At 38.9% G+C, this 115,343-nt stretch carries 109 protein-coding genes and 2 tRNA genes (2 of these 111 running past the window's edge); 47 read left to right on the top strand and 64 right to left on the bottom strand.

The window, feature by feature from the left end; translation table 11 throughout:
* The 8 genes from ACFSKV_RS04925 to ACFSKV_RS04960 form a co-directional block, all read right to left on the bottom strand.
* A protein-coding gene (locus tag ACFSKV_RS04925) for a serine hydrolase domain-containing protein (RefSeq protein WP_380800776.1) crosses the window boundary here: on the bottom strand, window positions 1-189 show its 5' portion. Its footprint begins 876 nt before the window's first position; only the first 189 of its 1,065 coding nucleotides appear in the window; its start codon is at window positions 187-189; its stop codon lies beyond the left edge, outside the window.
* A 2-nt stretch (window positions 190-191) separates the two neighbouring features.
* Complete coding sequence (locus tag ACFSKV_RS04930; protein ID WP_380800777.1) at window positions 192-1,043, bottom strand: hypothetical protein; 852 nt, start codon at window positions 1,041-1,043, stop codon at window positions 192-194.
* The gene (locus ACFSKV_RS04935) at window positions 1,040-2,221 is read right to left on the bottom strand and encodes an outer membrane protein assembly factor BamB family protein (protein WP_380800778.1); all 1,182 of its coding nucleotides are present in this window, start codon (window positions 2,219-2,221) and stop codon (window positions 1,040-1,042) included. Before ACFSKV_RS04935 ends, ACFSKV_RS04930 begins: the two co-directional genes overlap by 4 nt.
* Before the next feature lie 52 nt (window positions 2,222-2,273).
* Window positions 2,274-3,098 carry a CPBP family glutamic-type intramembrane protease gene (locus ACFSKV_RS04940; protein WP_380800779.1) on the bottom strand — a complete coding sequence of 275 codons (825 nt, stop codon included), beginning with the start codon at window positions 3,096-3,098 and terminating at the stop codon, window positions 2,274-2,276.
* 196 nt (window positions 3,099-3,294) lie between these two features.
* On the bottom strand, window positions 3,295-4,182 hold the full coding sequence (locus ACFSKV_RS04945) for a phosphatase PAP2 family protein (RefSeq protein WP_380800780.1): 888 nt from the start codon (window positions 4,180-4,182) through the stop codon (window positions 3,295-3,297).
* A gap of 125 nt (window positions 4,183-4,307) precedes the next feature.
* Window positions 4,308-5,447: a helix-turn-helix domain-containing protein gene (locus tag ACFSKV_RS04950; protein ID WP_380800781.1), complete on the bottom strand. Its 1,140-nt coding sequence runs from the start codon at window positions 5,445-5,447 to the stop codon at window positions 4,308-4,310.
* 138 nt (window positions 5,448-5,585) lie between these two features.
* Window positions 5,586-6,152, bottom strand: a complete 567-nt coding sequence (locus ACFSKV_RS04955; RefSeq protein ID WP_380800782.1) for a GNAT family N-acetyltransferase — start codon at window positions 6,150-6,152, stop codon at window positions 5,586-5,588.
* A gap of 12 nt (window positions 6,153-6,164) precedes the next feature.
* On the bottom strand, window positions 6,165-7,472 hold the full coding sequence (locus ACFSKV_RS04960) for an amidohydrolase family protein (RefSeq protein WP_380800783.1): 1,308 nt from the start codon (window positions 7,470-7,472) through the stop codon (window positions 6,165-6,167).
* A gap of 278 nt (window positions 7,473-7,750) precedes the next feature.
* Here ACFSKV_RS04960 and ACFSKV_RS04965 point away from each other — a divergent pair, with 278 nt between their 5' ends.
* Entirely contained in the window at window positions 7,751-8,923 is a 1,173-nt protein-coding gene (locus ACFSKV_RS04965) for a helix-turn-helix domain-containing protein (RefSeq protein WP_380800785.1), read from the top strand.
* 177 nt (window positions 8,924-9,100) lie between these two features.
* On the opposite strand, the gene ACFSKV_RS04970 is transcribed toward ACFSKV_RS04965, so the two are convergent.
* Window positions 9,101-9,478: a GNAT family N-acetyltransferase gene (locus ACFSKV_RS04970; protein ID WP_380800787.1), complete on the bottom strand. Its 378-nt coding sequence runs from the start codon at window positions 9,476-9,478 to the stop codon at window positions 9,101-9,103.
* Between the two features lies 1 nt (window position 9,479).
* On the bottom strand, window positions 9,480-10,259 hold the full coding sequence (locus ACFSKV_RS04975; RefSeq protein ID WP_380800788.1) for a carbon-nitrogen hydrolase family protein: 780 nt from the start codon (window positions 10,257-10,259) through the stop codon (window positions 9,480-9,482).
* 514 nt (window positions 10,260-10,773) lie between these two features.
* Here ACFSKV_RS04975 and ACFSKV_RS04980 point away from each other — a divergent pair.
* The 5 genes from ACFSKV_RS04980 to ACFSKV_RS05000 all read left to right on the top strand — a co-directional run bounded on the left by ACFSKV_RS04980 (window position 10,774) and on the right by ACFSKV_RS05000 (window position 17,879).
* The gene (locus ACFSKV_RS04980; RefSeq protein ID WP_380800789.1) at window positions 10,774-11,403 is read left to right on the top strand and encodes a response regulator transcription factor; all 630 of its coding nucleotides are present in this window, start codon (window positions 10,774-10,776) and stop codon (window positions 11,401-11,403) included.
* Window positions 11,404-12,104: 701 nt separating this feature from the next.
* Window positions 12,105-15,212, top strand: a complete 3,108-nt coding sequence (locus ACFSKV_RS04985; RefSeq protein WP_380800790.1) for a SusC/RagA family TonB-linked outer membrane protein — start codon at window positions 12,105-12,107, stop codon at window positions 15,210-15,212.
* Window positions 15,212-16,672: a SusD/RagB family nutrient-binding outer membrane lipoprotein gene (locus ACFSKV_RS04990; protein ID WP_380800791.1), complete on the top strand. Its 1,461-nt coding sequence runs from the start codon at window positions 15,212-15,214 to the stop codon at window positions 16,670-16,672. Before ACFSKV_RS04985 ends, ACFSKV_RS04990 begins: the two co-directional genes overlap by 1 nt.
* A gap of 19 nt (window positions 16,673-16,691) precedes the next feature.
* A complete protein-coding gene (locus tag ACFSKV_RS04995; protein WP_380800792.1) occupies window positions 16,692-17,189 on the top strand; it encodes a hypothetical protein in 498 nt (165 codons plus the stop codon).
* A gap of 240 nt (window positions 17,190-17,429) precedes the next feature.
* On the top strand, window positions 17,430-17,879 hold the full coding sequence (locus ACFSKV_RS05000; RefSeq protein WP_380800793.1) for a CHY zinc finger protein: 450 nt from the start codon (window positions 17,430-17,432) through the stop codon (window positions 17,877-17,879).
* Window positions 17,880-17,914: 35 nt separating this feature from the next.
* Here the strand turns inward: ACFSKV_RS05000 and ACFSKV_RS05005 are convergent, their stop codons facing one another.
* The 13 genes from ACFSKV_RS05005 to ACFSKV_RS05065 all read right to left on the bottom strand — a co-directional run bounded on the left by ACFSKV_RS05005 (window position 17,915) and on the right by ACFSKV_RS05065 (window position 28,489).
* Window positions 17,915-18,337: a DUF1801 domain-containing protein gene (locus ACFSKV_RS05005; RefSeq protein WP_380800794.1), complete on the bottom strand. Its 423-nt coding sequence runs from the start codon at window positions 18,335-18,337 to the stop codon at window positions 17,915-17,917.
* 234 nt (window positions 18,338-18,571) lie between these two features.
* Complete coding sequence (locus tag ACFSKV_RS05010; protein WP_380800796.1) at window positions 18,572-19,384, bottom strand: SDR family oxidoreductase; 813 nt, start codon at window positions 19,382-19,384, stop codon at window positions 18,572-18,574.
* Window positions 19,385-19,394: 10 nt separating this feature from the next.
* Window positions 19,395-20,306 carry an SDR family NAD(P)-dependent oxidoreductase gene (locus tag ACFSKV_RS05015; protein WP_380800797.1) on the bottom strand — a complete coding sequence of 304 codons (912 nt, stop codon included), beginning with the start codon at window positions 20,304-20,306 and terminating at the stop codon, window positions 19,395-19,397.
* A 199-nt stretch (window positions 20,307-20,505) separates the two neighbouring features.
* Entirely contained in the window at window positions 20,506-21,414 is a 909-nt protein-coding gene (locus ACFSKV_RS05020) for a helix-turn-helix domain-containing protein (protein WP_380800798.1), read from the bottom strand.
* A 196-nt stretch (window positions 21,415-21,610) separates the two neighbouring features.
* Window positions 21,611-21,871 (bottom strand): two-component regulator propeller domain-containing protein, encoded by a 261-nt coding sequence (locus ACFSKV_RS05025; RefSeq protein ID WP_380800799.1) that lies wholly within the window; start codon window positions 21,869-21,871, stop codon window positions 21,611-21,613.
* A gap of 14 nt (window positions 21,872-21,885) precedes the next feature.
* On the bottom strand, window positions 21,886-22,401 hold the full coding sequence (locus tag ACFSKV_RS05030) for a GNAT family N-acetyltransferase (RefSeq protein WP_380800800.1): 516 nt from the start codon (window positions 22,399-22,401) through the stop codon (window positions 21,886-21,888).
* A gap of 193 nt (window positions 22,402-22,594) precedes the next feature.
* Window positions 22,595-23,677 (bottom strand): serine hydrolase domain-containing protein, encoded by a 1,083-nt coding sequence (locus ACFSKV_RS05035; RefSeq protein WP_380800801.1) that lies wholly within the window; start codon window positions 23,675-23,677, stop codon window positions 22,595-22,597.
* Window positions 23,678-24,108: 431 nt separating this feature from the next.
* Window positions 24,109-24,690: a hypothetical protein gene (locus ACFSKV_RS05040; RefSeq protein ID WP_380800802.1), complete on the bottom strand. Its 582-nt coding sequence runs from the start codon at window positions 24,688-24,690 to the stop codon at window positions 24,109-24,111.
* 24 nt (window positions 24,691-24,714) lie between these two features.
* Entirely contained in the window at window positions 24,715-24,987 is a 273-nt protein-coding gene (locus tag ACFSKV_RS05045; RefSeq protein ID WP_380800803.1) for a hypothetical protein, read from the bottom strand.
* 61 nt (window positions 24,988-25,048) lie between these two features.
* Window positions 25,049-25,495, bottom strand: coding sequence for a YqhA family protein (locus tag ACFSKV_RS05050; protein ID WP_380800804.1), 447 nt, complete (start codon window positions 25,493-25,495; stop codon window positions 25,049-25,051).
* Window positions 25,496-25,526: 31 nt separating this feature from the next.
* Complete coding sequence (locus ACFSKV_RS05055) at window positions 25,527-27,203, bottom strand: arylsulfatase (protein ID WP_380800806.1); 1,677 nt, start codon at window positions 27,201-27,203, stop codon at window positions 25,527-25,529.
* 22 nt (window positions 27,204-27,225) lie between these two features.
* Complete coding sequence (locus tag ACFSKV_RS05060) at window positions 27,226-27,786, bottom strand: DUF4136 domain-containing protein (RefSeq protein ID WP_380800807.1); 561 nt, start codon at window positions 27,784-27,786, stop codon at window positions 27,226-27,228.
* 25 nt (window positions 27,787-27,811) lie between these two features.
* Window positions 27,812-28,489: a hypothetical protein gene (locus ACFSKV_RS05065; RefSeq protein WP_380800808.1), complete on the bottom strand. Its 678-nt coding sequence runs from the start codon at window positions 28,487-28,489 to the stop codon at window positions 27,812-27,814.
* Between the two features lie 332 nt (window positions 28,490-28,821).
* Between ACFSKV_RS05065 and ACFSKV_RS05070 the strand changes: the two genes are divergently transcribed.
* Together ACFSKV_RS05070 and ACFSKV_RS05075 are read left to right on the top strand one after the other, a co-directional pair.
* Entirely contained in the window at window positions 28,822-30,396 is a 1,575-nt protein-coding gene (locus ACFSKV_RS05070; protein WP_380800809.1) for a tetratricopeptide repeat protein, read from the top strand.
* Window positions 30,397-30,563: 167 nt separating this feature from the next.
* Window positions 30,564-31,658 carry an MBL fold metallo-hydrolase gene (locus tag ACFSKV_RS05075; RefSeq protein ID WP_380800810.1) on the top strand — a complete coding sequence of 365 codons (1,095 nt, stop codon included), beginning with the start codon at window positions 30,564-30,566 and terminating at the stop codon, window positions 31,656-31,658.
* Window positions 31,659-31,683: 25 nt separating this feature from the next.
* On the opposite strand, the gene ACFSKV_RS05080 is transcribed toward ACFSKV_RS05075, so the two are convergent.
* Complete coding sequence (locus tag ACFSKV_RS05080) at window positions 31,684-32,046, bottom strand: bleomycin resistance protein (protein WP_380800811.1); 363 nt, start codon at window positions 32,044-32,046, stop codon at window positions 31,684-31,686.
* 135 nt (window positions 32,047-32,181) lie between these two features.
* Between ACFSKV_RS05080 and ACFSKV_RS05085 the strand changes: the two genes are divergently transcribed.
* Entirely contained in the window at window positions 32,182-32,430 is a 249-nt protein-coding gene (locus ACFSKV_RS05085) for a Kazal-type serine protease inhibitor family protein (RefSeq protein WP_380800812.1), read from the top strand.
* Window positions 32,431-32,491: 61 nt separating this feature from the next.
* Here the strand turns inward: ACFSKV_RS05085 and ACFSKV_RS05090 are convergent, their stop codons facing one another.
* Window positions 32,492-32,776, bottom strand: coding sequence for a hypothetical protein (locus ACFSKV_RS05090; RefSeq protein WP_380800813.1), 285 nt, complete (start codon window positions 32,774-32,776; stop codon window positions 32,492-32,494).
* Between the two features lie 309 nt (window positions 32,777-33,085).
* Here ACFSKV_RS05090 and ACFSKV_RS05095 point away from each other — a divergent pair, with 309 nt between their 5' ends.
* From ACFSKV_RS05095 to ACFSKV_RS05105, 3 genes are all read left to right on the top strand, one after another.
* A complete protein-coding gene (locus tag ACFSKV_RS05095; RefSeq protein WP_380800814.1) occupies window positions 33,086-33,643 on the top strand; it encodes a DUF4256 domain-containing protein in 558 nt (185 codons plus the stop codon).
* A gap of 24 nt (window positions 33,644-33,667) precedes the next feature.
* A complete protein-coding gene (locus ACFSKV_RS05100) occupies window positions 33,668-35,038 on the top strand; it encodes a TlpA family protein disulfide reductase (RefSeq protein ID WP_380800815.1) in 1,371 nt (456 codons plus the stop codon).
* 162 nt (window positions 35,039-35,200) lie between these two features.
* Window positions 35,201-37,282: an alpha-amylase family protein gene (locus ACFSKV_RS05105; RefSeq protein WP_380800816.1), complete on the top strand. Its 2,082-nt coding sequence runs from the start codon at window positions 35,201-35,203 to the stop codon at window positions 37,280-37,282.
* A 95-nt stretch (window positions 37,283-37,377) separates the two neighbouring features.
* Here the strand turns inward: ACFSKV_RS05105 and ACFSKV_RS05110 are convergent, their stop codons facing one another.
* Complete coding sequence (locus ACFSKV_RS05110) at window positions 37,378-38,355, bottom strand: GlxA family transcriptional regulator (protein ID WP_380800817.1); 978 nt, start codon at window positions 38,353-38,355, stop codon at window positions 37,378-37,380.
* Window positions 38,356-38,543: 188 nt separating this feature from the next.
* On the opposite strand from ACFSKV_RS05110, the gene ACFSKV_RS05115 reads away from it, so the two are divergent.
* The 6 genes from ACFSKV_RS05115 to ACFSKV_RS05140 all read left to right on the top strand — a co-directional run bounded on the left by ACFSKV_RS05115 (window position 38,544) and on the right by ACFSKV_RS05140 (window position 41,487).
* A complete protein-coding gene (locus tag ACFSKV_RS05115; RefSeq protein ID WP_380800819.1) occupies window positions 38,544-38,993 on the top strand; it encodes an SRPBCC family protein in 450 nt (149 codons plus the stop codon).
* 111 nt (window positions 38,994-39,104) lie between these two features.
* Window positions 39,105-39,824 (top strand): DUF899 domain-containing protein, encoded by a 720-nt coding sequence (locus ACFSKV_RS05120; protein WP_380800820.1) that lies wholly within the window; start codon window positions 39,105-39,107, stop codon window positions 39,822-39,824.
* 23 nt (window positions 39,825-39,847) lie between these two features.
* A complete protein-coding gene (locus ACFSKV_RS05125) occupies window positions 39,848-40,210 on the top strand; it encodes an iron chaperone (protein WP_380800821.1) in 363 nt (120 codons plus the stop codon).
* Window positions 40,207-40,611 carry a VOC family protein gene (locus ACFSKV_RS05130; protein ID WP_380800822.1) on the top strand — a complete coding sequence of 135 codons (405 nt, stop codon included), beginning with the start codon at window positions 40,207-40,209 and terminating at the stop codon, window positions 40,609-40,611. The genes ACFSKV_RS05125 and ACFSKV_RS05130 overlap by 4 nt, the downstream gene beginning before the upstream one ends.
* Before the next feature lies 1 nt (window position 40,612).
* Window positions 40,613-41,029, top strand: coding sequence for an SRPBCC family protein (locus ACFSKV_RS05135; RefSeq protein ID WP_380800823.1), 417 nt, complete (start codon window positions 40,613-40,615; stop codon window positions 41,027-41,029).
* A gap of 44 nt (window positions 41,030-41,073) precedes the next feature.
* On the top strand, window positions 41,074-41,487 hold the full coding sequence (locus tag ACFSKV_RS05140; protein WP_380800824.1) for a VOC family protein: 414 nt from the start codon (window positions 41,074-41,076) through the stop codon (window positions 41,485-41,487).
* Between the two features lie 4 nt (window positions 41,488-41,491).
* Here the strand turns inward: ACFSKV_RS05140 and ACFSKV_RS05145 are convergent, their stop codons facing one another.
* From ACFSKV_RS05145 to ACFSKV_RS05170, 6 genes are all read right to left on the bottom strand, one after another.
* Complete coding sequence (locus ACFSKV_RS05145) at window positions 41,492-43,327, bottom strand: alpha/beta hydrolase-fold protein (protein ID WP_380800826.1); 1,836 nt, start codon at window positions 43,325-43,327, stop codon at window positions 41,492-41,494.
* Window positions 43,328-43,475: 148 nt separating this feature from the next.
* The gene (locus ACFSKV_RS05150) at window positions 43,476-43,661 is read right to left on the bottom strand and encodes a hypothetical protein (RefSeq protein WP_380800827.1); all 186 of its coding nucleotides are present in this window, start codon (window positions 43,659-43,661) and stop codon (window positions 43,476-43,478) included.
* Between the two features lie 210 nt (window positions 43,662-43,871).
* On the bottom strand, window positions 43,872-46,205 hold the full coding sequence (locus tag ACFSKV_RS05155) for a TonB-dependent receptor (protein WP_380800828.1): 2,334 nt from the start codon (window positions 46,203-46,205) through the stop codon (window positions 43,872-43,874).
* A 69-nt stretch (window positions 46,206-46,274) separates the two neighbouring features.
* The gene (locus tag ACFSKV_RS05160) at window positions 46,275-47,528 is read right to left on the bottom strand and encodes a sensor histidine kinase (RefSeq protein ID WP_380800829.1); all 1,254 of its coding nucleotides are present in this window, start codon (window positions 47,526-47,528) and stop codon (window positions 46,275-46,277) included.
* Window positions 47,525-48,208 carry a response regulator transcription factor gene (locus tag ACFSKV_RS05165; RefSeq protein WP_380800830.1) on the bottom strand — a complete coding sequence of 228 codons (684 nt, stop codon included), beginning with the start codon at window positions 48,206-48,208 and terminating at the stop codon, window positions 47,525-47,527. Before ACFSKV_RS05165 ends, ACFSKV_RS05160 begins: the two co-directional genes overlap by 4 nt.
* Window positions 48,209-48,446: 238 nt before the next feature.
* Window positions 48,447-50,300: a ChbG/HpnK family deacetylase gene (locus tag ACFSKV_RS05170; RefSeq protein ID WP_380800832.1), complete on the bottom strand. Its 1,854-nt coding sequence runs from the start codon at window positions 50,298-50,300 to the stop codon at window positions 48,447-48,449.
* A gap of 200 nt (window positions 50,301-50,500) precedes the next feature.
* On the opposite strand from ACFSKV_RS05170, the gene ACFSKV_RS05175 reads away from it, so the two are divergent.
* Window positions 50,501-51,697 carry an esterase gene (locus tag ACFSKV_RS05175; protein WP_380800833.1) on the top strand — a complete coding sequence of 399 codons (1,197 nt, stop codon included), beginning with the start codon at window positions 50,501-50,503 and terminating at the stop codon, window positions 51,695-51,697.
* A 140-nt stretch (window positions 51,698-51,837) separates the two neighbouring features.
* Window positions 51,838-52,995 (top strand): esterase, encoded by a 1,158-nt coding sequence (locus tag ACFSKV_RS05180; RefSeq protein ID WP_380800834.1) that lies wholly within the window; start codon window positions 51,838-51,840, stop codon window positions 52,993-52,995.
* A gap of 101 nt (window positions 52,996-53,096) precedes the next feature.
* Here ACFSKV_RS05180 and ACFSKV_RS05185 read toward each other — a convergent pair whose 3' ends face one another.
* The 6 genes from ACFSKV_RS05185 to ACFSKV_RS05210 form a co-directional block, all read right to left on the bottom strand.
* On the bottom strand, window positions 53,097-53,828 hold the full coding sequence (locus tag ACFSKV_RS05185) for an SDR family oxidoreductase (protein ID WP_380800835.1): 732 nt from the start codon (window positions 53,826-53,828) through the stop codon (window positions 53,097-53,099).
* Complete coding sequence (locus ACFSKV_RS05190) at window positions 53,825-54,442, bottom strand: NADPH-dependent F420 reductase (protein WP_380800836.1); 618 nt, start codon at window positions 54,440-54,442, stop codon at window positions 53,825-53,827. The genes ACFSKV_RS05185 and ACFSKV_RS05190 overlap by 4 nt, the downstream gene beginning before the upstream one ends.
* Before the next feature lie 135 nt (window positions 54,443-54,577).
* The gene (locus ACFSKV_RS05195) at window positions 54,578-55,024 is read right to left on the bottom strand and encodes a potassium channel family protein (RefSeq protein WP_380800837.1); all 447 of its coding nucleotides are present in this window, start codon (window positions 55,022-55,024) and stop codon (window positions 54,578-54,580) included.
* A gap of 206 nt (window positions 55,025-55,230) precedes the next feature.
* Window positions 55,231-56,166: a bestrophin family protein gene (locus ACFSKV_RS05200; protein WP_380800838.1), complete on the bottom strand. Its 936-nt coding sequence runs from the start codon at window positions 56,164-56,166 to the stop codon at window positions 55,231-55,233.
* Between the two features lie 5 nt (window positions 56,167-56,171).
* Complete coding sequence (locus ACFSKV_RS05205; RefSeq protein WP_380800840.1) at window positions 56,172-56,984, bottom strand: DUF481 domain-containing protein; 813 nt, start codon at window positions 56,982-56,984, stop codon at window positions 56,172-56,174.
* A 1-nt stretch (window position 56,985) separates the two neighbouring features.
* Entirely contained in the window at window positions 56,986-57,750 is a 765-nt protein-coding gene (locus tag ACFSKV_RS05210) for a type 1 glutamine amidotransferase domain-containing protein (RefSeq protein WP_380800841.1), read from the bottom strand.
* A gap of 116 nt (window positions 57,751-57,866) precedes the next feature.
* Between ACFSKV_RS05210 and ACFSKV_RS05215 the strand changes: the two genes are divergently transcribed.
* From ACFSKV_RS05215 to ACFSKV_RS05225, 3 genes are all read left to right on the top strand, one after another.
* Window positions 57,867-58,217: a winged helix-turn-helix transcriptional regulator gene (locus tag ACFSKV_RS05215; RefSeq protein ID WP_380800843.1), complete on the top strand. Its 351-nt coding sequence runs from the start codon at window positions 57,867-57,869 to the stop codon at window positions 58,215-58,217.
* 97 nt (window positions 58,218-58,314) lie between these two features.
* Complete coding sequence (locus tag ACFSKV_RS05220) at window positions 58,315-59,067, top strand: TerC family protein (RefSeq protein ID WP_380800844.1); 753 nt, start codon at window positions 58,315-58,317, stop codon at window positions 59,065-59,067.
* Between the two features lie 227 nt (window positions 59,068-59,294).
* A complete protein-coding gene (locus ACFSKV_RS05225; RefSeq protein WP_380800845.1) occupies window positions 59,295-59,756 on the top strand; it encodes a hypothetical protein in 462 nt (153 codons plus the stop codon).
* 66 nt (window positions 59,757-59,822) lie between these two features.
* Here ACFSKV_RS05225 and ACFSKV_RS05230 read toward each other — a convergent pair whose 3' ends face one another.
* From ACFSKV_RS05230 to ACFSKV_RS05245, 4 genes are all read right to left on the bottom strand, one after another.
* Window positions 59,823-60,179, bottom strand: a complete 357-nt coding sequence (locus ACFSKV_RS05230; RefSeq protein ID WP_380800846.1) for a helix-turn-helix domain-containing protein — start codon at window positions 60,177-60,179, stop codon at window positions 59,823-59,825.
* Between the two features lie 192 nt (window positions 60,180-60,371).
* A complete protein-coding gene (locus ACFSKV_RS05235) occupies window positions 60,372-60,674 on the bottom strand; it encodes a GIY-YIG nuclease family protein (protein ID WP_380800847.1) in 303 nt (100 codons plus the stop codon).
* Between the two features lie 169 nt (window positions 60,675-60,843).
* Entirely contained in the window at window positions 60,844-61,143 is a 300-nt protein-coding gene (locus tag ACFSKV_RS05240) for a GIY-YIG nuclease family protein (protein WP_380800849.1), read from the bottom strand.
* Between the two features lie 65 nt (window positions 61,144-61,208).
* Window positions 61,209-61,282, bottom strand: a tRNA-Ile gene (locus ACFSKV_RS05245).
* A 381-nt stretch (window positions 61,283-61,663) separates the two neighbouring features.
* Here ACFSKV_RS05245 and ACFSKV_RS05250 point away from each other — a divergent pair.
* The 5 genes from ACFSKV_RS05250 (at window position 61,664) to ypfJ (ending at window position 70,453) form a co-directional block, all read left to right on the top strand.
* Window positions 61,664-62,293, top strand: a complete 630-nt coding sequence (locus ACFSKV_RS05250) for an HAD family hydrolase (protein WP_380800850.1) — start codon at window positions 61,664-61,666, stop codon at window positions 62,291-62,293.
* Window positions 62,294-62,307: 14 nt separating this feature from the next.
* Window positions 62,308-63,423: a site-2 protease family protein gene (locus ACFSKV_RS05255; RefSeq protein WP_380800851.1), complete on the top strand. Its 1,116-nt coding sequence runs from the start codon at window positions 62,308-62,310 to the stop codon at window positions 63,421-63,423.
* A 600-nt stretch (window positions 63,424-64,023) separates the two neighbouring features.
* Complete coding sequence (locus ACFSKV_RS05260; RefSeq protein ID WP_380800852.1) at window positions 64,024-67,248, top strand: S41 family peptidase; 3,225 nt, start codon at window positions 64,024-64,026, stop codon at window positions 67,246-67,248.
* 373 nt (window positions 67,249-67,621) lie between these two features.
* Window positions 67,622-69,409: a cation:proton antiporter domain-containing protein gene (locus tag ACFSKV_RS05265; protein WP_380800853.1), complete on the top strand. Its 1,788-nt coding sequence runs from the start codon at window positions 67,622-67,624 to the stop codon at window positions 69,407-69,409.
* Between the two features lie 141 nt (window positions 69,410-69,550).
* Complete coding sequence (gene ypfJ / locus ACFSKV_RS05270; RefSeq protein WP_380800854.1) at window positions 69,551-70,453, top strand: KPN_02809 family neutral zinc metallopeptidase; 903 nt, start codon at window positions 69,551-69,553, stop codon at window positions 70,451-70,453.
* A 99-nt stretch (window positions 70,454-70,552) separates the two neighbouring features.
* Here ypfJ and ACFSKV_RS05275 read toward each other — a convergent pair whose 3' ends face one another.
* From ACFSKV_RS05275 to ACFSKV_RS05285, 3 genes are read right to left on the bottom strand one after another with little or no spacing between them, the layout of a single operon-like run.
* Complete coding sequence (locus ACFSKV_RS05275) at window positions 70,553-71,929, bottom strand: efflux transporter outer membrane subunit (RefSeq protein ID WP_380800855.1); 1,377 nt, start codon at window positions 71,927-71,929, stop codon at window positions 70,553-70,555.
* Window position 71,930: 1 nt separating this feature from the next.
* Complete coding sequence (locus tag ACFSKV_RS05280) at window positions 71,931-75,089, bottom strand: efflux RND transporter permease subunit (RefSeq protein ID WP_380800856.1); 3,159 nt, start codon at window positions 75,087-75,089, stop codon at window positions 71,931-71,933.
* A 28-nt stretch (window positions 75,090-75,117) separates the two neighbouring features.
* Window positions 75,118-76,275: an efflux RND transporter periplasmic adaptor subunit gene (locus ACFSKV_RS05285; RefSeq protein ID WP_380800857.1), complete on the bottom strand. Its 1,158-nt coding sequence runs from the start codon at window positions 76,273-76,275 to the stop codon at window positions 75,118-75,120.
* A 285-nt stretch (window positions 76,276-76,560) separates the two neighbouring features.
* Here ACFSKV_RS05285 and ACFSKV_RS05290 point away from each other — a divergent pair, with 285 nt between their 5' ends.
* Window positions 76,561-77,349, top strand: a complete 789-nt coding sequence (locus ACFSKV_RS05290; RefSeq protein ID WP_380800858.1) for a PhzF family phenazine biosynthesis protein — start codon at window positions 76,561-76,563, stop codon at window positions 77,347-77,349.
* On the opposite strand, the gene ACFSKV_RS05295 is transcribed toward ACFSKV_RS05290, so the two are convergent.
* Complete coding sequence (locus tag ACFSKV_RS05295) at window positions 77,346-78,425, bottom strand: 3-oxoacyl-ACP synthase III family protein (RefSeq protein WP_380800859.1); 1,080 nt, start codon at window positions 78,423-78,425, stop codon at window positions 77,346-77,348. The two genes, ACFSKV_RS05290 and ACFSKV_RS05295, sit on opposite strands and share 4 nt — an antisense overlap.
* Window positions 78,426-78,596: 171 nt before the next feature.
* Window positions 78,597-79,232, bottom strand: a complete 636-nt coding sequence (locus ACFSKV_RS05300; RefSeq protein WP_380800860.1) for a peroxiredoxin — start codon at window positions 79,230-79,232, stop codon at window positions 78,597-78,599.
* A gap of 169 nt (window positions 79,233-79,401) precedes the next feature.
* Between ACFSKV_RS05300 and ACFSKV_RS05305 the strand changes: the two genes are divergently transcribed.
* Window positions 79,402-80,001, top strand: a complete 600-nt coding sequence (locus ACFSKV_RS05305) for a DUF6134 family protein (RefSeq protein WP_380800861.1) — start codon at window positions 79,402-79,404, stop codon at window positions 79,999-80,001.
* A 345-nt stretch (window positions 80,002-80,346) separates the two neighbouring features.
* On the opposite strand, the gene ACFSKV_RS05310 is transcribed toward ACFSKV_RS05305, so the two are convergent.
* Window positions 80,347-81,690: an amidohydrolase gene (locus ACFSKV_RS05310; protein ID WP_380800862.1), complete on the bottom strand. Its 1,344-nt coding sequence runs from the start codon at window positions 81,688-81,690 to the stop codon at window positions 80,347-80,349.
* Window positions 81,691-81,782: 92 nt separating this feature from the next.
* Here ACFSKV_RS05310 and ACFSKV_RS05315 point away from each other — a divergent pair, with 92 nt between their 5' ends.
* A complete protein-coding gene (locus ACFSKV_RS05315; protein ID WP_380800863.1) occupies window positions 81,783-82,745 on the top strand; it encodes a YheT family hydrolase in 963 nt (320 codons plus the stop codon).
* Window positions 82,746-83,499: 754 nt separating this feature from the next.
* Here ACFSKV_RS05315 and ACFSKV_RS05320 read toward each other — a convergent pair.
* Window positions 83,500-84,684: an ATP-binding protein gene (locus tag ACFSKV_RS05320; protein WP_380800864.1), complete on the bottom strand. Its 1,185-nt coding sequence runs from the start codon at window positions 84,682-84,684 to the stop codon at window positions 83,500-83,502.
* 300 nt (window positions 84,685-84,984) lie between these two features.
* Between ACFSKV_RS05320 and ACFSKV_RS05325 the strand changes: the two genes are divergently transcribed.
* From ACFSKV_RS05325 to ACFSKV_RS05335, 3 genes are all read left to right on the top strand, one after another.
* Window positions 84,985-85,503, top strand: a complete 519-nt coding sequence (locus ACFSKV_RS05325; RefSeq protein ID WP_380800865.1) for a GNAT family N-acetyltransferase — start codon at window positions 84,985-84,987, stop codon at window positions 85,501-85,503.
* Between the two features lie 82 nt (window positions 85,504-85,585).
* The gene (locus ACFSKV_RS05330) at window positions 85,586-86,458 is read left to right on the top strand and encodes a sugar phosphate isomerase/epimerase family protein (protein WP_380800867.1); all 873 of its coding nucleotides are present in this window, start codon (window positions 85,586-85,588) and stop codon (window positions 86,456-86,458) included.
* Window positions 86,459-86,658: 200 nt separating this feature from the next.
* The gene (locus tag ACFSKV_RS05335; protein ID WP_380800868.1) at window positions 86,659-87,219 is read left to right on the top strand and encodes a transposase; all 561 of its coding nucleotides are present in this window, start codon (window positions 86,659-86,661) and stop codon (window positions 87,217-87,219) included.
* A gap of 171 nt (window positions 87,220-87,390) precedes the next feature.
* Here the strand turns inward: ACFSKV_RS05335 and ACFSKV_RS05340 are convergent, their stop codons facing one another.
* From ACFSKV_RS05340 to ACFSKV_RS05355, 4 genes are all read right to left on the bottom strand, one after another.
* Complete coding sequence (locus ACFSKV_RS05340; RefSeq protein ID WP_380800869.1) at window positions 87,391-89,652, bottom strand: xanthine dehydrogenase family protein molybdopterin-binding subunit; 2,262 nt, start codon at window positions 89,650-89,652, stop codon at window positions 87,391-87,393.
* A gap of 16 nt (window positions 89,653-89,668) precedes the next feature.
* On the bottom strand, window positions 89,669-90,124 hold the full coding sequence (locus ACFSKV_RS05345) for a (2Fe-2S)-binding protein (protein WP_380800870.1): 456 nt from the start codon (window positions 90,122-90,124) through the stop codon (window positions 89,669-89,671).
* Window positions 90,125-90,257: 133 nt separating this feature from the next.
* Window positions 90,258-92,498, bottom strand: coding sequence for a xanthine dehydrogenase family protein molybdopterin-binding subunit (locus ACFSKV_RS05350; RefSeq protein ID WP_380800871.1), 2,241 nt, complete (start codon window positions 92,496-92,498; stop codon window positions 90,258-90,260).
* 118 nt (window positions 92,499-92,616) lie between these two features.
* Window positions 92,617-93,048 (bottom strand): nuclear transport factor 2 family protein, encoded by a 432-nt coding sequence (locus tag ACFSKV_RS05355; RefSeq protein WP_380800872.1) that lies wholly within the window; start codon window positions 93,046-93,048, stop codon window positions 92,617-92,619.
* Between the two features lie 132 nt (window positions 93,049-93,180).
* Between ACFSKV_RS05355 and ACFSKV_RS05360 the strand changes: the two genes are divergently transcribed.
* The gene (locus tag ACFSKV_RS05360; protein ID WP_380800873.1) at window positions 93,181-93,342 is read left to right on the top strand and encodes a hypothetical protein; all 162 of its coding nucleotides are present in this window, start codon (window positions 93,181-93,183) and stop codon (window positions 93,340-93,342) included.
* A 362-nt stretch (window positions 93,343-93,704) separates the two neighbouring features.
* Here ACFSKV_RS05360 and ACFSKV_RS05365 read toward each other — a convergent pair whose 3' ends face one another.
* The 7 genes from ACFSKV_RS05365 to lhgO all read right to left on the bottom strand — a co-directional run bounded on the left by ACFSKV_RS05365 (window position 93,705) and on the right by lhgO (window position 101,734).
* Window positions 93,705-95,159: a PQQ-dependent sugar dehydrogenase gene (locus ACFSKV_RS05365; RefSeq protein WP_380800874.1), complete on the bottom strand. Its 1,455-nt coding sequence runs from the start codon at window positions 95,157-95,159 to the stop codon at window positions 93,705-93,707.
* Between the two features lie 128 nt (window positions 95,160-95,287).
* Window positions 95,288-96,121, bottom strand: coding sequence for an MBL fold metallo-hydrolase (locus ACFSKV_RS05370; protein WP_380800875.1), 834 nt, complete (start codon window positions 96,119-96,121; stop codon window positions 95,288-95,290).
* On the bottom strand, window positions 96,118-96,513 hold the full coding sequence (locus ACFSKV_RS05375) for a PAS domain-containing protein (RefSeq protein ID WP_380800876.1): 396 nt from the start codon (window positions 96,511-96,513) through the stop codon (window positions 96,118-96,120). The genes ACFSKV_RS05370 and ACFSKV_RS05375 overlap by 4 nt, the downstream gene beginning before the upstream one ends.
* A 165-nt stretch (window positions 96,514-96,678) precedes the next feature.
* Window positions 96,679-97,950, bottom strand: coding sequence for a BspA family leucine-rich repeat surface protein (locus ACFSKV_RS05380; RefSeq protein ID WP_380800877.1), 1,272 nt, complete (start codon window positions 97,948-97,950; stop codon window positions 96,679-96,681).
* A gap of 513 nt (window positions 97,951-98,463) precedes the next feature.
* Window positions 98,464-99,360 carry a helix-turn-helix domain-containing protein gene (locus ACFSKV_RS05385; RefSeq protein WP_380800878.1) on the bottom strand — a complete coding sequence of 299 codons (897 nt, stop codon included), beginning with the start codon at window positions 99,358-99,360 and terminating at the stop codon, window positions 98,464-98,466.
* A gap of 2 nt (window positions 99,361-99,362) precedes the next feature.
* Window positions 99,363-100,172: a hypothetical protein gene (locus tag ACFSKV_RS05390; RefSeq protein WP_380800879.1), complete on the bottom strand. Its 810-nt coding sequence runs from the start codon at window positions 100,170-100,172 to the stop codon at window positions 99,363-99,365.
* Between the two features lie 359 nt (window positions 100,173-100,531).
* Window positions 100,532-101,734, bottom strand: a complete 1,203-nt coding sequence (gene lhgO / locus ACFSKV_RS05395) for an L-2-hydroxyglutarate oxidase (protein ID WP_380800880.1) — start codon at window positions 101,732-101,734, stop codon at window positions 100,532-100,534.
* 236 nt (window positions 101,735-101,970) lie between these two features.
* Between lhgO and thrS the strand changes: the two genes are divergently transcribed.
* The 4 genes from thrS to rplT all read left to right on the top strand — a co-directional run bounded on the left by thrS (window position 101,971) and on the right by rplT (window position 105,223).
* On the top strand, window positions 101,971-103,920 hold the full coding sequence (gene thrS / locus ACFSKV_RS05400) for a threonine--tRNA ligase (RefSeq protein ID WP_380800881.1): 1,950 nt from the start codon (window positions 101,971-101,973) through the stop codon (window positions 103,918-103,920).
* A gap of 85 nt (window positions 103,921-104,005) precedes the next feature.
* A complete protein-coding gene (gene infC, locus ACFSKV_RS05405; RefSeq protein ID WP_380800883.1) occupies window positions 104,006-104,557 on the top strand; it encodes a translation initiation factor IF-3 in 552 nt (183 codons plus the stop codon).
* 21 nt (window positions 104,558-104,578) lie between these two features.
* Window positions 104,579-104,776 (top strand): 50S ribosomal protein L35, encoded by a 198-nt coding sequence (gene rpmI / locus ACFSKV_RS05410; protein ID WP_009185920.1) that lies wholly within the window; start codon window positions 104,579-104,581, stop codon window positions 104,774-104,776.
* A gap of 102 nt (window positions 104,777-104,878) precedes the next feature.
* The gene (gene rplT / locus ACFSKV_RS05415) at window positions 104,879-105,223 is read left to right on the top strand and encodes a 50S ribosomal protein L20 (RefSeq protein WP_380800884.1); all 345 of its coding nucleotides are present in this window, start codon (window positions 104,879-104,881) and stop codon (window positions 105,221-105,223) included.
* Window positions 105,224-105,500: 277 nt separating this feature from the next.
* Here the strand turns inward: rplT and ACFSKV_RS05420 are convergent, their stop codons facing one another.
* The 4 genes from ACFSKV_RS05420 to ACFSKV_RS05435 form a co-directional block, all read right to left on the bottom strand.
* Complete coding sequence (locus ACFSKV_RS05420; RefSeq protein WP_380800885.1) at window positions 105,501-105,755, bottom strand: GIY-YIG nuclease family protein; 255 nt, start codon at window positions 105,753-105,755, stop codon at window positions 105,501-105,503.
* Window positions 105,756-105,849: 94 nt separating this feature from the next.
* Entirely contained in the window at window positions 105,850-106,104 is a 255-nt protein-coding gene (locus ACFSKV_RS05425) for a GIY-YIG nuclease family protein (RefSeq protein ID WP_380800886.1), read from the bottom strand.
* Between the two features lie 94 nt (window positions 106,105-106,198).
* Complete coding sequence (locus tag ACFSKV_RS05430; RefSeq protein WP_380800887.1) at window positions 106,199-106,453, bottom strand: GIY-YIG nuclease family protein; 255 nt, start codon at window positions 106,451-106,453, stop codon at window positions 106,199-106,201.
* Window positions 106,454-106,494: 41 nt separating this feature from the next.
* Window positions 106,495-106,568 (bottom strand) — tRNA-Met (locus ACFSKV_RS05435).
* Between the two features lie 194 nt (window positions 106,569-106,762).
* Here ACFSKV_RS05435 and ACFSKV_RS05440 point away from each other — a divergent pair.
* The 8 genes from ACFSKV_RS05440 to bshB1 form a co-directional block, all read left to right on the top strand.
* Window positions 106,763-107,158 (top strand): START-like domain-containing protein, encoded by a 396-nt coding sequence (locus ACFSKV_RS05440; protein ID WP_380800888.1) that lies wholly within the window; start codon window positions 106,763-106,765, stop codon window positions 107,156-107,158.
* A 75-nt stretch (window positions 107,159-107,233) separates the two neighbouring features.
* Window positions 107,234-109,075: an LptF/LptG family permease gene (locus tag ACFSKV_RS05445; RefSeq protein WP_380800889.1), complete on the top strand. Its 1,842-nt coding sequence runs from the start codon at window positions 107,234-107,236 to the stop codon at window positions 109,073-109,075.
* Window positions 109,076-109,118: 43 nt separating this feature from the next.
* Window positions 109,119-109,394, top strand: a complete 276-nt coding sequence (rpsO, locus tag ACFSKV_RS05450; protein WP_380800890.1) for a 30S ribosomal protein S15 — start codon at window positions 109,119-109,121, stop codon at window positions 109,392-109,394.
* A 109-nt stretch (window positions 109,395-109,503) separates the two neighbouring features.
* Entirely contained in the window at window positions 109,504-111,645 is a 2,142-nt protein-coding gene (pnp, locus tag ACFSKV_RS05455; RefSeq protein ID WP_380800891.1) for a polyribonucleotide nucleotidyltransferase, read from the top strand.
* A gap of 84 nt (window positions 111,646-111,729) precedes the next feature.
* On the top strand, window positions 111,730-112,593 hold the full coding sequence (locus ACFSKV_RS05460; protein WP_123950788.1) for a sigma-70 family RNA polymerase sigma factor: 864 nt from the start codon (window positions 111,730-111,732) through the stop codon (window positions 112,591-112,593).
* A 203-nt stretch (window positions 112,594-112,796) separates the two neighbouring features.
* Window positions 112,797-113,741, top strand: coding sequence for a thioredoxin-disulfide reductase (gene trxB / locus ACFSKV_RS05465; RefSeq protein ID WP_380800892.1), 945 nt, complete (start codon window positions 112,797-112,799; stop codon window positions 113,739-113,741).
* Between the two features lie 9 nt (window positions 113,742-113,750).
* Window positions 113,751-114,797, top strand: a complete 1,047-nt coding sequence (locus tag ACFSKV_RS05470) for a peptidoglycan DD-metalloendopeptidase family protein (RefSeq protein WP_380800893.1) — start codon at window positions 113,751-113,753, stop codon at window positions 114,795-114,797.
* A gap of 17 nt (window positions 114,798-114,814) precedes the next feature.
* Window positions 114,815-115,343 carry the 5' portion of a bacillithiol biosynthesis deacetylase BshB1 gene (gene bshB1, locus ACFSKV_RS05475; protein WP_380800894.1) on the top strand. 188 nt of this gene lie beyond the right edge of the window, so the window shows 529 of its 717 coding nt (coding positions 1-529); the start codon lies at window positions 114,815-114,817; its stop codon lies off the right edge, out of view.

Below are 115,343 nucleotides of genomic sequence, written 5' to 3' on the forward strand. Positions count from 1 at the left end.
TTCCCTATACACTAGCTCGAAGGCTTTTTCCAATAGTTGAGGATCCATGTTTTCATTTTCAGGAGTGCTGAGTTCCCAGCCATCATTTAGTTCCTGTGGAAGCAAAGTTTGAAATGGCTTTTTGAATGGCTCTTCCGAAAGACAGGATCCAAGTATTAAGAGAAGTATAATTCCTATGAGCGATTTCATGTTCATAAGTTGATTCCTATGAAAATCTGATGGGAAGATTGAATAAACTGATTGGAATAATAGGTAGAAACCTGCATATGGTCGAAATGATATCCAAATTGGGCATGCTTCTTCTGCGCAATTGGGAAGTTGTATCCAATCCTGCTATGCACCTGAAAGTTATGGGGCAACCCTATTAACTTGGGCTGATGGTGCATTGACTGGAGAATTCCTCTAAAGGAAAAATCATCAATTTTGTAATCTCTTTCTATGGTTGGTCGGCTTAACAAACCAATTACAGGAAGATTAAACTCCCAAAACAAACTCCTGGCTTGACCTTGAAGACTATACACTGTTCTTGAAGAAACCCCTGTTTGCAATTGATTGGCCCAATACAAATGGCTCTCATCCCAATTGGGATAAAAACTCGTATTGTAAGACAGCTTGCCAAATGGCCCGGCCCAAATTTTCCAGTTTTGGTTTTTTAAGATTGGAAATAAATGGAAATAGTGTGCTTGGATTTGGAGGTTTGCCGAAAATCCGCTTGTCTCCCAAGGGCTTGTTAAAGGTGAAAACCCCAATCTGGCCAGAAACCGGCTAAGGTGGTTCAACTCTCTATCAGCCTGGTATTCTAAGGCATATTGGAAACCCTGATGAACCTTAGGTATGAGGTTCAATTCCTTTTGTTGGATGTATCCGGTGAGAAACTGAATCCTTTTGGTTTTTTGGAGGGCTATAAAATCCTGGCAATGGCCCGGTTTTGAATGGATGAAAACCGGAATCCAGAATAAAAACGCCCATGATAAACACCGATTTACAATCCAGTTTCTTGACCAAGCGGATACCTTCCTTAATTGAGCTTTTTGCTTTGTCATGGCAATTTGATCCCATAGACTTTCCCGTCCAGACTTGCGAAAAAGAGCATATTTTCTTTTAAAGTAGGTGTGTTTATTATAGGCCCCAGTGAATTGATAAGTGCTTCACCTTCTTCTGCTGAATTGATCGTTAAATCATTTCTGAATTTGCCTTCCTGATTGTATAAATTGTCAAAGTTGATACTACTGGTTGTAGTTTGAAATTCCCAGTCCAATGCTCCTGATGATGCTTTATATGCTCTGATTTTTCCATCAAAGCCAGCCATCAAAACGGAATTGCTGTAAGGAAGGGGAGAGGCATAGGATCTGGTAAAAGTGCGGATGCTCCAAATCTCTTCACCTGAATTGATGTCCAATGCATAAAACTTGTAAGTATCTGAACTCCCAAAAAACACCTTCTCTTGATAGACCAATGGACTTGCAATGATCCAACTGCCACCGGTTTCGGTAAATTCTCGGATTTTTCTGCCTGTTTCCAAATCCAATACATAGAGTTGGGTGTCACGGGAACCAATATAGACTTTTCCATGAGCTACCGAGGGAGATTTCTGGAATTCTGCATCAGGAAAATATTCAGAACCTTTAGCCTGAAAACTCCAGATTTGTTTTCCTTTTTCTGCATCTATGGCAAAAACCTTTCCTTTGAAATTGCCCGCCAATATCTTGTCATCCACCAAAACCGGACTCATATGGATGGCGCCGTTGGTAGGGAAATTCCATAAAAGTTTACCTGTCTCTGGCTGGAGAGCTACAATACTTCCATCTTCTGTGGCCCAGTAAATTTTATCCTTTCCTGCCACAGGCCCGGCACGGTAATAATCCCAAAGGTCAATGGCTTGAGTAGGATTTCCACTTGCTATCCATTCCAGTTTACCAGAGTCCTTTTTCAAGGCAATAAGGTTTCCTTTTTCATTGGAAAAAAGCACCAGATCATTCCAAACTGCTGCATCAGACATAATGGGTGCTTTACTATCATATTGCCAGATTACTTGACCTGATTTTTGGTTGAGTTTGTAAAATATTCCCTTGGTATTTCCGACAAATAAGTACTCGTCCTCCATGATTGGACTTGCATGAATTGGGGCATTTGTATCCTGCTCCCAGACCAAGCTTTGTGAAAAGGATGGAGTTGAATAGATGAGCAGGAAAAGGGCAAATAGTTGGTTTAGTTTTTTCATTTTTGAAATCAATTGTGGTTAATTTTGGTTGGTTTATCTATAAAGAGGTAATTCATATTTTTATTCGCTTCCTTCTCAGCCAAAGACCTATCAGTAAATAAAGCAGGTTGGGAATAATCCCACAGATAGGAGATATCCAAATCTGATAGCCATTATCAATGAGGATAAACCCATCTATTACAAGATGATTGATTAGGGCATCTTCTACGGCATGCATCAGAATTACCGGCCAAATGGAATTGGTCAGACGGTAGATTTCAGTAAACATCACTGTCCAAACAATCATGCTCAATACTGCTACAATCGTGAAGGAAACCCTCCCTACTGGTAGCACTGTTTGTATATCTTCTTCAGGGAGGAAAACCATGTAATATGGGGCATGCCAAAGCCCCCAAACCAATCCAATGATCAGGTAAAGTTGGAGATCAGAAGGCTTTAGCTTGACCAGTTTTACGGTCAGATACCCCCGCCAAACCGATTCTTCGAATATGTTTTTGATGATATTAACACCCAATAAAGTCCAGAATACAGAGATAAATGGTTTGATTTCAAATGCACTGAAATCTATCCATCCGGTAAGTCGACCTATCCCAAGACTGATTGCTGTCACTAGTGGATAAATAATCAAGGCGAAGAAATACCATTGTTCATTTCCTTTAAAATTGGGAAGGAGGCCAGCGTCTTTCCATCCGTCACCCATAAATGTCCTTAGTACAATGACCGTCAATAAGGGGAAAACCAACCAAATTGCCATTCCTAAGCTTTCATCCCCTTCCTGCTCCGGCAAAATTGAATCTATGCCCACACCTACCCAACCAATCAACAAAGCAATCGCAATGAATATTAGGATATTTCGGATATTGATGTCTTTCTTCATTCCAAAGTAGTTTTGATTTTCAGATGCTCAAATATCAGTGTTTTTTTAAGTTCTGAAGTTCGTTTTTAAAAAGCGGCACCACTTTGGGGGTAAAAATGAAAAAAAGCACCGCATTTTGGTCGATGCTTCATGTAAATGTGGATATTTCTCAGGAGAAGAAATTGTTGATTAAAGGATTTGATTTTGTATCTCTGTATTATAATTTCCAAATGGCTGATAATGCATAAGTATTACCTTGGATAATGGGGTTTAAGCTGAGGTTTTTATGTTTGTTTCGGTGGATTTTTGGGATTCCATATCCAATAGCTGAACCTACCAATGCACCAACCAAAATATCAGAGGTATAATGGATTCCTGTTTCATACCTAACTACACTAATTGCTGAAGCAGCGGCCAATGAACCTGCCCAGACCCAAGGTTTAAATTTAGAGTAAGGGTGGTAATCACTGAAAACTGTGGCCACAAACACAGCGGTTGAAAACACTGCTGTAGTCTGCTGGGCAAAGAAAGATTGTCCAGGATCTTTGGCAATTTTATCCTCATAGCTAACTTTTGGATTGTAGATATAAGGTCTGTATCGGGTAATACTTCTCTTGCTGATGTTGGCCGTACCATAAGCAAATAACCTGGTTTGGATAAACATAGTGCCTATCGTGGCAATGTCCCTCCTGACCCCTTTGTCAGCCAAGAGTGTCAAAGGTGCGACCAAAGCAAAAGCTCCCAATTGATCAGAAACCTCCCTTAACTGTGGATTGTATTTGTAGGTGGCACTTCTGTCAAACCAATTCACATCCTTGTGGGTAAACCTATTGGCCTGCTCGGATGTCAGAGGAGTTCGGCTGTTGTCCAATGAGTTGGCATAGAAAAAAAGCCCCATGCCAACAGCTGTTGTAATCAGATCAGTTTTCCATGATAGCCTGTATGGAGCGTCAGGATAGTTGGGCCAAGATGATTTTTGCTTGGCATCTTTCAATAAGATAGTTTGCTGAGCTGAATATTTATTTTCATTTTCCTCAGCAGGATTTGCATAGGCTTTGAATAGCATGCAAATCGCAAGTGTTGTAGTTAGAATTGTTATTTTCATAATAGTCTTTTTTTTGGGCAAAATTCTACCCAAAAGCCTACCTAAATGTTCAAACTTGGAAGTTCGAACCCCTTTTTTAATCAATTATTCGAATGGAAATCAGAATTAATTGTTGCCTATAAAAATCAAAAGGTAGCTTCCGATTCAGCTTTTCTGAATTCGCTGGGAGTCATTCCTGTGATCTTTTTAAAAGTAGTATTAAATGTTGTTTTGGAATTGAAACCTGCTTCAAAACCAATTCCAACCAAAGAGAGGTGGTTGTATTTTTCATCTACCAACAACCGTTTGGCAAGTAGGACCCGCTCTTCATTGATCAATTCAAAAAAAGTTTTCCCTATGACGGTATTGATAGCTTGGGAAACAAGATAAGGTTGTTCTCCGATTAATTCAGCCAATTCCCTGATGGACACATTTTCATTTCTGAAAAACTCTTCATCCTTAATGGCTTCCCTTACTTTGCCTGCGATAGCAACTAATTGAGGATTGATGGTTTTTTCTTCCTCCTCAGGTTCAATTTTTTCTATCTCTTCAACTCCCTTTTCTTGCTGTACTGAGGTTTCCGTGACAATTTTCCGAAGCTTATAAATCTCGGGCGATATTTTTCCTTTGATGGTGACGAAATACAGGAAAATAGTCAGGGCTACCATATTTAGCAGACATCCTTTCGTGGAAAAATCAGGATTGGCCAATACATAAGCCAGTAGGGTATAAGAAATAATTACCGTTCCCAGAAAACCAAATATCAACTGTTTGATCCAATTAATCCCTAATTTTTGTTCAGTTGAAAAATTCTGCTGTACCCTTTCCTTGTGTTGCTTGTAGGCTTTGAAATAAAGATATACATAGAATACAATATAAATGAGATTGGAAAAGGAAAGGATTTGGTCATAGCTATCCTGACCTCCTGCATACTCATGGGTAACCTGATATTTTTCCTGAATATAGTTTACATAATGCAGGGCTATGGGAATATAGGCAACAGCAAAAGAGAAGTGTTTGAGTGTTCTTTTGAGACTGACTTCCTCCGATAAACTTCTGATGTAAAGGTAAAGGGAAGATATGGTGATAAACTTCGTACAATGAAAAATCCAGACATATTTCCAACCTAACTGAATTTGAAGGATAGGGGCAAGTAGGAGGATTACAGCAGTAAAAATAAAAATTGCCAACAAATTATTGGAAGCTTTATCCCTTTCTGGATAAAAGAAAACAACCGTGGATAAGATAATTCCTTGTAATCCACCGAATATTATTAAAATGTTCAATATATTATTTTGGATGTCTGGCATTTTCGTTAAAAATATTGCTAAAAATAACCGAATACTTTTGTAGAAAATAAAGTTAATTGAAAAAAGTACAGGAAGCGGTTTAGATTTGATTCTTTAAGGACCATCAAAACTGCTTTAACTGTATTTTGATTTAGAGTTTTTCGGATAATCATTTCTATCTAAGACATAATGGACAAGATCTATCCAATCTCCATTGGCCATTTGTTCACCCATGGGTTCAATATGATCGATTTTGAATCCTAATTTTGAAGGGATTCTTCGGCTTGGGAAATTTTCAAGCCCGCATTTGACGATAATTTTCCGCATTTCCATTTTAAGAAAAGCAAATCTCAAAAGTTCTTTTAAAGCTGAGGTGATGATTCCGTGACCTTGCATATGTTCGACAAGCCAGTATCCAATTTCTGTATGCTTCAATTCGAGATTGGTATTTTTAAAACCTATCAATCCAATGATTTTATTGTCGGATTTGATCAAAAAGACCGGCGACCATTCAACTTCTTTTGGCTTGGTTACAAAATCAATGAAAGAATCGAGATCTTCTTCAGAAGTGATCGTAGATACGAACGGCAACCATTTTCTTAAATAAGTTCTATTTTCATCCAGCACCTCAAACAAAGCTATTTGATCACTTTTCTGTATAAGATCAAGTTGCCAAGAAACTCGGAGAAGGCTTTTAATCATCTTTAATAAGTATTAATTGTTTAATACTGGTTTTCCATTTTTGAAAACCTGGTAGATGTCCTGTGTTGCCTGAATCTTCTCCAAGGGGTTTTGATTCAACAGTACCATATCCGCAATTTTCCCTTCTTCAATTGAACCTAATTCACTTTCCAGATTTAAATAGGATGCGGCATTTAATGTGGCAATTTTTAAAATTTGAGCATTGGAAAATCCTGCCTCTGCGAGATGAATTAATTCAAAGTGAAGAGCCTGTCCTGGAGGATTGTAAGGATTTGGACTATCAGTACCGGCGAGAATTCGTTCTGAAAAATCCTTAAAATATGCTGAAAGGATACTGGAATGGACAGTGTATTTAAGATTAAATTCCCCCTTCAATCGCTCAAGTGTCCTCCAAAACCCAAAAATCCCAGCCAATTCTTCTTTGAATTCATTTTGGGCGATTAGCTCCCTTATAAGATCATTTCCAATATTGCCATACAAACTTAGGGTAGGGCAGATCCAAATTCCATTTGACTTGATACGGTTGCTTATTTCTTCAAAGTCTTCTATTACTAAGTCATTATACAAAGAGGTTCTTTGTAATTCTTCCACCCCTATGCTGTCCCATAAAAAAGAATTCTGTTTGGCATATTGTACAAAGCCATCCATATGTTCAACCGAATGGTGTCTCGGATCTGGAAAACTGTTATTCCCTAGGTTGTATGGAATATGTCCACTAACTCTCAGGTTGTTTTTTTCGGCATATTGAAGGATTTTTTCGTATTGATCAGAAGGTAGCCTGTTGTAAACTTTCAATTCTTTGTACCCCTTTTTGAGAAGATCATCAAGTATAGGATTGATATCAGTATTGGATTCCACTACCGGTCCGATTTGTTGGTCTCCCCAAAGCGGAGGGTTTCCATCAATGAGGCAGGAACTAATATACAAAGATGGGTTTGGCTGCATTACTAAAGATAGGCTATCCCTAAGTTCCAATAGCTTATCGTTGCCCGCCATGATACGAACTCCTGTAATTCCATAATGCAGATACATTTTTAACCAGCTTTCAGGTCCCAAATGGGCATGCATATCAAAGAGTCCAGGTATCAAAAACTTATTAGTGCCATCAAAAAAAGAATCAATAGTTAAATCATCAACTATTAATCCGACTCCTATCATTTTAATTCTCCCATTTTCTATAAGAATTTCTTGATTAGGCTTTATTTTCCCTGATTCCACCTCAATCACATTCACACTTTTTATCATATATGTTTGACCATTCAATGAAAAGGGATGTGTAATAGCAAAAATTAAAATAGCGATAGTCCGGAATAATGGCATGATTAATTTGATTTTTGATGCAATAATATAGTTCTATAGGTGCTGGGACGTTCCGATTTGAAAAGTCGTCCTGGTTTTTTGGAAAAATTTTAAAAGCCAAATTTTAATTCTGAAATCTGTCTTGCCTCACCCAAGTGTAGAGTGAAAAAAATTAAATTTGGTCATTCATAATATTACTGATGGCCAGAATGGTAAATATGGAATGATAGCTTCTAAGTCAAAAAATTATTTGGAAAAGTAGTGGGGATGCCTAATTTTGAATATTCAACCCTTTATTCATGAGCTTAACTGAATTTTCGGACTGGATTTTGCAAAATTTCAAGGTCTTGTTTAGTTTCTTGGGAGCTATTCAAGGTTTTATTTTGGCTGTTGTTGTCTTGTTTTACCCCCAAGAACACAGCACTTCCAACCGGTTATTGAGCGCCTTTATTTTTATTCAGGCTTATTTATTGATTGCTTCAAGGATTGTGGAATGGATGCCAGCTGATACAAGTTGGATCATTTATAGTTTTAGGTTATTGGTGTATATTTCACTTTTTTTATATGTAAAAAGTCTTTATTCCCATATCAACTGGAGAAAGCAATGGTACCATCTTCCCATATGGATTATTGATATAATCAGAATCAGAGCCATAACCATGTATAAAGTACCAAAGGCATTGGAAACGGATGGGTATGTTTATCAGTTCTTTGGCTCCACACTTGAGATTCTAAGTATAGGCTGGTTGTTTGCTACCATGGCTTTTTATTTCTTTATTACCTATAAGGAATTGATCAAGTACAGAAAAAAGGCAGAAGAGAATTTTTCAGATTTGAATGCGGTAGGGGTCAAATGGGCAAAGCAGATTTTTTATGGTAGGTATATTATTGGATTGGTAGATTACTTGTTGATTTTTGTAGCCTTTACTTTTGTAGAATGGTACAAACCCTATAATGGTATTCTAAATGTTGTCATCTATACAGCTTTTCTTTATTTCATTACCATCAAAGGAAAATTGAATCCCCGAATTTATCAGCTCAGAATGATCCAGGAAAAGCAAGAAGAACCTGAGAAGGAGATTTTGGAAGAATCTGAACAAAAACCAGAGAAAGAACTGACAGAAGAGCATCAATTGATAGCTCAGAATGTTCTGAAGCTTATGGAAGAACAAAAATTGTACAGGGAAGAGGGTTTGAGTATCAAACAGGTAGCAGATGAGTTAGGCGTACAGCTTTATATGGTTTCCCAGTCCATCAACTTGGCTCTTGGCAAAAACTTTTTTGAATTGGTTAATGGCTACAGGGTAGAGGAGGCAAAAAAAATGATTATGAACGAAAAGTTCAGCCATCTTTCCATGATCGGAATTGGTTTTGAATCAGGATTCAGTTCCAAGACGGCCTTTAATACCGCATTTAAAAAGCATGCAGGGATGACTCCAACAGAATATAAAAATCACAACTTGAGGAGTTAATTTGATTTAAATAAATAAAAACAGGTTTCAATTAGGTAGGGTCTGTTTATCGGAAATACCTGTAAAATAAATTCCATTAAAAAACAATCACCTTATACCCTTTTCAAGTACAATTAAATCTGTGCATAAAAACCCATTTTCAATTATAGGCTCTGGATAATGCTTCAAAAAGAATTTTTACACTTTTCCTGTAATAAGAAAACCTAGTTTTTGATAGAGGGCCAATTGAGAAAAACTTGAGTTTCCTGTACAGATACGAAGTGAAAAAAAACCTTTTGACCTTGCAAAATTTTCAGCATGTTGGATAAGAAATTTGCCTAAACCTTGACTTTGGTAGTGTGGTAGGACAGCTAGATTTTTTATCTCCAGCTTTAATTCTTCGATGGGATAAAGAGCAATAAGACCAATGACTTTTTTTTTAAAATTTGCTGTCAAGATAGTACTATGACCGAGGTATTCAACAATCATACTTCTGGAAGGATCAGCCAAAAGCATAAGCTCAATGGGAGCTTCATGGCTGGAAATTTCTTCAATCTTGATGTCTTTTACCATCATTTCAATTCCAGTTCATTTCCAATGCCAACTCCTTACAAAAAGGTAATTCCGATTTCTTGGGCAAAGGAAGTTTAACTGATAGGAAGATTTCTTCTTTGTTTGTCTGTGCCATCACATTTCCTTTGGCATTCCATATGGTACTCATTCCAACAAATTCAACCTCTTCTTTTTCAATAGTTTCAGTTCCAATTCTGTTACAAAGTACAAGAGGAGTGGAGAATTCCAAGGTTCTGCTTTTTCCTATGGCAGGGGTCATATCCGAACCAAAGGAACAGGGTGAACAGATCAGATCGATTTCTTCACTTTTGATCTGTCTCAAAAGGGCTGAATTCCAAAGGTCAAAACAGGAAAAAATCCCAATTTTTCCAAAGTCTGTGGCAATTGGCTCTATTCTTTTTATGGGATTAGCAGTAAAAAATTTCCTTTCATCATCGGTGATATGAATTTTTGCCTGAGCTCCTACAATACCATCCTCATTAATGATGTAGGCAATATTATAGAGGTTTTGTTTGATAATTTTGGGTAAAGTAACCAGTAGATGGCTATTGCATGACTTTGCCAAATCAGTCAATAAATCTATGGAAGTTTCCCAGGCATGGGGATCAGAAAAACGCCTCCATTGAACATTGTTTAGGAAATAACCGGTGGTGCATAATTCTGGCAGAACAATCAGGTCAGCACTTTGGCCTTTCAGACCCTGATAGATATAATTTAAATTATGATCCAGATCACCTTGAACCACAGGGAATTGGAAAATAGCTGCTTGGATGGAAGGCTTCATAGTAGATAGGTTAGGTAGAGAATAAGAAGAATTAATTTTTATTTGACAAAATTCAAAAAAAGAATTAATCCAATGGTTTGATCTTGCAATCCCGAACCAAATTTTCACAAAATATGGACCATTTTATAAATGCGAACAATCTAAAGAGAACAGCCCTGTATTTTTGGTTATGAATTGAAATCTAAAATAAGTAAAAATCCCCCAAATCGAGGGATAAAACCATAAAACGTCAGATGAACGATGTGCGTCTTTCTAAAGAGTAGTAATAAAAAAAAATTGGGTGAAATTGTAAAAGATGAAATTTCAGTATTCAAGGAAAAAAAGTGTTCATTATCGGTCAAAACATGTTCGGTATCGGAAGTTTTTTCCTAAGACCTCTTTATAAACTCATAAAACGGCTTTTGTTTCCTGCAGGTAAGCCAATACCCAATTGCACCTATTTAACTGATAAAGTGTCAGTTTAAATAATTGAAAAACAGATCATTACCTATACCAGAATAACCAACTATTTATTATGAAATACAACAATAGAATTGTCATTATTGAGAAAGACCAGCAATTGAGAGAATGTTACAAACTGATCATCAAAAGCGTGGAAAAGTTTTTTTTGGTCAACACTTACAGTACCTGTGAGGAAGCTTTTCCTAATCTTCAGAAGGACCGCCCCAACGTAATTTTGATGGATTTGAACCTTTCCGGTGTGGTCAATGGTATTGAGGGTACCAAATATATCATATCTAAATATCCTTATATTGAAGTATTGATTATTGCTGAAAATGAGGATAATGACCTTGTTTTTGAAGCATTTAGGGCAGGGGCTTCCGGTTTTATTGAAAAAAGTTATAATTATCTGGAATTGTTATCCTCATTGGATGAATTGGTTAAAGGTGGCGCCCCAATGAGTTCCAAAATAGCCAGATTGGTCATTTCTAATTTCCATAGTAATCCGAACTCCCCTCTTTCAGAAAGAGAAAAGGATGTATTAAAATTGATTGCAGAAGGGAAATCCTACTCACAGATTGCAGATACCTTATTTATTTCCAAAGAAACTTCCAAAACCCACATAAAGAATATTTATGCAAAACTGGAAGTGAATTCAAAAGCAGAGGCATTGGAACTGGCCAGAGAAAAAAAATATCTCTGATCCCCCGAAATGGGGGATTAAGTAATAAAAATATACCCCTAATGAGGTGTTTAAGGATAATTTTTCCAAATATAAATTTGCTTTTATAATGAGTTCTCCTCTAGCTCATTTGTTATCTGACGATGTAAAACTTTCTCATAGAGGATTTTTGGTTTAATGATAGTAGAAATAGGTCTAAATTAGACCTATTTTCTCTTTTCATTATAACCTTTAGAATAAAGAAATATGCATCTCAAAAATGGGAATGATATCACCTTGTAGATAGTAGACTATAAGCAAATATGTTGGGTTGTTGATGTTAGACAGATCCGGATTTTCCGATCTGTCTTTTTTATTCTGAATTTTAGGGATATGGTTTTTATTAAATGCAAGATCCTTTAGGTTTTAAATAACAGGTAGTTAACTTTTCAGTTTTGGATTGTTTGACGCTCATTTAAAAAGTTCTCTCTCATTTTTACATCTAGTTTTCAATCTGGATAATCCTTTTTCCAAAATGTAATTTTCAAACCTACCCACAAATATTAAATGGGGGATACATGACCCAAAATGAATGGTATTTGTACCCGTTAATTACCCCAAATTGGGTGTTTTTTAAAGTTTTTAGTCAAAATACTTTTATGTTCTGCAAAGTATGCGGAGACTACTGAGGTCCAAGCCCACAGATCAGTCTATATTTTACTACCAAAATAAACAGTTTAATTATGAAGAAAGCTTTACTGCTATTGGCAGCGATAGTGCTTACTATTCCTGCATTAATGGCACAGAGTAAAACTGTCTCGGGAAGGGTGACAGCCCAGGATTCCCCGGATGGATTGCCAGGAGTGAATATCCTGGTAAAAGGAACATCCATTGGTTCGGTCACGGATCTGGATGGCTATTACTCCTTTCAGGTTCCTGAAGAGTCAGTTACCCTGGTGTTCAGTTATATAGGATACTTGAACAAAGAGGTGGCTTACACCGGTCAAAGTCAGCTTGATGTTCTTTTGGTTTCAGACCTTACTGCGCTCACGGAATTTGTGGTTACGGCACAGGGTTTGGAAAGAGATGAAAGGTCCTTGGGCTATTCCCTGCAATCTGTAAAAGGAGATGCATTGGCCCAAAGGTCTGAGCCTAATGTGCTGAACGCCCTACAGGGAAAGGTGGCAGGTGTCACAATCGGTTCGGCCTCAGGTGCTGCCGGCGCCTCAACCAATATCAATATTAGGGGGATAACCTCTTTTTCTGGGAGTAACCAACCTTTGATCGTATTGGATGGAATCATCCTGAGTAATGACACCGACAATACCCAAAATACCCTGTTTGGTTCTCAGCCGGCAAACCGGTTAAATGACATAGCTCCGGAGACTATAGAGTCCATCAATATTCTCAAGGGACCCGCAGCCTCTGTACTATATGGTTCCAGGGCATCTGCTGGGGCCATCATTATTACTACAAAAAGTGGTAAAGGCCTTAATGACAAAACTGCTGTTACCGTAACCAGTTCAGTAAATTTTCAGGATCCTATTCCATTTGCGAATTTGCAGAACAACTATGGTCAAGGGACATTTGGGAATTTTGTGCCCACATCTTCATTCTCTTGGGGTCCAAGATTCGGAACTCCAGGTTTTGAAACCGTGACCAATACGCAGGGTAAGGAAGTTCCTTATAAAGCTTATCCTGACCATTTTGACTTATTTTTTAAGACAGGAAGGATCCTTCAAAACGGAGTTAGTCTTGCTTCTGGAAACAGAGATGAAAATTTTATTTTAAGTTTGAGTTCTACGAATCAGGACGGCATCATTCCGGGAAGCTTATTTGACCGCTATAGTGTCCAGTTGGCAGGTAACAAAAAACTTCAGAACGGAATCAAAGTAGGAGGGACCCTTACTTATGTAAATTCTACCCAGTCCAATACCACCATGGGCAACGGAGGTTCAGCATTGGGTCAGATTACAAGGATTCCAAGGTCATTTGATTTTTCAGCACCTTACGAAGATCCTATCCGGAAACGAAGCATCTACTATAATCCTACCCAAAACCATCCGCTCTGGAGTATTGAAAATGAATATTTGACTTCCAAAGTTGATAGGCTTTTTGGAGGCTTCAACATTGGATATGATTTTGCAGACTGGTTAAATATTTCATATCGGATTACTGGTGATACCTACACGGATAGGCGAAAACTACTACTCAGGCCTGGTTCAGTAAGGACCCCGCAAGGTCAGATTGATGAAGATATGGTTTACCGTTCTGAGTTGAATGGTGACTTATTGATCAATATGCGCAAACAAAATCTCTTTGGTTCTGGTGTCAATGCCACATTGCTTTTGGGTCAGAACATCAATCAAAGGGATTTTCAGAATATGACTGTTTCTTCATTGGATTTTGTATTACCGGGATTTGACCATGTTGACAATGGAAATGTATTTAACAATTCCACAGAAACCAGCAATAGAAGAAGATTGATGGGGCATTATGCCCAATTGGCATTAGATTACAAGGAGTATCTATTCTTGGAGCTTTCAGGAAGGGTTGACCAGTCTTCCACATTACCGAAAGGAAACAACTCCTATTTCTACCCATCGGCTGCTATGAGCTTTGTGCTTACAGATGCTTTTAATATTACCTCAGATAAGCTCTCATACCTGAAATTAAGAGCAAGTGCGGCGCAGGTGGGCAGGGATGCTGATCCTTACCTGCTCCAGACCACATTTGGAACCACCACCTTGGGAAATAATGTGGCTCAGATCAGGTTTCCATTTGCAGTAGGAGGGGAAAACATTCCAGGTTTCAATGTGGGTGGCAGGATAGGGAGTGCAAATCTTACTCCTGAATTCGTCACCTCCTATGAGGGGGGAATCAATCTTGGGCTATTCCAAAACCGAATTGGTTTGGACCTTGCCTATTTTAATACCGTCAGTACCAATCAAATATTCAATGTAGCAGTTTCGCCTTCATCAGGATTTGATACCAGAACCACCAACATTGGAAAGATGACCAATAAAGGTATTGAAGCTGTTCTTTCTGCCACTGTTTTGGATAGAGGAAATTTTAGTTGGGATGTCAATCTAAATTTTACCAGGATCCGAAATAAGGTTGTTTCCATTTCAGAAGGGGTAGAAAATTCAGTGATTACAGGAAATAACTTTGTCGGAATTTCTCCATCAATTGCCGTGGGGCAACCTTATGGAGTCATAATCGCATCAGCTTTTCCAAGAAATAAAAATGGAGAGTTGCTGATCAATCCGGCAACAGGAACATTCTTTCCAGGAGTGGGAGGTCAAATTGTGGCCAATGTGCAACCTGATTGGTTGGGAGGATTAAATAATACCTTCCACTTTAAAAATTTCTCTTTGTCGGCACTGATTGATGTGAGGTATGGTGGTGAAATATTCTCCTTCTCACAAGCAGACCTCAAAACAGGGGGACATATAGATTACACAGGTGTGGACAGACATTTGCCCAGGGTTTTGCCAGGGGTGATTGATAACGGAGATGGGACTTACAGCAAAAACTACATTCAGATACCAGCACAGGACTATTTTACAGCTTTAGGAGGTCTCGGATCTGAAGGAGCTGTATTTGATGCCACTGTCTACAGGTTAAGGGAGTTGGCTATGAGCTACAATTTTCCGAGGAAATGGCTGAACCAAACTCCATTTGGCCAGGCTTCCATCGGAGTAAGTGCAAGAAACCTATTCTTCTTTGCTCCAGGATTCCCGACAGATCCTGAACTCAATACCAGAGGAGCAGGAAACATACAGGGTATGGACCTTAATGGGGCCCCGCAGACCAGAAATTATGGTTTTAACATAAGATTTACTTTGTAATGAGAAAAATATTAAGAAATACAATCAAGGTGGGATTGGGGATGGCCATACTGCTTTCTTCCAGTTCCTGCAATGAATTCTTTGACATCAATGAAACGCCCAACAACCCAGTGGCTGTTTCTCCCGATGTATTGCTGTCCACCGCATTGGCTGCAAGCGCTTATGCAAACAGTAATGAACTGAACCGCTTTGCTTCAACTGTAATGTCTGTGACCGCTGGAGCATCCAATGCACCAGCCCAGTACGATATCTATAATATGACAGGTGCGGATTTTGGAAACCAGTGGCGATTTGAGATTTACAATGGCGCCCTGATCAATTTAGAGTTGTTGATTCAGGAAGCTGATAAACTCGAAAGTCCTGCTTATTCCGGAATAGGAAAAATCATGAAAGCTTACACCTTTGCTTTGACAACTGACGCCTGGGGAGATATACCTTATTCAGAAGCCTTGAAGGGAGAGGTTAACCGCCAACCTAAATTGGACAGTCAAAAGGAAATTTATATGGGAACTGAGCAGATCCAAAGCCTTTTTGATCTGGTTAAAGAAGGACTTGAAGATCTTGATAAAGTATCTGTTTTCTCCCCAGCCAAGGATGATCTTTATTATGGGGGAAATATGGCTTTATGGGCTAAAGCAGGTGAATCATTGCTGTTGAAACTTGCCAATACCATTTCATCTGCTGAGCCTGAAAAGGCTAGAGAGATTATCGGTACTGTTCTGCAAAGGGATAATTTTATCAAAACCAATGCAGATAACATGACTATGGAATTTGGGAGAATAAGTGGAAGCTGGTCACCGATTTATGAATGGACAGAGAAGAGTCAATTCAAAGACAATATGCTCATCAGTACACGTTTTGTGGATCTGCTTCAAAGTAAAGATGATCCAAGATTACCTGTTTACGTGACCAAACCAAGTGGAAACTATGTGACTATTGATAATGGTTTCAGAGGGGCACTGCCTCAGCCGGTAAGCTCCTGGTCAAGATTCAGCGCTTATGTGACAGGGGAATCTGGTGAAGGACCGACCCGATTGATCACAGCTGCCCAGGTTAACTTTATCTTAGCAGAGTCAGTCCTTACCTTGGGAACTGCAGGTAATGCGCAGGATTTTTTCCAGGAAGGAATAAGAAGATCTATGGAAGATGCAGGTCTGAATATGGTGGAGATCGATGCTTATTTCGCATCTAATCCTGATGAGGTAACTTTGAGTGGATCTGAAGTAGAAAACCTTGAAAAGATCATTACTCAGAAATATATAGCCCTCTATGGAAATGGATTGGAGCAATGGAATGATTTCAGAAGAACAGGATTTCCAAGATTGCTTGACCACCAAAACGCCCAGGGTATCGATGGTACCAGGCCAGTCAGGATCGTTTATGTTGATCAGGAACTTGCCAGAAATCCCAATTTCAAGCTGGTTCAGCCCAATGTTCGCGTATGGTGGGATATTGGCTGAAATTAAATAAATCAATGATATGAAAAAGTATATAAAACAAATGCTCTTAGGTGCAATAACCTTTGGATTATTTTCCTGTGAACAGGATTATGGCCAGTTAAATAGGGATAATCAACCAGACTATCCGATTGTATTTTCCAATGCCACTGCTTTTGGAGGTGATCCGTATATCAGTGTCATTGAATCAGAAGATGATACCATTGTTTTTGAAATGGAAATTCCGGAAAAGGCAGGAATGGGCATCAAGGAAATCACTGCCGTTGCTGCAGGTGGTAACAATATTAATGTAAACACCCTTCGAAATTCGGGTGATTACATCGATGAACCTATTCAAGGAATCGGAAATAAGGTTGTATTCGAAACCAGTTTGAAAGAATTCCGTGAAAAACGCCCTTCTGTGGTGATTTCAATACCTGAAGGTGGATTTTCTGATAACGTGGCTTTTATGTTTTTGGTGACTTTGGAGAATAACGAAACCGTGGTTACTATGAGGAGCAGGGTAAGGGTAAGAAAGTAATTCAAGTATAAAATTGCTGCAATTGCCTACCGGAGCCACCTGAAGGATGAAAATCCCAATGGTGGCTTCTTTTTTAGCTAAGCCTGTTAAATCAGATAAAGGTATTTTTCTTCTCCGGTGGATTGGTGGAAAGAAGAGGGGGTAATTCCAAGTATTTAATTTTGACAAATTGAATAATTTAAAATCCCATTCTTTTTGCTTTTGGTTGTAAAATCAAACCGATTATTCCTAATTTGAAAAATGAAACAAACCTTCCTGATCACGTTTGTTCTGACCATGTTTATTGTCCAATCTATTTTTGCCCAGGAAAAGGATTATGAGCATTTTAATTTCATCCAAATTGGAGATATCACTGTTTACGGTAAATCAGTTGACAATCAAACCCGATGTGTGCATTGGTATTCGAAACTGGATATCATTGCAATTAAATTCAAGTGCTGCGATAAGTATTACCCTTGTTTTTCCTGTCATGAAGAAGAAGCTGACCATCAACACAAAGTTTGGCCCAAGTCAGAATTTGACCAAAATGCGATACTTTGTGGAGTTTGTGGCAATGAATTGAGCATCAAAGACTATATGGCCTCAGAAAACACCTGTCCACATTGCAAATCCAGTTTTAATCCTGGCTGCAGCAATCATTATCATCTGTATTTTGAGACAAAGGAATCAGAAAAGGAAGAAATTGATTGACTTTATCATCCGATTAATTCTGTTAAGGGTAATCCTTAACCATATTTAGATTGCAGAAAATCAATAGTTGTCTTCATTAATTTTTTGAGGGTTTCCTGGTTGATGTCTGATAGTTTTTTGACATAAATACAGGCTTTTCCCATTTTGAATTTCCCTAAATCTTTGAGTAGTTCCTCCTGCCCTGAACAGGCTGAATAAACATATAGGGAAATAGCTGCTTTTCTGGGTGAAAAACCCACCAATGGCCAATCTCCTTCCTGCCTGCTTCTTTCGGATTTATAATGGTATTTTCCAAAACCAATGATTGAAGGCCCCCACATTTTGGGTTCGAATCCGGTAAAATCCTGCATGATTTTAAGGAGCTCAAAACTGTCTTTTTTCTTTTGTTCGGTATCGGCAAATGCGTTGATAAATTCAATGACATCAGCTTCTGTCTGTTTGGTCTTTATTTCTGCCATAATTCATGAGATAGAAACCATAAATTAAAGTATATTTTTCAAATCTTGCATTCCAAAAATTGCCATTATCTCAACCATAGTATCATTGATTCTGAAACAAAGGTCTATTGTATAAGCATTAGCGAATTTATCGCCATTAACTATTAAGAAAGTAAGATTCTTATTAAAATTCAAAAGCGGTTCAAGTTTGCATCTAAACCGCTATGGCTTATAAATCGTATTTGCTACCGTTTTTTATTTTTCCAATTTGTTATTCATCATTTCAAAAAACTCCTCATCTGTCATTTTCCTCCGGTTATCCAATAAGAAATTAGCATCTTCTCCTGCTCTGTATCTCAATTGATTTGTCCCATCAGTTACTGAATTATATATTACTTCTGCAACCAAACTTGGTGGTGAAACTGTGTTATTTGGATTCTGCCATTGCTTCATTAAAGCGTTAATCATAGGTTGATAGTCTTCAATCTCTCCTGTTTGAAAGTCGAAAGAACGTCCACCAAAATCAGTAGCAATAAATCCCGGCTCTATAATTTTAACTTTCACACCTATTGCTGCCATTTCATAGTGTAATGACTCTGAAATTCCTTCTACGGCAAACTTTGTTCCATGATAGAGTGAACCCAAGGCAAAGGTCATTTGTCCACCAATTGATGAGATATTGACAATTACGCCACTACGATTTTTTCTGAAATGTGGTATAATCGCTTTGGTAACATCAATTAAGCCAATCACATTAGTATTAAATTGCCGAACAATGTTTTCTCGTGGGAATGTTTCTAAAGGCCCGTATGCTCCATAACCTGCATTGTTTAAAAGGGCATCTATTTTTCCAAATTTTGAAATACCATTGCTAATCGCTGTTTCAATGGATGCTAAATCGAGTACATCCAATCTCTCCAAGTGGACATTTTCCAAATTGTTCAGTTCCGTTTCCTTTTCAGGCGAACGCATGGTGGCAATTACATTCCACCTTAGTTTTTGAAAATGAAGGGCGGTGGCTTTTCCAATCCCACTGCTTGCCCCCGTTATTAATATGGTTTTTTTCATTTGGTTAGGATTATTTATTTGAAAACATTTTGTAAAAATCCTCTTCTGACATTTCCTTTCTCAATCGTACAATTTCATGTGCATTTGCTGTGATGTAAGCAATTTTTGGTTTCACTAATTCTGTAGCATCAACGATGGTTTCTGCGGTATCCTCAGCATATGGTGCAGATGCGAAATTGTTCTCTAAAGATTTAACACTGGCATCTATTATTGCACGGTAATCATCCGGAATGTAGGACTGCTCAAGTCGGGCAAAGGCTGTTGCCCCAAACCCTGTATTAGCAGCTCCCGGCTGTATTTTCACTACTTCAATGTCAAACTGTGCCACTTCTTGTCTTAGTGCATCTGCCATACCTTCAACAGCATGTTTGGTTGATGCGTACCAACCGAGCATTGGTAGTGAGAATTTACCGATTACAGAAGAAACAATGATGATACGTCCTGACCGTTGCTTACGCATATAGGGTAGAACAGCCTGCTGCAAACGGGCATAACCAAACACGTTGACGTCAAACTGATGTTTGAGGTCATCAATACTTATGTTTTCGATTGTGGCAAATTCACCATACCCTGCATTGTTGATCAATACATCAATGCGGCCTTGTTCTAAAATGATGCGTTCAATTCCGGCACGAACCTGGGAATCATTGGTCACGTCCATTTCAAGAGAATGACCGCCAATTTTATTGAGATAAGCATTGCCTTCAACATTGATGTCGCCGCCATAAACGACATGACCCTTGGCCACTAATTTCTCTGCTGCGGCTTTGCCAAAACCTGATGCAGTACCTGTGATGATGATAACTTGAGAGCCTTCTTTACGCTCAGTAGTGGAATCATTTTGTGCCTGCACAACATTATGATGCAAGCCTGATACAAGAACAAGGCTTATGATAAACACGTAATTTTTAAGATTTTTCATGACTTATTTATTGAGTGAGGTCAGACTTCCGAAAGCGCCACTTGCACCGGTAATTAAAATTTTATGTTTCATCTTTTTTAAATTTTAAAGGTTGTATGAAACAAATATCCTTCAGATATGAATGTTGGCTTAACACGAATAGTGGAAGGTTAAACACAAATCGCAGAAAAAAAATAGGAAGCTGTTTTCTCCCTTTATTCTAATTTAATTGACGGTATTCTTGGGGTGTTTTTCCTGTTTTTTGTTTGAACAGTCTCCCGAAATAATGGGGGTAATTAAAACCTAGTGAATAGGCAATTCCGCTAACTGAATCGGTAGAACCGAGTAGCAATTGTTTGGCCTTGTCTATAAGAAAATCGTTAATGTGGTCTTTTGCAGAACGTCCTGTTTCTTTGGTCAGTAAGTCGCTCAAATAACTGGCCGATAAATGGCAATGGTAAGCAAGGTATTGAATGGTAGGCTGTCCTTTTTCAATAAGTTGATTTTCGGAAAAGTAATCTTTTAACAACAACTCAACCTTAGAGACAATATCAATATGGCTTGCTGAGCGAGTGTTGAACTGTCTTTCATAATATCGCTTGCTATAATTTAGTAACAATTCAATATTCGAAACTAATACTTGCTGACTGTGATTGTCAATTCGCTCTTTTATTTCATCTTGAATCAGCAGAACTATTTGATTGAGCGTATTTTGTTCATTTTCAGAAAGGTGTAGTGCTTCGTGAACTTCGTAGTTAAAGAAGTTGTAAGTCTCAATTTTTGAGCCAAGGGCAGTATTTCTGATAAGGTCAGGATGAAAGTAAAGCATCCACCCTTGAACTTCGTTTAGTGCTTGCGGTTTTTTAACAGTAATGACCTGTTTCGGTGCGGTAAAAATCAATACCCCATCTTCAAAGTCGTAAGAATTTCGCCCATAATCAATTCCGCAACTTGAATCTTTTAGAGCAATGCAGTACAAATCAGAAGAAAAACGTTTTCCAACTGTCTCTTCTCCATAAGCGAGCTTTTGAGTGTCTAGTATGGTGATTAATGGGTGTGTTGGCTTATCCAGGCCAAAAACCGCTCTAATTTCAGTAATTGATTTTGAATGAATAATCTGTTCTCTCATACTATTTCTTTTCACAAACTTATTCTGTCGTTTTGAAGTTCCTTAACACAAATCGCTGAATGCTTACCACGATTTGTTTTTAACAGTAGCACTCTGGGCCTATGCCTCACAGCCGTCAACTCGATTGTGCGTTAGTATTTTTTTCAATGCCATTTATCAAATGTTTTTCCGTTAAATTTATAAATGCAACCTTCTGCTATTCCAAGTAATAAGTTTTGTCTTTGCCTTCGGATATACTCAAAATCATTTGAGGTTTCGGTTTTTTGTCAACGGTATAGTTTGTCAGCGTTATTCCACCATATTTCCAAGCACCTGAATCCCTATCTCCAAACCAAATGTTTCCTTCTGAATCTTCTTCCATGGCAAAAACAGCTTGCAGCCCGGTGTTTCTAGAAAATTGTTGTGATTTAATGTTTGCTTCATCATTCGGTTTAGCAAGGTAACCGTCTAAATTCATTGCGATGTATAATATTAATGGTCATTTTTTATTTGCAATTTCCAATTAAATGAGGTTTCTGTTTCTTCTGCTTTGATAAAGTTATTCTTTTGAAGAACTTTGAACGATGCCGTATTCTTCTTGTCTGTGGAAGCTGTGATTGACCTAATCAAAGGTTGTGTTTTTGCCCAATCAATAATTCCACCAACAATTTCTGTCATATATCCTTTTCCCTGAAACTCCTCATAAGTTCCATACCCGATTTCTATTTCTCCGTCTGCATTTGGTTCTCCAACAATGCATAGGTCACCAATCATTTTATTTTCAGTTTTTGAAATTGCTGTCCAAAGTGTGGAATACAGATAATTTTTTGTCTCTTCCGCAACATTTGGCATAATTGTTTGCTCCAATGCCTCTTTTAGTTCTGCAGAAATTGTCCTTGAGGTTTCATTCAAATTTAGTTCAGCTTCCAATGAGTTGTCGCATTTAGCGTATTTCACCAGTTGTTTGTACGTCAATGGTTTTAAAATTAGTCTTGCCGTTTCTATCATTTTAGTCACTTAGTTTTGATCAGTTTGTCTTTTTAGCCCGAAAACGTCGTTTTGCTATTACTCGAAGGTGGCGATTTCGAAGCACTGCACTGTCAACCAAGCGCAAACTTTGATAGAAGTTCAATCCCGAGGTATCGGGATGTTTTAACCACTGAACTGCCACTTTTGGGTAGGTGGTGTGTGCCTTGTTTTTTTAATCTTTAGCTTCGGCCGCAATGTCAAATAATTTTATTGTTATATCTGATACTATTTGCATTGCACCCGAAGTATTTGACATCACTACGATTGTTGTTTTTTCCTTAGGTAAGAGCATTAAAAATGTGGAAGCACCTGTTTGGGTTCCATTGTGTCCATAAACATTTCCATATTTCGGATTTTCACCATATAAATACCAACCCAAACCATAACCATTTCCTTTAGTTTTTAGCAATGGATTTTCAGTCATCATTTTAAATGTTGATTCTTTCAGTAAAGTATTATTCAGAATTGCGTCTCCAAATTTTAACATATCTGTTACTGTCGAATAAAATCCCCCTCCAGGAATTCTGTCACTTAAATTTGTTTGTTTCGCTTCTTTAATTCTTCCATTTGAATCTTTGTGATAAATCATTGATTTATTTGGGATTTCTTTATTGAAATATTCAATTCCCGTATTTGTCATTTTGGCTTTATCCCAAATGTTTGTTTGTAAATAGGATTCATAACTCATTCCTGAAACCTTTTCAATAATGAGTCCCAAAACCACATAGCCATATGTTGTATAATTAAAAGATTCCCCAGGTGTGGCAATCAAAATCCTGTCTTTAAATATGGAAACAGCGTCTTCTAAATTAGCATAGTTGGTTTCGTTTTCTTGTTCTTTGTTATTCTTATATCCGTCAATACCTGAAGAATGTTGCAAAAGTTGTCTAATGGTAATGTCTCCTTCTTTCTTTTTCGGAAAAGCCGGCAAGTAGGTCTGAATGGGTTCGTCTAAATTTAATTTCCCTTTCTCATAAAGTTGGAGTATTGCAATTGCTGTCATTGGTTTGCTTATAGAGGCAATTCTTGTTTTAGTAAGAGTGTCAAATGCTATTTTATTTTTTAAATCACAATATCCTGCACCTTGTTGCCATTTTATTTCTTTATTAATACAGAAACCTGCCACAATACCAATAGTTTGATTATCATTTATAGCACTTTGAATGAGGTCGTTTGCCTTCGTTTGAAAATTCTTTTCTTGTCCAAAGAGGTTAATGGTTTGAAAAAGTATTGCAATGATTATTAGTTTCTTCATTTTGTTGCGTTTCGGTTTATTAAAATAAGGCATAACTTATTTATAACACCTACTTTTCCATACTTATTCAACCACAATTTATTAGTTTGGCTTAGGTTTTGTTATCTTTTCAATCTACTAAAAAATTCTTTAATCAGAAAGCATCCTGGAAAGATCAGAAGGCAATTGTCAGGAAAATTTGTGATGCATTGGGGATTAGATAAAAATTAGGGTATTCAAGTAGTAGTGCGGCTTCCCGAAGCGCACATTTTTTTTGACTAATTTCTCTGTGTCAAACAAGATAAAACTCTTAAGGCATGTCTGCTTCTAAAAATGTTTAATCCGAGGGGTTTAAAATCAGATTTGATTGCTTGATTCCTGCCCTTGAACGGTCCCTGCAGTCAGAACAAGAAAAAGGAAAAAAACACGTCTGAACAGGGCCATGACGAAACTTACTCCTTTCTGTTGGTCCACGAAAAGAATTTGCTGAATCCTACGCCAAACATCCAGCTGTCATAAGCATCAATTTTGTTGTCGTACAAAAAATTAAGACTTAGCTCAATTCCATGCTGCAGTTCAAACCCATATTCAATGCCTGTATTTATAACGGTAAAACTCTCATGTTTTTCAAATTCACGTCCTACCCCTAATGATATAGTTAAATTTCTTACAGGCTTAAACAAAAATTCTCCAGTTACGATCACTGGAAAGGACCGTTCTATAATGACATTTTCTTGGCTTTTTTCAATTTTATATTGTTGAAGAATAAAAGTGTTATGGAGACCGATACCAATTTTATGATTGAACCAGTAATCATAATTGATACCCCAGGCCGGTACAATAAACACACTGTTCTGATCTGCAATATTGTCCGCTGCAGGAATAAAAGCGTTTGCCATTAATATTGTCAGACGGTGCTTATTGGATGCTTCATTTTCATCCTCATCCACTGATTCTGTCTGACCCATTACGCGCATGGATGTTAAAAGAACCGTCAGGATTATTATTGTTCCGATATTTAATGACCACTTCATTTAACTATCCACGGTGCTATATTATTAGAACTGCTTATTCAAGTTGTGGTACTCAATTTTGGCCATATACGGAAAGTAAGGCAATACTTCTATAAGTCCCTTTGTTGTGGATTCATCAAGGTTTTTGAAATTCAAAACGGCATCTTTTTTTGAAACCGAAATAAAAAAGCTCTCCAAAAAGCCTTCTTCCTTCCATCGGGCCACGAATTCCATTTCCTTTTTCGGCAATTCGGGATTTGATTTGATTGTTTCTATTCCATTATCCGAAAGGGTAATCATTACCATTATTCTGTTCATATTTTCGTCTTTATATCTTTTCGTTGTTTGAGACCCAATCAATAAATGTCAGGCGCGTTTGTTAGTGTTTGAGCATCTTTGCACTCATAGCAAAAAGGAATACGGCGGCAGGAACTATCAGCATGGTCCACTCTAATGGTCCAGTCGTTCGGATTACATGTGTACCGAAAGTGATTAATAACGTTAACAAAATGGCATTCCAGGTTAAGTGCTTTAACTGAAAGAAATCGTCTACTTTCAGCCATGGCAAAGTAATTTTATTGAAGCCTTTGAAATCAGGATAAAACAATTTCATAAAGCCCAATGAAAGGATAAGGAAGAGAAAAGCGACTAAAAACAAATCGAGTGACTCGATTATTTCAAGCCCAGGCTTCCCCGCAATCCCATCAGCATACAAAATAGCGTAGGCATGAATTGTCTTATAAACCCCTATGCCAGCGGTGAAGAGAAAATTCGCAAACATGGTCAAGGAGATGACCAAGACTGTGGTTTTGAATATCCAGTTCATAGATTGATTTTGCTTTCCTGGTCTATTGCGCTCAATGATCCCCAATCAGACTTCTGCTTAAGAGCGAGTCGTAATGTCCCCGATGATCAAAGACGTCGTTGGCTTTGGCATACTTCAACCAGTCATTAACCAATGAATCCCGAATTGATGGAAATTGCTGAGAAAGATCATTGATTTCTCCCGGATCTCTTTCAAGATCAAATAGTTGCCACTCTCCTGTACTGAAGGGTTCAGGCAATCTCAGAATTTTCCATTTGCCCTTGATGAAGGCTTTTCTTTCAAACAATTCCCAGCCCATTCCTGCACCGTCAGCATGAACTTCCTGGGCTGTTCCGGTAAGTACCGGCAGCAATGATTTTCCTATTGGTTGTCTAACTGCTTTGTCTTTGAACTGTGCAGGATATGATACCTCAGCAAGTTCTAAAACAGTAGGCATGAGATCCGTTACATGTACAAAACTTCTGTTCCACTGTCCGGGATTTGGCGCGACGTTAGGGAGTTTAATCATCAAAGGAGCTCTGATTCCTCCCTCTGAAGCAAAACTCTTGAACAACCTGAATGGTGATGATGAAGCTTGGGCCCATCCAGGACCCATTTCAACAAATGAGTTTGGTAATCCGCGATTATCCAATTCGTTGTTGAAAGTGCCCAAGTATTTTCCATCTGCATTACCTGGGTACGTTGTGGCCATTACGCCATTAGCTCCATTGTCCGACATGAATACAATCAATGTATTGTCATACATACCCTGCTTCTTGAGGTAATCGAGCAGGCGACCAATACTCATATCGAGGTATTCAATCATCGCAGCATACACTTCCATATCTTTGGCAAACTCCGCCTTTTGTTCAGAATTTAGCGTTGACCATTCGGGAATACCACTTGGGGCAAAGGAGTTGACATCCGCTGAGATAATTCCCAAAGCCTTCAGATTATTGAGCCTAAGTACCCGCAGTGAATCCCATCCTGAATCGAATTTGCCTTTGTACTTTTCAATGTACTCCTTTGGCGCCTGCAGCGGATCATGTGGGGCTGTGTAAGAAGCGTAGATGAAAAATGGCTTTTGATCTCCTTTATTTTTGTCAATGTAATGAATAAGGGTGTCGGTATAGTTTTTAGTCGAGTAAAAATCAGCAGGAAGGGTTGTGATTTTTTTTCCGTTCACCCTATAGTCCATTACCTGAGGCGGTGACAAAGGATTTTGGTCGGCATAGTGACTTCCCCCACCCTGAAGAAGCGTAAATGATTCCTCAAAGCCGCGATCAGAGGGGATTTGTCCTTCTCCGTCTCCAAGGTGCCATTTGCCGGCCATGTAGGTGTGATAGCCCCTCTCCTTCAACAGTTCTGGGATTGTCACCACCTGATTGTTCAAATGTCCGGAGTATCCGGGGAGATTTGCCACTGCCGGATAACTGACTTCACTCATGATTCCCACTCCCGCTACGTGGTTATCATTACCTGTAAGTAATGCGGAGCGTGTTGGGGAACAGGTAGGCAACACATAAAAATTTGAAAAGAGCATTCCCTGCTTACTGAATTGGTCCAGTACAGGTGTATTGATGTTTCCGCCAAAGGGGCCAATGTCACTGAATCCCAGATCGTCTGCAACAATCAAAAGGATGTTGGGCCTTTGGGGCGGTTTCTCTTCGTTTTGTTTTTGGCTACATGCTGCCAACCCTGCAAGAATAAATAGGAATAGTTTTTTCATATCTTGTATTTAAATCAGTTCATCACTTTTTTTCAGGTTGGGGAGGAAAATCAGCAAGAATTTTCTCCACGGCAGCAGGAATCTCAGTTTCAGCTTTTTTTAATCCTGTATCGATTTCCTTGTTACCAGTGCTTTGCCAAATCAGGTGCTTTGAAGAAGCATCAATGATATCGATCACCAGTGATCCTTCTCTAAGTTCTGAAACACTATAAACCGTAGATCCTGCATAGGACGGCCCCCATCTATACGGCCTGTAATAACCTCCATAGTTGTAATAATTGGTTGAAGTCAACTGCTTTTCTTCTGTTACGATAGCCGTTGCATTAACCAAAAGGTCTGGATTATTTAGATCTTCTTTAAACCCTTTTTTGAGCATCTCATCTCTTATGGCATTAATTATTCTCTGTTGGTTGAGTTCACTTAATCCTGGGCCCTTGTCGGTAAGCTGATAAAATGAAAAAGATTTAAACTTGCTAAAGTCGGTTTTGGTATTATAATCTGTGATGACCCTCAGTGGTGAACTACAGGCAAGCACCATACAGTTCAACAGTAGAAGCAAGATGATTTTAGTTGTGACTTTCATATTTATCGGATTTTAAGATATAGCTTTACTTTATTCGAATGGTATAATCCTGATTTTTTGCGTCAATATTCATTTTTTGCGCTGGAAGGTTCAGCATAGTTGTTGATAAGTGGTTTGTCCCATCACTGAATTTCTCATAATTCAATTTCCCCTCTATTTTATCCTGGCCCAATAAACTTGTAAATTCTTTGTATGTAAACATGTGGGTGTCTGGGTCAACACCTACCATCAATCGGTCACCCTTCACATGAACGTCATCAGCGACAGCTTCAATCAATCCGTTCTTTTCAGTTACCGTGGCCTTGCTAAAAAAATCCAACAACTCACCCTTTGTCATAAAGGTATAATCTAAGGCGATTTTAAGGGCCTTTTCGATATATTCCATCTTATCTTCAGCAGCACTCGCTTGGGCTTTGCCCCGAAATCCCGGCTTTTTTTCGACAGTAGTTTCAGCATCTACTATTTTGGTTTCAAGCTCTCCATTTGCGGAATAACTGAATTCAGTGATTGTTGTCAATTTTAACTGACTTTCAATAAACACATCTGACCTTCGCTTCCAGATGTATTCTTTTAATTTAAGCTGATTGGCTTCTTCTGCCTTTGAAATATTCAACGATAATGTTTCTTTATCAATTTGGGCCTGAAGCTGAAAACTAGAAACAAAAAAAACAGAATGTAATAAAATGGTTTTTATGATTTTCATGGAGTTTGGAATAGGTTATTGTTTCATTATAGCTTCTGTCATTTGCTTCTTTTGTGTTGCCCTCTTATAGTAATATTCATTAAGCTGCATTAAATTCGCCCATACCTTCTTTCTAAACTTTTGAAACAAGGTTGAACTCAAACGATAATCAATACAGAGAATTTTAAGATTTGAATCATCATTGTATGGCTGAGTTTTTTTAGTTTTAAAGTCCAAAAATTTTAAAACAATCAGCTGAAGTTCTTGCTAAATCAGCATTTCCTATAGAATTAAAAACGAAATTATAATTTTGTATTTTCAGATACCAATCATTCCAGTTAATTAACCGTTAAATGAAATCGTCCCCATCTATCAGTCAGAAAGAAATTAATGATCAGTTGGACCGGATACTATCATTTCCGGTATTTAGCAATTCCATGATATTATCAGGCTTTCTTACATTCATTGTGGAAGAAACATTGGAGGGGAGGGAAAATTTACTTAAGGAATATACAATTGGGACTAACGTGCTTGCAAAAAAGGTTGGTTACGATCCGCAGTTGGATGCTTCGGTAAGAATTCATGCAGGGAGGCTTAGAAGGGCCTTAAATGAATATTACAGCGGTCCAGGTTATAATGATCCTATTATTATTTCCGTTCCAAAAGGTGCATACATACCAAATTTTGAGTTGATTACTCCATCAATTGTCCAGAGCCCAATTCAAACTCTAAAAGTTATTTTCAAACCTACTTTGGCTGTAATACCATTTCATTGCTTGGGAGAAAACGATCTGCAAAATTTAGCTGATGGATTGTGTGATCAGATCTGTACGGAATTCACAAATTTTAATGAAATAACGGTGGTTTCTTATTATTCCTCGCGAAAAATCGCTTCACAGGGAATTGATTCAAAAGAAGCCGGACAGTTGTTGGATGCTACCTACCTAATAACTGGAAGTATTCAATCAAACAAAAATTTAATTCGTGTTCGTGTGCAACTTATTAAAAGTGCTACTGACCATCAGGTATGGGCCAGTTCATATGAAAGGGAAAGATCAGCAATGGGCACTTTTACCATTCAGGATGATATTGTAAAGCATGTAATAAATCAGATTGGAGGCAGTCATGGAATTATTTTTAGGGAAGCAGCTAAGGCATCTCCTATTAAGCATGCACTGGATGTAAAGGTCTATGATGCTGTTTTTTGGTATTACTACTTGCTAAATGATCTAAATGAAGAAACATTTAAGAAAGGGTTGGTGGTCATGCAAAATACCGTTCAGTTTGATCCCCAATATGCTTTAGGATGGGCCATTCTTGGGGAGACCTATGTTGCAGGATTTTTTTTTGGTTATGATTGCTCAGTTTTGGCCCCATTGGAAGAAGGTGTGAAGTGCGGAAAAAAGGCACTAAGCATTGACCCCCGTTGCCAACATGCTTATCAAACACTTGGCCTTGCCTACCTTTTTCAACATAGACCAAAAGACTGCCTGCTAATTATTGATCAATGGTTAAATTTAAAGTCGAAATCTACTGGCATTGCCGGAGGATTGGGATTTTGTTTGATTTGTGCCGGCGAATATGAACGAGGATATAGCTTGTTGAGTGAATCCATCCAGGTTAATCCATATTATCCGTGGTGGTTTAATGCAGGTCTAAGTATTTATCACTTTCAAAGGAATGAATATGAAGATGCCGTCTATTGGGCAGAGAAAATGCAAAGGCAAAGTATAGTCTGGGAGTTAATATTGAAAGCTGTTTCTTATGTCGAAATGGAAAATTTTAGTGCCGTTAAAATTTGTACTCAAGAACTGGTTCAAATTATTCCTGATTTTTGGGCTATATCCAAGCAAATTCTAGGTTCCTTTCTGCAATCGGAAGAAATGATCAATCGCTTGTTTAAAACTTTGAAAAAAGCCGATCTATAAAAATTGGAAATGGATTCATGTTTATTGACCCATTGTCAAAGATTCACTCATTATTTTTTTATGATATTCTGTATTTATTTAAACTTTATTGATTCGCCAATTGTAATAGATATACATTTTCTACATTTGGGTAGATGAAAACATTCCTGAAATTTTTGAAATATATCATGCTAATCTTCCTCAGTATCATTCTGCTTTTAGCAATAGGGATATTTCTTTTTTTGCTCCACCCAAAATCAGGAAAGGCTCCCAGCGGTGAGCGTTTGGCTAAATTCCAGCAATCTCCCAATTTTAAAAACGGGAAGTTTGAGAATTTCACTTTTACCCCCATGTTTGCGGAAGGCACTTCCATGATGGGATTACTCTATGACCAACTCTTCAAAAAACACCCTGATCGAGAGCCAAATGGCTTTATTCCATCTGTAAAAATTGACCTGCACCAGTTGGAAAGGGAAGAAAATATCCTGATCTGGTTTGGACATTCTTCTTATTTCATGCAAATTGAGGGGAAAAGGTTTTTAATAGACCCTGTATTTAGCGGCAATGCTTCACCGGTTCCGGGAAGTGTAAAAGCTTTCCAAGGGACCGATCCTTACACAGTTGCTGATATACCTGAAATTGATTATTTACTGATTACCCACGACCATTATGACCATTTGGATTATGAAACAATAAGAGACATTAAGCATAATGTTAAAAAAGTGATCTGTGGACTGGGTGTGGGATCCCATTTGGAGTATTGGGGTTATGCTTCAAATATGATCATTGAAAAAGATTGGGATCAAACCATTGAATTCCAGGACCTGAAAATCCATACTGCAAAGGCAAGACATTTTTCAGGGCGGACTTTTTCAAGAAACAATACCTTATGGTTGTCTTTTGTGGTGGAAACTCCAATCCGAAAAATCTATGTGGGAGGAGACAGTGGATATGATACCCATTTGGCTGAAATCGGTGCCTTGCACGGTCCCATCGATCTGGCCATTTTGGACAATGGACAATATAATCAGGCCTGGAGAAATATTCATTTTTTCCCGGAAGAAACGGTCAAAGCAGCATTGGACCTCAAAGCCAAAAGCTTGATGCCGGTCCATTCTTCAAAATTTGCACTGTCCATGCATCCCTGGTATGAACCTATTTCCGAGGTGTATCAATTCAGTAAGCAATACCAAATGCAGCTGAAAACTCCCATAATTGGAGAGAAGGTATGGCTGGATGATGCAAATCAGGTATTTACAAACTGGTGGGAAGAAGTGGATTAAAATCAGAAATTAGTCCGCCTATTTGCTAAGAATTAAGATCCTGGCCAAAGGTCAACAGATTATTATCCGGATCAAGCAAGGAAAACTCCCATTGTCCCCAAGGTTTGGCTTCTAAAGGTCCATTGGGATGTATTTTCACATGATTATTGACAAAAGACTGGTAAACCTTATGGATATCATTGGTCCTAATGTAAACCTGCCCGTAGTTTTCATTTGGGTTAAGGGCTTTAAATTCGAAAAAATGGATTTGAATATTGTCTTTGTACAACATAAGGTAACCCTCGTAGTCTGCATTCCCAAATACCTGAAAACCCAATCCCTTGATGTAAAAATCTTTTGTTTTAGCCTTGTCGCGCATAGGTAATTTTGGATGGATGGCCGTTAACATGATAGATAAAAATTATGATTGAAAACCTTTCCTTAATCTATACCATTTACTTTAATTAATGAAAAAATGATCGAAAAAAATATGAATCTGTAGCACTCAGCCTGAACTTTGCGTCTTAGATTAAAAATAACAGCTATGAGAAAACACCTGAATTTATTTGCCGCGGTAATTTTTATCGCTTTTTCGGCTTTTTTGTGTGAAAGCAACAATCCATCAGAAGTCCTGTTGGATGCGGATTGCTTTGATAGTTCTAAGGTTAAGCATGATGTAGCCTGCATTGCGCTATATGATCCAGTCTGTGGTTGTGACAATAAAACTTATGGCAACAGTTGTGAAGCTATCAACAGTGGAATTTTGAAGTTTACCAGTGGGGAGTGTAAATAGTTTAAAAGCTCTTGTTAAAAGTCACTCTGGATTCTAAGCTTTTTTCTCCATTTGCCGGTATTTAATTCCCTGCAAATGAAGTCCCAAAGATGCCGACAGCAAGTTCGGCCCAAATGAGAAAAAACAATATCAAAACCATTGCCACGAGGATAATTCTATGTTGTATCCGTTGGATTTTCCTGAAAATTAGTTCAACCAACAAAGCCAAACCGAGCAATAATGCACCCATCTTCACAAAATCCATAAAGCTCCATTTTACTTCTTCCGTAAATTGCATGAAGATCAGAGGAGCGAGTAACAGCAGGATCACTATAATCAGAAGTAATGGCAATCTTTTGTTTTTCATTGGCTTGTTTATTTAAGAAGCAATTGGGCAGATTGCTTTTGATATCCCTATTTTTTAAACATAGGCCCTTTTCCATCATTTGGAAAGCCTTATGTACAAAAGTACAAGAAAGTCAAAGCATTATAGGTCAAAAAATATATAAAAATTATGGCTTTTGATGGTTTTAAGTCAAAAAATCAATAGTATTATAAATCCTAAATAATTAGGAGAGGGAAGTATCAGCATCTTGGTTGAACTACCTGAATTTCTTTAAAGAATTTTCCTTTATAATTTTCTTGATCTACCAAATCCATAATCCACTGAATCGGAATGAAACCTTATCTCACACCTGAGGAATCAGAATCCCTGTTAAAAATCGTAGCCACCCGTTTCCAAAAAAACATGAATCGCCACCGGGATATTGAATGGGAGAGGGTTGAGGAAAAGTTATTGGCCAATCCCCCAAAACTTTGGTCTTTGAATCAGATGGAGCTGACAGGCGGGGAGCCGGATGTGGTAGGGGTGGATGGAATAAGCGGCGAATTCCTGATATACGATTGTGCATCAGAAAGTCCCAAAGGTCGCAGAAGTGTTTGCTATGATCCTAAGGCTTTGGCATCTAGAAAAGAATATAAACCTTATCATTCTGCATTAGGAATGGCGGCGGAGATGGGAATTGAAGTTTTAAATGAAGACGAGTACAGATTCTTGCAACAATTGGGAAAATTTGATGCAAAAACTTCCAGCTGGTTAAAAACACCGGATGATATAAGGAATCTTGGTGGAGCTATTTTTGGGGATTGGCGCTATGGCCAGGTTTTTATCTATCATAATGGGGCAGAATCCTATTATGCATCAAGAGGATTCAGGGGATCTTTGAGGGTATGATTCACCATTTTATCAATGTTTGAAATGAGAGGTATTATTCTACTTGTTTTTATTTGCCTTATTTTCCTTTCATCATGCGAAGAAAGAAAGGTGGTTTCGATTATAATTGAAGGTAATAGCAGCGATTATGACAGCCTGTATATTGTTGACATTTATTCAGGACAAACTTTATTGAAAATGCCCTTGGAACCCATCGGCAAAGAATACAAATTTCAGATCCAGGAGACTTCCCTTGGAGAAATTGCCATTAAAGGTTTGGAATCTACCTATCTGACTGTACTAAGACCGGAAGCAAAGAAGATAGTTGTCATTGATTCCAATACCATCAGGGTAGAACAATCCATTGCCGATTCTTTGGCCAATTATTTATGGAAATCGACCAACCTTATGTTTTCCCAACATGATAAAGTCATTTTTGCAGAAGATGATCCCTGGAAAGTAAGAGGCCTGTTTGACAGTTTGGTTCAGGTGAGAGAGGATCAATTGATGCATTTCGAATCCCAACTCACAGAAGAAGAATTGGGATTGTTGACCTTTCAGAACAAAGCAAGGGCTTATTCTTTTTTGATGTTTTATGGCCGGATCATCAAAGAAATTTCACCAGAAGATGGCTTTTTCGGTTTTGTTAAAGACATTGAAAATGAGAATATTTATACAAAATCTCTTCCGAATACGCTTTTATATAAGTATGAAATCGAGTTGTTGAGTGAAAGAGATTCTATTGAAAATTTGGGTATTTTTTTGGACTATATAGAAAAAAACACAAAGACAGAGGACTTACAGCATTTTTTGAAAGCGGTTTATCTAAAAGAAGTGATCGAAAATCCATCCTACTGGAGACCTCACGAAAAATTGTTCACCAGCACGACCATAAAGGAAGCCTTACTGCAGGAATCTAAAAATCCTTATGCATTCCTGATTGACCGGGCATCCAGTTCTTTTTTTTCTTCCCAAAGCGGGGTAAAAGGATTTGATTTCAAGGCAAATAGGTTTGATGGTTCAGAAATAAAACTTTCAGATTTTAAAGGGAAAATTGTGGTGATTGACACTTGGGCGACTTGGTGCGGTCCCTGTATCCAACATCGTCCCAATATGTTGGAGATTGCAAAAAAATATGAGAACAATCCCAGAGTGGCCATCTTGATGATTTCTATTGACCAATCAAAAGAGAAATGGTTGAATTACGTTCAAAAAACTAATCCTGACCAATTCGGGATGGAATTACATATTCCGGATGGTATGAATACTGAGTTTGGGGACATGTACTTGATCAAATCCATACCAAAGTATTTTCTCATTGATCAGAATGGGATTATCCTAAACTCTGATTTGTTGGAGCCTTCCATTGGGATGGAGCAACTCATTGAAAATGAGTTGAAGAAGTTTCCAGGATAATTGATTAATTCCCAAATAGTGCCAAATTTTAATTTAAATTATTATTCTTATCGATCAGGTATTGTTGAAATTAATTTCCCATCAATGAAGCATACAAAATATCCTAAATTTATTAGGCAAGGTTTCCCTTGTACCATCTTATTTTTTTTGATAGTTATTTTTGTGACTATTACAACCGAAGGCAGCACACAGTCTTTGACTTGGCCGGATAGCATTGAATGGTGGAAAGCCAATAACCTCCGGGTGATTCAAACCAATCTTCCTGCTTACGAAGCTGCTACTCTTGATCCGGATTCATTGGTTGCCGATCTGATCCACTTTTCTGCCAATACCCTGATCATCAATGCAGGTGGGATTATGGCTTTTTATCCTACTAAATTGGAGTATCATTATCCAAACCCCTACATGAAAGAAAACATGTTGGGTGATGTGATCAAAAAATGTCATGAAAACAACATCCGGGTGATTGTAAGGTTTGATTTTAGCCGAGCTCACAAAAGTATTTTCGAGAAGCATCCTGATTGGTTTTATATTTCTCCCCAAGGTGAGCGCATCACCAATGAGGACCTTTATACCATTTCCATCAATGCCCCATATGAACAGGAACAATTATTCCATATTGTAGAAGAGGTCATTGACTTATATCCCATCGATGGCGTGTTTTTAAATATGCCCGGATACCAGACAAGAAACCCTTATATCGGGAAATACTATGGGATTGACCAAAATCCTTATGACAAAAAGCGCTTTGCGGAATTCAGCGGGGGATTGGAACTTCCCAAAGTTGAGGACCGAAATGACCCTATTTTCAACAAGTATGAGGAATTCAAGAAATTTACCGCTGACGATATCATCCGGAGGTTGAACCTTCTTGTAAAATCAAAAAACAAGAACATAGCCATTTGCACTTATTCGGAGGATCATGTAGATATCATCCGGCACGAGTCCCAGACCAATTCCCTGCCATATTGGCCCTATAATGCTTCGGACAATGTGAACAATACCAGGCACTCTTATCCCCAGCACATTGTAAGTAATGCCAGTATCCAACAGATTTCCTTTCAGTCCCGGTACAATGCCATAGAGCCCGAAGAAGTAAGCATCAGGCTATATGAAAACATTGCCAATGGTTCAGGCCTGGACCTGAGCCTGATGGGGGATTTCAGGGATTATGAGGATGAGCGGAATTTTGAAGTTTTCAAGGAAATCTATGCCCATCACAAAAAATTTGAACCTTACTTTGGCAATTATACTTCTCCGGCTAAAGTGGCGGTTATTGCGCCTGGATCATGGCCTTCCGGAGATGCAGCACAAGAATACAGAGGAATTCAATTGATGTTGAAAGAATCCCATATCCAATATGACATCATTGAGGACAGTCAGGTAGGGAATCAGGAAAAGGCTTTGGGAAAATACCAATTGATTATTCTTCCTGAAATCCTTCGGTTTGATAAGGGAGCTTTGGATGCTTTGGTGCGATTGGCTAAAAATGGGGCAAACATCCTGGCCACCAACAGATCCCTTTCCGATCATCCGGATTTTTTGTGGGACTTGTTCGGAGCAAGGGTAAAAGAATTGAACCATGATGGGGCTGGATTTTACCTTCAACCGGATAACAAAGACCTTTTTACCCGATTTGATAAACAATCCCTCTTGTTTTGGAAATTTAATCTTGGCCTTTACGAATTTGATGGTGCCTATGAAACTCAGCTTCCCATTTTGACTCCTGGTATCCCTGGCCCCCCGGAAATCATCGGTGGACACGAACCTACTGGTTTTTATTCAGTTGGGATCAAGCAGCATGCAAGGAGCAAAGCAGTACTGATGCCCATCAATCTGGGTAAGTTATATTTCCTACATGGTTATGAGCAGCATAAAAACATCCTTTTGGATCTGATTGATTATGTTTTTCCCGATGTTAACCAATTGATCCGTACCAATGCCCATCCAAGAATAGAAGTGATTTTACAGAATTTTGCTCTAAATACGCCAGAGAATTATGGGAAGGAAAGTCAGGATGGAATGATCTTACATTTGGTCAACCTCACCGGTTTCAGTGGGAATACTTATTTTAAACCCTTGCCAGTTTACGCAACCGAATTCGATATACGGTCTGACTTCAGACCCAAACGTATTTGGAGCATGGTAACTGAAAATGACATACCTTATACCTATCAAAATGGAAGGGTAACATTCAAAGTGGTCAGTTTGGAGGATTTTGATGGCATTGTATTGGAAAAGTAAAAAGGAGAGAAGTTTATATTTTCTAATATTTGGAATGCAATTAAAACCTAACCTTTGGGGTTTTCAAAACCCCAAAGGTTTTATAATACATAACTTCAAGCACTGATAGGTATACAGAATTTGGATTTATATTCAAGAGGAGTAGTACCTGTAATTTTTTTAAAAATATCCCTGAAGGCTTTCATATCTGAATAGCCAACCTCAAAAACTATCTCACTGACTGTTCTGTAACCCTCTTCCAGTAATTTTTTGGCTGCCTCGATCCTAACCCTTTGGAGGTATTCAATAGGGCTGTTAGCAGTGGCTTTTTTGAATCTCCTTTCAAAAGTCCGTCTGCCAATACCGAAAATCTCACATATTCCTTCTATAGAAAGCTTTTCGGGATAATGAGACTCAATGTATTGTTGCACTTGTATTACCAGTTCGTCTGAATGGTTTTGTTGGCCCTTGAATATCATAAAGGGAGACTGACTTTGTCTTCCTAAATCCACCTGGAAAATTTTGGAGCAATACACTGCACATTCCCGGCCAATCATTTTCTCTATGAGGTATAAAATCAGGTTGACCGAAGAGAAAGCCCCACCACCGGTGTAAAGGCCATCATGGTCTGTAAGGATTTTTTCAGACACCAGATTGACCTTTGGGAAAAGCGATTTGAAGGTAGCTCCAGCCTTCCAATGGGTGACGCAATCTCTATTGTCCAGCAACCCGGTCCTTGCAAGGATAAAAGCTCCCATACATAAACTAACGATTTCAGCTCCATTTTTCCTTTGAGAGGAGATCCAGGGAAGAAAACCCGAGTTCTTCAGCATGGCATCTTCCAATGGTGCCTGAACCGGAGGAATGATGATCAGGTCTGTTTTGGGTACTTCAGAGATCTGCTTATGCGCATTTATGGCGAAGAGGCCTTTATTGACCATTACATTTTTTTGAACTCCCACTACTTGAACTTCAAACAAAGGCTCTTTTCCCTGCTGCATGAGGTAATGGTTGGCTTCCATTAATCCCTGGCGAGCATTATCCAAACCTGCGAGATTGACTTGCTCCAAGAGCAAAATGGAGACATGCTTCATAAAGCTAAGTTAAGCAAGTCATTTGTCGGAAACAACCCTTCATATTGTCGTTTTTGCAATATGTGACTTTTTTGGATACTGGCTAATTTTGTAATACATCTGTATTTAGAATTTCACCGTAAAGACATTTATGGTGGATTTACTAAATGTCTTAAAGATAGGTCCAAACCCGAAAATGCATATAGTCTATGGAAAAGTTGAAATTTTCTATCACCATTAATGCCCCAAAAGAAAAAGTTTGGGATATCATGTTAGGGGAGGAAACCTACCCTAAATGGACTGAGGTTTTTATGCCTGGGTCTTATTTTGACGGTGATTGGAGTGAAGGGAGCAAAATCCTGTTTTTGGCTCCTGATGGAAGAGGGAATACTTCCGGTATGGTAAGTAAAATCAAAGCAAACAAACAATATAATTTTATCTCCATAGAGCATTTGGGTTTCATTGAAAACGGAAAAGAAGATACCAGCAGTGAAGCTGTCAAATCTTGGGCTGGTGCTCTTGAGAATTACACTTTCGAAGAAAAGGGTGAATCAACAAAAGTATTGGTAGAGTTGGACTCTACCGAAGAACACAAAGAGATGTTTGAAAATACCTGGAACGAAGCCCTTAAAATACTCAAAAGAATTACAGAAGGATAGATAACCTTATGAAAATGGACTTAACTGGATTGCAGGTTAGAAGCCTGAATTCAATATGAAAGAATTCGATAGATCGTAAAGAAAAGTAATCAATAATTCAATAGATGAACTTTGGAAAATTGGGCAATCCCTAAAATTGTAAGCCGCTCCCAATGGCTTGCTGAGCGGAGAACACTCCTTGAAATAGAAAAAGAAGCCACTAGAAATCTGGATGCTGTAAGAGCTGCTCGAAGAAGATTATCCATGGTTGAAATTGAGAAAGAATACATTTTTGAGGGGCCAGGAGTGGAAATTTCCCTTCTTGATCTCTTCGAAGGCAGACGGCAACTTATTGTTCATCATTTCATGTATTTCGATGAGTCCTCAAGGTTTTGCCCAAGTTGTTCTTTGGAAGCAGATCAAAATTATAACAGGTTCCTTTCGGAAAAATTGCACAAAAAGAGTGTAACCCTTGTAGTCATCAGCCGTGCACCAATAGAGAGGATTCAACTGGAAAAGGAAAAGAAAAACTGGGATTTTCAATTTTATTCTTCCCAAAAGAGTGATTTCAATTATGATTTCCAGGCAACTCTAGACCCAAAGCGAAACCAGGAATACAATTATGAGGGAATGGAAATAAAGGGTTGGTTAAAAGAATATGAAGGAGACCTTCCGGGAAAAAGTGTTTTCCTCAGGGATGGGAATAAAGTATATCATACCTATTCTTCATTTGCCCGGGGTTTAGAATTTGCGGCCACGCATTATAATTACCTGGATTTGACCCCTTATGGCAGGCAGGAATCATGGGAGGATTCCCCAAAAGGTTGGCCTCAGAATCAGAATTACGAATGAAAAATGACTACTAAATAATTTACATGAACGAAGTGGATGCTTATATTGAAAACTTTCCTGAGAAGGTCCAATCCATATTGAAACAAATCAGGGAAATTATTTTCAGAATAGCTCCTGAAGCCGAAGAATCAATAGCTTATGGCATGCCTGCCTATAAAACCCATGGAAAGCCCTTGGTGTATTTTGCAGGGTACAATCACCATATAGGATTTTATGCCACTCCAACCGGGCATGAAGCCTTTAAGGAAGCATTATCCATTTACAAGCAGGGAAAAGGTTCTGTCCAATTTCCCCTCGACCAAGAAATACCTTTCGCTTTGATAGGTGAAATTGTTAAATTTAGAGTAGATGCAAACAATAAATCAACAAAACCCAAACCACAATGATAAAAGCTATTTATGTAAACCTGCCCGTGGAAGATTTGGACAGGTCCAGGTCTTTTTGGACCAAACTTGGTTTTTCCTTCAATGAAAGTTTTTCCGATGACAAGGGATTATGCCTGATGCTGAATGATGGAAGCATTTACGCCATGCTGCTAAAAAAGGAGTTTTTCTCCACCTTCACCAATAGACCTGTAGCAGACCATAATACTACCCAAGTATTGCTAGCCATTGAGGTGGATAGCCGCCAAAAAGTGGATGAGATGGTAAAAACAGCTCTGGAAAACGGGGCTACCCGTTACAGGGAAGCAGCTGACCATGGTTGGATGTATTATGATTGCATTGCTGACCCTGATGGGCATCAGTGGGAAATAATGTATAGTGATCCTACCCAAATACCAAGCTAATATGTCTTCTGAAAAAATAACCATAGATGCTATTGTAAATGCAGAAATCGGAAAGGTTTGGCAATATTATAACCATGCCCAGCATATCGTTAACTGGAACTTTGCCAGCGATGACTGGTGCTGTCCTAAGGTAGAAACTGACTTCAGGGCAGGAGGGAAGTACCTGGCCCGCATGGAAGCAAAAGATGGAAGTTTTGGATTTGATTTTGAAGCGGTGTTCGATGAAGTTCTGGAGCAAGAAAAAGTAGCTTATACCATGCCAAATGGCCGAAGAGTTGATATTGCATTCCAGGAAGAAAATGGTCAGACCAATGTGCAGATCCAATTTGATCCTGAGCAAACCCATCCCAGGGAGATGCAACAGGATGGATGGCAGGCTATTTTGAACAATTTCAAAAAATATGTGGAATCGCAATAATAATATCCATTAGTTTCTAATATCAATTAATATCAAAATTTACTATGAAAAAACCAGCACAGCCCTACCTACATTTTCAGGACAACTGCAAAGAAGCCATGCAGTTTTACCAAGAATTATTTGGCGGAGAACTTGAAATCATGCGCATTGGAGAATCTCCTGCCAAAGAGCATTTTCCGGAAAACCTACATGATCAAATCCTGCACTCTACGCTGAGCAATGGTGCTTTTAACATCATGGCTTCTGACATGTGCGGACAGGGGGATTTGAAGCAGGGCAATTCAGTAGAACTGAGCCTTGACTGTGATTCAAAAGAAGAAATAGATCACTTATACCAAAAACTATCTGAAGGAGGACAAATTGTCCAAGAACTTCAGCCACAATTCTGGGGAGCTTTGTTCGCTATGGTCATTGACCGGTTTGGGGTAAGGTGGATGCTTTCATTGGAAAAACCTTAATATTTCAATCCACATTCTTTTTGTCCACTACCCATCCTGCGGATTTTGATAATCCAGGAGTTTTTCCGGTAAAGAGCTTCCCAGCTTCTTTATCGCCTTTCAGTTGCCATTTGTACCAATGGGTAGCGACGCGGGCAAATTCACCTCCATAGGGTTGGGCATAGGTACCACCATGTCCAACATCTAGATTGCCGACGAAAATCGGTACATGGTTGATCCGATTAAAATCGTCCATACCATTACCATAAGCGATGTCAGACTCCCCGCCCAAAAGGTAGAGTGTTGGGACTTTGATGTTATTCAGCTGCTCTTTAGTAACTTGGGGCATACCGGGCATCCCGCCGCCTGGATTTCGCAGGACGCCACTATTGAACACCCCAATGGTGGTAATCCTTGGATCTCCCGCCACTTCGATCGTCTGAAGTCCACCACAGGACATTCCACTCACTGCAATGTTTTCAGTATCCAGTTTTTGATAGTAAACACTTTTAGGGTCAGCATTTTGCGCAATGGCCCAGTCGATGGCGTCAAGTAGCTTCTGGGACTTTGAGCGAACATTCGTTTGCTTTGGCATAGTTCCGATAGCAATAACCAGAAATCCATGAGAAGCCACCTCATTCAGAAAATTGACATGTTCCCAAGGAGAATCAAAGCAGGCCCCGTTGCCCCAGGCAATAATCGGAAGCTTGTTTTGGTTGCCAAATTTTGAAAGATCCTGAGGTTTGAATACTGTATGCGTGGGAAGTGTGGCTTCGGAGACCATAATGGCAGGATAGCTACCTGTACCTCCATTTTCGATGATTTCAGAAACAGGTTTGGGTTGGAAGACGAGATTTTTGGAGAAAAAGGGAAGTGCTATCGTCTGAATCCTTTCCGCAATCCGGTTGAGGTGATCTCCCTCATAACTTTCGTAGAAATGTGGGATTTTGTAGGATTCCAAAATTTCATGTAAAGTCTTGGTCGCCTCACTTATACCACGGTCCTGAAGACCGGCATCCAAAGCAATTGCCTTCAGTTTTTTGATATTGAGGATGTATTGGTCTACAAAACTCAGCGTCCTGTTGGCAATGATTTTGTTGATGACCTCCTGTCGGGGCTCCCCTTTTTTCGCAGGAAGATCAAGGAAAAATGGAGGATTTTGTGGATTCGGAGCAAAGGCAGCTGAAGTAGCAAGTGTAGCGATTTCAAAGAAATTTGCTTTTTCCAATTGGTCAGGAGTGAATGCCTCCAGTTTGCTCATCAGCTCTGCATTGGTATTTGCCCCTCCATCCATACAGCAAGGGCTAAGGGCATAGATAGCGGAATAGACATCTGGATATTTCATACCCAGACGCAAGGTCCCATATCCTCCCATGGAGTGCCCGGCCAACCCTCTGCTGTTTTTATCAGCCAATGTGCGGTAATTTGCATCGATGTGGTGAACTAGTTCCTTGGTAACGAAGGTTTCCCAGTCACCTATGGTAGCCGAACTGGCATACATACTTCCTTTGAATCGGTTATAAGCATTGGGCATGACCACGATCATTTCCTTGGACAGTCCTTCAGCTATAGATTGATCAATGACGTTTTGAAGGTTGATCCAGTGGTCTTCCCAGCCAAACCACTGGGAATCAGTGTCTGTAAAGCCATGAAGCATGTACAGCACCGGATATCGGTTTTCGGGGTTCGCCTGGTAGGAATGGGGAAGATAAACAGTCACATCCCTGTCAGATGGGTCGCCAATCAAATTTCCCTCAAGTGCCTTGCTGTGGACTTTGATGCGTTCTTTACTGCCTTTTTGGGCAAATGCAGGGTAAAAGCCCAAGCAAATCATGAAAATAAATCCAATAAATTTTTTCATAGGTTATTAGGTAGAGGTCAGGTTGGGGAATTATTGTCTCTTATGGTGAAAATAGGGAAGAGAAAAATAATATCCTATTCATAAAATGATAGTAAAAGTTATCTGTATAAAAAAACACCAATTCCAATTCCGGAACAATAGCATTATCTCAATCCTTTGGAGCGGCATCTTCCTCTTTGACATCCTGTTCTATGCGAAAGGCAATGTCATCTTTGGATTTGGTTTCCTGCTTATAAAAATTATGTACACCCAGCATAAATGCGACGATCAAAGCCCAAATCAGGTTTCTGAAAGACTTCCATAAAGACTTTACGAAATTAGCCAATGGTTTCATATTTCTTTCATTGAGAAAATTTCAACAGGTTCAACAAATGTTCCAAAATGGAATTCTGCCATAATGGCCTATTTTATCAAAAAATGCATGCTGAATAAAAATCTTCAAAGGAAGAATTTAGAAATCAGAATTACCTGAAATCCATGAATTTAAAACTAAATTAAATTAGTTTCTTTGGCCATCGGTAAAAAAATTTAGACAGGTTTTTTGTTAAAAATTAAACCTGGCCGATAAAAGGACAATTCTTGTTTCCTGTTTGGAGTAAAAATCCTGTGAAAATGTATTGGTCCTAGCAAATCCCGCAAATCTTCTGGTATCAAAGATATCCCTTACACTCAAAGCAATGCTCCCTTTATTCCTAAGGAGACTTTTCTGAAGGGTAGCATCCACAAAATATTGTTCCAAATCCCTACCTTGGGCTTCAATTTCCGGTGATTCGTAATTTGCTGCCAATTGGAAATTAACTCCATAAGGCAATTTAAAATCCTGGGTAAGCTTAACATTCCAGGCAAAGCCTGAATTGGTAAATTCTTCCCCTATGTTGGAACCATCAACCAAAATTCTAAATAAGGTCAATCCACCATTAAGGGAATACCATTGGGTAAACTCTCCTGTACCGATCCACTCCAGACCATAAGATTGTGATGACAGAAGATTTTCTGGCTGTGAGTAGGATATCCCATCTTCCACAATAGTAATGAAATCCAGCTGACCATTTACTTTTCTGTAAAATAGATTGGTTGTCAGGCTTGCCTTTTTAAAGTTGGCCATGTGACCAACTTCAAATGAATTGATCATCTCAGGTTGAAGGTTAGGATTACCTCTTCGGACATTTAAGCTGTCAGTGATATCAGGAAATGGATTTAATCTCCAGGCGGTTGGTCTATCAATCCTTCTGCTATAAGTGAATTTTATTGCTTGGGTTTCGCTGACATTGTATAATCCTTGAACGCTTGGGAATAGGTTGAAATAGTTTTGCTCATTTCTATCTTCTGTGTTCTGAAGATAAGTGTCTACTAAGGTAAGCTCTCCCCGCAGACCCAATGCATATTCAAATTTGGGTTTAGTAACGGAAAATACAGCATATCCCGCATGTATCTGATCCTGATAAATAAACCTGTTGCTTATTCTTTCATCTTCCAAAAAACCTCCTGCGGTTTCATCATATCTAAAATACTGGTAATCGTTGTCAAATTTTCTGATGATGGATTTTAATCCTGTTTCAAACTTAGCGGATTCCATTGGCTTAATATAATCAGCCTGAAGAACAGAGATGTTTCTTACTTCATCGATATAGGCAAGTTCCTGTCCTGTTCTGTTTTCAGGTAATGGATCTAATGTATTGTTGAAAATGTCAATTTCCTGGGTTTTAAATTGATTTCGGTAGGAGTGACTGGCGGTAGCTCTTAATAAATGTCCTTTATCTTTAAAATTATGTTCAAAAATCAAGGCATTGTCAAGCCCGGTATCTGTTTCACTTTCCTGATTTCTTCTCACATAATCAAAAGCCTCAGGATCATTACCTCCTCTTTCAAGTTCTGCAAAAAGGGTATTTACCTGTTGGTCAAGACTCGATTGATACACACCCTCATAGCTCAGTACATTGTTGCCAAAATAATAATCTGCACCGTAAGTGAAATTATGACCAATATTCCGTCTGGCATTTTCAGTATTTTGCTTCAGGGTCTCCTCATCTTCAAAAAGAATTCGTGTGGATCGTCTGTTACCGACATTTTTCCAATCCCTATAATTGTAACCAAAAAAAGTATTGAGTTTGGCACTTCTATGGTTTACTCTTGCACCCAGATTTGTCCGGTTTCTTGTGCCATAAGTTGCCTCTAATCCCCCATGGGTTCCAAAGTCCTGACCTTTCTTCAGGATAATATCAATAACCCCTCCCTCTGCCTCTGCATCGTATCTGGCATTGGGATTATTGATTATCCTGATTTCATCTACCGTACTTGCTGGTAATTGATCCAAGTTTTGGGTCAGAGAAGAATTGCGCCCATTAATCAAAATATTGGTGCCTGTGCTACCTCGGAGTGAAATAGAACCATCCTCAGAAACTATAATCGAGGGCGTATTTCTCAAAATATCAAGAAGCGTACCGCCTACATTGGCCAGGTTGTTTTCCGGTGAAATTGTAATTCCTTCCATACTAGTCCGAATGGGTAACTTAGAGGTCTGTACTACAACTTCTTCCAGATTTTGGCTTTCCCCTTCCATCATGATTTCACCTAAATCAACTGGTCCATTGATATCAATTTCATCGAGTTGGTAATCATTATATCCAATAAAAAAAGCTTTAAAAGAATATTTTCCTTTTGGGGCCTCAAGTGAAAACTTGCCATCATCACCCGTGTCTGAAAAACTGATAGGTTTTGTTTGATCATCCAAAGTAAAAAGAGCTACCTGAACAAATCCTAAAGGCTCCTTTGAATCTGAATCCAAGAGGGTCCCTTTCACCGGAAAGGATTGACCGAAAATATTTGGAACTACCGTGATACTCAAGAAAATCAAAAGAAAAAATCTTACTCTTAGCATTGTATTTGACTTGGTTTATTTGTTTTCAGAACAATATTACCAATACAATCTGAACCAATTTTGAAGTTGTTACCCGAAATCAATTTTGACAATATGGATATTCCCTGCAGTAGAATAACCAAATCTAAACTTATATGTTTTGCATATTTGATTTACAATAGCCAGACCCAAGCCAACTGACTCGGGATTATCACTTTCTTTTTTAAATCTCTGGACTAATTCTCCGGGATCCTGTCGTAAGGTTGATCCTGAATTTTCAATGATCAACTGATTCAATCCAAGCTTTATTTTTATCCAACCTTCCTTATGGTTATGTTTAATGGCATTTCCCAATAAGTTGTTGATCATGATCTCGGCTATTAAAGGATGCATGGTCACCAATACCTTTGGTTTGATGTCAGTTTGCAGCTTCAAATCGCTAAGGACAATGAGTTCAGAGAGTAAGTCGATGTTTTTTTCAATGATTTCTGAAAGGTCAACCTGTGATGGTTGTTCAAATTCTTCATTTTCAAGTTTGGCAAGTAAACTCAAAGACCTGACTATTCTATGGACTCTTTCATTGTTTTGATAGGCTGAATAAATCAAGTGAGCCTGTTCTTCGGTCATTTCCAGGTTCATGAGATTTTCAAGTTTACCGCTGACCACAGCGGCTGGGGTTTGGATTTCATGGGAAATATTTTCGGAAAACTCTTTGATCTGCCGGTAATCTTTGAGTAGTTTCTGGGTCATTCTCTCCAAGAAACCATTAAGATGATTGAATTCCAATATTTTGCTTTTTTGAAAAGCCAGGGGTTTGTTTGTTTGGAAATTGAAAAGTTGGATCTTTTGGAGTGTATAATGAAATGGCCTCAAGATCCAATTGGAAATACCTCTGAAAAACAATCCCAAGAAGAAAACTTGGATAAAAAATACTAGCAACATGGTGTACACAACCGTTTCGGTGATATCTTCTGCCTCTACGACAAGGTTATAATAAGAAATCCGATAATGTTTGTCATCAATTTTGAAAGATCTACTTGCTTTAAGCTGATTCTCTTCTTTGTTCAATGGATCGTGGTAGGCAAGGGTATCCCTGATACTTAGTTCCTCTTCTTCAAGCTGGAAAGGCAATTCAATGATTTCCAACCTTTCATTGACCAAAGCTTCTGGAGACACTCCCTGTTGGAGTCTTTCCGCATAAGCTTCTATCTGTCTGTTCAGCTCCATCCCCAACTCAAAATCTATCTCTGCCCCCAGTTTTCTATAGATGAAAAATCCTCCTATAAGCAAAGCCAACATGGTAATGATCAGATAAACAGAAGTAAGTAGGTTAAGAAGTTTCATGATGGGATTTCTCCAAATTTATACCCAATCCCATAAACCGTGGTCAGGTAATCTTTTCCTCCTGCTTCCGATATTTTTTTTCTGAGATTTTTGATATGTTGATATACAAAATCAAAGCTGGGAAGATTATCGGTATAATCTCCCCATAGATGCTGGGCTATGGCATTTTTTCCCAGAACCCTGTTTTTATTGGTAATCAAAAAGACCAGGAGATCAAATTCTTTTTTCGTAAGTTCCAATTGTTTTCCGTGAACACTGGCCTGAAGGTTTTCGGGCTGGACTACTATTTCATTAAAGTGGATTTCATCCACCCCTTTGAATTTGGATCTGCGGTAAATTGCCTTCAGACGTGCCAACAGTTCGGCCAAATGAAAGGGTTTGGCCAAGTAATCGTCGGCACCTAGGTCCAAACCATTTATTTTGTCATTTAGCGAATTTTTTGCGGAAATGATCAGGACATTTGGTTTGACTTTCAATTGTTTAATGACATCCAACAGACTTAGGCCATTGCCATCTGGTAGCATAAGGTCCAACAATATACAATCGTATTCGAATGACAATATCTTGTCCTGGGCCTCAAAAAGGTTTTCGGCTACCTCGCAGAGAATTCCCTCATGGGAAAGATATTGTTGGATGTTTTGGATCAGATCCCTGTTGTCTTCGATCAATAATATCTTCATGGGAAAATGTTAAACCTAGTCATGCTTTATGCAACTTGGAAGAATATACGCATAAAAATCTGAAGGAAATTTGAAGTCCATTTTTATTCATGAATCAATCATGTACCAAGTGGAATCTCATTTTGGTTTATTATTATGGTCCTTCCTATTTGAATTTTAATAAGATAAGGTTTTTATTCCTGAAAAGCATTGATTTCCAAATACAGGAAATGATTAACATCATCAGAGTCCAAAATCCTCAGTTTTCAAATCCAGGCAATAAGTATTCCCAAATCAGATTAAGTTCGGCCTGCATATTTTGAATATTGGCCGTAGTGACGATAACTGCATTTTTTTCTGGAAGGATCAAAATAAATTGCCCGTTGGCACCATCGGCCCGAAAAGAATTGTGCCGGCTGCGCCATAGCTGGTAGCCATATCCCTGAAGCCAATCGGAGTCTTCGGGCTCAACTTTCAGGTCTTCTTTTTTCTGACCGGCTGGTAGGGAAGGGACCTGGGCTGAGCTTGCCTCTTCAATCCATGAAACGGGTAATAGTTGTTTGCCGTTCCATTCACCTTTTTGGAGGTAGAATAATCCCAATTTTGCCATGTCTTCTGTTTTTAACATAAGTCCCCAACCGCCAATATCAATGCCTTGTGGGCTTTGTTCCCATGTAGCCCCCACAATCCCCAGTGGCCTTAAAAGTCTGGGTTGTAAATAATCCAATAATCGTTCACCTGTAACCTGTTTTAATATCGCGGAAAGCATGTAGGTAGCCAAGCTGTTGTAAACATATTGCGTTCCTGGTTGATGAACTATAGGTAAAGCCAGGAAAGCTTTCACCCAATCCTCGTCAGTTTTTTCTCTTATTACCCGGGTGGGATCCACATCATGACCAACGGTCATGGTTAATAAATGTTGAACTTCCAAGACGGCAAGATTGGGACTGATTTCTTCTGGTAGTTTCTGAGGAAAGAAGGAGATGACTTTATCATTCACATTCAATAGCCCTTCCTGTACAGCAAATCCAATGGCAGTAGCCGTGAAAGTCTTACTTACCGAATATAAAGCATGGAGTTTGTTGGCAGCATTTTCACCGAAATATTGCTCAGCAACAACTTTACCGTTTCTAACAATCATGAGACTATGGAGTTCCTGATTATTTTCTTTAACAGCTTGGAGATAATTAGAGATTGCATTTGGATTGATCTTTTCAATTTCCAGGTTGCTTCGCGGCAATGCTTTGGCCAAAGCAGGAAAATTGATCAGTTCAATGTCATTTTTGGCAACAGCCTCTTTGACCTTAATACTGGTCCAGGTATCCGTAACTCCCTGTCGGTCTACTCCCACATCCTCATATCCAATATGACCTACTCCCCGCATTTCCAGGTTGTCATAAGCAGGATGGTCTACAAACATATAAGACTTTCCAGTTTCTAGCTTTTCCAACATGCTGATGAAAGCCCACTCTTTTTCCTTAGAGCTAGTTTTGGGGCCGTCGTAAGTGATTCCAGATATACCCAACTCCTGCATAACAGACCTGCTCATTACAGGAAGGTCATATTCTTCCGAAAGCCTTTCTACCATTTCCGTAACCTCAGGATGAAATCCTGTAGATCCCATATGGCCGGACAGGTGGCTGATTTGGGGTACATGTTTTAAAGCGAATTCAATCTGGGCACGGAATTCCTTTTCAATTTCCTCCAGTTTCCACGGGTTTTCAAGGATGGAAAGACCTGGATAATTTTTGTTTGGGCCCATCATGGGTAAAAAATACCCATCTTTATCTGTCAGGCTGGGGCAGGAGGTGAGGGGCCGCCACTTGATGCCATCCCATTCACTGGTAATGACCAGATGAAGGCCTACATCTATTCCCGTATGTTTTTTTAGCATTTGGGCAGCTTCAGGAAACCAAGGTGTCACTACCATCAGTTCTATAGAAGTTTCTACACCGTTAACGTAGCTTTCTATACTCGCCAAATTGGCAGATCGGGAAGAACCCATATCATCTCCACGAACAATTAATTTTGGGCCCTGGGCTTGTTGGGCAAAGTTTGTAACTACAAGTAGATGACATAAAATAATAACTGAAGCAATGATTTTGATTTTCATAGGTATATGGGTTACATGATGGAATTTAAGGTTTATTCAGACTTAAATGGAATTTTGAGCATAAATTCTTCAGATCAGGAAAAATCTTGGTTTCTTATATTTTTTAATATTCAAGTTTCAAAATTCCCTGTCAGGTTTAATTTTTAGGAAATATAGTTTCTTTATGTTATTTTTACATATTGAGAATTAAAAAATTATCTATGAAAAAAAACCTATTGCTTTCACTTCTTTTCCTGACCTTTTTAGGAATCTCCTCTCAGGCCCAGGAAGCCCTTTTTCGGGCACAACAAATCATTTCACCTGAGATCCATGAGGACAATACTGTTACTTTCAGATTATTAGCCCCTGACGCTAAATCAGTCCAAGTGACCGGGGATTTTTTGCCAACAGTGAAAATTGACTCCCCTATGGGCCAGGTGGATGGTCCGGGAAAAGCTGATCTTACCAAGAATGATAAGGGAGTTTGGGAATATAAAAGCCAAGTATTAGGGCCAGAATTATATAATTATTCTTTTATCATTGATGGATTTACCACCACCGATCCCAACAATCCTTTTTTAATAAGAGATGTGGCCTCGGTGACCAATATTTTTATAATAGGAGGTGGGCATGCAGACTTGTACAAAACGAATGATATTCCCCACGGGACTGTTGCCAGACGTTGGTATGATTCCCCTGGATTGGGTATGGACCGAAGGATTACCATTTATACCCCGCCAGGTTATGAGAGCTCTACTGAAAAATACCCGGTACTTTATCTCCTTCATGGGGCAGGTGGGGATGAAGAAGCCTGGATATCTTTGGGCCGTACAGCGCAGATCATGGACAACCTTATCGCTGAGGGAAAAGCAAAACCCATGATTGTAGTAATGCCTAATGCCAATGTGATCCAGGATGCAGCTCCTGGTGAAGGAAGTTTGGGTTATTATAAGCCGCAATTTATGGTACCAAAGACCATGGATGGAACTTACGAGGCCAATTTTATGGATATCATCAAATTTGTGGAAAGTAATTACCGGGTAAAAGCTGATAAAGCCAACCGGGCCATTGCAGGTCTTTCTATGGGAGGCTATCACACCATGCATATTTCCAGATATTATCCTAATACTTTTGATTATGTAGGGTTGTATTCAGCTGCTATCATGCCAAGGGAAGATGCCACCGGAAAGGTTTACAGTGATATAGATGGAACATTGAAAACCCAGATGGAAAATGGCTACAAATTGTACTGGATAGCCATTGGAAAGACGGATTTCCTTTACAAAGCCAATACTGAATACCGGGAAAAACTGGATGGCATGGGTATGAAATATGAGTATATTGAATCTGAAGGAGGGCATACCTGGCGAAACTGGAGGGTGTATCTTTCCGATTTTGCACCTAAACTTTTCCAGTAACCGGGAAAGTTTCAAGGGGATTATAGCTTATGCATTGAACTATCGATAGCACATGCCTTACATCCAGCCAATCCTTCATGGAACAAATGTAAAATTCATTTCCAAATCCTAATATTTAAAAACTCACAACAACCAACACTATGAAAATAAACATCTTTAGAACCTTTCTTACAGCACTTTTGCTCGTGGGAAGTACTTTACATGTTAGGGCTCAGGAAGTCAGTGCCATGCAGGCACCAAGAGTGGTTTCTCCTGAAATTGCCGACGATAATTCAGTTACCTTCAGAGTGCTTTCTGAAACAGCCAATTCCGTTACCATCAACGGAAGCTGGTTAGGCTTTGGCAAGACCCTTCCATTGACCAAAGGAGAACAGGGAGTTTGGTCCATCACTATTGATCCGTTGCCGTCTTCCATGTACCACTACAACTTTTTTATTGATGGGGTAGCTGCCATTGACCCCACTAACCCCCATGCATTGAGAGATGGTACCCGTTATGCCAGTTTATTGATGGTTCCTGGTGAGGGATCTGAGGTTTTTCAGTTGAATGATACGCCCCGTGGCAATCTTTCTATGGTTTGGTATGATTCTCCTTCTCTGGGTATAAACCGAAGAATGTATGTGTACACTCCTCCAGGATATGCTTCTGGAAATGATTCTTATCCTGTTTTGTATTTGTTGCATGGAGGGGGAGGTGATGAAGACGCATGGACTTCCCTGGGCAGGGCAAATTTAATTATGGACAATTTAATTGCACAAGGTAAAGCTAAACCCATGATTGTTGTTATGCCCAATGGGAATGCCTGGCAGACTTCAACTTTAAGACAGGTACCAGGAACACCGCCCGTTACCCGGGAAAGTTATGTCAAATATCAGGGGCAATTTGAAAAAAGCCTTGTAGAAGATATTATTCCGTATATGGAGAAAAATTATAGGGTAAAGAAAGATAAAAATAGCCGTGCCATCGCAGGATTATCCATGGGTGGTGGGCATACCATTACAGCTTCCATCACCTATCCGGGTACTTTTGGCTACATCGGGGTATTTAGCAGCGGAATATTCAATCAAAATGAGAATATGGCAGAGATGGAGAAGAAATTTATGGCCCTTAAGGAAACTGGTGTGTCCAAATATTGGGTAGCCTGTGGTGTTGATGACTTTGTGATGGATTCCAATAAAAGGCTGTTGGAAGTTTTAAAGAAAACCAATTTTGAACATGAATACTTTGAGAATGAAGGAGGGCATACCTGGGCAAATTGGAGAACTTATTTGACTTTTTTTACCCCAATGCTCTTTTAGAATTATCATTATCCAAGAAAACGCAGCTCTTAAAAAGCTGCGTTTTCTTTAAAAACCATCAGTTGGAATAAGGGAATTATCCAATGTAGAAATAATTAAAACTACCAAGGGTGCAGAATCCCATCAAAATTCATGAATGCCCCTGAATCACCGAGATGGATTTTGTCTACCACATTGGATAAAATATTTTGTACTGCTTCATCTGAAGAAAATTGGGCTTTTTGGCCTCCCATGTCTGTTTTGACCCATCCAGGATTGACATTGACGGAGATGATACCGTCTTTTTGAAGTTCCAGGGCCATAGATTTGTTAAGTATATTGAGCAGGTTTTTACTCCCCACATACCCATAATGTCCCCCGAAGCGCAGTAGGGATACAGAAGACAGCCAACTGGAGATGTTAATGACTTTTGGATTTTGACTTTTTTTCAACAAAGACCTGAAATGCTTTACAACGAGCAGTGGCGATAAACTATTGACATGGATGACTTTTAGCATTTCTTCTGCATCCAATTGATCCAAGTAGAAAGCTTTGGCCATCTGGTTTTTATCTGAATAATCCTTTGGGTTGATCCCTGCGTTGTTGACAATTAGGTCAATGCGGCTAAACATCTCTTGGCCCCAGTTGGCCAGCTCTTGAAGGGCTGACTCATCCGTTACCTCCAGTTGCTTCGGGTAGACCACCAAGTCCTCCTGGTTAAGGACTTCCGCTGCTTTCCGGGCTTTTTCAAAATCTCTTGCTGTAAGGATGACCTTATAACCTCTTCTACCCAGTTGGCGGCACCATTCGAATCCAAGACCTTTGTAGGCTCCTGTTACCAATGCGATGTTCACCTTTTCAAAAGCTTAAAACCGATTTCCCTTCCCTGTCCCTGAAACATGGCCAAGTTGATCCAAAACCAGGCAAACTGCTCCATCAATTCAAATTTGTCGTTGCCACCTATAGGATAGCATTCTCCAAATCCCGCGTCTATTGCCAGTTGTATGGCTGCATCTTTTCCTTTTTCACTGTCTCCTGCCACAAACATGTCTATGGCCATATTTCCATAATTAGGATTGACCATGTTGTTGAACCCGGTGGTATTGAAGCATTTGACAACATCCTTGGTTTGGGTATGGGCCAAGATGGCTTCTGATGTGGTTTTGAAGCCCAGTGGACCTCTACCCATGACGATATTCATGGCATCGATGATGATTTTACCGGTTGTATCTCCTAGGGATTGTGCTACCGCAACTGCTGCTGTGGCAGGGGTGGCAATCAAGATAACCTCGGATTTGATTACAGCATCTGCAACGGGGTATGCGGTAGTATTGGGATTTTTTAGGAGTTCTTTTCCTTTGAAGTCATTCAGATCCTGAACCCCTAGATAGATATGATGTCCGGCTTTTGCCCATTTGGTGGCGAGTGCTCCTCCAACATTTCCGGTTCCTATGATTGCGATTTTCATGGTTTTAAAAGTTTATATTTTTTAGTAGATGCGTTCACCTTCATATTCAGAAGGGGTTTGTAAATATAATTTGCAGTATTGTTCAGCTGTCCATCTTTTAATATTTTTTAAATTTTTCCTGAATACCATATCCTTTTATTTAGAAGTGTACTTTGAGATAATTATTCCTACGATTGCTACCATGTAAAACTGGCTTACCACTCCCCAAAAACCTGCGAGCAACCTTGCTTGCTCAGAAACTGGTGTAATATCACCATACCCTATGGTGGTAAGTGTGATTAAACTGTAATAAGAAAACTGCTGATATTTTGAAGGAATAGAATCACCTGAAATATGGAGAAAGGAATCCATGATGGATAGGTCCAGCAAAAGAAAACTGAAAGTGGCCAAAACGAGCAACAATAAAAACCCACTCAAAGAACCGTAAATCACACTTTCTGAAACTTCCTTTTTTTGAGTAATCTGTACCATCACTGAGTAAAACAAAAAGGAATAAAAGAGGAGGTAGGCAAGTAAAGAAACAATTGTCCATTTATCTGAAGAGAAAAATACCTTTGGGGCTATAGGTATGCTTATAACCATCAAAAACAGGAGGTTTCGAATTAATTTTTCCCATTTTTTCCGTTCATGGAAAACTCCTAAAGAAACCAAGCCTAGTAAAACCATATTGGCCGGCCATACCATTGAACTGTAAAATGAATGGTTGGTGATTAGAATTTTGTTAAAAATCACCATAAGCAATGCATAGAGCAATAGTTCAAATCGATATGTATGAATCCATCTTTCCATTAAAATAAAAACCCTTGTTCCGCTTCTAGCTTTTTCGGCAAATCTTTTTGGCCAAGCATCTCCAGTAAATCCCGCTCAATGGTATTGCAAAGTGCGGACAAGGGTACATCTGTAATCCGGTTTTCGAAAGGATCTTCATTCACTTCTCCCACCTTGGCTAGAATGGCAAATACAAAGGAGATGATCAATGCCACAGGAATCATCAGGAAACTGATCTCCATCCTGGTAAAATCCCCGATTAATGAAAATGGAAGTAACAAAATGAAAGCATACAGAAACAACCTGGTAAAAAAATCATATTGCCTAAGCAAAGGGGTATTTTTAATCCGCTCGCATCCCCCCTGAAAATTGGCCAAGGCCAGCAATTGCCCTTCCATTTGAAAGGAATCAAATCCACCCAATGTGCCGTTTGACATCGCATTATATATTTTTTTGCCCATGAGCAGTTGGAGAAAGTTGGGTTTGTTTTGACTATTGGTCAAAACCTTAAAATCCTCCCAAGAAAGAAAGGATTGCAGTTCTTCCCAGTTCTCCTGTTTTCTCAAGTGGAGCCTTAGGGCATGAACCCATGCAATGCAGTAGTTTACCATTTCCTTTTTAAAGGTTTCGCTGCGCTCTTTTTCAAAATTGGCCTGATGGGCATGGCTGTCAGTGAAGGTGATGATCAATCTGGCCAATACCCTGCTGGAGTTGACTATTCCTCCCCAAAGCGTTCGGGCTTCCCACCAGCGCCCATAGGAGCTATTGTTCCTGAAGGCTATAAAAATAGCCAGAGCACTTCCCAAAATAGCCGAAATGGAGAAAGGCAGGACCACTAAACTGATTTTTTGTTCATAGAACCCCCACACAAGTAAGGAAATAAGCAGGGAAAAGATGATTTCTTTTTGGACGTATTGTATGACCCTGATCGGGTTGAATTTTCTTTTGATGATCATGGGATTTAATTTTTCTTGAGTTGATAGCTCATACCAAAGGTGAACATACGGTCCCTTTGAAGGACACTTGAAGTAACAACCTGTTCATAGGTATAGCTGTATTGAGCGTTTGCTGATAAACCTTTCCAAACGGGGAGATCAAAGCCCAATTCCACCGATACCCGATTGTTTGGCACATAAGCCATTCCCGGTTGCCAATAGGCCGAATAAAATAGCCTCAGTTTTTGATCCAATAACCTATGCCAACCAGCTAGGTATACAGTCGCCCGCCAAATTTCGATGATGCTGTTCCCATTGTAAAAGCTTTCATTAAATTGAGTATTTCTGAAAGAGGTGTTTTCATATACCATACTTCCTGATAGTTTCAGGTTGGTTTTGGCTTGCTGAACTATCTGCCAGGTGTAGCCTGCACCACCAAAAGCCCTGCTTTTGATTTCCCTTCGGTAATTGGTCTGTAAATAAACCATGGCAAAAGGATAGTATTTCCGGAAAGGTCTGAAATACAGGTAGTTTCTGCTATTGATGTCATTGTCAGCTTTAAAATCACTGAATTCCTGGTAAAGAGTATTGTTCTGACTTTTGAAGACCCAAGGATTTTTACTGTTACTTACCAGTTCCAACCTTCCCCGTATAATCAAGAGGTTTACATTTCCTTTTTGGGAAGCGCCCGTCAAACCTGCCCGGATTTGGAAACTTGCTGTATCGCTTTCATTCAACTGGGCCTTGGCAAGGAAGGCAATGGAATGGAGGAAAATGGAAAGAAGTGCTAATTTGACTATTGACTTACCAGATTTGCTTACCTCCATTCTTTTCTTCATCTTAATGACTGAGCATTTCTACTACCATCTCAGCAGCCGCAGCTCCTGAATTCTGTTGTTGACCTGTGATCAAATTCCCATCTTGGATGGCATAGGATGCAAAAGGCGCTGCTACTTTGAATGTGGTACCGGAGATCTTTCTAGCCTCATCTTCGATGCGGTAAGGTTGGATTTTCATTCCCACAGCCTGATCGGCAAATTCCTCCTCTGCATCTGCGAAACCTGTCCACGTTTTTCCATGCACCAATAATTCACCGTTGGATTTTTTGGCCTCCAAAAGCAGGGTAGTGGAGTGGCAAACCGCTGCGCTTGGTTTTCCGGATTCGTAGAATTCGACAAACAGTTTTTCCAAATCTTTATTGCCTCGGAAAGTATACATAGGACCCTGGCCACCAACCAGAAAAATCGCAGCATAATCAGCAGGCTTTATTTCCGTTAGCTTTTTAGTATTTTCAAGCATGGCATTGAATTCAGGCTTTTGCAAATAGCCTAGAGAAATCACGTCATGGGCTGAGTAGCCAGAGGGGTCAGTAGGGTTGGAGTAACCATCCATTTCCAATTTTCCTCCTTCTGTGGATACCAATTCAATTTCATAGCCTGCTTCCTGAAAAACCCTTAAAGGATGGGTCAATTCTGCAATCCAAAAGCCAATAGGCCAACCTGTTTGTTTGGAAATAGAAGGTGAACTGGCTACCATTAATATTTTGCCTTTGGCAGGTGCTCCATGGAAGTGAACGTAACTTTGTCTTTCTTGAATTTGAGTCATGATTGTCTTTTTTTGTTTTAATTTTCCAAAAATGAAATTTTATACTACCTTTGACAATATACTTACCCAAATTCAGGATATACACCTTTTGGTGAGAAATGGAAAAATGATCGGATATGCCTGATTTTATATTCAACAAAAAGCTTTACTACAATCCTGTGGAATTTGCTATGGACAGGATAGGAGGGACCTGGAAAATGCCAATTCTTTGGCGATTGAAAAACAGGGTAATGCGTTATGGTGAACTGAAAAAAGATATTCCCCATATTACCCACAAGATGCTGACTTCACAGCTCAGGGAATTGGAGGAAGAGGGATTTATCACCCGAAAAGTTTACCCAGTGGTACCCCCTAAAGTAGAATACTCTATCACTGATAGAGGACTCGGTGCCATTCCCATCATTGAGACCATCAGGAATTACGGTTTACAGTTGATGGAGGATTTTGGGGTAGAAAAAAATAAGTGAATTTTTGAATCAATTTTTTCTTTCAAATTCTTCTTTATTCCTATTGCAAATTTATTCTGATAGTCCCTAACTTTCTGAACATTTAAATTGGATAATTATGGAGTTGTTTCTTCAAACCGAGACTTGGATTGCCTTATTGACCCTTACTTTCCTTGAAATTGTATTGGGTGTAGACAATATCATTTTCATCAGTATTGTTTCCAATAAGCTGCCCGAAAGCCAACAGGCTAAAGCCAGGACATTAGGTTTGACATTTGCCTTGGTTTTTAGGATTATGTTGCTTTTAGGGATATCCTATATAATTCAATTTACCCAGCCTTTGGTATCTATCGCAGGGTTTGACCTAAGCGGGAGAGATTTGATCCTTGCTTTTGGAGGCTTATTTCTTTTATTTAAATCCACGGTTGAAATTCATCATAAAATGGAAGGAAAAGCAGAAGAAGTCAAACCCAATTCTGCAAAGAGTCTTTCCGGTGTAATCTTTCAAATTATCCTTTTGGATCTGATTTTTTCTTTTGACAGCATACTTACCGCAGTGGGATTGGTCAAAGAAGTTATAATTATGATTATTGCTGTAATTATCAGCATCATGATTATGATGGCTTTCGCAGGTAAAATCAGCAGGTTTATCAATCAACATCCCACGCTTCAAATTTTAGCTTTATCCTTTCTTTTGTTGATAGGATTTATGCTGATGGTGGAAGGGCTCCATTTCGAAGTGCCTAAAGGCTACATTTATTTTGCTGTATTTTTTTCATTAGGGGTGGAAATGATCAATATGCGTATCAGGAAAAAAGAAGGAACGCATAAAGTACACTTAAATCCTAGAATCAAAGAGGTGAAAAAGTAGTTTTTTTAATTTATTGGCTTTACTGAAATCGAATTTCAAAATTAAGTACAATCATCAGCTATTTTTTTAAGTAGCTGCGATTGCTGATTTGAACTTATTGATTCATATCGGGTTTCTTAGAATACCTAGATAAACGTATTGTAGTTTCCCATTTTTTAAAATGGGTTATTCGTATTTATATTGAGTAATTTAAATGAACGGTTTTCGAGGTTTATTAATAACCAACTATGAATTCTATAAAAAAAATTTCCTTGTTTTTGTCATTTTCAATCGGCTTAATTTTATTCGGTTGTTTGCCCAAAGAAAAAATCATTCAAAAAGAAAACGACCCCAATATCAATCAAAAAGAATTCAGATCTTTTAATAAGCCGAAAACAGAAAAGCTGGTTATTTCAAATTCTGCTTCAAGTTATCAAGCCTATTTGAATGCTTCCGATAAAATTTTAAGTTCCCAAAGAGAGAAATTAAATGTTTTACAAAGCGGATATGAATCTTCTTTAAAGGGTAACAATATTCAGGTTTTTAAAGAAATCTATTACCTTAAAAAGAATAACCTTTCTTTAAAAGTGCGTTTAGGTAATTTGAAAGGACTTTCTTATTCCGAATTTACCTTGGAAAAGGAATCTATCAACCTGGACATAGCAAAAATGGACATTGAAATCAAAAGGTTGGAAATGGCTTTGAATTGATGTAATTCATTTCAAGCTGCTTCTGAGATCTCGTTGATAAAGGTCTTTTCCTGTTCAGAATAATATTCAAGAGAGTAAAACTTCTGCTGGTATATTCAATTCTTTATGGAATATTTTTGCTAGATCCAGGGTAAGGGGTTTTTTGCGGTTCAAAATCATGGAGATATAGCTTTTGCTTCCTATCTTACCAACAAGGTCTTTGTTTTTCATTCCAAGTTCCTCCATTTTCAGTCTAATGGCATCGATTGGATCCGGTAATGGAACAGGGTAATTTTTGTCCTCATAATCTTTAATTAGAACAAGGGCAACTTCTACCTTTTTCCCTTCAACTGAATTTGGTTCTACTCCTTTATCAAACATTTCATTGACCCAGTCAAGGTATGTTTCGTATTGTTTATCAGATTTTATAACACTAAGCTCCATAAAATTACTTTTTATATGATATGGTGTTTACATCAATTTTATCATATTCTTTATGGGTACCAAACCATTTGATTTGTATCACTCTAAATCATCCTAAAAATAAAAAAACCGCTTAGAAAATCTAAGCGGCTTGGGGGTGGGCCCACCTGGGCTCGAACCAGGGACCCCCTGCCCCGAAAGCTTTCGGGGGAGTCAGATGCTCTTATATTTTAATAAAAGTTTTTTACCGATTTCAGGATACCTTGCAAGGTTCTGAATATAAATTTTTGATTTCATTCTTTTGATATGGAGCTCAATGTTCCTTGCCTGTTTAAAAGTAAGGCATTCCAAGCTCCAAAATAAAGTCCAATCATCAGCTTTTTGTGTAAAGTTTAGTTTTCCATACCGTTTTTGAATGTGATTTTCAAATCTTTCTTCCACATTAAGAGTTGTGACACCTGAATAAAACCGATCCAGTTTAGTAGAATAGAGAATATAAACTATAGACTTTTCCATAGTCTAAAAATAAAAAAATCGCTTAGAATCTCTAAGCGGCTTGGGGGTGTGCCCACCTGGGCTCTGCCGATAGCTATCGGCACAGGGAGCTCCTGCCCCGATAGTCCCGATAATTCGGGAGGGGAGTCAGATGTTCTTGTAATTAGATTTTTGAACGAAAATATTTAAGTTAATATTGATTTGTTCGTTCAATTATATTTTGGAGCTTTTCGGGATCATCTTTTAAACTCAAAATAAACTTTGAGGATTTCATTTTCTTAATGAAAAGTTCGAGTTTTCTACCATGAGAAGTACTTTCACATTCAATGAATAAAAAGATTTTCCAGTCATTGGCTTTTTGGGTAAAATTCGAGGTGGAATACTTTTTTTCAAGATGATTATTTAGACGCTCTTCAATTTTTAGTGTTGTCAAACCCGTATAAAAGCGATTCAATTTTTCAGAAAAAAGGATATATACAAAAGTTTTCATAGAAAAAGTGGTTAGCGAATGGAACATCAAAATACAAAAAAAGCCGAGATTTTCATCTCGGCTAGTGGGCCCAGCTGGGCTCGAACCAGCGACCTCCTGATTATGAGTCAGAAGCTCTAACCAACTGAGCTATAGGCCCAAAATTTATTTTTTTAGCGACCTCCTGCCCCGATACTTCGGGGGAGTCAGAAGCTCTAACCAACTGAGCTATAGGCCCAAAATTTATTTTTTTAGCGACCTCCTGCCCCGATACTTCGGGGGAGTCAGAAGCTCTAACCAACTGAGCTATAGGCCCAAAATTTATTTTTTTAGAGACCTCCTGCCCCGATACTTCGGGGGAGTCAGATGCTCTAACCGGCTGAGCTATAGGCCCGAAATTATCAGCAGTCAGAAGCTCTAACCAACTGAATCCCGAAGATATCGGAAGCCCTATTTTTTACAAAACTTTTATTGTTAAACAGCCTTGCAAATGGGACTGCAATGTTACATATTTGGAATTAAATAAACAACCAAATAATCCATGAAAACTCCCCGGAATATTGATTTTTTTATATTCGATTTAGGTAATGTAATTATCAATATAGATTATGATTTCAGTATCAATGAGTTGAAAAAAATACTTCCTGAAAGCAAACATGAGCTCACCCAAAAATTTTTCCCTTCAAAATTTCATAAAGAATATGAAAAAGGGTTGATAAGCTCAGCCCAGTTCAGGGATGAGATCAGAGAACTTTATGAAGAAGATTGGACTGATGTACAAATCGATCATGTATGGAACAGTTTATTGAGGGATGTTCCCCAGGAAAGAATAGATATTCTGAAACAATTGAAGGTTGATTTTGGGACAGCCGTATTGAGTAATACCAATGCCATCCATATTGAAAAATTTGATCAGATTCTTCAGGAACAAACTACGGAAAAATCAATTTATGACCTTTGCCACAGGATTTTTTTAAGTCATGAAATGAGATTGGCAAAACCGGATGTGGCCATATATCAGGCAGTTTTGGAAGAAATTGCTATCCCCGCCAATAAGGTTTTGTTTTTTGATGATCTTCCAGCCAACCTAGAGGGAGCTAAAAAAGTTGGTTTTCAAACTTTTCACATTGCCCATCCTAAGGGATTGGTTGATTTTTTTGAATTCGGTTAAATAATCAACAATTGATGTACAGTAAAAAAGAATATCTCATTCACGGAATATTATTTGTTTTGACCATATTGGCTACTACTCTTGCCGGTGGTGAATGGTTGTACGGTAAATCCATATTGGGCACTGGAGAATATGCCCTGGATTGGGAATACTTCAAGAAATCCATGCATTTTTCTATACCTTTTATCGGAATTCTTTTTATCCATGAAATGGGTCACTTATTCACCTCCATACATCATAAAGTTAAATCCTCCTTGCCCTATTTTATTCCTGCCTGGTTGGGATTTTTGGGATCTCCCTCCATTGGTACCTTTGGTGCCATCATACAGATGAAAAGTTTTATCAATAGCAGAAGAAAGTTTTTTGATATTGGGGTAGCTGGACCTTTGGCTGGATTTGTAATTGCATTTGGTGTACTCTGGTATGGTTTTACACATCTTCCTAACGCAGACTACATTTATCAGATCCATCCGGAATATCTGGACCCTGATTTTCAGGGCCATTCTGAAGAAGAAGGTTATATCAACCTTAGAATGGGATACAACCTCCTTTTCTTCGGCATGGAAAAGTTGTTGGCAGATCCGGAAAAGATGCCCAATATGTCCGAAATCATCCATTTTCCATATCTTTTTGCAGGTTATTTGGCGTTATTCTTTACCGCTTTAAACCTATTACCCATTGGCCAATTGGATGGAGGACATGTAATTTTTGGTTTATTCCCAAAACATCATAAGATCATTTCCTTTGCAGCTTTCACCATTTTTGTCTTTTATGCCGGTTTGGGTGTAATCAACCCTTACCATGATATCAATAGATTATTGATTTCCATACCCTTGTATATTGGATTTCTTTATATCATTTACAGCAGGGCTAGAATTCCAAATCAGACCAAGTGGACCATTATACTTTTAATAGCCTCAATCCAATATGCCATTGTTTATATCTGGCCAACGGTGCAAGGTTATTCCGGCTGGTTGCTGTTTGCTTTCCTTTTGGGCCGGGTCATGGGTTTGGAACACCCGGAAGTAAGTGGATTTCAGGAAATGAACCCCAAAAGAAAAACACTTGCATGGATTGCCATTTTGATATTTATCCTTTGCTTTACTCCACAACCATTCATCTTTGGTTAAAAACTTTGTTCACTTTGTCAACTTTTGTGGTTCGAAAAAAATTGAAACAGACAACTTTAAAAGTATCAGTCTGAGGCTCGGTTTTTTATAATTTAAAAATTAACCACAAAAGTGACAAAAGGAACACAATAGAGGGTAAAAGACTCTTTCCTAAAGTTGGGAAGATATATTTGAGACTGCTATTGTTCACTTTGTAAACTATTGTGGTTCGAAAAAAATTGAAACAGACAACTTTAAAAGTATCAGTCTGAGGCTCGGTTTTTTATAATTTAAAAATTAACCACAAAAGTGACAAAAGGAACACAAAAGAGGGTAATAAACCGGTTACCTAAGATGTAAAAATATTTTTGATATTGCTTTTGTTTACTTTGTTAACTTTTGTGGTTCGTTAAAAATGAAATAGTTCCCTATCGCAGTCAATAGCCAATTGCCAAAAAATCTTTAGGCAGTGATTACAATTAGTTTTTGTTGCTTTTCTAACAAAAGAATGGACTATCATATTTTAATAACCATTTAAAACTGCTAAAGTTTTCTTGTTAAAATTGATGATGTATCCTTGGAGTTTTTATTTATTTTGTTCGCTCAAATCCAAATATGACTATGAATTTAATAAAGTGTTTACTGAGTCTGTTCTTACTTTGCACCATTACATTGTCCTTTGCTGAGGACAATCCCAAATGGTTACGTTATCCAGCCATTTCACCTGATGGGGAAAAAATAGTTTTTACATTTAAAGGTGACCTGTATGTTGTTTCTTCCTCAGGTGGAAAAGCAGTACAGCTAACCTTTCATGAAGCCCATGATTTTAAACCTGTTTGGAGTAAGGATGGGAAAAAAATCGCATTTGCCTCTGATCGTTATGGTAATTTTGATCTATTTGTGATGGATGTGGAAGGAGGGCCTGCCACCCGGTTAACCTTCCATTCCAACGACGAAATGCCCTATTCATTTTCAGCAGATGATCAGTTTGTGCTGTTTGGGGGTGTTAGGCAGGATTTGGCGGAACACAGACAATATCCTACTGCATCCCAACCAGAATTATATCAAGTTCCGGTAAAAGGTGGACGGGTAGATCAGGTATGGACGATTCCGGCAGAATATGTACAGTTGAGTAATGATGGTAAAAAAATCCTTTACCATGACAAGAAAGGGGGAGAGAACGAATGGCGTAAAAGGCATCAATCAGCTATTGCCAGGGATATTTGGTTGTTTGATTCCCAGAATAATTCTCATAAAATGCTCACAGGTTTCTATGGAGAGGACAGAAACCCGGTATTTGCCCCTGATGGCCAAAGTATGTATTATCTAAGTGAGGAATATGGGAGTTTCAATGTTTTGAAAATGAGTTTGGACAATCCTGGAAAATCAATGGCTTTGACTTCTTTGAAAGATTTTCCAGTGAGATTTTTAAGTATATCCAATTCAGGAACGATGAGTTTTTCCTATGATGGGGAGTTATATACCCTAAAGGAAGGGGAGCAACCAAAAAAGGTGGAAGTGAGCATCAAAACCCAGCCGGTTTCCAATGCTGACAGCTATATCAGTATCAATGGTGGGGTTAGGGAAATGTCCATTTCTCCTGATGGAAAAGAATTAGCCTTTATTGCCAGGGGAGAAGTCTTTGTCACTTCTATAGATGGCGCTATGACCAAAAGAATCACAAATACGCCTCAACAGGAACGTTTTGTTCAATTTTCCCCTGATGGTAAATCCATCCTTTATGCTTCTGAAAGAAATGGTAAATGGAATATTTACCAGACAAAGAAAATCAGGGAAAAGGAAGAGCCTTTCTTTTTTGCCAGTACTTTGTTGCAGGAGGATGAATTGGTCAGTAATGGCTTAGACAATTATCTGCCTCAATTGTCACCGGATGGTAAGAAATTAGCTTTTGTGGAAGGGAGGAGGACATTGAAGGTAATGGACATGGCCACCAAAAACACTGTTACGCTGATGACTCCTGAGGAGTTTTACCATATGCAGGATGGAGATAAATATTTTACATGGAGCCCTGACAGCAAATGGTTACTGGCAGAATATCGTCCTACCATGGCCAATGGGGAAGTGGTATTATTGGATGCCAGTGGTTTAAAGCCTTTCGAAAATTTGACTCAGAGTGGTTACGGTGATAGTAGGCCGAAATGGGTCAATGGCGGCAAACAAATGATCTGGTTCAGTAATCGGGATGGCTTAAAGGGTTTTGCCTCCAGTAGTGGTTCCCAAAATGATGTTTTTGCCCTTTTCTTTACCCAGGAAGCTTTTGATAAATTCAAATTGAGTAAAGAGGATTATGATTTGCTCAAAGAAGTGGAAAAAATGGCCAAAGATGGGGAAGAGAAAAAAGAGGATAAAAAGGAAGAAAAGAAGATTGAAGACATAAAAATTGATTGGGATGACCTAAAAGAAAGAAAGGCCAAATTAACCATTCATTCATCTTCCCTTGGGGACGCGGTTATTGATAAAGAAGGAGAGAAGCTTTACTATTTGGCCAGGTTTGAAAAAGGTATGAATCTTTGGAGTACAGACCTTAGGACCAAAGAAACCAAAATGGAATTGAAATTGGATGCAGGTTTCGGCAGATTGGAATGGGATAAGGAAATGAAAAACCTGTATTTGTTGGCAGATGGAAACATTTCTAAGATTACAGATAAAGGGTCAAAAAGGGAGCAGATTAAAATTGCCGGGGAGATGACTTTGGATACGGAAGCTGAAAGGGAAGAGATGTTTGAACATATCAAAATCAGGACAAAAGGTACCTTCTATACTTCAGATTTCCATGGGGTGGATTGGGAGGCCTTGACTGCTCACTATGAAAAATATCTTCCTTCCATTGGCAACAGTTATGAATTTGCAGAGATGGTGTCAGAACTGATTGGTGAACTAAATGTATCGCATGCCGGAGCCAGGTTCAGCAGAAGCATATCACAGGGAGATGCAACATCTTCTTTGGGGATTTTCATGGATTATACACACAAAGGTGTAGGGATCAAAATTGCAGAAGTGCTCAAGGATGGGCCATTGAATAAAGCTGGCATGAATATAAAAGCCGGTATGGTGATTGAAAAAATTGATGGTGAAATAGTTGCATTGGATAAAGATGTAGCCCAATACTTAAACCGGAAGGCAGATAAATTTACCCTTTTGGAAGTTTTTGATCCAAAAACAAATACCAGGCAGCAGCTTACCGTTAAGCCTATCACTTTGGCACAGGAAAACCAATTGTTATATAAAAGATGGGTCAAAAAGAACCAGGAAGAGGTTGAAAGGTTAAGCAATGGTACCTTGGGATATATCCATATCCCGGGCATGTCTGATGGTCCATACCGTACCACATATGAAGAAATGATGGGGAAATATCATAACCGTAAAGGGGTAATTGTGGATACAAGGTTCAATGGCGGTGGTGACTTGGTTGCAGATTTGGCCATGTTCTTTACCGGAGAAAAATTTATCACGTATGCCACTGAAGATAGGGAAGTGGGTTATGAACCTACTTTTAGATGGACCAAACCTACCTTGGCCATGTTCAATGAAGCCAATTATTCAGATGGACATTGCTTTGCATGTGGTTATACGGATTTGAATATAGGAAAGACAGTGGGTATGCCTACTCCAGGCACTTGTTCCTTTGCCGGATGGGAAATGTTACCTGATGGGGCAAGATGGGGAATAGTTCCGGTTTCGGCAAAAAACAAAGCAGGGGAGTGGATGGAAAACAATGAAACCAAGCCACAGTTTCAGGTTAAAAATATGCCAGGTCAGATAGATAAAGGAAAAGACCAACAGTTGGAAAAAGCCGTAGAGGAGCTGTCGAAAGATGTAAATTGAGTTGTTTAATAATGGATTTCGGAGGTGGGAATTTTCTACTTCCGGAATCCCTCATTAAAATCAAAGCTCCAAATCTCAATTTTCAAAATCCAATTTGGGATATTTTATAATAATGAAAACTGAGGTTTAATTTTTTAAGAAAGCAGTATCTGAAATTCCAAAAGGCAGAGTATTTTGTTTGGGCTTTTGGATAAAAGATTTATGGTTAAATTGTTTGGGATTAGCAGATATTGTTTAAAAACCACAACCAATTTGGCATATTTCATTTTTTTTGCCAATCCAATCCCAAACTTCTATTATATTAGAATTTGGAGAAGCTGTGTAAGTTTAGTAGAAAAACTAAAAAGAACCTCCTGACCTTTAATTGATCAAAATGGAAGATTTTACGCTTAATATTTTAAATCTGTTTTTGGTGTTGGTTGCGGCATGGTTGGGAGGAATTGCCTCGAAAAGACTTGGATATCCACCTATTTTGGGTGAACTGATAATAGGGATTTTATTGGGCCCAACTTTATTGGGATTGATCAAAGAAACTGAAACGATCAAGGTTCTTGCAGAAATCGGGATAACCTTGTTGATGGTATATATTGGGATAGAGATTGATTTTGCAGATCTCAAAAAGGCTTCTTGGGCAGGATTGTTGGCCGCAATAGGTGGTTTTATTGTTCCTTTTGTCCTTGGATATTATACCATCATTTACTTTGGGGGAACTCCAACTTCAGGGCTGTTTGTTGCCATAGCGGTTGGTGTCACTTCCCTGGCTACTAAAAGTAGGATTTTGGTTGACTTAAAGTTGCTAAATACCAGAATCGCCTATGTGCTGATGGCAGGTGCATTGATATCCGATACTTTAGCATTGGTGATTTTTGCCGGAATAGTCAGTTTTGCAGATGCCGGATCTTTGGATCTTGCTGGATTGTTATGGGTTCTAGGAAAGGCTCTATTGTTTTTTACAGGTACGATAGTGATAGGAAATTACCTGTTGCCCATTTTGGGAAAAAGGATATCAAAGTTCAAAAATCAGAGCAGTACCATGTACTTTACCATGATTTTGATTATTGCGTTTGGTTATGCGGAACTGGCTGAACTGGCAGGCATGCACAGTATCTTAGGGGCATTTATGGCAGGATTGTTTATTAGGGACAACTTATTTCCTAAAAATATTGCAAGGGAAGTTCAAAAATCTTTTTATGACGTTTCCATTGGATTTATGGCACCGATTTTCTTTGTCTCTGCCGGTTTTAATGTCAATATCAATGTTTTTCAAACTGATCTTGTGATGATGTTGACCATAGTATTTGTAGCTATCGTGGGTAAAATATTCGGCACCATGTTGTTTTATTTGCCTAGTGGCCATGGTTGGAGGGAAGGTATTACGGTAGGCTCTGGAATGAACGGAAGAGGTGCGGTTGAAATTATTATTGCAGGGATTGGTTTGGAGATGGGAATCATCAATCAGAGCATTTTCTCCATATTGGTATTTATGGCGATTTTCACGACGTTCACTGTTCCTTTTATGTTAAAATGGACCACTACATGGCTAAGGAATAGGGGTGAATTGATTCATGTTGATGGTAGGAAAGGCATTCTTATTTTAGGCGTAAACCCTATCAGTCTGCTTTTGGCTAAGCACTTGAATGAGAAAGAACCCATTGTGCACATGGTTGATGCCAATTTGGAAATGGTTGAACTTGCCAAAGAAAGAGGGTTTGAATGTACCCATGGGAATGCACTAAAGGACGTGGTCATGGAGCAGGCAAAAGCAAATGAATGCAGTGTATTTATAGGAATCACAGGTAATTCGGAGGTAAATCTTCTTGCAGCGCAAGTGGCACGTGAAAATTTTTTCATTTATAATAATCATATACTTCTTACTAAGGATGAAGGTGGGGCTGGAAAATCAATTTTGGAAGCCATAAAAGCTTCAACCGTATTTGCAATGAAAGTTCAACCTGAACCATGGAATCAAAAAATAAACAGTGGCAATTATGTTCAAAAGACCAATACGGTAAGTAATAGTACCAAAACCAGGGATTGGGTACTTAAACACGGAAAGGGCAAAATATTACCCTTGATCATACAAGACAAAGAGGGAAAGAAAAGGGTGTTTCAATATGAAGATACAATTGCATCAGGAGAAAAAGTTATTTATATTACTTGAATGTGAATTTCACAATTTCAAAATGAAGAAAATTAGAATGTATTGAGTTTTTATAATGATTTTTAATCTAAAATAATCTAACAAAACTTTGCCGAATTTTTTAAATTGTAAAAAGATTACAGACCATTAAATCAAGCAATTATGAAATGGCAAGGCAGAAGAAAAAGCAGTAATATTGAAGACAGAAGAGGTCAGAAAGCCCAGAACTTTGGGGGAGGAGGTGGAATGAATCCTATGCTCCTCGGTCCCTTAATTAAAATACTTTTCTCAAAAACAGGCCTCATCCTCATTGCCGCATTCTTCTTGATAACTTGGCTGACCGGGACTAATCCATTATCCCTTATTGCCAATTTTTTAGGAGGTGGGCAGTTAACGGAGGTGGTGGATTCAAATTATCAAGCTTCTGCTGAGGAACAGGAATTGGCAGAATTTACTGCGGTGGTTCTTGCAGATACAGAGGATGTTTGGAATCAATTAATGGAAGGATACAGAGAACCGGTATTGGTTCTATTTTCGGGCTCAGTAAATTCAGCCTGTGGTTTTGCCTCGGCAGCCACCGGTCCTTTTTACTGCCCGGGGGATGAAAAGGTATATATAGATTTGAGTTTCTTCCAGGACATGGGAAAGAAATTGGGAGCTCATGGGGATTTCGCCCAAGCTTATGTCATAGCGCATGAAGTTGGACATCATGTTCAAAGATTGGATGGTACATTGGAACAGGTTCAATCCAAAAGAGGAAAAATACCAGAAGCTGAATTTAACCGCCTGATGGTCAGATTGGAATTGCAGGCTGATTTTTATGCGGGTGTTTGGGCCCATCATACCCAAAAGGTTAAAGGAGTTCTAGAGCCCGGGGACTTGGAAGAAGCATTGAATGCTGCAAGTGCGGTTGGGGATGATAGGCTTCAAAAACAGGCTACGGGAAGGGTAGTGCCGGATTCTTTTACCCATGGAACTTCAGCACAAAGGGCCAGATGGTTTAAAAGAGGCTTTGACTATGGTGATGTCAGTATGGGAGACACTTTCAATGCAAGAGAATTATAAAGCATTTAAAAAAAAAACAATCCAAAAAATAAATGGCCTGAAAAACGCAAAGATTTTTAGGCCATTTATTTTAAATATTTTTGGTAGTTTTTCCGGATTCTACCAACCTCCTCCCAAGGCCTTATAAAGCCTTACTGTTCCGATCAATTGCCTTTCCAGGGCAATTGACTTTTCAAATTCAGCATTGTAAAACTCCCTTTCAGAATCCAAAACCTGGAGGAAGGAAGTGTAGCCGTTATCATATAAAGCCTTGGAAAGCATGAGGGATTTCTCAGTAGCTTTGACCTGTTTCATTCTTGCAGTAAACTCATTGGTATAAGTCCTGATTTCAGCAAGGGAATTTTCCACATCGGCAAAAGCATTCAATACGGTTTGTTCGTAATTATAGGCGGTTTGCATAGCCCTTTCTCTTTCCATTTCAACCCTTCTTTTATTTTGGCCAAAATTGAATATTGGTCCTGTAAGTTGGCCTGTAACAGACCCTAAAAAGGCATCTGGGGTAAAGATATTAGAGATTGAAGGGCTTGCTACACCAAAGAAAGCGGCCAAGTTTACTGAGGGAAACCTCATGGCCACAGCAACTCCGATTCTTTCAGTTTGTGCAATCAGTGACTGTTCTGCCGCAACAATATCCGGTCTTCTTTCCAATAATTCAGAAGGTAGGCCAGTTGGCATGTCCAAAGGCATTAATTGTTGCTTGTTTTCAAGGCCACGACTTATAGGTTGATATGTCCTCGCCAATAAAATATTCAGGGCATTTTCCACATATATGATTTCCCTTTCAAGCGCATAAATTTGGGCCTCAGCGGAAGCTGCCAATTGTTCTGCCTGCAGTTTATCCAGTTCTGAGACGTTACCTTTTTCAAACCTTTTGGTGATAATATCCAAATATTCCATCCTCGTCTCATAAGTTCTTTGGGTAATACCCAGCCTTTCATCCAAACCTCTGAGATTAAAGTATAATTCGGCAACTTGGGCTACCAATGAAATGTAAATTGATTTTCTGGTTTCCTCAGCGGACATCAGTTCAGCATAAGCAGCTCTATTGGCCCTTCTGAGTTTACCCCAAAAATCAATTTCCCATGAAACATTTCCCATTAGTCCAATCATATTAGGAGAAAATGCGACCCCGGCCTCTTGGGAAGTCTCCCTGAAATCCGTAGCTCTTGCCTTGGCATTGTAATCCAGAAATGGATAAAGATTTGCTTTATTATAGCCAAGGACAGCTTTTGCTTCTTCAACCCTGGAAGCAGCAAATAACAGATCTAGATTTACTTCAAGGGCATTTTTGATCAGGGATTGCAAGGTAGTATCCTGGTAAACTTCCCACCATGACATATTGGTAATGGAATCCGAAGAGACTTCTACCTGCACATATGAAATGGGCCTTTCTTTATCTTCCCTTTTGTAATTGGGACCAACTTTACAGGCTACTAAAAATAACCCCGATATAAGAATCAATGCTATATTTTTCATATCAATGAGCGGGTTCAGAAGGTGAAACAGGAGCATCTGGAGCATCGGATTTTTTCTTTCTTTTTCCAATACTTTCAATCAGTACAAAGAGTCCCGGAACCACGATTACCCCAATGACTGTTGCAATTAAGGTTCCGCTAAAAACTGCCATTCCCATTACTTTTCTGGCTTCGGCGCCGGCTCCGACTGCCCTTACCAGAGGTGTAACCCCCAACATAAATGCAAATGAAGTCATCAGAATAGGCCTTAACCTTAGTTTAGCCGCTTCAATGGCAGACTCGTAGAGGCCTTTTCCTTCCTCATAAAGCATTTTGGCAAACTCGACAATCAGAATCGCGTTTTTGGCCGTTAAGCCGATTAACATGACCAATCCTATTTGGGCAAACACATTGTTGACATAGGAGGTACTCCAAAAGCCTCCTAGCCATAATCCCAAAAAGGCTCCAAAAACAGCTGCCGGCACACCCAGCAGAACCGAAAACGGTAATTTCCAACTTTCATACTGGGCGGCCAAGATCAGGAAAACAAAGACCAAAGCCATCAGGAACATGGTACCACCTGTACCTTCAGCAGCTTTTTCCTGATAGGACATGTTACTCCAGGAATAGCCTATTTCTTTGGGCATAGATGTAGCAACCTCTTCCAAAGCCTTTAAAGCATCTGAAGAACTAAACCCTTCAGCTGGTGCTCCGGAAATTTCAGCTGCCCTGTACATGTTGAATCTATTGGTGTAGGAGGGACCTGAAGCGTCTTCTACTGTTGTCAAGGTGGAAAGAGGAATGATTTCCCCGGCCTTACTTCGCACATAATATCTTGATAAATCCAAGGGATCCAACCTGTCTTTTCCTTCTGCCTGTACAAATACTTTATATTGCCTACCAAATCGGTTGAAGTCATTCACATAGGCACTTCCCAGGTAAGTGGAAATGGTGCTGGTTACCTCTGAAAGGTCAATCCCCAATTTTTCAACTTTGTCATAATCAATATTGATTTTTTTCTGAGGTACATTGGCCCGATAAAGTGTGAAAATATTCCCGATTTCAGGCCTTTTCCTAGCTTCAGCAATGAAATTTTGGGCCTGTTCTGCCAGGAATTCAGGGTTGTTTCCAGACCTGTCCTGTAATTGAAGTGTAAATCCAGCTGAAGTTCCCAAACCTTCAATCGGTGGAGGACCGAATGCAATTGCACTGGCTTCAGAAATAGTAGATCGAAAGGCAATATTGGTTTCCTGGATAAGTTGTTTGGCAGTTTTTTCCCTTTCATCCCATGGCTTTAGTGAGATAAAGATAAATGCATTATTGGTAGCATATGAACCCGTCAAGAGGCTATATCCCAGTACCACCGTTGAGTATTCGATTTCTTCAATATTACCCAGGATTTTCTCTACTTTTTTGGTGACTTCATCTGATCTCTCCAAAGATGCTGCATCTGGTAACTGAACATTGACAAGATAATACCCTTCATCTTCTTCAGGAACGAAGCCTGATGGGATGCCTCTACCTAGGATGACTGTAACAAATAAAACCACTAATATGATAATGCCCGATCGGATGGATTTCCGGGCCACAATTCCAGCCACTCCAGTGTATTTGTTGGTAAACTTATCAAACCCCCTATTGAAACTATTGAAAAACCTTTGTAAAAGCCCTTTCTTTTCTTTTTTAGGTTTCAGCAGAAGAGCACTTAGAGCAGGGCTCAGGGTAAGTGCGTTGAAGGCAGAAAACAATACTGAAATGGCAATAGTGATGGCGAACTGTTGATACAATCTACCGGTAATTCCTCCCGCAAATGCCACCGGTACAAATACTGCGGCAAGAATAAGAGCGATGGCCACCACAGGACCCCCCACTTCCTTCATGGCTTTCTTTGTGGCCTCTTTAGGGGAAAGTCCATGTTCTATATGGTGCATTACCGCTTCAACCACCACAATGGCATCATCGACAACCAGACCTATGGCTAAAACCAATCCCAGCAAGGAAAGAACATTCACAGAAAAACCCAATAAAGGGAAAATAATAAAGGTACCCAGCAAAGACACCGGTACAGTCAAAAGTGGAATCAATGTAGCCCTCCAATCCTGAAGGAATATAAAAACTACCAAAATAACCAGGATGACGGCTTCAAATAAGGTATGGACAATTTCTTCAATACCAACAGATATGGCCCGGGTGGTATTTAGGGAAACTTCATATTGGATATCGTTGGGAAAGTAACCCTTTAATCCCTCCATTGTGGTTTCAACCAATTCCGCTACTTCCAAAGCGTTTGAACCAGGCATTTGGTACACCACAATTGTAGCTGCCTGGGCTCCGTTCAGTCTACTTACGGCATTGTAATTATCAAGTCCAAGTTCAATTCGTGCTACATCTTTGAGCCTTATAATAGATCCTCTATCATCAGCTTTGACAATGATATTCCCAAATTCTTCTTCAGTAATCAAACGCTCCTGCATGGTGACAGTATAGGTGTATTCAACACCTTCAGGGGAGGGAGGTGCACCGAATTTTCCACCAGGAGTAATGGCATTTTGTTTTCTCACGGCATAGACCACATCATTTACTGTCAGATCCATCCTTGTAAGTAAATCGGGTTCCAGCCATATCCTCATGGAATAATCAGATCCACCAAATAGCAAAACATCACCAACCCCTTTCAATCTTTTTAGCTGGTCAACGACATTGATATTGGCATAATTGTTTAAAAACTTGGCATCATAACTATTATTTGGGGAAGATAAAGAGACCAACATAAGGGGGAATACCAAAGACTTTTTAGTAGTTACCCCAAAGTTTTTAACTTCAACAGGTAACTTTGCATTGGCTTGGGACACCCTGTTTTGGGTAAGCATATTGGCATTGTCCAGATCTGTGCCTACTTCAAATGAAACCTGCAGGGTTAATGATCCATCTGCTGCATTGACAGATTTCATATAAAGCATTTCTTCCACACCATTGACTTGCTGTTCAATAGGAGTAGCTACAGCTTGCTCCACATTCACCGCATTGGCGCCGGTAAAATTTGTGGTCACCTGTATCATTGGAGGGGTAATTTCCGGATATTTTGAAACTGGAATTCCTCTTAAGGTTATCAATCCCATGAGTATCATCAGGATTGAAATAACCATGGCTACTATTGGTCGACGTATAAAAAACTCACTCATTTTGTATCTTGCTTAAGCTGGGAAAATTTTAAGGATTTTGTGATTTTTCAGGCCATGTCTGCTCAATCACCTCAATTTTGGTTTCCGGTGTCAAACCTGTAGTACCTAAAATTGCAACCATATCACCTTGTTTTACCCCTGATAAAATTACCCAGGCATCATCCGTTCTTGGTCCTGTTTCCACCGGCGTTGCCTTAATCTCTCCTGATTCATTGATTAAATAAACCTGAGATAAATGCTGCTGTTGGATGACAGCTCTTTGGGGAACCAATATGGCGTTCGGTAAGGTAGTGATTAATATTCTTGCTTTAACAAATAATCCGGGTCTTAGGATTCCTTTTGGATTAGGAAACCTTGCCTCTACCGTTAGGGTGCCTGTTTTGGGATCAATTTCCCGGTCAGCTAAATTAATTTCTCCTGTTTCTTCGTAAAGCGTACTGTCTGCCAAGATAATTTTTACATTCTTTCTGGTTCTTTCAAGTTCCTCCTGGGTGAATCGGGTCAGTCTCAGATATTCTCTTTCACTGATCTGAAATCTTACCCTGACTGCGCCAATGCTGGAAATTGTAGCAAGTACAGAACTTGTTCCTGCCCTGGTTACATAATCACCTACCCTAAAATTGGATATACCAATGACTCCGTCAAATGGGGCATAAACTCTGGTATACCCCAACTCAATTTTTGTATTGGAAAGTGAGGCTTCTGCAGCTTCTACTCTGGCTACGGATGCTTTATAGGAAGCTTCAGCATTGTCAAGGTCCTGCTTGCTCAGTGCATTCATTTCTGCCAAAGGCCTAACCCTCGCCAGTTCATTTTGGGCCCTTACCATTTCGGTTTTTGCACTAGCCAACTGGCTTTGTTCCCTATCTACATTGGTTTGATATTGGATATCATCTATGACATAAAGAAGGGTTCCTTTTTTTACAAAAGAACCTTCTCTGAAATTTAGAGAAGTGATCCAGCCTTCCACCCTCGATCGGATATCTACATCAGATTCACCGTAGACCTGTGCAACAAACTCTTCATAAATGGGCACTTCGGTTTGGATTGCTTTTACTGCATTGACCTGAATGGGCGGTAGGACTATTTCTTCTTTTTTGCTGCAACTGTAATTCAAAAGAGTGGATGAAAAAAATATCAAGAAAAGGAAATAATTTTTCCCAATGAATTGGAAATTTCTATTCATGGCGATGGTGTTTAATTGATAACTAAATGTAATAATTCATAAAATTTATATTCATATTTTCAGTAAAAATATTTTTAAAATTTCATTTGGTAATTCTTTGTATATACACTTATTTAAGGTTTTTATGAAAGTATTTAGACGAATATCATATTTACATTTTAAGAGATTATAAGTCTTAACTTTTTAATTTATTTTCATAAAGATTAAATTATTAAAATAAAATATTGTAAAATATTGATAGTCAGACCCATGTAATCTGAAGTCGTATTGGTAATAGAAAATGGCATGAAAGAATTGAAAATATACCAGGTAGATGCTTTTTCAGAGAAGATTTTTGGGGGAAACCCAGCTGCTATTGTGCCATTGACAGCGTGGCTTGAGGATGGAAAACTCCAAAAAATTGCCATGGAAAACAACCTTTCTGAAACTGCATTTTATGTTAAAGAAGAGGAACAATATCAGATTAGATGGTTTACCCCTAAGGTGGAAGTGGATCTATGCGGGCATGCTACCCTGGCATCTGCCCATGTATTATTTGAACATGAAGGTTTTCAAAGGGATATATTGCATTTTTATTCTCATCGTTCAGGAAATTTGAATGTCAAAAAATCTACAATTGGACTTACTTTGGATTTCCCGACTGATACTGTTGAAAGGACCAAAATAAGTAATGAAATGTTGGGTTGTTTTACCCATAAACCCATTGAAGCATACAGGGGAAAAACTGATTTGGTTTTGGTTTTTCAAAATGAAGAAGATATCAGGCAACTTCAATTTGATTTGGAAAAGATCAAATTAATTGATGCCAGAGGAGTAATTGCTACAGCAAAAGGAGAAGAGGTGGACTTTGTTTCCCGCTTTTTTGGTCCCCAGGTTGGAGTGCCCGAAGATCCGGTTACAGGTTCAGCCCATACTACCCTGACTCCGATTTGGGCTGAAAAATTAGGTAAAAATAAATTGACGGCCAGACAACTTTCCCAAAGGGGAGGGGCATTGACCTGCGAATTATTGGGTGAGAGGGTGGAGATCACAGGTAAGGCCGTGACCTATTTGGAAGGGAGGATTTTTGTTTAAGGCACCTTATACACAAAAGCATTGACATTCATTCCAGCCCCAACAGAAGCAAATACCAGATAATCTCCTGAATGGATGGTATGCTCTGGCATTTCACCTTTGATGATCATATCGTATAAGATAGGAACGGTTGCCACTGAATTATTTCCCAATTTGGAAATGGTCATGGGCATGATGGACGCTGAATCCATTTTTTCTATTCCAAAAATTTTGAAAACTCTTTGAATAATGGCTTCATCCATTTTTGCATTTGCCTGATGGATCAATACTTTTTTAACTTCCTCTATTCCTATTCCTGCTTTTTTTATCGTATCAGCTACCAGATTTGGAACTGTATTCAGGGCATATTCATAAAGTTTCCTTCCGTTCATTTTCATGAATAAAGTATTATCCTCAAATTGAGGATGATAGGAAATGTCCATTTTAAGAAAATGCGCTTCCGAAAATGTGTCTGACCTTGTTTTATGGCAAATCAATCCAATGGGTTTTTCAGATTCAATCGCTTCAACTACTATAGCCCCTGCGCCATCTGAATAAATCATACTGTCGATATCATGGGGATCGGCTATTCTGGAAAGGTTCTCAGCCCCTATTACCAAAACTTTCTTTGCATCTCCGGATTTGATGTAATAATCTGCCTGAATGACACCCTGAACCCAACCTGGACATCCGAAAGGCAGGTCATAAGCCACACAGTCAGGGTTTTTGATTTTCAACAAATGTTTCACCCTTGATGCCAGTGAAGGCACCATATCTGACTTTTGATTATTGAATAAAATATCTCCAAAATTATGGGCAACAATAATATAATCCAGGGTTTCCGGATCAATATTGGCAGATTTAATCGCCTCGTCGGCAGCAAAAAAGCCCATATCAGAGGTATTGAATTCAGGTTTAAGGTACCTTCTTTCCTTGATATCAGTGATTTCCTGAAATTTTCTTATAATTTCCTCATTGGACTTTGGAATTGGATCTCCCTTTTCGTTGATAAAACTCCTGTTAAGAAAATCTTCATTTTTGACTACAATATCTGGAATGTATTTCCCTGATCCTGAAATTACCGAATATATGGACATGCCTATTACTTAATTCTTGGTGATTGTTTGTTTATATCCTTGAAATGTAGAAAAAATGTTTTAAAACAAATAGGAAAATCCTATTCAATTTACTGAGTTCAAGAAATAAAAAAACACCCTTGCAAAGTCCAATTTAGGCGCAAAGGTGTTGGATGTAGATGAAGTTTATTGTTAAAGATTTGGCTGAGGGGTAGTTCTTAAATAAGGCTTGATTTTTTTGTGCCCCTTTGGAAATTTAGCTGGAATATCTTCATCCTTAATGCTGGGTAAAATCACTACCTCTTCTCCGTTTTTCCAATTTGCAGGTGTAGCTACAGAATGGTAGGCAGTCAATTGCAATGAATCAATAACCCTCAATAATTCATCAAAGTTTCTACCGGTGCTTGCAGGATATGTAATGATTAATTTGATCTTTTTATCGTTCCCAATCACAAAAACAGACCTTACGGTGGCCTTTTCACTTGCATTGGGATGGATCATGTCATACAATTCTGAAATTTTTCTATTCTCATCAGCTATCAAAGGGAAATTGACAGTGGTATGCTGGGTTTCATTAATATCATTGATCCAGTTTTTATGGTCAACCAAACCGTCAACACTTAAAGCCAATACTTTTACATTCCGCTTATCGAACTCAGATTTTAATTTTGCTACTGTTCCAAGTTCAGTAGTACAAACTGGCGTATAATCTGCTGGATGGGAAAACAAAACCCCCCAGCCATCTCCCAGGTATTCATGGAAATTGATTTTTCCTTCTGTTGTTTCCGCAGTGAAATCCGGTGCTAAATCTCCTAATCGTAAAGTCATTTGTTTAATATATTTAGTCTATAAATTTTGTAGGGAAAGGTAAATAATTTTTAAACTCTTTCAAAGAGATTGTGAAGGCTTTTTGGTGAAGATTTTTAGTTTTCAAAAAAAAGCCTATTTTTTGAAAAGGTTAAAAAATTGATTCTATTTACAGTCCAAAATAAGTAATATGATAAAAGTAAAGGCAGTATTATCCTTTATAATCCTGGTTTGGGCCGGAGTTATTTGTAATGCCCAAGTGTTGGAAATCGAGAAATACGATATTTCAATAGCAGGTATTTCCATAGGGGAAATGGTTGCCAAAAAAGAAGCAAAAGGAGAGGAAATCCATTATGAACTCAAAAGTTCTGTACACTTCTGGTTTTTTGGTAAAGTCAGTCTTGATTATTTGACTCATGCTATATACAGGGATATGATGTTGATAAAAGCGACGACCACCTCGAAATCAAACAGAGGAAATTTCGGAGCAAAAATTGACTGGATGAAGGACCATTATGATGTGAAAGCTACCAATTATAAATATGAATTGGATACCACCATTCATAAACCATATCATTACAGTTCTGCTGTTTTTTATTTTGAAGAACCCAAACAAGCGAAGGAATTTATTCCGGAGGCATATGGAAGACCCTCTCATATCAAAAAGGTAAAAGACTACTATGAAGTCAATGTGAACGGGAATAAAAATAGGTTTTATTACGTAAATGGTAAATTGGACAAAGCAGTCATGGAGTTTCCCATCAAAAATTATGTCGTGAAAAGGAAATAAGTGGAATAAAGTCTGATTTCGGAAGTTGGGTTTAGTATCCTGCGTCATGTTGAGCAAAGCGAAACATCCCAATGTCAAAATCCAAGAGACCGGCACACTGATTCGTTAAAATTAGTATTTACAGAAAGGAAATGACATCTTTTGTTATCTTGAGTTGCTGGAAGAGCTTATCCCGATGCTTTTGGGATATAAAATTGAAAGCTTAAAAAAAACGGAGAGATAAAACCCCTCCGATTATATGTCTGTTCAATACCTATGAAGAAAATTTACTTCATTACAAACTTATAGTTTATAAAATAATGTTTGGTTAAGTCATTGTGAAGTTTAAATCAACAAAAGATTGTCTCATTTTTTCTCGTCCAACATGATTTCTTGATTTTTCAATATATCCATGGCAAACAATGACATGGCTTTTACACCTGTTTTGATGGTGGGTTCAGGTAATGGCGCAAAATAGGGGCTGTGTAATCCGGGAATATCCAGACCTTTTTCTTCGGCTTCTTTTAAAAATTCAGGATCATTGGCGCCAAGATAAAACATAGTAATCGGGATTTTTCTTTCCTGCATCCCAAATCTACTGAAGTCTTCCCCGATCATCTGGGCTTCTACTTCCACCACTTTGTCTTCTCCAATGTTATTTTTAAAAACCTTGACCATTTGTTCCGTTAAATCAACATCATTGATCAGAGCAGGTGTATGGGGTTCACGGATCCAATAGGTAGGCATTTTTGAATCAGGTAGGCCAGCAGCTTTAGCCAGATTCTCACTTATTCGTTTCACGCTGGAAATCATTTCTTCCCTTACTTCTGGTGAATAAGACCTTAAAGTCAGCTTCATTGTGACTTCATCCGGTATGATATTGTGGACAGTTCCTCCTTGAATGGAACCGACGGTAACAACAGCAGGGTCCGTTGGTGCTATTCTCCTGCTAACAATAGTCTGATATGCCTGAATCATTTGTGCACTGAGAACAATGGGGTCAATTCCTTTATGTGGAGCTGCCCCATGCGCACCTTCCCCATAAACGGTCACATTCATCATATCCACTCCGGCCATCAAAGGACCTGGTTTATAACCTAACATACCTGCTGGGAGAAAGGGGTCATCATGTAAGGCTATAGCATAGTCAGGATACGGAAATTTTTCATACAAACCATCATTCATCATTTTCCATGCCCCCATTCCGGTCTCCTCTGCAGGTTGACCCACCATCAAGAGGGTGCCTCTCCATGAGTCTTTGAATTCCACCATCATTTTTGCCGTACCCACAAATACAGTCATATGGATATCATGACCGCAGGAATGTGCCACATAAGTTTCCTTGCCATCGTTTCCTATTGTTTTTTTGGTAGAGGCATAAGGCAACCCTGTTTTTTCTTCCATAGGCAGGGCATCCATATCAGAACGGATCAACAAAACAGGCCCTGGACCGTTTTTCAAAACCCCAACCAAGCCATATCCACCTATACCTTCGGTCACATCATAACCAAGTGATCTCAATTCCAGGGCAATCCTTGCTGAAGTTTCCTTTTCCTGGGAGGAAATTTCAGGATTTTGGTGAAGGTGCTTATATAAAGCATCCAGTTCAGGATAAATTTTATTTACATAGGAATCCACTGTTTGTGCCTGTCCAGTGAAAATGGTCAATATGAAGGAACTCAGAGTGAGGAATACTTTGTTAAATCGCATAGTCAATGAAATATTTCTTGCTGGCAAATTAATCAAATAATTCCCTCACTCGAAGATATGTTTTAATTTCAGGCCGGAATTCCTTTTAAAAAATGCCGATTATTCATAAATCCTCTTATGGTAAAGCCCCAAAATGGCTGATCAATGGACATTTGGAGACCATTTACCCCAGTGTTTTTAGAAAAATAGAAGGAATTCAGTACAAGAGAGAAAGAATTTACACTCCTGATAACGATTTTTTGGAAATTGACTGGTCCAAAGTGGGTAGTACTAAATTACTGGTGATCTCCCATGGTCTGGAAGGAAGCTCTGACAGACACTATGCCAAAGGTCTCGCCAAATTATTCAATCAAAACGGTTTTGATGTATTGGCATGGAATAACCGTTCCTGCAGTGGTGAAATGAATATTGGCCCTATTTTATACCACCATGGTGCTTCTTACGATTTGGACACGGTATTGAAATATGTTGAAAGCACCCAACCCTATGAGGAATACTTTCTAGCCGGAATCAGCATGGGAGGAGCCCAAACTTTAAAGTATTTAGGAGAATACGGTTTGAACCTTAACCCTAAAATCAAAAGAGCAGCTGTTTATTCCACACCCTGCAATTTGCCTGATTCTGCTGCAACATTAAGAGAGAAAGGAAATGCTTTTTATAAAAACCGTTTTCTTGATAAACTCAAAGCAAAGATGGCCTTGAAAGGAGCGCAATTCCCCGGTTTAGTGGATTTGGAATATTTAAAAACAGTGAATGATTTCGATACTTTTGATACACATTTTACAGCCAAGGTGCATGGATATAAAGATGCTTATGATTTTTATAGCAGCGTCAGTGCTGATAATTGGATGGTTGACATTCAAATTCCTACCTTGATCATTAATGCCCTGAATGACCCCTTGTTATCGGATAGATGTTATCCGGTGAAACTTGCTGAAAAACATTCCCAAATCTACCTCGAAATGCCCAAAAGGGGAGGGCATACCGGATTTTTGGTGAAAGGAGAGGAGTTTACCTGGTCAGAAAGGAGATTGTTGGAATTTATCAGTGGTTAACTATTGGCACATAATAGTTTAGTTCAGCCCATTCCACAAAATCCAGGTTTTGAAAATGTTTTACCCATTGTTTTTCCTCTCCCTCAGGAACTTTGAAATGGATCATAAAACCGCTGTGGTCAAAAAAAAACGATGGCTCAAAGAACCATCGCTTTTTACAAATTATTACCCAATCAATCGCCGGTATTACCCGGCATATTGAAGTCTTAAATATTTTTATAAGGTTTTAAAAGACAAATGAACTCAGAAGTCTTTTTAATGCCCTGGAATTTTTTCAATCTATTGCCCCTTAAATAATGAATAATCGAAGCTTTTAAAATTTGGTTCTTCATTTTGGAAAATTTAACATTTTAGTAATGAATGCATTGGTGATTTATAGGATTGCTGAACCCCAAAACCTAAAATTGATTTCTCGCAGCGTCCGCAACGGTATCGTAAAGTACGCAGAGAAGAAAAATAATTCTTGGTCTTGGCCCGCTGCGTTCGCTGCGTCTTTCTTTGCGCCTGTTGCCTGAAATAAATAATCCTTTGATGCGAAATGAAATGAACTAAGGTTCTCCTATTGAATTAGTTTGGTTATTCGAAAGATTCAACCTTCAAATCCTTAAAGAATCCCTCCGTCCCAACTTCCACCCAAAGACCGATAGGTCCAGTCGAAGTAGTAACCAACATTTGGTTCACAAGAAATACTTGATGTTTTGATCAATGAGATAAAAATTGGTCGTTTTAGGATTGAAGTTAATATTCAAATGGGTCAGTACAAAAAGCCAAAAAGCCAAAGCGGAATCCTATTTCCGTTTCCAAACTTTATACTGTCAGCCACCACAAATGCATTCGGAACTCCTTTAATCTGTTGAGCAGTTTTGTTTGGTCCTCCGATTTCGAAAAAGTAAATATCATCTACCATAAAGTCCCCAAATTTCGGGAATGTTACATCATGCATGTGACGGAGTTGGTTGAAGAAAAATGTTTCCCTTAAGTTTCCAGAATCAGTTGAAAGAGAAGAAAGGGCAAATGCTAAGTTGGTATTTTGAAGATATATTTTTTCAGGCTTCTGGAGAAAAGATACTCCTTTGGTAGATTGTCTAAGGAGGTTTAATATTTGGGCTTGTTCCAGTAAATCCAGTGTCTTAAGGACAGTATTCCTTGACACTTCCAATCTCTCCGCCAGTTTGCTGATATTAGGAATAAATGGAACAGATTCACTGATGATCATGATCAGCTTTTTCATGTTGCGAATTGTTTGATGCGTCAAGTCCTCCATAGGACTCAAATCCATTTCTAAGACTACCCGTGTTGTTTCCAATAGTCGGGATTTATAGTTGCTTTTATCTTCCTTATAAAAAGGATAGTAGCCAAATTCCAAGTATTCCTTAAATAACGAAAAAACATCTATCTGATCTGTAATCTTTTCGCTCAGTTCTTGATGCTTCTCTAAGATTTCATTTAACATTAGCTTTGGAAGCTTAGCTTTCTTTTCCAGATCTAAAAACTCCCTAAAAGACAAACCTGGTAAATGATAGACCGCAGCTCTTCTTGAGAGATCTGCTTTTCCCTTTTCTAAAGCCAAAATAGAAGAACCTGAGACGATAAACCGAACATCAGGAAAATTATCATAAAGGTTTTTAAGGTCGATTGACCAAAGTTGGTAGCGATGCACTTCATCCAAAAAGAAAGTTTTATATCCTTTTTCAATTAAAGCTTCCACAAAAAGTACAAGTCTGTTTTCTTCAAAAAAGAAATCATCCAAACTCAGATAAATGGAAGGACTTGTAACCTGCTGCATTTGCTGAATAATAAGCGTTGTCTTTCCAACTCCGCGATGTCCTAAAATCAATATCAATCGCTGTGACCAATCTATTTGATCAAACAAATAGCGTCGGAAATCCTGTTTGATTTCTTTCCTTTTTTTCTCAGAAAATTGAATAAGTCGCTCCATGTTGTTTTATACACAAAACAAAAATATATAATGTTTTATATAAAAAACAATTTTTAAATATGTTTTTTGGGAAAAACATATTCTTTTGAATTGTCCAGAAAAGGGTTTTCTAAATATGAAGAAGCGAAAAAGCATGGCTTATGGTTTAATCCCGTTGCGTAAGTCGCGTCTTTCTTGGGGCCCGTTGCGTGAAATAAAACCTTTCTTCATATCTGATCATAAATAAAGTGGCTGTTATGTTTAGGGGATCTTGTATTACAGTTAAATAACATCCATTTTACAAAAAAGAAATCTAGAATTATGACTTCCATAGAAATCAAGAAAGTGAGTTTAACTGAACTTGAAGAACTCCAGAAAATAAGTATTGCGACCTTCATGGAAGCCTTTGCCGATAGCAATTCTGAGCAAAACATGAAAATGTACTTAGAGGAAAGTTTTCCCTTGTCCAAACTTAGGACTGAGCTAAAAAACCCTTTTTCAGAGTTCTATTTCGCGGTTTTGAATGATGAAATCATTGGATACCTGAAAGTCAATTTTAGCGAAGCACAATCAGAACTAAAGGAAGAAAACTCCCTTGAAATTGAAAGAATTTATGTTTTGAAGGATTTTCATGGAAGGAAAGTCGGACAGATTCTTTTTGAAAAAGCTATTCAATTGGCTAAGGAGAAGCAAGTTGAGTTTGTTTGGTTGGGTGTTTGGGAAAAGAATCCGAGAGCCATTGGGTTTTATAAGAAAAACAGCTTTGTGGAATTCGATAAACACCTCTTCAAATTGGGAGATGAGGAACAAACCGATATCATGATGAAACTTAAATTGTAAAAATTACATAATGAGTTTATTTCCCTTTATATTTACCCCATAATTTCAAAGGCAAAAATCTAAATAAAAATTAAATCCAATAATGATGAAAAATCAAATTTATACCGCACTCTTGGCAGCATTTTCCTTTCTTATCCTTGTTTTTCCTTCATTTGCCCAGGAAAAATTCGGGGGAGTAAGTCTTTACACGGTCAGAAATGAAATGGGAAAAGATCCCAAAGGGACTTTGGCAAAAGTAGCCGAAATAGGTTATAAGAACATAGAATCTGCTGATTATAGAGACGGAAATTTTTATGGCCTAACACCGGAGGAATTCAACAAGACTTTGAGTGATCTTGGGATGTCACCTTTGAGTGCCCATATGGGCTCGGCCAATTTGGATAATATCGATAAACATATTGCTGATGCCAAATCAGCTGGATTTAAGTACCTGGTTGCTCCTGTACCGCCTATGGGCTTATTTAAATATGACCCGGCAACCAAAAGTCTATCTATGTCAGAGGACCTTGATCAATTGGTCAGCATTTTAAAGACTATGGGTGAGAAATGCAAAGCGGCAGGTATAGAGTTTTTATACCATAACCACGGTTTTGAATTTGAAAAAAACAGCAATGGAATTGTACCGATCGAGTATATGCTTGAAAAACTGGTTCCTTCTGTTGTCAATTTCCAAATAGACCTGTATTGGGTTGCCAAAGCCGGAGCTGATCCGGTTGTATATTTCAAGAAGTATCCCGGAAGGTTTCCTATCTGGCATTTGAAGGATATGGATGCGCAGGGAAGATTTGCCCCGGTAGGTACAGGATCTATTGACTTCAAGAAGATTCAAAAGCAAATGAAGAAAGCCGGAATGAAATATTACCTTGTTGAGCAGGATCAGACTTTTGATGGCATGGAACCCTTGGAAGCTATCAGGATCAGCCATGGTAATTTGAAGAAATTTGGGTTTAATTAAGAGACCTTTGAGGTTTCTAAAACCTCGAAGGTCTTTTAGAGACTAGAATTGAGTTGAAGATGAATTCCCTGAATTTAAACCTTCGAGGTCTCGAAGACCTCAAAGGTTTCTACTCCGACCTTTGAGGTTTCCAAAAACCTCGAAGGTCTTTTTAGTTTGACTTAAAAGACTTATTTTTAATTAACCAAACTTTTTTAACTATGACAGACATTTTTGAGCCTGAAGAAATTTACCATATTTACAATAGAGCCATAGGAAACGAGAAACTTTTCTTATCTGAAGAAAACTACTCCTATTTTCTTAACAAATACCATCAGTTTTTGGGGGACAAGCTGGAGACCTTGGCTTATTGTTTGATACCTAATCATTTTCATTTTTTGGTAAAAATTAAACCCAATATTACTAATGAAAAACTTGTAAAGGCTTTTGCTGATTTTCAAAATTCATATTCAAAAAGTTTCAATAAAGCATTTAAGAGACATGGGGCATTATTCCAAAGAAAGTTTAAACGAAAGAAAATTGATTCGGAGGAATACCTAAGCCAGGTTATTATTTACATCCATTTAAACCCAGTCAAACACAAAATTACACAAAGCCCCTTTGATTGGAATTTTTCCTCTTTGAAAACATATTTGTCAGAAAAACCAACCAAGTTAAATCGAAGTATGGCTTTAGAATGGTTTGGTGGTTTGGAGGGCTTCCGTATCTCACATCAAGAGAATGTTGTAATTTATTTGCCGGATGAATTTCAAATGGAGTAAAACCAATTAAAGCAAAACCTTCGAGGTCTCGAAGACCTCAAAGGTTACTACTTCGACCTTTGAGGTTTCTAAAACCTCGAGGGACTTTAATGTATTCTAATATTCAATTGATCAGCTTTTCCTAAATAAAAAAACCTTCGAGTGCGCTGCGGCGTACTCAAAGGTTTAAACTTACATCCTCGTAATTCCTGACTCCAATTCCTTTAAATAAGGCTGCTCGTAAAACCTTCTGCCAGTAGCTTTGTACATGGCATTTGCAACAGCTCCGAAAATAGGAGGGAAGAGCGGTTCTCCCAAACCTGTAGGATCAATGTCATTTTTTACAAAATGGACTTCCACTTTCTTAGGCGCTTCGGCCATACGGATCATGCGGTATTGATGGAAATTGTTTTTTTGAGGCACTCCCTCCTTGAAAGGTAATTCCCCATAGAAGGCATTTCCGATCCCATCCACTATAGCACCTTCACCCATATTGGCAGCAGCATCAGGATTGATGACAATACCACAATCAACGGCAGCATAGACATTTTCCACTACTGGTTTATTCCCTTCCAATCTAAGATCCAAAACTTCAGCTACATAGGAATTGTGGCAGAAATAGGCAGATACCCCTCTATGAGTTCCGGGTTGGTTTTGTCCCCAGTTGGATTTTTCACGAACTAATTCCAATACCCCTGCATAGCGGCCAGGATCGTAGTCATTTCTATTTCCAACTGGATTTTCCTTTGCTCTTTTCAGTAATTCCAATCGAAATTCGATGGGATCTTTCCCCATGGCTTCAGCCAGTTCATCCAAAAACGATTGTTCTGCTCCAGCGATAAAATTAGATCTTGGTGCTCTGAATGCCCCAATGGTGATATTGGACGGAATATCCCATCCTTCTGCCAGGTAGTTTTCAATGGCACCTGCCGGGAATCGGTTAGGATGGATGGGGGTCTCAGGAATACCTCCGGCTTTTACATGAAAGGCCAAAAGATTATTGTCCTCATCCAAAGCAGCCCTGTAAGTTGCAGAGTAGGTAGGTCGGTAGATGCCATAAGTCATGTCATCTTCCCGGGTGTACACCATTTTTATAGGAGCTCCGATCTTTTTGGAAATGAGTGCTGCTTCTACCATGTGGTGGCTGTATGCACGTAAACCAAAACCTCCTCCCATACGGGCAAGGTTGATCTGGATTTTTTCTTTTGGAAGACCTAATGTAGCGGAAAGGGTCCGGATAATAAATTCAGGTGCTTGCGTAGGTCCGTAAATGACCGCCTTATCTGAAGTCACATGAGCAAAGCAATTCACAGGCTCCATAGTATTGTGGGCCAGGAAGGGTGCGTTATAAGTTCTTTCGATCACTTTTGCAGCCTTTTTGAAAGCTCCTTCGGGATCACCGTCACGACGGAGTATATTTCCAGGTTTTTGTATATACTCGGCCATTTTGGCTTTGTGGGTTTCGGAGTTTTCCAACCCTGCAGGAATGACCACAGTAGAAACATCCTCTCCAAATCCAGCCATCATAAAATTGGATTGGGGCGCATTTTCCCATTCCACCTTCAAAGCTTTTTTGGCTTGAAAAACTTCCCAAGTTGAATTTCCAACAATTGCGATTAACTCCGGAAAGGTGGCAGTGTCAAAATAGTTTCTTTCATAATCTTCTTTGAAAATGTTGATCGTAAATACCTCCTGAATGCCGGGCATATTCATAACTGAAGAGTTATCGAAAGATTTCAGTTTCATTCCAAAAGCCGGTGGATGGATGATGGCAGCGTATTTCATGCCTTCTACTTTGTAGTCGATTCCGAACAATGGTTTTCCGGTAAGGATTTTTTCGTTGTCTACATTTTTTTTCGAGTTACCAATGATTTTGAAGTCTTTGATTTCTTTCAATTGGACTTCCTCAGGTACTTCCAAAGTGGCGGCAAGGGAGGCCATCACACCATAACCTACCTTTTTTCTGCTTGTCTTATGTTCCAGCAATCCAGCATTCGTAGTGATTTCTGATGCAGGAACATTCCAGGTTTGTGCAGCCGCATTCACCAACATGGCCCTGGCGGTTGCTCCAGCTGTACGCAGTGGAGACCACCCTTGACGAATTCCTTGACTACCCCCGGTAAACTGTCTCTGAAATCTCTCCGGCCAGAAATCTGCCTGCTCTACCATCACCATTTTCCAATCTACATCCAGTTCATCAGCAAGGATCATAGGCATGGAGGTTTTGACATTGGAACCAAATTCAGGATTGGGCGAAAATAGCGTTACTGCTCCATTTTCTCCAATTTTGATATAACTGTTGAGTTCAAACCATTCCTTTGGCATTTCTAGAATTTGTTCAGGAGTGGGTTTGCAACCCGCCAGCCAGCTAAAGCTCAGCATCATACCGCCTCCAGCCAATGCCGATGCCTTCAAAAATGATCTTCTATCGAGTTTTGTTTTTACAATGCTCATGATTTAATGCTTTTAGTTAGGAATTAGCGGCAGTTTTGATGGCCTTTTTGATGCGTACATAAGTTCCGCAACGGCAGATATTGCCATTCATGGCATTGTCTATATCCTCATCACTCGGATTGGGATTTCGGTCCAACAAAGCTACTGCGCTCATAATCTGACCTGCCTGGCAATAGCCGCATTGGGGTACATCGTGCTTCAACCAGGCTTTCTGTACAGGATGATCTCCATTTTCCGAAAGACCTTCTATGGTAGTGATTTTAGCGCCTTCCACTGCTGATACAGGGATGGAACAGGAGCGTACCGCGTTTCCATCCATAATTACCGTGCAGGAGCCACATTGGGCTATGCCGCATCCATATTTGGTTCCCACCAAGTCAAGATGGTCTCTCAATACCCACAATATTGGGGTGTTAGGATCGACTTCCACTGTTTGTGATTTTCCGTTGATGCTGAGGTTGAATTTTGCCATATTTTGATTTTTTGGAGTTGCTACTGGTTATTTAGACTTTTTTTTACTAAACATGATATTTATAGATATTGGACCCGCCATGTCGGACGAGATATTTATGGATATTTTTTATGAAACGAATTGAACTGATTTTTTAAGAAAGCTGAGGAAAGAAAGGTTGCTGATATAGCCGCTTACCTGTTGCCTGGTAAAGGGCATTGGCCAAGGCAGCAAATACCGGAGGATAGCCGGGCTCACCCAAACCTGTGGGGTCAATCTGACTTTCCACGAAATAGGTTTCAATTACTTTTGGAGCCTCACTCATCCTGATCATACGATAGCGGTCGAAGTTGAATCGGTCAGGAACGCCTTTATTGAACTTCAATTCTCCATACATGGCAGTTCCAATACCGTCGACTACACAACCTTCGCAGAGGTTTTTCGCAGCATCAGGATTGATGATCAGGCCACAATCCACTGCCTGAATGACTTTTTCAACTTTTACCTGCCCATTTTCGATCTTGAGATCCACTACCTGGGCGGCATAGCTGTTGTGACAGAAATAGGCAGAAACCCCTCTGGAAATTCCAGCGGGAACCTGTCCCCAATTGGACTTTTCTCTTACCAGTTCCAAGACCCCTGAGTATCTGTCAGGATCATAATCGTTGTTTTGCCCGACCGGATTTTCTTTTGCTTTCTTCAATAATTCCAAGCGGAAGTCAATGGGGTCTTTTCCAATAGTCTCAGCAAGCTCATCCAAAAAGGATTGTTCTGCGGCAGCAATAAAGTTGGACCTTGGAGCCCTAAATGAGCCCACGGTTATATTGGAGGCTACGATCCATTCCTCTGCCAGGTAATTTTCCACAGCTCCGGCAGGGAAGCGGTCCGCATACAAAGGAGGCTCCACCAATCCCCCGGCATTCACATGGAATCCGATCAGTTTGTTGTCCTTGTCTAAAGCTGCCCGATAGGTAGCCTGGTACATGGGGCGGTAGATTCCCCCGGTCATATCGTCTTCTCTGGAATAGATCAATTTGATTGGAGCATTGACTTTTTGGGAAATCACTGCTGCCTCGATCAACCAGTGTGCATAGGAACGACGACCATAGCCACCGCCCAGGCGGGTCATGTCAATATGGATATTTTCAATCGGAATCCCTAATCTTGAAGAAAGGGCCTGTTCGGTCAGTTCAGGTTTCTGTAATGGTCCTGCACATTCTACTATATCTCCCTGCACATGGGCAAAGAAATTCATCGGTTCCATACAGTTGTGTGCAAGAAATGGCCCATTGTAGGTCCTTTCGATTACTTTTGCAGCTGTACGAAAGACAGCGTCGGGATTACCGTCTTTTCTGACGGTTCTTGCACTTTTAGCTGCAATATTCATTTTTTGGAGCTGTTCCTGTTCGTCTTCCAGTCCTCCCGGTATGGCCCTCAATTCTTTTCTGCCGTTCCAGTCCCTTTTTTCCTGATAGGTCGAGAACTCCTCCCATTCAACTTTCAGTGCCTTTTTGGCCAGCATCACTTCCCAGGTGGTATTGCCCACGATGGCTACCAGGTCGGTGAAGCTCGTGGTATCAAAAAAGGTGCGTTCGTAATCATCCTGATGGGATTTGATCTGGAAAACATCTTTGATTCCGGGCATGGATTTGACCTCCGTTGCATCAAAAGATTTTAATCGCAGTCCATGTGCAGGCGGATGGATGATCATGGCATAAAGCATGCCCTCTTTCTTGTAATCGATTCCAAAGAGCGGTTTGCCGGTGACAATATTTTTGGCATCAACATTTTTATGGGATTTGCCTATCAGCCTGAATTCGGAAATTTCCTTCAAAGGTACATCTTCAGGAACAGGCAGGGTGGCTGCCAAAGAAGCCATTTCTCCAAAATGGGCTTTCTTACCGCTTGCTTTGTGGACCAAAAATCCAGGCTCGGTGCTAATTTCTGAGGCATCAACCTGCCATGTTTGGGCAGCGGCATTGATTAACATTTTTCGGGCTGTGGCTCCTGCCGTCCGAAGGGGTTTCCAACCAATTCGGATGGCCTGACTTCCCCCGATAAATTGCCTGGTAAAATTGTCAGTATCCAATGGGGCTTGCTCCACCTCCACCTTGTTCCAGTCGGCATCCAACTCCTCCGCAACAATCAAAGGCATGCCGGTTTTTACATTTTGGCCTCCTTCCGGATTGGGAGACATGATGGTGATAAGTCCGTTTTCCCCGATTTTGATAAATCCATTTACCCTATACCAATCCTTGGGCATGCCAAGTACTTCTTCCATTTCCTGGGGTTTACACCCGGCCAGCCAGCCAAAACTAAGCATCATTCCGCCCCCTGCGAGGGCAGAGACTTTCAAAAATGAACGGCGGTCAAGGGAAGTTTTGGATAAGGTCATTTTATGAGTTGATGGATTATCTTCTCAATTTACCAGTATATAGCCCTAATGTCAAGGCAAATTGATTGAAGGTTATTTTGAATTTGTTTTCGACGAAAGAGAAACCAGTTAGATTTCATTACTTTCCTATCTTATGCGTTTCTCTTACACTACTAAAGGTCATGGCAAGCATTTGCCAGTCAGAACCCTCTTTATGATAGACTTCAGTCACCGTAAACTCCACCTTGGCATCATTTCCTCGGACTACCGATTCGAGTGTGATCCGGTTCCAGACAACAGCAGTATTGCCCACGAGTTCCACCGCTGTGTCATGGACAGTAGCTTTTTTGTACCAGATGCTCCCTGTTTCGATGATTTCCAGTTCACGGGCTGTGGTCCATGTTCCGCTCATATGAACAAACTTTGCCTGAGGGTGGAATAGGGGAGTGAGCTTGGCGATGTCCTTATCAGCCATCCACTGCCATTTGTCCATAGATAGTTGGATGATTTCCTTTTCAGTATTGCTGGTTGATGAATTTTGAGCTTGGATAGGGAATATAAGAGTTGCCATCAGGAGGGTGGCCAGGAGAAATGATTTCATTGTAGTGTAGAATTGGTATGAGTCTTTAGAAAAATATAATATTTTGATCAATCAAAATTATTGTTTACAAATCAAGTTCTATTACGAAAATCAAACAAGGAATTGGTAGAATCAAATGGTGTGGATTTCAAAATCGCCCAGGCCAAAAAGGATTTCGAGGAAAACATCAGATTGACGGCCGTGAACTTGAGCCATTTTCGGAACTTCAAACAGGAATTGAAGGAAATGGTTTTAAAAAGGATGAAGGAAAGGGAGAAAAAATAGATTTTCAGGTTTGAAAAGTTCAACCCTGCCTTTGCCGTCAGGCAGGCCTTTTAGGGTAGGAATGACATAAACCTATATTTATCCTAATCCACCAGTTTACCGGGGGCTCCGCCACGGAGGACAAGTTATTGAAAAGTTAGACCCTGTCTAGCCGATAGGCAGGCACTTTGTGGTCTTTAATTAATAATGGTCTTTAAATTAAGTTCATAATTTAAAGGATTCAAACGACCCCGAATGGGGTCAAATTTCTTAATAGCCATGGGTGAAATCCATGGGGACGATAATTTATATTTCCTTAAAGCCTCCCGACCCTGAATGGATCGAACATCTATTAATTTATGATCGATTTATCAATCCACCTTTTACTGAGGAGTAATCCTCAACAAAGCATCCGGAGAATTCGTCAGGACATACAATGCCCCTTCCGGCCCTATCTTCACATCCCGAACTCTTCCCATTCCTTTTAAGATGACTTCTTGGCTAAGGACATTATCCCCATCAATCACCAGTCTTCTGATTTCCTGATCTTTGAGCGCAGTAACCAAGAGGTTATTTTGCCATTTGGGAAATTGATTTCCTGTAACAAATTCAGCGGCACAAACTGCAATAGAGGGCGTCCAATAAGTGAGGGGCTGTTCCATTCCTTCTTTGTGGGTTAGGTTGGTAATGGTGCTGCCATCATAATTTACGCCGTAAGTAATAACTGGCCATCCATAATTTCCTGCTCTTTTGAGTCTATTGAGTTCATCCCCTCCTTGTGGACCATGATCCGTAAAGTATATCTCACCTGTCACAGGATGTTGTGCTAAACCCTGAACATTTCGGGTTCCCCAGGCATAAATACCTTGCAAGGTACCATCCTGTCCATAATGAGGGTTGTCCCTTGGGATAGAGCCGTCTGGATAAATCCTGAAGATTTTCCCTTCGGCTCGATAAGGTAACTGAGGGTTATTTCCTGATTGAATGGATTGCTGCATATCACCAATGGTGAAATACAAATATCCCTCCTTGTCAAAGAGTAGGCGGCTTCCCCATCTCATGCCTTCCACCACCAAAATAGAATCAGGTGCCTGGAATAGGGTTTGTTCTTCTACCCATTGATAATCTTTGATTTTTCCTCTGACCAATTTGGTCATGGCGGGAGAGGTTCTTTCAGGAGTATTTTTTGGATTGTGGCTGTAGGCAAAATATATCCAGCCATTCTCATTGTATTTAGGATCTAAAGCTATATCCATCATGCCTCCGACCAAATCCGTACCAAAGATAAAAGGAAGGCCTGCTATTTTCCGGGGATCCAGTTTACCCTTGACTACCCAATATAGATTTCCTTTATTGCCGTTAACCAAGGCCCGGTCTGTATCCACAAATTCGATTCCCCATGGAAATTCTATGCCTTCGGTAACCACTTTTTCGATATTCAAGGTATAGTCATGGGTCTTAATGGTCAATATTTCTTCTTTTCCAGGACTTTCACTGGGTGATTTTCTGGCTTTGAGGATAAATTCTGTCAAGGCATCAATATCATCCGAGCTCAAAGCATTTCCCCATGCGATCATGCTGGTATTGGGAACGCCCTTGCTAATGGCATTTGAAATAGAAGTCTTGTCGTTTCCTTGTTTGAGGTTTTCAGCCAAAAGGGAAGAGCCGGCCGGAGTACCTTTCAAGTCCGCTCCATGGCATCCCATGCAATAGGACTGGTAAACTTTTGCCCCATCCTGTGCCATAGTATTTGAATTCATGGCAAAAAATCCTATGATCACCAGGAAAAGCGATTGTTGTAAGACCTGTATAGATGCACCAAATTGTTTGTTTTTCATTGGAATGGAATTTTCTTAATTATTTGCTGGATGTGAATTTGTTATTTTAAAATTAAGATTTATCTGGAGTAAATGTACATTCGGATAAAGAATAGGGATTCATGAAATCAAACAAAATGGTATGTTTTTCAACCCAATTCTATTTCAGTTCCTTCCTGGGCAAACTCAAAATCCAAAGTACTTGAATATTTCTTTTGAAGTTTATCATTGATGGCATGTAATTCTCCATCCGTTCTAGAAGGGTCGTGATGAAATAGTAAAAGGCGTTTTACTCCTCCCAAAAATGCAATTTTCAAGGCATCCTCCATACTGGAATGTCCCCATCCCAACTTATGTTTATATTCTTTTGAGGTAAACTGGGCATCATGGATCAGTAAATCTGCTTCAGATATAATATCAAACCCTGAAATCCATTTTTTATCCGGGATAATTCCTTCTGGACCCAATGCGGGTTCGTGGTCAGGAATATAAGCCAATGTAGAATTTTTGGTTTCGACCCTAAAACCCACTGTAGGACCTGCATGGATGATGAATCTCGAACTGATTTTGAATGGACCTATCTTAAAATCGCTATTAGAGATTTCATGGAGCGCAAGTTTACAGGGAAGGTCCCGGAGAAGTACTGGAAAGAGGGGTGGGGATAAAAACCGGCTTAGTCTTGCATGCAAATTTAGGGTGACACTGGTTGGCGCCCAGATATGGACTTCCATTCTTGGATCGAATAATGGTTGAAAAAAACCCAAACCCTGGATATGGTCCATATGTAAATGGGTCAGTAAAATATCTATACGCTTAGATGGTTTAGAAGGAATCTTCACTTTTTGCAGACCCGAACCTCCATCTAATATTAGCATATTATTGTCATCAGTTACTGTGACGCAGGAGGTGTTTCCTCCAAAATGGGATGTTTCAGGACCTGAAGCGGGAATCGATCCTCTTACTCCTTTTATTGCAATTTTCATTGTTCCTTAGTTTCCCAGAATATGGCCACAGCTCCAAGAAATTTGCCCATTCTGCCTATTATTGGATAAGAAGTAACCGAAATTTTTTCAATTTTACCCTTTAGGCTCTCGATCCAAAAGGTTTTATGATGGGGGAGTTGGTCACTCAAAGTCTGTACCAAGGGAAGACCTTCCGGTGCCAAGGGTTTTTTTTGTTCATCCAGGGGTTTGAAAATTGTCGACCAGACCTCTACCTTCATTTCACCTGTATCACCAAAACGGGAGCCCAAAATATCTTCAGCGGGTTCATTATAAAAAATAAGGTTCCCGGCAATATCTGTAATAAATACAGGTATGGATAGGCAATCTGCCAATTGCCTGTTTAGGATGATTTCTATTTCATGTGCAGCCATTTTTGGGTGAAAGATGTCTTCTATAAATATAAGAAAACTAATTCATAAAAAATTGAATTATTAATGTTCTATGAATAGTAAAAAAAGAAATCTTTAATTCTAAATATTAGGAATAAAAAAGCCACTGCTAGAAAATAGAAGTGGCTAAAAAAATTACCCCAGTTTTTAATCCGGACAGGTTCCCCAAACAGGCTTGGGTAATGTCCATGATCCTGTGTAAAAATCCTCCGGAATTGTCGGTATTTTGATTACACACCAACTTGATAGATCCTGATTGAAATAATAATTTCCGTTAAACATGCCTGTCATTAACTCAACATTGCTTACGTTCCATTTACCAATGGGTTGGTTGAATCTGGCATTATATACATCAGGTAAACTACCAAACATATGAGACATATTTGTTACTTTGCCCACATCCCAATTTTCTATCGGTTGATTAAATACAGCCCCATAAAACATAAAGGACATATCGGTTACATTGCTCACGTCCCAGGCTTCAATAGGTTGATTAAAAAGAGAAACTCCAAACATAGTGTTCATATTTGTAACTTTGCTTACATCCCAATGCTCTAAAGGTTGATTAAACTGGGATGGTTTTGGATCCAAATTCCAATCCAACAAAAAATTTGCTGCAAATAAATAGGACATATCCGTTACATTGCTTACATCCCAATTGCCTATGGGTTGGTTGAAGTCTGTGCTTAAACCCAAATAACTCAGATCCGTGACTAATGAAGTACATAATTTGGTAAGATCAGCCTTTTCTTCCACCCTCATTTTTAAAAATTCATTATCAACTGCTTCGTATTCTACCCCGTTGATAATTCCTTTATAACCTGGAATGACACCTTCACATTTACAGGTTACACCATTTTCAGCTAAAAAAAACCTAGGTTCCCCTTCGGGTTTAGGAACGAATTTGACTTGAACATTTTTGGTCCCATCTACTAGAATCCTCATGGGGTTTTGGTTTCCGCTGAGATCTCCCTCCCAATTTTGAAAGGCCCATCCCTCTTTAGGTACCGGGGTTAATTCCACTGTTGTTCCTATTGGATATTCTCTTCCTGAAGGATTGGGCACCACCACTTCATTAACTGTTCCTTCCCCAATTATCAATAGATTAAGAGGATAACTTCTTTTTACAAAAAGACCAATAATACTTTTATCAGAATCCATTGTAATTTCCAATGGATTTGATGAACCATCTGCATCACCGTCCCATTTTTGAAATACCCAATCTGTATAGGCTTCTGCCGTGAGTTTTACAGTTTTTCCTTCATCATAGGAATCAAATTTTGGCATCAAATTGATTCTACCTCCCTCTGCTGGGGATGCTGATGTGTCCAACTTGAATGTTGTCTTTGGTTCTTCATTGAAGCAGGAGATCAAAATAAGGACCAAGAGGATTTGGAATAAATTGCTTGTCTTTTTCATTGGGGTATAAATTTGATTAGTGAAAAACTAAAACTATTAATAAAGCCAATGCTGATGGGGTACTATCTGAAATCACCTAGATTACCATTATAAATTTACCACTCAATCATTTTCATATACTGGTAAAAAGGCGACATTTTTTAGAAAAATTTAAGCATTTTATAATATTAAATCATTGATAACCAATATATTAAATATTTACCCTACAATTCTTATTGTGCCAAGGAGAGGAATTAGGGACAATAAATTAAATTGCTTCAAAATCTGTTTTGCCTCTGGTTTTCAAAAATATTGGGTAGGTATTTGCGGAGTTAAAATTTGCAAGTAAGCCGCATCGCAAGTTAGCGGTAAATTCATCAATAAACATTCGAGGTCTGAAAGACCTAAAATGTTTGGGAATCGAACCCTTGAGGTTTTATAAAGCTCCGAGAGTTTTTGGTGTAAAATTTAAACAATTATAAGCATCTTGGTAAAAATAAACCTTCGAGGCCTGAAAGACCTCAAAGGTTTCAATTACATATTTCTAAAGCTCAATGGTGTACTTCCGGTATGTTTTTTAAAGAAATTATTGAAATGGGGCACTTCGGTAAAGCCCAGTGCAAAGGCAATTTCTCCTACGTTCCAATTGCTGTGTTTGAGTAGGACTTTAGCTTCCTGAATTAATCGATCTGCGATGACCTGTGTCGTAGTTTTTCCAGTTGTTTCTTTTACTGCCCGGTTGAGGTGGTTGACATGCACATTTAGATTTTCGGCAAAATCAGAAGCAGAGCGGACCTGCAATTTTGGATGGCTGTCTTCAATTGGGAATTGTCTCTCCAGCAATTCGGTAAACATAGCTGAAATCCTGTGGGAGGCATTGAATGGTTGCCGATCCGTCAGGATATTCGGCTGAAGCTTCATACCAAAATGGATCAGTTCAAGGATGTGACTGCGGATGCTGTCATATTTGTATTTGTATTCGGAATTGAAATCTAGTTCCATTTTTTGGAACAAAGCTTCAACCTCAATTACCTGATCGTCCCTCAATTCAAAAATATGGTTTCCTGAAGGTTGGAAAATTTCATATTGGCTAATATTTCCAAAATTGGACATGAAGTGTGGGTTGAAGATGCAGTACTGCCCCTTCAATTCTTCATGGTGTTCCCATTTATAAGGGATAAGAGGATTGGAAAAGGATAAAGCCTGCTTTTTTACCTCTATGACCTGATCGGCATAATATACGGTACCATGTCCTTTGACCAACATGATTTTGTAAAAATCTCTGCGCCGATAGGGGATAGTAGTCTGCTTTCCGTGGGAATATGGCTCTAATCGGAACATATTAAAATGACCGATGTCATTGCGGATATTTTCTGGGAGCCAACTGAATTTTCTCTTGTAAAATTCCTCTATGGTTTCAGGTTTGTCCATAATTAAAGTAAAGGATTTGATCTTTTAATGAATTCATTATTAAAGGAATAAATCAAACTGATATTCCATATCCAATTATCCACTTCGATTTGGGATACAATTTTTTTGCTTATGATGGATCCCAGGGAAACAGGAAAATCCTTTCTTCCAATGACAATGGAGGCGCTGGCAAAATAGCCATCATCCTCATTCATTTTCAGGTAGAAGAATTGGGGGCTGGCATTGAAGAAATATTTTTCTGAAAGAGGTATTTTGGTAAAATGTGCACCTGTTGCGACAAATTGGTTCAAGGCATAAGGCACTTTTCCCAAGCTCCTACCTGCTAAATAAAGAAAATTGAGTCTAATCTTATCGTTGAATGTATAGCTTGGGGAAATTTCCCCGGCAAAGAACCTTTTGGCTTCCATGCTTTCAACCATGTTACCTGTTCCATCATCAACCATTTTTTCTTCAAAAATAAAGGCAGGATGGGCACCTATATGCAACCTGAATTTATCTGATTTGAAAATCTTATATCTCCACCAAAATATAAAAGACCAAGGTTGACCATCCAGTGCGAAACGCATCTCAGGGTCAAAGCTTAATTTGTCCCCACCAAGAGAAAGTTCAAATATGGCGGCAGGTCTGTTAAGAGAAAAGGCAGGAATAAGGGAAAGTCCATTATTGGTAACACTGATATTTCCTTTAAAATACCCGTTCGGTGATTGTTTTTCTTCTTGGGCATAAGATTTTGCCATTAAAAAAACGACAAGGAAACCTGAAAGCAATAAATTCAATAACCTTCGAAATATTGAATACGGACTGATTTTCATGGTATATACTTTGATTCTAGATGATTTGGATGTTAATACAATTTACTGAAAACCAAAAAGTATCTTGGATTTTCATATTACAAAATTAATACTGTCTCTTGTTTTGTTTGAACTTTTTTCAAATCGATAATTACGAAAATCAAACAATTGATATAGCATAGAGACTTGGAATAAAATAAAATTGGATCGATTTAAAAAAGACATTTTTATGCCCTATACCGGTTATTCACTAAAAGAAGAAAAGATATTTTGAATTGGAAAGCTCTAATAGGATTATATTATCCTATGATAAAGAAAAATGAAATGGGCAGGAATTTTAAAAACCCTGCCCATGAAAATGTAATTTGGAAATTTATTTATCAGCTGAATCTTTTCAACGCTAGATCACTTACTGTTCCACCAATTGACAAGGAACTGGTAGCGGCAGGAGAAGGTGCATTGAGCACATTAATGGCATATTCATTTTCTTTGATACTGAAATCATCCAAAAGGCCACCAGTCCTGTCGCATGCCTGGGCCCGTACTCCGGCACCTCCGTCTACAAGGTCATCTTCAGTAATGTCAGGGATTAATTCCTGAAGCGCTTTTGTAAATGCAGCTTTAGAGAATGAACGGTATAGTTCCCCCATGCCGGTTTTCCAGTATTTGGAAGCTACTTTTTGAAAGCCAGGCCAGGCCAATGTTTCACTAAGTTCAGCAAAATTTATCTGCGACCGCTTATATCCTTCTCTTTTGAAGGCCAAGACCGCATTTGGTCCAGCTTCTACACCACCTTTCTTCATTCTTGTGAAATGAACTCCCAAAAATGGAAAATTTGGATCCGGAACGGGATAAATCAGATTTTTAACCAGGTATTCCCTTTCTTTCTTCAGTTTATAATATTCTCCCCTGAATGGAATTATTTTGACATCAATGGGTTCATGCTGGTTCATTTGCGCGACTTTATCAGAATACAATCCAGCACAGTTGATAACCAGGTTAGAGGAAAATTCATGGTATTCAGTCCTAATATAAGATATTCCATTTAATGTATTGATTTTCAACACCTTATTATTTAGGAATATTTCCCCTCCCAGAGACTCAAATTTCCTGGCATAGGCTTGGGCGACTACTTTATAATCCACGATACCTGTTTGAGGAACATGAATAGCAGCCACACCTGCGCAGTAAGGTTCATATTCTTTAAGCTCATCTAGGGTAATGTGACGGGTACCAGTCAAACCGTTTTGAAGCCCACGGTCATGAAGTCCATTTAAAATGGGGATCTGTTCTTTTCTCGTTGCTACGACTACCTTTCCTGTCAGTTCAAAAGGAATATTTTCCTCTTCACAAAACTTGATCAATTCATGGTAACCGTTGATACAGTTGATTGCTTTGAGTGAACCAGGTTTATAATATAATCCTGAATGGATAACCCCGCTGTTATTTCCAGTTTGATGTTTGGCTACCTCGCTTTCCTTTTCTAAAATTGCTACTTTTAGGTCAGGTTTTTTCTGCTTGATTTTCAAGCCAGTGGCGAGGCCAACAATCCCACCACCAACAATTAGGATATCGTACTTCATGCTTTATTTTTAAAAGCAACAAATATAATCATTGAGTGAAATTATAAAACAATTGTCAACAAATTGATCACAATTTATTTTGGGCATTTTTTAACTAACACAAGCGTGTCCCATATTAAAATTTATCGTAGCTAATCGATGTTTATTTTTATAAAACCATAATCAATTTGCATATTTGCACCAAGTTTAAGCATCTGTTTGTATAGATGCCATGTTTCATTTCTTTAAAACTATAAATGTCTAATCAACAAATTAAGATTACGCTTCCTGATGGTTCTGTGAGGGAGTATGAAAAAGGAGTTTCAGGTCTACAGATTGCACTTAGTATAAGCGAGGGTTTGGCCAGAAACGTACTTGCAGCAAAAGTGAACGGGGAAGTTTGGGATGCCAGCAGACCGATTAACCATGATGCAAATTTACAATTATTAACCTGGAATGATACGGAGGGGAAAAATACTTTTTGGCATTCTTCAGCTCACTTGATGGCCGAGGCTCTGGAAGCACTTTATCCTGGAATCAAATTTGGTATTGGGCCACCTATTGAAAATGGTTTTTATTATGATGTTGACTTTGGCGATAGACCATTGGATAGTGCTGAAATTGAAACAATTGAAGCAAAAATGATGGAATTGGCCAAGCAAAAAAGTGAGTACATCCGTAAAGAGGTTTCCAAAAAAGATGCTATTGCCTATTTCAAAGAAAAGGGAGACGAATATAAATTAGACCTTTTGGAGGGCTTGGAAGATGGCTCCATCACTTTTTATGAGCAGGGTAATTTTGTGGACCTTTGTAGAGGGCCCCACATTCCGAATACCGGTTTTATCAAAGCTGCCAAAATACTGAATATTGCGGGTGCTTACTGGAGAGGGGATGAAAAGAATAAAATGCTAACCAGGCTTTATGGGATTACTTTTCCAAAAGCCAAGGAACTTCAGGATTACCTGACCCTATTAGAAGAAGCCAAGAAAAGAGATCACAGAAAGTTAGGAAGAGAATTAGAACTTTTCACTTTTTCCGAAAAGGTTGGTATGGGTCTTCCATTGTGGTTGCCAAAAGGTACTTTGTTGAGGGAGAGGTTGGTCAACTTCATGAAAAGGGCACAGGATAAATCAGGTTACCAGCAGGTGGTTACCCCTCATATTGGACATAAGGCATTGTATGAAACCTCTGGCCATTATGAAAAATACGGTAAGGATTCGTTTCAGCCTATAGCAACCCCAAATGAAGGGGAGGAGTTTTTGCTAAAGCCTATGAACTGTCCCCACCATTGCGAGATTTACAAACATAAGCCGAGGTCTTATAAAGATTTGCCTATACGATATGCAGAATTCGGTACAGTTTATAGGTATGAGCAAAGCGGAGAATTACATGGTCTGACCAGGGTAAGGGGATTCACTCAGGACGATGCCCATATTTTCTGCCGGCCGGACCAGGTAAAAGAAGAGTTTATTAAAGTAATAGATCTGGTATTGTATGTATTCAAAGCTTTGGGTTTTGAAGATTTTACTGCTCAAATTTCCTTAAGGGATCCGGATAACAGGGATAAGTACATTGGTACAGATGAAGCTTGGAACAAAGCGGAATCGGCCATTATTGAGGCGGCAAAGGAAAGGGGCTTGCAGACCGTTACAGAATTGGGGGAAGCAGCGTTTTATGGTCCCAAACTGGATTTCATGGTAAAAGATGCCTTGGGCAGAAAATGGCAGCTGGGCACCATTCAGGTGGATTACAATTTGCCTGAGCGTTTCCAATTGGAATATATTGGTTCGGATAATCAAAAACATAGACCTGTGATGATCCATAGGGCCCCATTTGGCTCTTTGGAGCGGTTTGTGGCTGTTTTGATAGAGCATTGTGCCGGAAATTTTCCATTATGGCTTTCTCCGGAACAGATCACTATTTTACCTATTTCCGAGAAATATGTGGAATATGCCGAACAAGTAAAGTCCATGTTGGAGGACCAGGATATCATGGGAGCAATTGATAACAGAGATGAAAAAATTGGCCGTAAGATCCGTGATGCGGAAGTAAAGAAAATTCCATTTATGCTGATCGTAGGAGAAAAAGAACAAGCTGAAGGGAAGATTTCTGTTAGGAAGCATGGAGAAGGGGACTTGGGTGCTCTGAGTCCTGAAGAATTTGTTACTCACTTTAAAGGAATAATAGGAGAGTTCCTGAAAAATTAATTAATTAAGGAAAAAGTTGGAGATTTTTATAATCTCAAAATAATTCCGATATTTGCACGCAATTTCATTAAACAACCATAAAATTTTGAAAGGAAAACCACCGTTCAGACAGAGACAAGAAGAGCCTTATAAAGTAAATGATAAGATTAGGGCCAGGGAAGTAAGGGTAGTAGGAGACTTCGTAGAAGGAGGAAATGCAGTATTATCCTTATCTCAGGCGCTAAAACTAGCAGAGGAAAATGAACTTGATCTCGTAGAAATTTCTCCCAATGCCAATCCGCCTGTTTGTAAGGTGATTGATTATGCCAAGTTTAAATACGAGCAGAAAAAGAAGCAAAAGGAAATAAAAGCCAATGCATCCAAGACTGTTTTAAAGGAAATAAGATTTGGCCCTAATACAGATGACCATGATTTTAATTTTAAATTGAAGCATGCCATTAACTTTCTAAAAGAAGGTGCTAAAGTGAAGGCTTATGTACACTTTGTTGGAAGGTCTATTGTATTTAAGGAAAGAGGAGAGATGTTGTTATTGAGGTTTGCACAGGAGCTGGAAGATTACGCTCAGGTGGAGCAGTTGCCCAAGCTGGAAGGAAAAAGGATGTTCCTTTTTCTAGCGCCCAAATCATTAAAGAAATAATTTCAACAAACAAATACAGTTATGCCTAAAGTAAAAACTAAATCAAGTGCGAAAAAAAGGTTCAAGTTAACAGGAACCGGCAAAATCAGAAGGAAGCATGCTTATAAAAGTCACATTTTGACCAAAAAATCAACCAAGAGAAAGAGAAATCTAACTCAAATGGGTATGGTTCATGAGTCTGATGAGGGCAGAGTAAAAGCCATGTTGAGAATTGGTTAATCCTTTTCCAATCCTTCAAAAATCAATTAAGGTTAAATTATTCACCAGACGCTGAGGTAAAAAAGTCCGTAAGGCACCTAGGGTCAAAAAATGTAAAAAACTATGCCAAGATCAGTAAATGCAGTTGCTTCAAGAGCAAGAAGAAAAAAAGTACTTAAAGCAACAAGAGGTTACTTCGGAAGAGGTAAAAACGTTTGGACAGTAGCCAAAAACAAATACGAAAAAGGTTTACAGTACGCTTACAGGGACAGAAAGGCAAAGAAAAGAGAATTCAGAGCCCTTTGGATCCAGCGTATCAATGCAGGTGCCAGACAGTATGGCATCTCTTATTCACAATTTATGGGAATGTTGAAAAAAGCAGACATCGAATTGAACAGAAAAGTTCTTGCAGATTTGGCCATGAATCATCCCGAGGCATTCAAAGCTGTAGTTGAAAAAGTAAAGTAAGAAAGGCACAACCTTACTTTAAATTTAAAGCCCTGAACTATCAGGGCTTTTTTTATGCTAAAATTTTATCATTTGTTGGTATGGTTTTGGGAAATTTTGTTATATTACAAGAGTAGAATAAATTAAATGACCAATATTTAAAAACCTTATTTTATGGTTTTTAAACATTGGTTTTTTAGTACCTATAACAAAATAAAAAAAGCCCCAAAAGAGGGGCTTGAGAGTAGCGAGGAGCAGAATCGAACTGCTGTCCGCCGCGGCGGATATGAATCCTGCGTTAAAGGTACTTTGGAAGTATGTTGGATCTGATCCAATCTCTTCCTTTTCCGGATTTTAGTTCCTTTTCTCTATAAAGGGCTTCTTTCTTGGAATCAAAGAACTCTACGTGGATGCAGTACCAAGGTCTATATCTTAAAGTGTAGCCTTTAGTAGATTTGGAATTGTGGAACCTGAACCTTGTAATAAGTTCAGAGGTCATTCCAGTATAAAATTTGTTTGCGGAAAAAGAATAAAGTGCGTAAACACAGAACATAACAAAAGAACAAAAAAAGCCCCAAAAGAGGGGCTTGAGAGTAGCGAGGAGGGGAGTTGAACCCCTGTCCGCCGCGGCGGATATGAATCCTGCGTTAAAGGTACTTTGGAAGTATGTTGGATTTAATCCAATCTCTTCCTTTTCCGGATTTTAGTTCCTTTTCTCTATAAAGGGCTTCTTTCTTGGAATCAAAGAACTCTACGTGGATGCAGTACCAAGATCTATATCTTAAAGTGTAGCCTTTAGTAGATTTGGAATTGTGGAACCTGAACCTTGTAATAAGTTCAGAGGTCATTCCAGTATAAAATTTGTTTGCGGAAAAAGAATAAAGTGCGTAAACACAGAACATAACAAAAGAACAAAAAAAGCCCCAAAAGAGGGGCTTGAGAGTAGCGAGGAGGGGAGTTGAACTGCTGTCCGCCGCGGCGGATATGAATCCTGCGTTAAAGGTACTTTGGAAGTATGTTGGATCTGATCCAATCTCTTCCTTTTCCGGATTTTAGTTCCTTTTCTCTATAAAGGGCTTCTTTCTTGGAATCAAAGAACTCTACGTGGATGCAGTACCAAGGTCTATATCTTAAAGTGTAGCCTTTAGTAGATTTGGAATTGTGGAACCTGAACCTTGTAATAAGTTCAGAGGTCATTCCAGTATAAAATTTGTTTGCGGAAAAAGAATAAAGTACGTAAACACAGAACATAACAAAAGAACAAAAAAAGCCCCAAAAGAGGGGCTTGAGAGTAGCGAGGAGGGGAGTTGAACCCCTGACCTCAGGGTTATGAATCCTGCGCTCTAACCATCTGAGCTACCTCGCCAGGAATGTTTATTGAATTGAAGGAGTTGAACTCCTGTCCGCCGCGGCGGATATGAATCCTGCGCTCTAACCTCCCGATAGCTATCGGGATGAGCTACCTCGCCGAATTGGAATGCAAATATGATGGCTTACTTGTTCAATTGCAAACAAAAAGGGTTAAAAAAAGTGTTTTTTGTAAACAAAAATTGAAAGGAAATGGTGAAAAACAAGTTTGTAGCTGATTATCAAATCAATACTTCAAGGAAAATTCTTTTTCCTTATTTGAGTACAGCGAGTGGACTTGCTGAATGGTTTGCGGATGATGTCTCTATCAATGAAGACAAGAATTTTATCTTTCATTATGATGGTGAAGAACATTATGCCAGGGTGGCATCTTTACGGAGTAATTACCATGTTAAATTTGACTTTTTTGACCCCAATAATTTAGAGGAAACCGATCATTCCTACATAGAATTCAAAATTGAAGAGAATGAACTGACCCAAACCCTATTTTTAAAAGTAATCGATTATAGTGATTCCTATGATGATGAAGAACTTGAGTCTATTTGGGAAAATTTAGTACTCCACCTTAAGGAAATCATTGGCGGATAATTGGATTTTTTACAGTAAAATTGAATATTATTTTCAACTTTGCCGTTAGATTGACCAACATGGCTTTGTTTGTTAATGAAAAAACTTGATAAACTTATTTTAGGTTCTTTTATAGGACCTTTCTTTTTGACTTTTGTGGTAGTGGATTTTATTCTGCTTACCGTGAATATGCTTAAATATTTTGATGAAATTTTTGGTAAGGGATTGGGCTTCATGATATACCTTGAACTGATTTCTTATTTTGTGATCAGCATTTCCCCCATGGCCCTTCCTTTAGCGGTCCTTCTTTCTTCGTTGATGACTTTTGGGAATCTTGGAGAACATTTTGAATTGACTGCCATAAAAAGCAGTGGTATTTCTCTTGTCAGGGCGCTAAGACCTTTGTTTATTTTTGTTGTTTTACTGACTATTTTGGCCTACCTATCCAACAATTACGTAGTTCCAAAGGTAAACCTGAAAACATTTAGCCTTTTATATGATATTAGGATGAAATCTCCTGCCCTTGACATCAAGGAGGGGATTTTTTATGCCGGAATCCCCAATTATAGTATTAAAGTAAATCAAAAGCTTGATGAAACAAGGTTAAGGGACATTATCATTTACGATCATTCTCAAGGTCAGGGAAACACCAATGTAATCCTTGCGGATTCCGGGAGAATGGAATCATTTTTTAATGACCGGTATATGAGACTTGTGCTTTACAATGGTGTGAGCTATAAAGAATCCAGGAGTTCTAGGGGAATAAGTGAAAAACCTGTCGATTTCAGTAGGACTAATTTTTCAGAAAACCATATTGTTTTCAATTTGGAGTCTTTTCAATTAAACAGGACACCTGAAGACCTGTGGTCTACCAATAGATCAATAAAGAATATTTCCCAGCTAAAGGAAGGCCTTGATTCTATGTCAAATGAAATCAATAGTTTAATTTATTATAATTATCTGACCACAGAATCTTCCTACACTTATTTTGGTAGAAATAAAAAAATCAATCCTCCTGCAGATATTATAGAAAAAAAGGCTGCATATGATTCCTTGAAACTCCGGAAATCAAGAGAAACAAAACTAAATGGAAACCAAACTGAAGTAGTGGCTTCCACTTCAGGCAATGACTCCATTAGTTTTGCCTTAGAAAGTCAGAAAGGACAGGTATCGGACACTTTGCCTGTTTTGGCTATTGCTAAAGCCGTAACTGATAGCGTGCTTGAAGATCAGGTAGGAAAAGATGAAATATCAGGTAATAATGTAACTTCTGTAGAAAGTTTAAGAGCCAGAAAAGAATTTAGAAAGACCGATTCGCTTATTTCAAAAAGCAGGCCTGTAGTGGCAACCGGGGAAATTCCTCAAAAAAAAGCCAAAACATACCAACAATTGGAAGAATTCAGTCCTGAGTCAAAAGCCAGGATTGATTCCATTATAGAGGCTTCCGGATATATACCCAGAGCTGCTACCGTTGCCATGAACAATGCAAGGTCAATCAAAAATAACTTTAGCACCAAGCTTGTTCAAATCGATAACCTTCAAAGAGAATACCGTAGATTTCAAATTGCCTGGTTTCAAAAATATACAACAGCTTTGGCCTGTATTGTCATGTTCCTGATCGGAGCCCCTCTGGGTGCCATCATCAAAAAAGGAGGACTTGGTATGCCTGTTCTGGTTTCCATCATTTTCTTCATAATATATTATATGCTGACGATAACAGGAGAAAAATGGGCCAAAGAGGGGGTTACAACCGCTCTTTTTGGAACTTTTTTTTCAATTCTGGTTCTTTTGCCTTTTGGATTTTTCTTCCTTAGACAGGCAAGAAAAGATGCCCGGTTATTTGAAGCAGATATGTATATTGAATTTTTTAAAAAGCTACAGAAAAGCTTTAAGATTAAATCATCTAAACTTGAAGCCAATGTTTTAAAATCCAATTAAAGTTTTTACCTTTGTGGCTGTTTTAAATTAAATTTAACTAGACATGTATTTAACCTCAGAGAAAAAAGCGGAGTTATTCAAAAATCATGGCAGGTTAAAATCTGAAACTGACACGGGTTCACCGGAATCTCAGATTGCGTTGTTTACTTTCAGAATTCAGCATTTAACTGACCATTTAAAATCCAACAAAAAAGACCATACGTCAAGATTGAGCTTGATGAAATTGGTAGGTAAGAGAAGAAGATTGCTAAACTATCTTGTCAAAAATGACATCGAAAGATACAGAGCAATAATTGCCGAACTTGGAATTAGAAAATAATCATCATTTGAATGTAAGGTTCTCTAAGGGAGAACCTTACTTTTTTGATACCCCCTGATATTAAGCCTTACTTTTATAACTTCATTACACGTATTATTAACAAAATTTTATGTTACCTAATTTAATCACAAAATCCATCAAGTTAGAGGATGGTAGAGAAATCATTATAGAAACAGGTGCTTTAGCTAAACAAGCTGATGGATCAGTAGTTGTCAGAATGGGAAAGGCCATGTTATTGGCCACTGTTGTCACCAAAAAAGAAGCAGGAGAGGGAGTTGATTTTCTTCCTTTGTCTGTGGATTACCAAGAGAAGTTTGCTGCATCCGGTAAAATACCGGGAGGTTTTTTGAAAAGAGAAGGAAGGCTTTCAGATTATGAAGTATTGATCAGTAGATTGGTGGACAGGGCCATCAGACCTATTTTTCCAGATGATTACCATGCGGACACCAATATCAGCATTACTTTGATGTCTGCTGATGAAGAAGTACTTCCTGATTGCCTTGCAGGTTTAGCTGCTTCAGCAGCACTTGCCGTTTCTGATATACCATTTAATGGTCCGATATCCGAGGTGAGGGTAGCCAAAATTGATGGTAAATTGTTGATAAATCCTACTCCAAATCAGCTGGAATTGTCATCTTTGGAGTTTATTGTAGCTGGATCTGAAGAATATATTCTGATGGTGGAAGGAGAGGCTAACGAAATTTCGGAGGATGAAATGGTTGAAGCCCTTCAATTTGCACATGAGGAAATAAAGAGACATTGTCAGGTTCAAAAAGAACTGACCAAAGTTGTTGGGAAAGAATTAAAAAGGGAATATACCCATGAGAAGTCTGATCCAGCATTATATGAAAAGATGTATTCAGAACTTTATGACAAGTGTTATGAAGTTGTGGGAAGATTGATTGCCAACAAATCTGAGCGGTCAGATTTGATCAAGGCAGTGAAGGATGCCTTTGTTGAAAGTTTAGGAGAGGAGCATCCTTATGAGGAAAGCTTGATCGGTCCATATTTTGCGAAAATTCACAAGGAAGCAGCTAGAAACCTTACTCTTAACGAAAGAAAAAGGCTTGACGGAAGGAAATTGGATGAGATCAGGCCGATTTGGTCCGTGGTAGATTATTTACCCTCTGCCCATGGTTCAGCGATATTCACTAGAGGTGAGACCCAGTCCATCACCACTTGTACCTTGGGTACTAAGCTCGATGAGCAGATGATTGATGGCGCAATGATTTCCGGGTACAATAAATTTTTCCTCCATTATAATTTCCCTGGTTTTTCAACCGGGGAGGTGAAACCTAACAGAGGCCCTGGAAGAAGGGAAATAGGACATGGTAATCTGGCCATGAGGGCATTGAAGAAAGTGATGCCAAAGGATGATCAAAACCCATATACCATTAGGGTGGTTTCGGATATCCTTGAATCCAATGGCTCCTCATCCATGGCAACTGTCTGTGCCGGGTCTTTGGCACTAATGGACGCCGGTGTACCCATCAAGGCTCCTGTAACAGGTATTGCTATGGGTATGATTTCAGATGCCAAGACAAAGAAATATTCCATTTTGTCTGATATTTTGGGAGATGAAGATCATCTTGGGGATATGGATTTTAAAGTGACAGGTACTTCCAAAGGTATTACAGCCTGTCAAATGGACCTGAAAGTGGAAGGATTGGACTATAGTGTTGTAAAAGAAGCATTGTATCAAGCCAAAGAGGGTAGGCTCCATATCTTAAATGAAATTACCAAGACATTGGATGCGCCAAGGCCTGATTTGAAACCTCATGCTCCTAGATCTTATAATATGAATATTCCAAAAGAATTGATAGGTGCCGTTATTGGTCCAGGTGGCAAAGTAATTCAGGAAATTCAAAAAGATACCGGCGCCACTATCGTGATCGAGGAAAAAGACAACATGGGTAAGATTAATATTTTCTCCAATAACCAGGTTTCTATGGACGGAGCTATTGCAAGAATCAGAGCTATCGTTGCCCAGCCGGAGATCGGAGAAGTCTATACCGGAAAAGTAAAAAACATTATGCCATTTGGTGCGTTTGTTGAATTTATGCCGGGTAAAGATGGATTATTGCATATTTCTGAAATCAAGTGGGAAAGGCTGGAAAATATGGAAGGTGTTCTTGAGCCGGGAGAAGAAATAATGGTAAAACTGATTGATGTCGATAAAAAGACAGGGAAGTTTAAGCTTTCAAGAAAGGTTTTGTTGCCAAAACCTGAAAAATCAGATAAAAAAGAGTAAGTTTTTAAAGTAATTATTTACTTTGAACTTTAAATGAAATTATTTTTGTTATAATTGAGTCTAACTGAAAAATAATATTCTCGAATGAGGCAGCTAAAAATTAGCAAACAGATTACCAACAGAGAAAGTCAATCTTTGGATAAGTATCTTCAGGAAATTGGAAAAGTAGATTTACTTACAGCAGATGAAGAAGTGATTTTGGCAAAAAGAATCCGTGAAGGCGACCAATTGGCTTTGGAAAAACTCACAAAGGCGAACCTCAGGTTTGTGGTTTCTGTTGCCAAGCAATACCAAAACCAAGGTCTTTCTTTGGGGGATCTTATCAATGAAGGTAATTTGGGTCTTATCAAAGCAGCACAGAGATTTGATGAAACACGAGGTTTTAAATTTATCTCTTATGCTGTATGGTGGATCAGACAATCAATTCTTCAGGCATTGGCAGAGCAATCAAGAATTGTCAGGCTGCCTTTAAACAGGGTTGGATCTTTGAATAAAATCAGTAAAACTTTCAGTGAACTGGAACAAAAATTTGAAAGAGAACCTTCTCCGGAAGAGTTGGCGGAAGTTTTGGAAGTGACTGCAGGAGAAGTGGTGGATACCATGAAAATTTCAGGACGTCACGTTTCTATGGATGCTCCTTTTGTTCAAGGGGAAGAAAACAGCCTTTTGGATGTTTTGGAAAATGATGGAGACGAAAAGCCTGATGATGGTCTGATGACAGATTCATTGAGGAAAGAGGTACAAAGAGCACTTTCAACACTAACCTCTAGGGAGGCAGATGTAATTACGCTTTATTTTGGATTGAACGGAGAGCATGCTATGACTTTGGAGGAAATTGGCGAGAAGTTCAATTTAACTAGGGAAAGGGTGAGGCAGATTAAAGAGAAGGCAATCAGAAGGTTAAGACATACTTCCAGAAGTAAAACATTAAAGCCTTATTTAGGATAGTTCCTTTTAAGTGCCATTGATTACATTTTAAAGGGGATTTTTCCCCTTTTTTTGTGTGTTGAAAAAAATACAAAAAAATCCCAGATTAGATCTAATTCTCCAGAGACTCAAATACTCATCAATTATTTGGGAATTTTAACATGGTTAATCTTTGTTGTAAAAAGTATTTTAACATAATTTGCTAACCCTAAAAAAACAATCAAATGTCTTCTGAAATAGAACAAGTAAAAGTTTTGATTATTGGTTCGGGGCCTGCAGGTTACACTGCTGCAATTTATGCAGCACGCGCAGGTTTGAATCCTATATTGTACACTGGTGGTCAGCCTGGTGGTCAGTTGACCATAACCACTGATGTAGAGAATTACCCAGGATATCCTGATGGGATTTTGGGCCCGGAAATGATGGAAGATTTCAGGAAACAGGCAGAAAGATTTGGTACTCAGGTACGTTACGGGCTGGTTACCAAAGTTGATTTTTCTGTATCACCCCACAAAGTAATAGTTGATGATCAGGTTGAAATTCAAGCTGATACTGTAATTATTTCCACAGGTGCATCAGCAAAGTGGTTAGGTATAGAAAGTGAAGAAAGGTTGAATGGAAAAGGTGTTTCTGCATGCGCGGTGTGTGATGGATTTTTCTTCAGAGGTCAGGATGTAGCAATCGTTGGGGCAGGGGATACGGCCTGTGAAGAAGCTTCTTATTTGGCAAATATCTGTTCGAAAGTTTATATGCTAATAAGAAGAGATGAAATGAGGGCTTCCCAGATCATGCAAAAAAGAGTAATGAACAATCCCAAGATTGAAATTCTTTGGAATACCGAAACAGATGAAATTTTAGGTGAAAATGAAGTAGAAGGGCTTAGGGTGTATAATAATAAAACCAAGGAAAAGAAAGAGTTGAAAATTTCAGGTTTCTTTGTCGCTATTGGCCATGAACCGAATACCGGAATTTTTAAAGGTATAATCGATATGGATGAAAATGGCTATATAAAAACAATACCAGGAAGTACAAAAACCAATATTGAAGGGGTATTTGCTTGCGGAGATGCTCAGGATCATATATACAGGCAGGCAGTGACAGCAGCAGGCACAGGTTGTATGGCAGCATTGGATGCCGAAAGGTATTTGGCTGCTAAGGAATTGGTCTAAATTATTCTGATGAAATATAGGGAAATAAGACTTCTATTTTTGTTTTTATTGTGCATGGGTTCTTTTGGAGTCCATGCACAAAATTTTCCTAGAATTATTAAAAAACCAAAAGAGCAAACTCAGCCCGGTACCCCGGCAACCAATCCAATCCTAAGAGATCTCAGACTTTTTGATCCTCAAAAATACCTTCAGGATATCACTAGAGAAACGGATTCTTTGTTATACAAAGATTATGTAAACCTTAAAAAACGTCTCAGCATTGTAGCGGAAGATACCTTATCCTTAGTTTGGGCACCCACAAACCAATTGGTTCAGGTATCCGAGCAGATTCTTATTGACAGTATATGGGTAACAGCATTTGAATATTATTCTGCATGGGACAGCAAAAAAATCAATATTTATGATTTTAACCCTAAAGACTTCAAAGACACAGTCTATGTAAAGCTTTATGATACATTTTTTGGTACTGATTGGAAATTACCTTTGGATCAAACCATTATCACATCGGAGTTTGGCTTCAGAAGGTATAGATGGCATCATGGTACGGATTTAAAATTAAGAGTTGGTGATCCTATTTACAGTACTTTTGATGGAATTGTAAGAATTCGATCCTATGATAGGACAGGATATGGTTATTATGTGGTAGTAAGGCATAAAAACGGACTGGAAACATTATATGGCCATTTGTCCAAGATTTTGGTTGATGTTGGGCAGGAAGTCAAAGCAGGGGATGTACTGGGATTGGGCGGAAGTACGGGAAGAAGTACAGGTCCACACTTACACTTTGAAGTTCGGTATCAGGGCCTTTCTATCAATCCTACTGAATTGTATGATTTTAACGTAGGAAGGCTCAAATCTGATATTTATATGATAACTTCAGCAAGTTTTGACCATGTGACCAAAACCCAGGAATCGGTTTATCATAGGGTGAGGAGTGGGGAGAACCTAAGCGTAATTGCCAGAAGGTATGGGGTTAGGGTGAGTACCTTGACCAGATTGAACAACATATCCACTTCGACTGTTTTGAGAGTTGGTCAAAGACTAAGGATTCGATAACCATAATTTATTTGAACATGAAACTTGATATTTTGGTAATTGCTGCACATCCTGATGATGCAGAATTAGCCTGCTCTGGGACTATTGCCGCACATATTGCCCAAGGTTATAAAGTTGGAATTCTTGACCTGACAAAAGGTGAAATGGGAACCAGGGGTACTCCTGAAATCCGTATGGCTGAATCAGCAGACGCCTCCAAAATCCTAGGATTATCCATTAGAGAAAATCTGGGTTTGAAGGATATTTATTTCAGAGATGATGAAGCTCATCAATTGGAAATAATAAAAATTATTAGAAAATACAGGCCTGAAATCGTTCTGGCAAATGCAGTGACGGACCGCCATCCTGACCATGGGAAAGGAGGATCATTAGCATCTCATGCCTGTTTTATGAGTGGTCTTCGAAAAATTGAAACAAATTTGAATGGTCAAATGCAGGAAGCCTGGCGTCCTAAGTTCGTTTATCACTATATACAAAACAATTATATCAAGCCCGATTTTGTGGTTGACATTACACCTTATTGGGAAACAAAGATTGAAAGTATTA

The organism is Shivajiella indica, from assembly GCF_042683085.1.
Taxonomy (GTDB): domain Bacteria; phylum Bacteroidota; class Bacteroidia; order Cytophagales; family Cyclobacteriaceae; genus Shivajiella; species Shivajiella indica.

What these genes read in the sequence shown, in the direction of transcription:
- ACFSKV_RS04930 (WP_380800777.1), bottom strand. Translation starts at nt 1,043, where the DNA reads ATGACAAAGCAAAAAGCTCAATTAAGGAAGGTATCCGCTTGGTCAAGA.
- ACFSKV_RS04935 (WP_380800778.1), bottom strand. Translation starts at nt 2,221, where the DNA reads ATGAAAAAACTAAACCAACTATTTGCCCTTTTCCTGCTCATCTATTCA.
- ACFSKV_RS04940 (WP_380800779.1), bottom strand. Translation starts at nt 3,098, where the DNA reads ATGAAGAAAGACATCAATATCCGAAATATCCTAATATTCATTGCGATT.
- ACFSKV_RS04945 (WP_380800780.1), bottom strand. Translation starts at nt 4,182, where the DNA reads ATGAAAATAACAATTCTAACTACAACACTTGCGATTTGCATGCTATTC.
- ACFSKV_RS04955 (WP_380800782.1), bottom strand. Translation starts at nt 6,152, where the DNA reads ATGATTAAAAGCCTTCTCCGAGTTTCTTGGCAACTTGATCTTATACAG.
- ACFSKV_RS04960 (WP_380800783.1), bottom strand. Translation starts at nt 7,472, where the DNA reads ATGCCATTATTCCGGACTATCGCTATTTTAATTTTTGCTATTACACAT.
- ACFSKV_RS04965 (WP_380800785.1), top strand. Translation starts at nt 7,751, where the DNA reads ATGAGCTTAACTGAATTTTCGGACTGGATTTTGCAAAATTTCAAGGTC.
- ACFSKV_RS04970 (WP_380800787.1), bottom strand. Translation starts at nt 9,478, where the DNA reads ATGATGGTAAAAGACATCAAGATTGAAGAAATTTCCAGCCATGAAGCT.
- ACFSKV_RS04975 (WP_380800788.1), bottom strand. Translation starts at nt 10,259, where the DNA reads ATGAAGCCTTCCATCCAAGCAGCTATTTTCCAATTCCCTGTGGTTCAA.
- ACFSKV_RS04980 (WP_380800789.1), top strand. Translation starts at nt 10,774, where the DNA reads ATGAAATACAACAATAGAATTGTCATTATTGAGAAAGACCAGCAATTG.
- ACFSKV_RS04985 (WP_380800790.1), top strand. Translation starts at nt 12,105, where the DNA reads ATGAAGAAAGCTTTACTGCTATTGGCAGCGATAGTGCTTACTATTCCT.
- ACFSKV_RS04990 (WP_380800791.1), top strand. Translation starts at nt 15,212, where the DNA reads ATGAGAAAAATATTAAGAAATACAATCAAGGTGGGATTGGGGATGGCC.
- ACFSKV_RS04995 (WP_380800792.1), top strand. Translation starts at nt 16,692, where the DNA reads ATGAAAAAGTATATAAAACAAATGCTCTTAGGTGCAATAACCTTTGGA.
- ACFSKV_RS05000 (WP_380800793.1), top strand. Translation starts at nt 17,430, where the DNA reads ATGAAACAAACCTTCCTGATCACGTTTGTTCTGACCATGTTTATTGTC.
- ACFSKV_RS05005 (WP_380800794.1), bottom strand. Translation starts at nt 18,337, where the DNA reads ATGGCAGAAATAAAGACCAAACAGACAGAAGCTGATGTCATTGAATTT.
- ACFSKV_RS05010 (WP_380800796.1), bottom strand. Translation starts at nt 19,384, where the DNA reads ATGAAAAAAACCATATTAATAACGGGGGCAAGCAGTGGGATTGGAAAA.
- ACFSKV_RS05015 (WP_380800797.1), bottom strand. Translation starts at nt 20,306, where the DNA reads ATGAAAAATCTTAAAAATTACGTGTTTATCATAAGCCTTGTTCTTGTA.
- ACFSKV_RS05020 (WP_380800798.1), bottom strand. Translation starts at nt 21,414, where the DNA reads ATGAGAGAACAGATTATTCATTCAAAATCAATTACTGAAATTAGAGCG.
- ACFSKV_RS05025 (WP_380800799.1), bottom strand. Translation starts at nt 21,871, where the DNA reads ATGAATTTAGACGGTTACCTTGCTAAACCGAATGATGAAGCAAACATT.
- ACFSKV_RS05030 (WP_380800800.1), bottom strand. Translation starts at nt 22,401, where the DNA reads ATGATAGAAACGGCAAGACTAATTTTAAAACCATTGACGTACAAACAA.
- ACFSKV_RS05035 (WP_380800801.1), bottom strand. Translation starts at nt 23,677, where the DNA reads ATGAAGAAACTAATAATCATTGCAATACTTTTTCAAACCATTAACCTC.
- ACFSKV_RS05040 (WP_380800802.1), bottom strand. Translation starts at nt 24,690, where the DNA reads ATGAAGTGGTCATTAAATATCGGAACAATAATAATCCTGACGGTTCTT.
- ACFSKV_RS05045 (WP_380800803.1), bottom strand. Translation starts at nt 24,987, where the DNA reads ATGAACAGAATAATGGTAATGATTACCCTTTCGGATAATGGAATAGAA.
- ACFSKV_RS05050 (WP_380800804.1), bottom strand. Translation starts at nt 25,495, where the DNA reads ATGAACTGGATATTCAAAACCACAGTCTTGGTCATCTCCTTGACCATG.
- ACFSKV_RS05055 (WP_380800806.1), bottom strand. Translation starts at nt 27,203, where the DNA reads ATGAAAAAACTATTCCTATTTATTCTTGCAGGGTTGGCAGCATGTAGC.
- ACFSKV_RS05060 (WP_380800807.1), bottom strand. Translation starts at nt 27,786, where the DNA reads ATGAAAGTCACAACTAAAATCATCTTGCTTCTACTGTTGAACTGTATG.
- ACFSKV_RS05065 (WP_380800808.1), bottom strand. Translation starts at nt 28,489, where the DNA reads ATGAAAATCATAAAAACCATTTTATTACATTCTGTTTTTTTTGTTTCT.
- ACFSKV_RS05070 (WP_380800809.1), top strand. Translation starts at nt 28,822, where the DNA reads ATGAAATCGTCCCCATCTATCAGTCAGAAAGAAATTAATGATCAGTTG.
- ACFSKV_RS05075 (WP_380800810.1), top strand. Translation starts at nt 30,564, where the DNA reads ATGCTAATCTTCCTCAGTATCATTCTGCTTTTAGCAATAGGGATATTT.
- ACFSKV_RS05080 (WP_380800811.1), bottom strand. Translation starts at nt 32,046, where the DNA reads ATGTTAACGGCCATCCATCCAAAATTACCTATGCGCGACAAGGCTAAA.
- ACFSKV_RS05085 (WP_380800812.1), top strand. Translation starts at nt 32,182, where the DNA reads ATGAGAAAACACCTGAATTTATTTGCCGCGGTAATTTTTATCGCTTTT.
- ACFSKV_RS05090 (WP_380800813.1), bottom strand. Translation starts at nt 32,776, where the DNA reads ATGAAAAACAAAAGATTGCCATTACTTCTGATTATAGTGATCCTGCTG.
- ACFSKV_RS05095 (WP_380800814.1), top strand. Translation starts at nt 33,086, where the DNA reads ATGAAACCTTATCTCACACCTGAGGAATCAGAATCCCTGTTAAAAATC.
- ACFSKV_RS05100 (WP_380800815.1), top strand. Translation starts at nt 33,668, where the DNA reads ATGAGAGGTATTATTCTACTTGTTTTTATTTGCCTTATTTTCCTTTCA.
- ACFSKV_RS05110 (WP_380800817.1), bottom strand. Translation starts at nt 38,355, where the DNA reads ATGAAGCATGTCTCCATTTTGCTCTTGGAGCAAGTCAATCTCGCAGGT.
- ACFSKV_RS05115 (WP_380800819.1), top strand. Translation starts at nt 38,544, where the DNA reads ATGGAAAAGTTGAAATTTTCTATCACCATTAATGCCCCAAAAGAAAAA.
- ACFSKV_RS05125 (WP_380800821.1), top strand. Translation starts at nt 39,848, where the DNA reads ATGAACGAAGTGGATGCTTATATTGAAAACTTTCCTGAGAAGGTCCAA.
- ACFSKV_RS05130 (WP_380800822.1), top strand. Translation starts at nt 40,207, where the DNA reads ATGATAAAAGCTATTTATGTAAACCTGCCCGTGGAAGATTTGGACAGG.
- ACFSKV_RS05135 (WP_380800823.1), top strand. Translation starts at nt 40,613, where the DNA reads ATGTCTTCTGAAAAAATAACCATAGATGCTATTGTAAATGCAGAAATC.
- ACFSKV_RS05140 (WP_380800824.1), top strand. Translation starts at nt 41,074, where the DNA reads ATGAAAAAACCAGCACAGCCCTACCTACATTTTCAGGACAACTGCAAA.
- ACFSKV_RS05145 (WP_380800826.1), bottom strand. Translation starts at nt 43,327, where the DNA reads ATGAAAAAATTTATTGGATTTATTTTCATGATTTGCTTGGGCTTTTAC.
- ACFSKV_RS05150 (WP_380800827.1), bottom strand. Translation starts at nt 43,661, where the DNA reads ATGAAACCATTGGCTAATTTCGTAAAGTCTTTATGGAAGTCTTTCAGA.
- ACFSKV_RS05155 (WP_380800828.1), bottom strand. Translation starts at nt 46,205, where the DNA reads ATGCTAAGAGTAAGATTTTTTCTTTTGATTTTCTTGAGTATCACGGTA.
- ACFSKV_RS05160 (WP_380800829.1), bottom strand. Translation starts at nt 47,528, where the DNA reads ATGAAACTTCTTAACCTACTTACTTCTGTTTATCTGATCATTACCATG.
- ACFSKV_RS05165 (WP_380800830.1), bottom strand. Translation starts at nt 48,208, where the DNA reads ATGAAGATATTATTGATCGAAGACAACAGGGATCTGATCCAAAACATC.
- ACFSKV_RS05170 (WP_380800832.1), bottom strand. Translation starts at nt 50,300, where the DNA reads ATGAAAATCAAAATCATTGCTTCAGTTATTATTTTATGTCATCTACTT.
- ACFSKV_RS05175 (WP_380800833.1), top strand. Translation starts at nt 50,501, where the DNA reads ATGAAAAAAAACCTATTGCTTTCACTTCTTTTCCTGACCTTTTTAGGA.
- ACFSKV_RS05180 (WP_380800834.1), top strand. Translation starts at nt 51,838, where the DNA reads ATGAAAATAAACATCTTTAGAACCTTTCTTACAGCACTTTTGCTCGTG.
- ACFSKV_RS05190 (WP_380800836.1), bottom strand. Translation starts at nt 54,442, where the DNA reads ATGAAAATCGCAATCATAGGAACCGGAAATGTTGGAGGAGCACTCGCC.
- ACFSKV_RS05195 (WP_380800837.1), bottom strand. Translation starts at nt 55,024, where the DNA reads ATGGTTATAAGCATACCTATAGCCCCAAAGGTATTTTTCTCTTCAGAT.
- ACFSKV_RS05200 (WP_380800838.1), bottom strand. Translation starts at nt 56,166, where the DNA reads ATGATCATCAAAAGAAAATTCAACCCGATCAGGGTCATACAATACGTC.
- ACFSKV_RS05205 (WP_380800840.1), bottom strand. Translation starts at nt 56,984, where the DNA reads ATGAAGAAAAGAATGGAGGTAAGCAAATCTGGTAAGTCAATAGTCAAA.
- ACFSKV_RS05210 (WP_380800841.1), bottom strand. Translation starts at nt 57,750, where the DNA reads ATGACTCAAATTCAAGAAAGACAAAGTTACGTTCACTTCCATGGAGCA.
- ACFSKV_RS05215 (WP_380800843.1), top strand. Translation starts at nt 57,867, where the DNA reads ATGCCTGATTTTATATTCAACAAAAAGCTTTACTACAATCCTGTGGAA.
- ACFSKV_RS05220 (WP_380800844.1), top strand. Translation starts at nt 58,315, where the DNA reads ATGGAGTTGTTTCTTCAAACCGAGACTTGGATTGCCTTATTGACCCTT.
- ACFSKV_RS05225 (WP_380800845.1), top strand. Translation starts at nt 59,295, where the DNA reads ATGAATTCTATAAAAAAAATTTCCTTGTTTTTGTCATTTTCAATCGGC.
- ACFSKV_RS05230 (WP_380800846.1), bottom strand. Translation starts at nt 60,179, where the DNA reads ATGGAGCTTAGTGTTATAAAATCTGATAAACAATACGAAACATACCTT.
- ACFSKV_RS05235 (WP_380800847.1), bottom strand. Translation starts at nt 60,674, where the DNA reads ATGGAAAAGTCTATAGTTTATATTCTCTATTCTACTAAACTGGATCGG.
- ACFSKV_RS05240 (WP_380800849.1), bottom strand. Translation starts at nt 61,143, where the DNA reads ATGAAAACTTTTGTATATATCCTTTTTTCTGAAAAATTGAATCGCTTT.
- ACFSKV_RS05250 (WP_380800850.1), top strand. Translation starts at nt 61,664, where the DNA reads ATGAAAACTCCCCGGAATATTGATTTTTTTATATTCGATTTAGGTAAT.
- ACFSKV_RS05255 (WP_380800851.1), top strand. Translation starts at nt 62,308, where the DNA reads ATGTACAGTAAAAAAGAATATCTCATTCACGGAATATTATTTGTTTTG.
- ACFSKV_RS05260 (WP_380800852.1), top strand. Translation starts at nt 64,024, where the DNA reads ATGAATTTAATAAAGTGTTTACTGAGTCTGTTCTTACTTTGCACCATT.
- ACFSKV_RS05265 (WP_380800853.1), top strand. Translation starts at nt 67,622, where the DNA reads ATGGAAGATTTTACGCTTAATATTTTAAATCTGTTTTTGGTGTTGGTT.
- ypfJ (WP_380800854.1), top strand. Translation starts at nt 69,551, where the DNA reads ATGAAATGGCAAGGCAGAAGAAAAAGCAGTAATATTGAAGACAGAAGA.
- ACFSKV_RS05275 (WP_380800855.1), bottom strand. Translation starts at nt 71,929, where the DNA reads ATGAAAAATATAGCATTGATTCTTATATCGGGGTTATTTTTAGTAGCC.
- ACFSKV_RS05280 (WP_380800856.1), bottom strand. Translation starts at nt 75,089, where the DNA reads ATGAGTGAGTTTTTTATACGTCGACCAATAGTAGCCATGGTTATTTCA.
- ACFSKV_RS05285 (WP_380800857.1), bottom strand. Translation starts at nt 76,275, where the DNA reads ATGAATAGAAATTTCCAATTCATTGGGAAAAATTATTTCCTTTTCTTG.
- ACFSKV_RS05290 (WP_380800858.1), top strand. Translation starts at nt 76,561, where the DNA reads ATGAAAGAATTGAAAATATACCAGGTAGATGCTTTTTCAGAGAAGATT.
- ACFSKV_RS05295 (WP_380800859.1), bottom strand. Translation starts at nt 78,425, where the DNA reads ATGTCCATATATTCGGTAATTTCAGGATCAGGGAAATACATTCCAGAT.
- ACFSKV_RS05300 (WP_380800860.1), bottom strand. Translation starts at nt 79,232, where the DNA reads ATGACTTTACGATTAGGAGATTTAGCACCGGATTTCACTGCGGAAACA.
- ACFSKV_RS05305 (WP_380800861.1), top strand. Translation starts at nt 79,402, where the DNA reads ATGATAAAAGTAAAGGCAGTATTATCCTTTATAATCCTGGTTTGGGCC.
- ACFSKV_RS05310 (WP_380800862.1), bottom strand. Translation starts at nt 81,690, where the DNA reads ATGCGATTTAACAAAGTATTCCTCACTCTGAGTTCCTTCATATTGACC.
- ACFSKV_RS05315 (WP_380800863.1), top strand. Translation starts at nt 81,783, where the DNA reads ATGCCGATTATTCATAAATCCTCTTATGGTAAAGCCCCAAAATGGCTG.
- ACFSKV_RS05320 (WP_380800864.1), bottom strand. Translation starts at nt 84,684, where the DNA reads ATGGAGCGACTTATTCAATTTTCTGAGAAAAAAAGGAAAGAAATCAAA.
- ACFSKV_RS05325 (WP_380800865.1), top strand. Translation starts at nt 84,985, where the DNA reads ATGACTTCCATAGAAATCAAGAAAGTGAGTTTAACTGAACTTGAAGAA.
- ACFSKV_RS05330 (WP_380800867.1), top strand. Translation starts at nt 85,586, where the DNA reads ATGATGAAAAATCAAATTTATACCGCACTCTTGGCAGCATTTTCCTTT.
- ACFSKV_RS05335 (WP_380800868.1), top strand. Translation starts at nt 86,659, where the DNA reads ATGACAGACATTTTTGAGCCTGAAGAAATTTACCATATTTACAATAGA.
- ACFSKV_RS05340 (WP_380800869.1), bottom strand. Translation starts at nt 89,652, where the DNA reads ATGAGCATTGTAAAAACAAAACTCGATAGAAGATCATTTTTGAAGGCA.
- ACFSKV_RS05345 (WP_380800870.1), bottom strand. Translation starts at nt 90,124, where the DNA reads ATGGCAAAATTCAACCTCAGCATCAACGGAAAATCACAAACAGTGGAA.
- ACFSKV_RS05350 (WP_380800871.1), bottom strand. Translation starts at nt 92,498, where the DNA reads ATGACCTTATCCAAAACTTCCCTTGACCGCCGTTCATTTTTGAAAGTC.
- ACFSKV_RS05355 (WP_380800872.1), bottom strand. Translation starts at nt 93,048, where the DNA reads ATGGCAACTCTTATATTCCCTATCCAAGCTCAAAATTCATCAACCAGC.
- ACFSKV_RS05365 (WP_380800874.1), bottom strand. Translation starts at nt 95,159, where the DNA reads ATGAAAAACAAACAATTTGGTGCATCTATACAGGTCTTACAACAATCG.
- ACFSKV_RS05370 (WP_380800875.1), bottom strand. Translation starts at nt 96,121, where the DNA reads ATGAAAATTGCAATAAAAGGAGTAAGAGGATCGATTCCCGCTTCAGGT.
- ACFSKV_RS05375 (WP_380800876.1), bottom strand. Translation starts at nt 96,513, where the DNA reads ATGGCTGCACATGAAATAGAAATCATCCTAAACAGGCAATTGGCAGAT.
- ACFSKV_RS05380 (WP_380800877.1), bottom strand. Translation starts at nt 97,950, where the DNA reads ATGAAAAAGACAAGCAATTTATTCCAAATCCTCTTGGTCCTTATTTTG.
- ACFSKV_RS05385 (WP_380800878.1), bottom strand. Translation starts at nt 99,360, where the DNA reads ATGGACAAACCTGAAACCATAGAGGAATTTTACAAGAGAAAATTCAGT.
- ACFSKV_RS05390 (WP_380800879.1), bottom strand. Translation starts at nt 100,172, where the DNA reads ATGAAAATCAGTCCGTATTCAATATTTCGAAGGTTATTGAATTTATTG.
- lhgO (WP_380800880.1), bottom strand. Translation starts at nt 101,734, where the DNA reads ATGAAGTACGATATCCTAATTGTTGGTGGTGGGATTGTTGGCCTCGCC.
- thrS (WP_380800881.1), top strand. Translation starts at nt 101,971, where the DNA reads ATGTCTAATCAACAAATTAAGATTACGCTTCCTGATGGTTCTGTGAGG.
- rpmI (WP_009185920.1), top strand. Translation starts at nt 104,579, where the DNA reads ATGCCTAAAGTAAAAACTAAATCAAGTGCGAAAAAAAGGTTCAAGTTA.
- rplT (WP_380800884.1), top strand. Translation starts at nt 104,879, where the DNA reads ATGCCAAGATCAGTAAATGCAGTTGCTTCAAGAGCAAGAAGAAAAAAA.
- ACFSKV_RS05420 (WP_380800885.1), bottom strand. Translation starts at nt 105,755, where the DNA reads ATGTTCTGTGTTTACGCACTTTATTCTTTTTCCGCAAACAAATTTTAT.
- ACFSKV_RS05425 (WP_380800886.1), bottom strand. Translation starts at nt 106,104, where the DNA reads ATGTTCTGTGTTTACGCACTTTATTCTTTTTCCGCAAACAAATTTTAT.
- ACFSKV_RS05430 (WP_380800887.1), bottom strand. Translation starts at nt 106,453, where the DNA reads ATGTTCTGTGTTTACGTACTTTATTCTTTTTCCGCAAACAAATTTTAT.
- ACFSKV_RS05440 (WP_380800888.1), top strand. Translation starts at nt 106,763, where the DNA reads ATGGTGAAAAACAAGTTTGTAGCTGATTATCAAATCAATACTTCAAGG.
- ACFSKV_RS05445 (WP_380800889.1), top strand. Translation starts at nt 107,234, where the DNA reads ATGAAAAAACTTGATAAACTTATTTTAGGTTCTTTTATAGGACCTTTC.
- rpsO (WP_380800890.1), top strand. Translation starts at nt 109,119, where the DNA reads ATGTATTTAACCTCAGAGAAAAAAGCGGAGTTATTCAAAAATCATGGC.
- pnp (WP_380800891.1), top strand. Translation starts at nt 109,504, where the DNA reads ATGTTACCTAATTTAATCACAAAATCCATCAAGTTAGAGGATGGTAGA.
- ACFSKV_RS05460 (WP_123950788.1), top strand. Translation starts at nt 111,730, where the DNA reads ATGAGGCAGCTAAAAATTAGCAAACAGATTACCAACAGAGAAAGTCAA.
- trxB (WP_380800892.1), top strand. Translation starts at nt 112,797, where the DNA reads ATGTCTTCTGAAATAGAACAAGTAAAAGTTTTGATTATTGGTTCGGGG.
- ACFSKV_RS05470 (WP_380800893.1), top strand. Translation starts at nt 113,751, where the DNA reads ATGAAATATAGGGAAATAAGACTTCTATTTTTGTTTTTATTGTGCATG.